This window comes from Pseudomonas sp. P4_B4 (genome assembly GCF_056402255.1).
The window spans coordinates 1-112,473 of the sequence record NZ_JBFUHS010000023.1 but is presented as its reverse complement, the minus strand read 5'-3'; the positions used below and the strand labels follow the sequence as shown (position 1 = coordinate 112,473).

106 protein-coding genes, 4 tRNA genes and 2 pseudogenes (1 of these 112 only partly in view) are annotated in these 112,473 nt (G+C 59.1%); 80 read left to right on the top strand and 32 right to left on the bottom strand.

The features are described from left to right. Together AC1DVE_RS22290 and AC1DVE_RS22285 are read left to right on the top strand one after the other, a co-directional pair. Window positions 1-48 carry the 3' end of a response regulator transcription factor gene (locus tag AC1DVE_RS22290; RefSeq protein WP_477784186.1) on the top strand. The gene continues 672 nt to the left of window position 1, outside the view, so 48 of the gene's 720 nt are visible here — the last part of the coding sequence; its start codon lies off the left edge, out of view; its stop codon occupies window positions 46-48. Next, window positions 38-1,384, top strand: a complete 1,347-nt coding sequence (locus tag AC1DVE_RS22285) for a sensor histidine kinase (RefSeq protein WP_223533020.1) — start codon at window positions 38-40, stop codon at window positions 1,382-1,384. The genes AC1DVE_RS22290 and AC1DVE_RS22285 overlap by 11 nt, the downstream gene beginning before the upstream one ends. Before the next feature lie 116 nt (window positions 1,385-1,500). Here the strand turns inward: AC1DVE_RS22285 and AC1DVE_RS22280 are convergent, their stop codons facing one another. The 7 genes and pseudogenes from AC1DVE_RS22280 to AC1DVE_RS22250 form a co-directional block, all read right to left on the bottom strand. Next, the gene (locus AC1DVE_RS22280) at window positions 1,501-2,814 is read right to left on the bottom strand and encodes a TolC family outer membrane protein (RefSeq protein ID WP_223533022.1); all 1,314 of its coding nucleotides are present in this window, start codon (window positions 2,812-2,814) and stop codon (window positions 1,501-1,503) included. Then, entirely contained in the window at window positions 2,814-4,469 is a 1,656-nt protein-coding gene (locus AC1DVE_RS22275; RefSeq protein ID WP_477784192.1) for a peptidase domain-containing ABC transporter, read from the bottom strand. The genes AC1DVE_RS22280 and AC1DVE_RS22275 overlap by 1 nt, the downstream gene beginning before the upstream one ends. A gap of 57 nt (window positions 4,470-4,526) precedes the next feature. Continuing rightward, window positions 4,527-4,868 (bottom strand): annotated as a pseudogene (locus AC1DVE_RS22270) (cysteine peptidase family C39 domain-containing protein); the annotation flags it as partial. Between the two features lie 54 nt (window positions 4,869-4,922). After that, window positions 4,923-6,089, bottom strand: coding sequence for a JmjC domain-containing protein (locus tag AC1DVE_RS22265; protein WP_477784185.1), 1,167 nt, complete (start codon window positions 6,087-6,089; stop codon window positions 4,923-4,925). A 62-nt stretch (window positions 6,090-6,151) separates the two neighbouring features. After that, on the bottom strand, window positions 6,152-6,481 hold the full coding sequence (locus AC1DVE_RS22260; RefSeq protein ID WP_223533026.1) for a hypothetical protein: 330 nt from the start codon (window positions 6,479-6,481) through the stop codon (window positions 6,152-6,154). Between the two features lie 469 nt (window positions 6,482-6,950). Beyond that, a complete protein-coding gene (locus AC1DVE_RS22255) occupies window positions 6,951-7,157 on the bottom strand; it encodes a LuxR C-terminal-related transcriptional regulator (protein ID WP_223456113.1) in 207 nt (68 codons plus the stop codon). Window positions 7,158-7,195: 38 nt separating this feature from the next. Beyond that, window positions 7,196-8,476, bottom strand: a complete 1,281-nt coding sequence (locus tag AC1DVE_RS22250) for an HlyD family secretion protein (RefSeq protein WP_223456114.1) — start codon at window positions 8,474-8,476, stop codon at window positions 7,196-7,198. Between the two features lie 342 nt (window positions 8,477-8,818). Here AC1DVE_RS22250 and cysM point away from each other — a divergent pair, with 342 nt between their 5' ends. The 5 genes from cysM (at window position 8,819) to AC1DVE_RS22225 (ending at window position 14,969) form a co-directional block, all read left to right on the top strand. Continuing rightward, window positions 8,819-9,721: a cysteine synthase CysM gene (cysM, locus tag AC1DVE_RS22245; RefSeq protein ID WP_046043004.1), complete on the top strand. Its 903-nt coding sequence runs from the start codon at window positions 8,819-8,821 to the stop codon at window positions 9,719-9,721. Further along, the gene (gene rlmD / locus AC1DVE_RS22240) at window positions 9,721-11,073 is read left to right on the top strand and encodes a 23S rRNA (uracil(1939)-C(5))-methyltransferase RlmD (protein ID WP_223456115.1); all 1,353 of its coding nucleotides are present in this window, start codon (window positions 9,721-9,723) and stop codon (window positions 11,071-11,073) included. The genes cysM and rlmD overlap by 1 nt, the downstream gene beginning before the upstream one ends. A gap of 122 nt (window positions 11,074-11,195) precedes the next feature. Next, entirely contained in the window at window positions 11,196-13,439 is a 2,244-nt protein-coding gene (gene relA, locus AC1DVE_RS22235; protein ID WP_223456116.1) for a GTP diphosphokinase, read from the top strand. A 122-nt stretch (window positions 13,440-13,561) separates the two neighbouring features. Next, entirely contained in the window at window positions 13,562-14,398 is an 837-nt protein-coding gene (gene mazG, locus AC1DVE_RS22230) for a nucleoside triphosphate pyrophosphohydrolase (RefSeq protein WP_223456117.1), read from the top strand. Window positions 14,399-14,426: 28 nt separating this feature from the next. Beyond that, window positions 14,427-14,969 carry a DUF2058 domain-containing protein gene (locus AC1DVE_RS22225; RefSeq protein ID WP_007988773.1) on the top strand — a complete coding sequence of 181 codons (543 nt, stop codon included), beginning with the start codon at window positions 14,427-14,429 and terminating at the stop codon, window positions 14,967-14,969. A gap of 69 nt (window positions 14,970-15,038) precedes the next feature. On the opposite strand, the gene AC1DVE_RS22220 is transcribed toward AC1DVE_RS22225, so the two are convergent. From AC1DVE_RS22220 to AC1DVE_RS22195, 6 genes are all read right to left on the bottom strand, one after another. Next, a complete protein-coding gene (locus AC1DVE_RS22220) occupies window positions 15,039-15,227 on the bottom strand; it encodes a hypothetical protein (RefSeq protein ID WP_223456119.1) in 189 nt (62 codons plus the stop codon). Window positions 15,228-15,619: 392 nt separating this feature from the next. Further along, the gene (gene fabB, locus AC1DVE_RS22215) at window positions 15,620-16,840 is read right to left on the bottom strand and encodes a beta-ketoacyl-ACP synthase I (RefSeq protein ID WP_223456120.1); all 1,221 of its coding nucleotides are present in this window, start codon (window positions 16,838-16,840) and stop codon (window positions 15,620-15,622) included. 11 nt (window positions 16,841-16,851) lie between these two features. Next, complete coding sequence (fabA, locus tag AC1DVE_RS22210; RefSeq protein WP_223456121.1) at window positions 16,852-17,367, bottom strand: 3-hydroxyacyl-[acyl-carrier-protein] dehydratase FabA; 516 nt, start codon at window positions 17,365-17,367, stop codon at window positions 16,852-16,854. A 247-nt stretch (window positions 17,368-17,614) separates the two neighbouring features. Continuing rightward, on the bottom strand, window positions 17,615-19,516 hold the full coding sequence (locus tag AC1DVE_RS22205; protein WP_223456122.1) for an ATP-binding protein: 1,902 nt from the start codon (window positions 19,514-19,516) through the stop codon (window positions 17,615-17,617). Continuing rightward, the gene (locus AC1DVE_RS22200) at window positions 19,513-20,445 is read right to left on the bottom strand and encodes an ABC transporter substrate-binding protein (protein WP_223456123.1); all 933 of its coding nucleotides are present in this window, start codon (window positions 20,443-20,445) and stop codon (window positions 19,513-19,515) included. Before AC1DVE_RS22200 ends, AC1DVE_RS22205 begins: the two co-directional genes overlap by 4 nt. A gap of 1 nt (window position 20,446) precedes the next feature. Beyond that, window positions 20,447-22,570, bottom strand: coding sequence for a TonB-dependent receptor plug domain-containing protein (locus AC1DVE_RS22195; RefSeq protein WP_223543582.1), 2,124 nt, complete (start codon window positions 22,568-22,570; stop codon window positions 20,447-20,449). Window positions 22,571-22,765: 195 nt separating this feature from the next. Between AC1DVE_RS22195 and AC1DVE_RS22190 the strand changes: the two genes are divergently transcribed. The 5 genes from AC1DVE_RS22190 to AC1DVE_RS22170 all read left to right on the top strand — a co-directional run bounded on the left by AC1DVE_RS22190 (window position 22,766) and on the right by AC1DVE_RS22170 (window position 26,965). Further along, window positions 22,766-23,791 carry an NAD(P)H-dependent glycerol-3-phosphate dehydrogenase gene (locus AC1DVE_RS22190; RefSeq protein WP_033063470.1) on the top strand — a complete coding sequence of 342 codons (1,026 nt, stop codon included), beginning with the start codon at window positions 22,766-22,768 and terminating at the stop codon, window positions 23,789-23,791. A 31-nt stretch (window positions 23,792-23,822) separates the two neighbouring features. Next, window positions 23,823-24,170: a DUF4389 domain-containing protein gene (locus AC1DVE_RS22185; protein ID WP_007974561.1), complete on the top strand. Its 348-nt coding sequence runs from the start codon at window positions 23,823-23,825 to the stop codon at window positions 24,168-24,170. Beyond that, window positions 24,167-24,619: a phosphohistidine phosphatase SixA gene (sixA, locus tag AC1DVE_RS22180; RefSeq protein ID WP_223456125.1), complete on the top strand. Its 453-nt coding sequence runs from the start codon at window positions 24,167-24,169 to the stop codon at window positions 24,617-24,619. The genes AC1DVE_RS22185 and sixA overlap by 4 nt, the downstream gene beginning before the upstream one ends. Window positions 24,620-24,818: 199 nt before the next feature. Further along, window positions 24,819-26,486: an AMP-binding protein gene (locus tag AC1DVE_RS22175; protein ID WP_223456126.1), complete on the top strand. Its 1,668-nt coding sequence runs from the start codon at window positions 24,819-24,821 to the stop codon at window positions 26,484-26,486. 32 nt (window positions 26,487-26,518) lie between these two features. Next, entirely contained in the window at window positions 26,519-26,965 is a 447-nt protein-coding gene (locus tag AC1DVE_RS22170; RefSeq protein WP_223456127.1) for a hotdog fold thioesterase, read from the top strand. Window positions 26,966-28,302: 1,337 nt separating this feature from the next. Here AC1DVE_RS22170 and AC1DVE_RS22165 read toward each other — a convergent pair. The 4 genes from AC1DVE_RS22165 to AC1DVE_RS22150 all read right to left on the bottom strand — a co-directional run bounded on the left by AC1DVE_RS22165 (window position 28,303) and on the right by AC1DVE_RS22150 (window position 33,032). After that, a complete protein-coding gene (locus AC1DVE_RS22165; protein WP_223456128.1) occupies window positions 28,303-29,412 on the bottom strand; it encodes a TadG family pilus assembly protein in 1,110 nt (369 codons plus the stop codon). A 21-nt stretch (window positions 29,413-29,433) separates the two neighbouring features. Continuing rightward, window positions 29,434-29,844 (bottom strand): TadE/TadG family type IV pilus assembly protein, encoded by a 411-nt coding sequence (locus AC1DVE_RS22160; protein ID WP_223456129.1) that lies wholly within the window; start codon window positions 29,842-29,844, stop codon window positions 29,434-29,436. Between the two features lie 595 nt (window positions 29,845-30,439). After that, window positions 30,440-31,612: an RHS repeat-associated core domain-containing protein gene (locus AC1DVE_RS22155; protein ID WP_223456130.1), complete on the bottom strand. Its 1,173-nt coding sequence runs from the start codon at window positions 31,610-31,612 to the stop codon at window positions 30,440-30,442. A 151-nt stretch (window positions 31,613-31,763) separates the two neighbouring features. Beyond that, window positions 31,764-33,032: a hypothetical protein gene (locus AC1DVE_RS22150; RefSeq protein ID WP_223456131.1), complete on the bottom strand. Its 1,269-nt coding sequence runs from the start codon at window positions 33,030-33,032 to the stop codon at window positions 31,764-31,766. Window positions 33,033-33,220: 188 nt separating this feature from the next. Here AC1DVE_RS22150 and AC1DVE_RS22145 point away from each other — a divergent pair, with 188 nt between their 5' ends. From AC1DVE_RS22145 to AC1DVE_RS22125, 5 genes are all read left to right on the top strand, one after another. Beyond that, a complete protein-coding gene (locus AC1DVE_RS22145) occupies window positions 33,221-34,027 on the top strand; it encodes an alpha/beta fold hydrolase (RefSeq protein WP_223456132.1) in 807 nt (268 codons plus the stop codon). Beyond that, a complete protein-coding gene (locus AC1DVE_RS22140; RefSeq protein ID WP_150726143.1) occupies window positions 34,024-34,878 on the top strand; it encodes an alpha/beta hydrolase in 855 nt (284 codons plus the stop codon). The genes AC1DVE_RS22145 and AC1DVE_RS22140 overlap by 4 nt, the downstream gene beginning before the upstream one ends. Before the next feature lie 50 nt (window positions 34,879-34,928). Further along, on the top strand, window positions 34,929-35,588 hold the full coding sequence (locus tag AC1DVE_RS22135; RefSeq protein WP_223456133.1) for a glutathione S-transferase family protein: 660 nt from the start codon (window positions 34,929-34,931) through the stop codon (window positions 35,586-35,588). Between the two features lie 8 nt (window positions 35,589-35,596). After that, on the top strand, window positions 35,597-36,403 hold the full coding sequence (locus tag AC1DVE_RS22130; RefSeq protein ID WP_223456134.1) for a DUF4892 domain-containing protein: 807 nt from the start codon (window positions 35,597-35,599) through the stop codon (window positions 36,401-36,403). A 69-nt stretch (window positions 36,404-36,472) separates the two neighbouring features. After that, window positions 36,473-37,528, top strand: coding sequence for an AI-2E family transporter (locus tag AC1DVE_RS22125; protein WP_223456135.1), 1,056 nt, complete (start codon window positions 36,473-36,475; stop codon window positions 37,526-37,528). A 94-nt stretch (window positions 37,529-37,622) separates the two neighbouring features. Here the strand turns inward: AC1DVE_RS22125 and AC1DVE_RS22120 are convergent, their stop codons facing one another. Then, window positions 37,623-38,672, bottom strand: coding sequence for a sensor histidine kinase (locus AC1DVE_RS22120; RefSeq protein ID WP_223456136.1), 1,050 nt, complete (start codon window positions 38,670-38,672; stop codon window positions 37,623-37,625). Then, window positions 38,672-39,430 (bottom strand): response regulator, encoded by a 759-nt coding sequence (locus tag AC1DVE_RS22115; RefSeq protein WP_046037528.1) that lies wholly within the window; start codon window positions 39,428-39,430, stop codon window positions 38,672-38,674. The genes AC1DVE_RS22120 and AC1DVE_RS22115 overlap by 1 nt, the downstream gene beginning before the upstream one ends. A gap of 296 nt (window positions 39,431-39,726) precedes the next feature. Between AC1DVE_RS22115 and pyrF the strand changes: the two genes are divergently transcribed. Beyond that, a complete protein-coding gene (gene pyrF / locus AC1DVE_RS22110; protein WP_223456137.1) occupies window positions 39,727-40,425 on the top strand; it encodes an orotidine-5'-phosphate decarboxylase in 699 nt (232 codons plus the stop codon). A 154-nt stretch (window positions 40,426-40,579) separates the two neighbouring features. On the opposite strand, the gene AC1DVE_RS22105 is transcribed toward pyrF, so the two are convergent. Further along, entirely contained in the window at window positions 40,580-41,584 is a 1,005-nt protein-coding gene (locus AC1DVE_RS22105) for an NADP-dependent oxidoreductase (RefSeq protein ID WP_223456138.1), read from the bottom strand. 236 nt (window positions 41,585-41,820) lie between these two features. Here AC1DVE_RS22105 and AC1DVE_RS22100 point away from each other — a divergent pair, with 236 nt between their 5' ends. From AC1DVE_RS22100 to AC1DVE_RS22085, 4 genes and pseudogenes are all read left to right on the top strand, one after another. Beyond that, the gene (locus tag AC1DVE_RS22100) at window positions 41,821-42,582 is read left to right on the top strand and encodes an SDR family oxidoreductase (RefSeq protein WP_223456139.1); all 762 of its coding nucleotides are present in this window, start codon (window positions 41,821-41,823) and stop codon (window positions 42,580-42,582) included. A 163-nt stretch (window positions 42,583-42,745) separates the two neighbouring features. Next, on the top strand, window positions 42,746-44,131 hold the full coding sequence (locus AC1DVE_RS22095; protein WP_223456140.1) for an aminotransferase-like domain-containing protein: 1,386 nt from the start codon (window positions 42,746-42,748) through the stop codon (window positions 44,129-44,131). A gap of 108 nt (window positions 44,132-44,239) precedes the next feature. Next, window positions 44,240-45,343: pseudogene (locus AC1DVE_RS22090) on the top strand (HAMP domain-containing protein); the annotation flags it as partial. Then, a complete protein-coding gene (locus AC1DVE_RS22085; RefSeq protein WP_477784191.1) occupies window positions 45,323-46,204 on the top strand; it encodes a methyl-accepting chemotaxis protein in 882 nt (293 codons plus the stop codon). The pseudogene AC1DVE_RS22090 and the gene AC1DVE_RS22085, both read left to right, overlap by 21 nt. Window positions 46,205-46,263: 59 nt before the next feature. Here AC1DVE_RS22085 and AC1DVE_RS22080 read toward each other — a convergent pair whose 3' ends face one another. Further along, window positions 46,264-47,022, bottom strand: coding sequence for a hypothetical protein (locus tag AC1DVE_RS22080; RefSeq protein ID WP_223456142.1), 759 nt, complete (start codon window positions 47,020-47,022; stop codon window positions 46,264-46,266). 384 nt (window positions 47,023-47,406) lie between these two features. Here AC1DVE_RS22080 and AC1DVE_RS22075 point away from each other — a divergent pair. The 4 genes from AC1DVE_RS22075 to AC1DVE_RS22060 all read left to right on the top strand — a co-directional run bounded on the left by AC1DVE_RS22075 (window position 47,407) and on the right by AC1DVE_RS22060 (window position 47,819). Then, window positions 47,407-47,482: transfer RNA gene (locus tag AC1DVE_RS22075), tRNA-Glu, on the top strand. A 2-nt stretch (window positions 47,483-47,484) separates the two neighbouring features. Then, window positions 47,485-47,560, top strand: a tRNA-Gly gene (locus AC1DVE_RS22070). A 104-nt stretch (window positions 47,561-47,664) separates the two neighbouring features. Next, window positions 47,665-47,740, top strand: a tRNA-Glu gene (locus AC1DVE_RS22065). 3 nt (window positions 47,741-47,743) lie between these two features. Then, window positions 47,744-47,819 (top strand) — tRNA-Gly (locus AC1DVE_RS22060). Between the two features lie 58 nt (window positions 47,820-47,877). On the opposite strand, the gene AC1DVE_RS22055 is transcribed toward AC1DVE_RS22060, so the two are convergent. Then, window positions 47,878-48,747 (bottom strand): AraC family transcriptional regulator, encoded by an 870-nt coding sequence (locus AC1DVE_RS22055; protein ID WP_223456143.1) that lies wholly within the window; start codon window positions 48,745-48,747, stop codon window positions 47,878-47,880. 410 nt (window positions 48,748-49,157) lie between these two features. On the opposite strand from AC1DVE_RS22055, the gene AC1DVE_RS22050 reads away from it, so the two are divergent. The 9 genes from AC1DVE_RS22050 to AC1DVE_RS22010 all read left to right on the top strand — a co-directional run bounded on the left by AC1DVE_RS22050 (window position 49,158) and on the right by AC1DVE_RS22010 (window position 57,393). Further along, window positions 49,158-49,361 carry a Flp family type IVb pilin gene (locus AC1DVE_RS22050; protein ID WP_223456144.1) on the top strand — a complete coding sequence of 68 codons (204 nt, stop codon included), beginning with the start codon at window positions 49,158-49,160 and terminating at the stop codon, window positions 49,359-49,361. A gap of 26 nt (window positions 49,362-49,387) precedes the next feature. Next, on the top strand, window positions 49,388-49,918 hold the full coding sequence (locus tag AC1DVE_RS22045) for an A24 family peptidase (RefSeq protein ID WP_223456145.1): 531 nt from the start codon (window positions 49,388-49,390) through the stop codon (window positions 49,916-49,918). Between the two features lie 2 nt (window positions 49,919-49,920). Then, complete coding sequence (locus AC1DVE_RS22040; RefSeq protein WP_223456146.1) at window positions 49,921-51,249, top strand: AAA family ATPase; 1,329 nt, start codon at window positions 49,921-49,923, stop codon at window positions 51,247-51,249. A 15-nt stretch (window positions 51,250-51,264) separates the two neighbouring features. Beyond that, a complete protein-coding gene (cpaB, locus tag AC1DVE_RS22035) occupies window positions 51,265-52,074 on the top strand; it encodes a Flp pilus assembly protein CpaB (RefSeq protein WP_223456147.1) in 810 nt (269 codons plus the stop codon). A gap of 228 nt (window positions 52,075-52,302) precedes the next feature. Further along, window positions 52,303-52,755 (top strand): TadE family protein, encoded by a 453-nt coding sequence (locus AC1DVE_RS22030; RefSeq protein ID WP_223456300.1) that lies wholly within the window; start codon window positions 52,303-52,305, stop codon window positions 52,753-52,755. Next, window positions 52,749-53,969, top strand: a complete 1,221-nt coding sequence (locus AC1DVE_RS22025) for an AAA family ATPase (protein WP_223456148.1) — start codon at window positions 52,749-52,751, stop codon at window positions 53,967-53,969. Before AC1DVE_RS22030 ends, AC1DVE_RS22025 begins: the two co-directional genes overlap by 7 nt. Window positions 53,970-53,972: 3 nt before the next feature. Then, entirely contained in the window at window positions 53,973-55,415 is a 1,443-nt protein-coding gene (locus AC1DVE_RS22020; protein WP_223456149.1) for a TadA family conjugal transfer-associated ATPase, read from the top strand. Further along, entirely contained in the window at window positions 55,412-56,398 is a 987-nt protein-coding gene (locus tag AC1DVE_RS22015; RefSeq protein WP_477784184.1) for a type II secretion system F family protein, read from the top strand. Before AC1DVE_RS22020 ends, AC1DVE_RS22015 begins: the two co-directional genes overlap by 4 nt. Before the next feature lie 29 nt (window positions 56,399-56,427). Continuing rightward, entirely contained in the window at window positions 56,428-57,393 is a 966-nt protein-coding gene (locus tag AC1DVE_RS22010; protein WP_223456151.1) for a type II secretion system F family protein, read from the top strand. 200 nt (window positions 57,394-57,593) lie between these two features. Here AC1DVE_RS22010 and AC1DVE_RS22005 read toward each other — a convergent pair whose 3' ends face one another. The 5 genes from AC1DVE_RS22005 to AC1DVE_RS21985 form a co-directional block, all read right to left on the bottom strand. Continuing rightward, on the bottom strand, window positions 57,594-57,863 hold the full coding sequence (locus AC1DVE_RS22005; protein WP_223456152.1) for a DUF3613 domain-containing protein: 270 nt from the start codon (window positions 57,861-57,863) through the stop codon (window positions 57,594-57,596). Between the two features lie 18 nt (window positions 57,864-57,881). Next, window positions 57,882-58,595, bottom strand: coding sequence for a tetratricopeptide repeat protein (locus tag AC1DVE_RS22000; protein WP_223456153.1), 714 nt, complete (start codon window positions 58,593-58,595; stop codon window positions 57,882-57,884). 119 nt (window positions 58,596-58,714) lie between these two features. Continuing rightward, on the bottom strand, window positions 58,715-59,938 hold the full coding sequence (locus AC1DVE_RS21995; protein ID WP_223456154.1) for a type II and III secretion system protein family protein: 1,224 nt from the start codon (window positions 59,936-59,938) through the stop codon (window positions 58,715-58,717). A 592-nt stretch (window positions 59,939-60,530) separates the two neighbouring features. Beyond that, entirely contained in the window at window positions 60,531-60,938 is a 408-nt protein-coding gene (locus AC1DVE_RS21990; RefSeq protein WP_150754013.1) for a PA2817 family protein, read from the bottom strand. Window positions 60,939-61,012: 74 nt separating this feature from the next. Next, window positions 61,013-63,460: an acyl-CoA dehydrogenase gene (locus AC1DVE_RS21985; RefSeq protein ID WP_223456155.1), complete on the bottom strand. Its 2,448-nt coding sequence runs from the start codon at window positions 63,458-63,460 to the stop codon at window positions 61,013-61,015. Between the two features lie 204 nt (window positions 63,461-63,664). On the opposite strand from AC1DVE_RS21985, the gene AC1DVE_RS21980 reads away from it, so the two are divergent. The 4 genes from AC1DVE_RS21980 to AC1DVE_RS21965 all read left to right on the top strand — a co-directional run bounded on the left by AC1DVE_RS21980 (window position 63,665) and on the right by AC1DVE_RS21965 (window position 66,832). After that, the gene (locus AC1DVE_RS21980; protein WP_223456156.1) at window positions 63,665-64,324 is read left to right on the top strand and encodes a transglutaminase-like domain-containing protein; all 660 of its coding nucleotides are present in this window, start codon (window positions 63,665-63,667) and stop codon (window positions 64,322-64,324) included. Window positions 64,325-64,367: 43 nt separating this feature from the next. Next, window positions 64,368-64,991: a glutathione S-transferase family protein gene (locus tag AC1DVE_RS21975; RefSeq protein ID WP_223456157.1), complete on the top strand. Its 624-nt coding sequence runs from the start codon at window positions 64,368-64,370 to the stop codon at window positions 64,989-64,991. A 132-nt stretch (window positions 64,992-65,123) separates the two neighbouring features. Further along, window positions 65,124-66,056: an ABC transporter ATP-binding protein gene (locus tag AC1DVE_RS21970; RefSeq protein ID WP_477784183.1), complete on the top strand. Its 933-nt coding sequence runs from the start codon at window positions 65,124-65,126 to the stop codon at window positions 66,054-66,056. Next, the gene (locus tag AC1DVE_RS21965; RefSeq protein ID WP_046037490.1) at window positions 66,053-66,832 is read left to right on the top strand and encodes an ABC transporter permease; all 780 of its coding nucleotides are present in this window, start codon (window positions 66,053-66,055) and stop codon (window positions 66,830-66,832) included. Before AC1DVE_RS21970 ends, AC1DVE_RS21965 begins: the two co-directional genes overlap by 4 nt. 98 nt (window positions 66,833-66,930) lie before the next feature. On the opposite strand, the gene AC1DVE_RS21960 is transcribed toward AC1DVE_RS21965, so the two are convergent. Then, on the bottom strand, window positions 66,931-67,446 hold the full coding sequence (locus tag AC1DVE_RS21960) for a DUF2062 domain-containing protein (protein ID WP_223456159.1): 516 nt from the start codon (window positions 67,444-67,446) through the stop codon (window positions 66,931-66,933). A 134-nt stretch (window positions 67,447-67,580) separates the two neighbouring features. On the opposite strand from AC1DVE_RS21960, the gene AC1DVE_RS21955 reads away from it, so the two are divergent. The 12 genes from AC1DVE_RS21955 to AC1DVE_RS21900 all read left to right on the top strand — a co-directional run bounded on the left by AC1DVE_RS21955 (window position 67,581) and on the right by AC1DVE_RS21900 (window position 79,120). After that, a complete protein-coding gene (locus AC1DVE_RS21955; protein ID WP_477784182.1) occupies window positions 67,581-69,815 on the top strand; it encodes a DNA internalization-related competence protein ComEC/Rec2 in 2,235 nt (744 codons plus the stop codon). Window positions 69,816-69,913: 98 nt separating this feature from the next. Beyond that, window positions 69,914-70,549, top strand: a complete 636-nt coding sequence (locus AC1DVE_RS21950) for a MotA/TolQ/ExbB proton channel family protein (RefSeq protein WP_150754005.1) — start codon at window positions 69,914-69,916, stop codon at window positions 70,547-70,549. Next, window positions 70,546-70,974, top strand: a complete 429-nt coding sequence (locus AC1DVE_RS21945; protein WP_046037486.1) for an ExbD/TolR family protein — start codon at window positions 70,546-70,548, stop codon at window positions 70,972-70,974. Before AC1DVE_RS21950 ends, AC1DVE_RS21945 begins: the two co-directional genes overlap by 4 nt. Beyond that, the gene (gene lpxK / locus AC1DVE_RS21940) at window positions 70,974-71,984 is read left to right on the top strand and encodes a tetraacyldisaccharide 4'-kinase (RefSeq protein WP_477784181.1); all 1,011 of its coding nucleotides are present in this window, start codon (window positions 70,974-70,976) and stop codon (window positions 71,982-71,984) included. The genes AC1DVE_RS21945 and lpxK overlap by 1 nt, the downstream gene beginning before the upstream one ends. A 24-nt stretch (window positions 71,985-72,008) precedes the next feature. Next, window positions 72,009-72,194 carry a Trm112 family protein gene (locus AC1DVE_RS21935; RefSeq protein WP_003179363.1) on the top strand — a complete coding sequence of 62 codons (186 nt, stop codon included), beginning with the start codon at window positions 72,009-72,011 and terminating at the stop codon, window positions 72,192-72,194. Next, a complete protein-coding gene (kdsB, locus tag AC1DVE_RS21930; RefSeq protein WP_223456163.1) occupies window positions 72,191-72,955 on the top strand; it encodes a 3-deoxy-manno-octulosonate cytidylyltransferase in 765 nt (254 codons plus the stop codon). The genes AC1DVE_RS21935 and kdsB overlap by 4 nt, the downstream gene beginning before the upstream one ends. Beyond that, window positions 72,955-73,419, top strand: a complete 465-nt coding sequence (locus tag AC1DVE_RS21925) for a low molecular weight protein-tyrosine-phosphatase (RefSeq protein ID WP_223533617.1) — start codon at window positions 72,955-72,957, stop codon at window positions 73,417-73,419. The genes kdsB and AC1DVE_RS21925 overlap by 1 nt, the downstream gene beginning before the upstream one ends. After that, window positions 73,416-74,435, top strand: a complete 1,020-nt coding sequence (murB, locus tag AC1DVE_RS21920; protein WP_223533618.1) for a UDP-N-acetylmuramate dehydrogenase — start codon at window positions 73,416-73,418, stop codon at window positions 74,433-74,435. The genes AC1DVE_RS21925 and murB overlap by 4 nt, the downstream gene beginning before the upstream one ends. A gap of 317 nt (window positions 74,436-74,752) precedes the next feature. Further along, window positions 74,753-75,223, top strand: a complete 471-nt coding sequence (locus tag AC1DVE_RS21915; protein ID WP_008046998.1) for a (2Fe-2S)-binding protein — start codon at window positions 74,753-74,755, stop codon at window positions 75,221-75,223. Then, window positions 75,220-77,550, top strand: coding sequence for a xanthine dehydrogenase family protein molybdopterin-binding subunit (locus tag AC1DVE_RS21910; RefSeq protein ID WP_477784180.1), 2,331 nt, complete (start codon window positions 75,220-75,222; stop codon window positions 77,548-77,550). The genes AC1DVE_RS21915 and AC1DVE_RS21910 overlap by 4 nt, the downstream gene beginning before the upstream one ends. Beyond that, window positions 77,550-78,533 carry an XdhC family protein gene (locus AC1DVE_RS21905; protein ID WP_477784179.1) on the top strand — a complete coding sequence of 328 codons (984 nt, stop codon included), beginning with the start codon at window positions 77,550-77,552 and terminating at the stop codon, window positions 78,531-78,533. Before AC1DVE_RS21910 ends, AC1DVE_RS21905 begins: the two co-directional genes overlap by 1 nt. Next, on the top strand, window positions 78,530-79,120 hold the full coding sequence (locus tag AC1DVE_RS21900) for a nucleotidyltransferase family protein (RefSeq protein WP_223456169.1): 591 nt from the start codon (window positions 78,530-78,532) through the stop codon (window positions 79,118-79,120). The genes AC1DVE_RS21905 and AC1DVE_RS21900 overlap by 4 nt, the downstream gene beginning before the upstream one ends. A 136-nt stretch (window positions 79,121-79,256) precedes the next feature. Here AC1DVE_RS21900 and rne read toward each other — a convergent pair whose 3' ends face one another. Next, complete coding sequence (gene rne, locus AC1DVE_RS21895; RefSeq protein WP_477784178.1) at window positions 79,257-82,496, bottom strand: ribonuclease E; 3,240 nt, start codon at window positions 82,494-82,496, stop codon at window positions 79,257-79,259. A 702-nt stretch (window positions 82,497-83,198) separates the two neighbouring features. On the opposite strand from rne, the gene rluC reads away from it, so the two are divergent. From rluC to AC1DVE_RS21880, 3 genes are read left to right on the top strand one after another with little or no spacing between them, the layout of a single operon-like run. Then, complete coding sequence (rluC, locus tag AC1DVE_RS21890; protein WP_046037476.1) at window positions 83,199-84,161, top strand: 23S rRNA pseudouridine(955/2504/2580) synthase RluC; 963 nt, start codon at window positions 83,199-83,201, stop codon at window positions 84,159-84,161. After that, complete coding sequence (locus tag AC1DVE_RS21885) at window positions 84,148-84,810, top strand: HAD-IA family hydrolase (protein ID WP_223456171.1); 663 nt, start codon at window positions 84,148-84,150, stop codon at window positions 84,808-84,810. Before rluC ends, AC1DVE_RS21885 begins: the two co-directional genes overlap by 14 nt. A 24-nt stretch (window positions 84,811-84,834) precedes the next feature. Continuing rightward, complete coding sequence (locus AC1DVE_RS21880; protein WP_223456172.1) at window positions 84,835-85,824, top strand: S49 family peptidase; 990 nt, start codon at window positions 84,835-84,837, stop codon at window positions 85,822-85,824. Window positions 85,825-85,878: 54 nt separating this feature from the next. Here AC1DVE_RS21880 and AC1DVE_RS21875 read toward each other — a convergent pair whose 3' ends face one another. Continuing rightward, a complete protein-coding gene (locus AC1DVE_RS21875) occupies window positions 85,879-86,457 on the bottom strand; it encodes a Maf family protein (RefSeq protein WP_477784177.1) in 579 nt (192 codons plus the stop codon). Between the two features lie 105 nt (window positions 86,458-86,562). On the opposite strand from AC1DVE_RS21875, the gene AC1DVE_RS21870 reads away from it, so the two are divergent. The 22 genes from AC1DVE_RS21870 (at window position 86,563) to araH (ending at window position 106,550) form a co-directional block, all read left to right on the top strand. Next, window positions 86,563-87,090 (top strand): YceD family protein, encoded by a 528-nt coding sequence (locus AC1DVE_RS21870; protein WP_008050439.1) that lies wholly within the window; start codon window positions 86,563-86,565, stop codon window positions 87,088-87,090. Window positions 87,091-87,103: 13 nt separating this feature from the next. Then, window positions 87,104-87,286 carry a 50S ribosomal protein L32 gene (gene rpmF / locus AC1DVE_RS21865; protein ID WP_003179396.1) on the top strand — a complete coding sequence of 61 codons (183 nt, stop codon included), beginning with the start codon at window positions 87,104-87,106 and terminating at the stop codon, window positions 87,284-87,286. A 4-nt stretch (window positions 87,287-87,290) separates the two neighbouring features. Next, window positions 87,291-88,301, top strand: a complete 1,011-nt coding sequence (gene plsX / locus AC1DVE_RS21860; protein WP_263287219.1) for a phosphate acyltransferase PlsX — start codon at window positions 87,291-87,293, stop codon at window positions 88,299-88,301. A 125-nt stretch (window positions 88,302-88,426) separates the two neighbouring features. Then, entirely contained in the window at window positions 88,427-89,365 is a 939-nt protein-coding gene (gene fabD, locus AC1DVE_RS21855; RefSeq protein ID WP_223456174.1) for an ACP S-malonyltransferase, read from the top strand. 16 nt (window positions 89,366-89,381) lie between these two features. Continuing rightward, window positions 89,382-90,122: a 3-oxoacyl-ACP reductase FabG gene (gene fabG, locus AC1DVE_RS21850; protein ID WP_007987168.1), complete on the top strand. Its 741-nt coding sequence runs from the start codon at window positions 89,382-89,384 to the stop codon at window positions 90,120-90,122. A gap of 196 nt (window positions 90,123-90,318) precedes the next feature. Continuing rightward, complete coding sequence (gene acpP / locus AC1DVE_RS21845) at window positions 90,319-90,555, top strand: acyl carrier protein (RefSeq protein ID WP_003175607.1); 237 nt, start codon at window positions 90,319-90,321, stop codon at window positions 90,553-90,555. A gap of 108 nt (window positions 90,556-90,663) precedes the next feature. Beyond that, window positions 90,664-91,908, top strand: a complete 1,245-nt coding sequence (fabF, locus tag AC1DVE_RS21840; RefSeq protein ID WP_223456175.1) for a beta-ketoacyl-ACP synthase II — start codon at window positions 90,664-90,666, stop codon at window positions 91,906-91,908. Continuing rightward, complete coding sequence (pabC, locus tag AC1DVE_RS21835) at window positions 91,908-92,723, top strand: aminodeoxychorismate lyase (protein ID WP_223533848.1); 816 nt, start codon at window positions 91,908-91,910, stop codon at window positions 92,721-92,723. The genes fabF and pabC overlap by 1 nt, the downstream gene beginning before the upstream one ends. Before the next feature lie 3 nt (window positions 92,724-92,726). Beyond that, a complete protein-coding gene (gene mltG / locus AC1DVE_RS21830; RefSeq protein ID WP_223534368.1) occupies window positions 92,727-93,959 on the top strand; it encodes an endolytic transglycosylase MltG in 1,233 nt (410 codons plus the stop codon). 19 nt (window positions 93,960-93,978) lie between these two features. Then, a complete protein-coding gene (gene tmk / locus AC1DVE_RS21825; protein WP_223456178.1) occupies window positions 93,979-94,611 on the top strand; it encodes a dTMP kinase in 633 nt (210 codons plus the stop codon). Continuing rightward, window positions 94,604-95,590 carry a DNA polymerase III subunit delta' gene (locus AC1DVE_RS21820; RefSeq protein WP_223533851.1) on the top strand — a complete coding sequence of 329 codons (987 nt, stop codon included), beginning with the start codon at window positions 94,604-94,606 and terminating at the stop codon, window positions 95,588-95,590. The genes tmk and AC1DVE_RS21820 overlap by 8 nt, the downstream gene beginning before the upstream one ends. Window positions 95,591-95,662: 72 nt before the next feature. Beyond that, window positions 95,663-96,448, top strand: coding sequence for a TatD family hydrolase (locus tag AC1DVE_RS21815; RefSeq protein ID WP_223456179.1), 786 nt, complete (start codon window positions 95,663-95,665; stop codon window positions 96,446-96,448). 342 nt (window positions 96,449-96,790) lie between these two features. Beyond that, window positions 96,791-97,429 (top strand): TetR/AcrR family transcriptional regulator, encoded by a 639-nt coding sequence (locus tag AC1DVE_RS21810; protein ID WP_034149949.1) that lies wholly within the window; start codon window positions 96,791-96,793, stop codon window positions 97,427-97,429. A 138-nt stretch (window positions 97,430-97,567) separates the two neighbouring features. Then, on the top strand, window positions 97,568-98,536 hold the full coding sequence (locus AC1DVE_RS21805) for a GTP 3',8-cyclase MoaA (RefSeq protein WP_223456180.1): 969 nt from the start codon (window positions 97,568-97,570) through the stop codon (window positions 98,534-98,536). A 171-nt stretch (window positions 98,537-98,707) separates the two neighbouring features. Further along, a complete protein-coding gene (locus tag AC1DVE_RS21800; RefSeq protein ID WP_223533889.1) occupies window positions 98,708-99,316 on the top strand; it encodes a DUF4823 domain-containing protein in 609 nt (202 codons plus the stop codon). A gap of 16 nt (window positions 99,317-99,332) precedes the next feature. After that, on the top strand, window positions 99,333-99,893 hold the full coding sequence (locus AC1DVE_RS21795) for a DUF1285 domain-containing protein (protein ID WP_223456182.1): 561 nt from the start codon (window positions 99,333-99,335) through the stop codon (window positions 99,891-99,893). Window positions 99,894-100,083: 190 nt separating this feature from the next. Then, entirely contained in the window at window positions 100,084-100,800 is a 717-nt protein-coding gene (locus AC1DVE_RS21790) for a FadR/GntR family transcriptional regulator (RefSeq protein WP_477784176.1), read from the top strand. A 45-nt stretch (window positions 100,801-100,845) separates the two neighbouring features. Continuing rightward, the gene (locus AC1DVE_RS21785; protein ID WP_223456183.1) at window positions 100,846-101,721 is read left to right on the top strand and encodes an SMP-30/gluconolactonase/LRE family protein; all 876 of its coding nucleotides are present in this window, start codon (window positions 100,846-100,848) and stop codon (window positions 101,719-101,721) included. Between the two features lie 273 nt (window positions 101,722-101,994). Continuing rightward, complete coding sequence (locus AC1DVE_RS21780) at window positions 101,995-102,813, top strand: SDR family oxidoreductase (RefSeq protein WP_223456184.1); 819 nt, start codon at window positions 101,995-101,997, stop codon at window positions 102,811-102,813. A 142-nt stretch (window positions 102,814-102,955) separates the two neighbouring features. After that, window positions 102,956-103,960 (top strand): substrate-binding domain-containing protein, encoded by a 1,005-nt coding sequence (locus tag AC1DVE_RS21775; RefSeq protein ID WP_223533890.1) that lies wholly within the window; start codon window positions 102,956-102,958, stop codon window positions 103,958-103,960. 64 nt (window positions 103,961-104,024) lie between these two features. Then, complete coding sequence (gene araG, locus AC1DVE_RS21770; protein WP_477784175.1) at window positions 104,025-105,569, top strand: L-arabinose ABC transporter ATP-binding protein AraG; 1,545 nt, start codon at window positions 104,025-104,027, stop codon at window positions 105,567-105,569. A 12-nt stretch (window positions 105,570-105,581) separates the two neighbouring features. Then, a complete protein-coding gene (gene araH / locus AC1DVE_RS21765) occupies window positions 105,582-106,550 on the top strand; it encodes an L-arabinose ABC transporter permease AraH (RefSeq protein WP_056727447.1) in 969 nt (322 codons plus the stop codon). 313 nt (window positions 106,551-106,863) lie between these two features. Here the strand turns inward: araH and AC1DVE_RS21760 are convergent, their stop codons facing one another. Continuing rightward, the gene (locus AC1DVE_RS21760; RefSeq protein ID WP_223533891.1) at window positions 106,864-107,193 is read right to left on the bottom strand and encodes a hypothetical protein; all 330 of its coding nucleotides are present in this window, start codon (window positions 107,191-107,193) and stop codon (window positions 106,864-106,866) included. A gap of 81 nt (window positions 107,194-107,274) precedes the next feature. After that, window positions 107,275-108,480 carry an MFS transporter gene (locus AC1DVE_RS21755; protein WP_477784174.1) on the bottom strand — a complete coding sequence of 402 codons (1,206 nt, stop codon included), beginning with the start codon at window positions 108,478-108,480 and terminating at the stop codon, window positions 107,275-107,277. Window positions 108,481-108,679: 199 nt separating this feature from the next. Between AC1DVE_RS21755 and AC1DVE_RS21750 the strand changes: the two genes are divergently transcribed. The 4 genes from AC1DVE_RS21750 (at window position 108,680) to dgoD (ending at window position 112,136) form a co-directional block, all read left to right on the top strand. Further along, window positions 108,680-109,162, top strand: coding sequence for a GNAT family N-acetyltransferase (locus AC1DVE_RS21750; protein ID WP_095943999.1), 483 nt, complete (start codon window positions 108,680-108,682; stop codon window positions 109,160-109,162). Between the two features lie 144 nt (window positions 109,163-109,306). Further along, the gene (locus AC1DVE_RS21745) at window positions 109,307-110,299 is read left to right on the top strand and encodes a 2-dehydro-3-deoxygalactonokinase (RefSeq protein WP_223456190.1); all 993 of its coding nucleotides are present in this window, start codon (window positions 109,307-109,309) and stop codon (window positions 110,297-110,299) included. 19 nt (window positions 110,300-110,318) lie between these two features. After that, the gene (locus AC1DVE_RS21740; RefSeq protein WP_223456191.1) at window positions 110,319-110,939 is read left to right on the top strand and encodes a 2-dehydro-3-deoxy-6-phosphogalactonate aldolase; all 621 of its coding nucleotides are present in this window, start codon (window positions 110,319-110,321) and stop codon (window positions 110,937-110,939) included. A 48-nt stretch (window positions 110,940-110,987) separates the two neighbouring features. Beyond that, window positions 110,988-112,136, top strand: a complete 1,149-nt coding sequence (gene dgoD, locus AC1DVE_RS21735) for a galactonate dehydratase (protein WP_223456192.1) — start codon at window positions 110,988-110,990, stop codon at window positions 112,134-112,136. Window positions 112,137-112,473 lie beyond the last annotated feature (337 nt).

Sequence of the window (112,473 nt, the reverse complement as noted above, 5' to 3'; positions counted from 1 at the left end):
ACGGTATGGGGCAAGGGTTACATCCTGAGCGCCGCCGATGAAATGTAACTTGCCGGGCAGGCATTCGCTGTTCTGGAAACTGGCTTGTCTATTGGTCGCATTCTGCCTGCTGATGATCTGGTTGAGTTGGTCCTGGGGGCGTTACATGGAGCAGCGCAACCAGTTCCTCTCCGATGAGGCCCGCGGCACCCTGACGCGCTACGCCGCCGAGGCCGAAAAGGCCTGGCAGCAGCGCCAGAGCGCCGGTGTCGATGACTGGCTGCAAGGCATGCATCAGCGGGAAAAAGGCTGGGTCGGTGTCATCGGCGGTGATTTGCAGTCTTTGAGCAACCAGTCGCTGACGGACAAGGAAGTCGAACGCCTGACTTTTTTGCGCGGCCTCGATTGGCCGATCCACAAGAAAGGCCGGCCGTGGATACGCATACCGTTTCCCGGCGACCCGTCCGCCGGCAGCCTGGTGATCGAACTGCCCGAACGCTTTCTGCCTGGGCAATACCAGGTGTTCTGGCGGGTGATCACCAACGGCGTGATTCCGGGGCTGTTCACTTTGCTGCTGTGCGTCGGGCTCTACCGTTTGCTGGTGGTGCCGCTCAATCACTTGCGTGAGCAGGCCAACGCCTGGCGTGCCGACCAACTGAATGTGCGCCTATCGAGCCGCACCACCAATCGTTCCGATGAATTGGGTGAGCTGGGGCGGGCGTTCGATCACATGTCCGAGCGCCTGCAAGGCACCGTGGCCTTGCAGCAGCAACTGCTGCGCGACTTGTCCCATGAATTGCGTACACCATTGAGCCGCCTGCGGGTGGCCAGTGAAAGCGAGCAGGGGCTGGAGCCATTGCGCGAACGCATCGGCCGTGAGGTCGATGGCATGCAGCGCCTGGTGGAAGACACGCTGCAACTGGCGTGGCTCGATACCGAGCGCACCCGATTGCCCGACGAAGCGATCCAGATCCAGGCCCTGTGGGAAATGCTCACGGAGAACGCCTGCTATGAAAGTGGCTGGCCCGATACGCAGTTGCAATGCACGGTGGATTCTTCCTGCTGGGTTCGCGGTCATCTCAACACCCTGGCCCAGGCGCTGGAGAACATTCTGCGCAATGCCATTCGGCATTCACCGGCTGGAGGCATTGTCCGATTGGGCGGTCGTCGTGATGGCGATTTCTGGCACCTGTGGCTGGAAGATCACGGCGGCGGCGTGGCGGAAGCGGATCTGGAGCGGATCTTCCTGCCGTTCACCCGACTCGACGGTTCGCGGCCGGGGGATGGTGGGTTTGGCCTGGGCCTGAGCATCGCCAGGAATGCGGTGCAGCGTCAGGGCGGGCAGCTTTGGGCGCAGAACACCGGGAGCGGGTTGCGGTTGAATATGCGGTTGGTGATTCATTAGGCTATTAGGTAATGCGTTTGGAGGCGAGTATCCCTTTACAGAAGCACTGGATTAGATAATAGAAGCATTGAGATTGTTATGCCTGACAACAATCGTTTGCTCAATTGCTCAATTGCTCAATTGCTCAATAGCGCGTTGACTTCGGCAATATCTACTTCACTTAATGTCCCTACCGCAGCCTTGAGTCGTAACTGGGCTAATAATGTGTCATAACGGGTGCGGGACAATTGCTGAACTACATCACTGAACTTGCTTTGAGCCTCTAATACATCAATACCAACTCGTATTCCAACCTTATAGCCGATCTGATTGGAGGCCACCGCCGAGCGTGAGGAGGTTTTCGCTGCTTCGAGCGCTTTCACCCGCGCCATTCCATCCATTACACCTGACCAAGCCTCTCGCACTGCTTGCGCCGCAGCACGACGTGCATCCTCCAGTTCAAACTCAGTTTGCTCTTGCAACACCACCGCTTGCCGAGTAGCAGAATCTATTCGACCGCCACTGTACAACGGCATACTCAAACGCAGTCCGATGCTAGAGGAGTCGGTGCGTTCTGTATTGGCATTAGGATATTGCTGCATGTTCTGACTGATAACCAGGTCAATAGTCGGTAGGTGTTCGGCCTTACGAATACGTACTTCGTTGTCCGCAATGAGTAGGAAAAGCTCCTGTGCTTGTACATTAAGATTATATCGCTTGGCCGCCTTAATCCATGCGTCAAGTTCTGCTGGTTGCGGAGAATATAGGGTCACATTTTCTCGCAGTCCCCTCAATTCGCCAGGGTGCTGTCCAGTAATTCGAACTAAGGCATATCGAGCTAGATCAAGCTCGCTTCTGGCTTTGATAAATTGCGCCATGCTTTTATCAAAACTAGCCTGAGCCTCATGCACATCGACAATGCTGACGTTACCCAATTCAAAGTTCTTTTTAGAACTTGCCAATTGTTCTGCGTCGGCAGTTCGGAGATTCCGAAGGGACTCAAGCACGTCAGTTGCACTCAGAACTTCAAAATAGGCTTGAGCAACTCGCAGCAGCAACGCCTGCTCTGCACTTTCAAGATGGATTTTTGCTTGCGTACGTTGAAGTCCTCCCTGCTGGAACTGAACCCAGTTTTGTAAGCGAAAAATAGGCTGTATCAACTGGATACCGTAACTACGATTCTGTCTGTTGTATTGAGCGTTACCCGTTGGGAACTGGTAATCGGTTTCCATCCAATGGGTCTGAGCATCTATTGATACTTGGGGTAAAAGCCCCGCTCTTCCTTGTACCCAGTGCTCTTGCTCCACGCGTTGATGGGCTTTCGCCGCCGCATATTGAGCATCATGAAGCAATGCTAGTTGGTAGATTTGCAGAAGATCAATGCTTTGCGCTTGTGCAGCCGCCCCCTCTAGCAGCATTGTTGCTCCAATAACAATTTTCCTGGCAGCCATCACTCTGTGACCCTCGCCTCATCAAGGCGAACGTCCTCCACCACTACACCTTTATCTAAGCAGACAAGACGTTTAGCGAAAGCAATGGTTTCACGACGGTGAGCAATAATGACTCGAGTCATAGGCATTTCACCCAACGCCTTTATTACATGCTGCTCACTGTGTAGATCCAGATTGCTGGTGGCCTCATCAAGCACAAGAATTTTCGGCTTCCGGTACAAGGCGCGCGCAAGAAAAATGCGCTGCTTTTGCCCGCCGGATAGCCCAGCGCCCATATCTGTGACCCGCGTCTGATAGCCCATGGGCATATTGGTAATTGTCTTGTGGATATCCGCAATTTGAGCTGCTTCCTTCACACGCTCCTGACAGAAGTGAGGATCGAAACAAGCAATATTTTCAGCTAGAGATCCAGCCAGCAACTGATCCTCCTGCATTACAGCGCCTACTAAGCTGCGACATGCTTGAGGCCCAAGCTGACGCATAGATATTCCACCAATCAAAATCTCCCCCTCTGTTGGTGTGAGCAAACCGAGAATTAACTTAAGTAATGTGGTTTTACCACAACCAGAACGACCGACAAGTGCAACTGAATCCCCCGCATGGATCATGAGCGATAGATTGTGAATTACCGAGGGCTCACCTTGCGCGTATCGGTATGAAACGTGCCTGAGTTCAATGTGGGGTTTTATGCATTCAATATCTGTTTCCATCGGCCCATCAGGCTCCGGCGTTTCTAAGGCGATATCAGCCAGGCGCTCGGCATGTAGCGAAAGCATCCGAATTTCGATGCCCAAATCAATCAGCTTGCTTGCTCGTCCAGAAAATTGGGTCTTGTAGGCGATGAATGCCAGTAACATGCCCAATGATAGTGCGCCTTGGAGAACGGAGGAACCACCGACAAAGAGCAGCAGCATCCCTTCTAATCCAAAGATCAGAGTGTTCAAACTGGCAAATACCAACAATATTTTCTGTGTTGTTACGTCTCGATTTTGAACATCCGCTATCAGATTTTGCCAAGTCGCCAATCGCGACGGGGTAGCATTGAAGAGCTTGAGAGGTAAAACAGCCCTTATTGTTTCCAGGAAATAGGAGTTTTCTCGTGCGCCCAGTACGATGCGCTCCTCAGCAGCATTGCGGAGTGGGTGATAAAAGGCCAGTCGTAGGACGCCATACAATACCAGAGCGATCAACACGATAGCTGTTAGTGCGCGGCTGTAAAAAAGCATCATGGTTAGTGTTGCTATTGAAACTAATCCATCAAGTACTCCTGTGATAGCTCCGTTGGTCAATATCTTGCGAATGGCAGCAAGTGACTGAAAGCGGGCTGCAATATCCCCAATTTGGCGCTTTTCGAAAAACGGCCAGGGTAGACGCAGCATATGGCTGAACAAATTACTCGACCACTGTATTGCTAACTGCTGTCCCAGACGTAATGCCATCCAGCCTTGAGCCATCCGTAGAACAAAATCAATCACCATCAATAGACAGCCCCCCAGTACTGCCAGTAACAGCAGATCATGATCAGAGGAAACCAGTGCACCATCAACCACCCACTGAGTAACTTGAGGGGCGAGCAGGGCGACTATTTCCAGCGCCAGTGCAAGTACAAATATGTTGCCTAAAGCGCGCTTTAGTCCGGTGGTTCGGCCAATCAAATCGTGCAGGCGAACTCGGGATTTTTGTGACCCAGGGCGAAAGGTTGCGTTAGGTGTCAATTCCAGTGCTACACCAGTGAAGTGCCTTGAAGCCTCAGATGATTTCATCACCCTGCGACCAAATGCAGGGTCCAGCAGAGTCAGGCTGTTCCCCTTTACTCTCTCCAGCACCACGAAGTGATCCATGTTCCAGTGCAGGATGCACGGTGTACGCAACATGGATAACTCCTCCAACTCTAACCGCACAGGCCTGCAGGAAAAATTTAGTGAATGAGCATGACGCATTAATTGAGATAAGTTTGTTCCCTTTAGAGAGATGGAGAAGTGTCTGCGCATGCTCATAAGGTCCACGTGCAACCCGTGAAATGCGGCGATCATCACTAGGCAGGTGAGGCCGCACTCTTGGCTCTCTGCTTATAGCGTTATTTTCATAAGTCATAACATCCTGATAAATTAACGGTGTGATTGGTGTTGGGAGAGTTCCAGGATGTCTAGATGGCACAGTTGGGTGATCAATCCGAGCAGTTTGTTGGTTGGTATTTCCGGAAGAATTGTGATGAGTGTTGCAATACTAATGCCGGGTGCTTTGGCTATGGATGAAATCAGTTTTTTGCTTTGATTATCAAGATTTAGTCGTGTGCCATTGGCAATGATGTGGCTGGAAGTTTTGTTGTGATGATTGTTTGTGCATAGTTTAACTCCGAAGTGATCGGTTAGTGTGCCAGTGTTCGGATTACCAAAAATCTCCAGAGCCAGTGCGGACTCAACTCGCGTTGCACCAGTGAATTCATCGAGGAAACGATGGTAGTTGTCTGGGTTGATGATCATTTCATTGAGGTGTTTTCCTGTCAGTGAAAGGGAGTCCTTATCTTGCTGCCAATTATAAAGTGACCGTCGTGAGCCAGTGAAAGACTCTAGTCGTTTGAGTGACCATGATAAATAATCAATTGTATACGCTGGGAAAGTACCTACTGCAAGATGGAAGGTGGCCTCTCCCAATGGTAAGGGGTTATGCCACCAGCCTCGGGGGAGATAAAAAACATCACCCGGCTCAAGAATAATGTCCATATAAGGATTGGGTGGGCAAGGATAGTGCTGTTCGTAGTCTTTGCTTTGTTGGGTGTATAAGGGATGCTCCAATGACGGCTCGTAAATTATCCAACGCTTACGCCCGATTAATTGAATCGCAAATACATCCCGTGTATCCCAGTGGCATCTAAAGGAATCTTTGTAACCGAAAGCCAAGTATGCACTGCTTACGACTTGCCTGCCGGTGAATGTTGCAATCTGATTTGAAAGATGGCTGATCTTGGGTGAGTTTTTAATTTTGTTGGCGATTAGTGTGGCCCCATTTTTAAGATTTTCATATACGACGGGTTTTATCAGGCGGTGACGTAAGATCCCGATATCGAGATAGCTCTCCACATACTCAGACTTGGGTCGTATACCGTTTAGCGAGAGTTTGAAGTCATTGGAAGCAGCGTCGCTGTTGCTATAAATGTCGTTTACGTCTTTCCACGAGAATTCAATTTCAGAAACTGCTCCCTTAAGAAGTAATGGTTTCTTCTCTTGGTAATGTTCAAAAAAGTCACCAAAAGGCATGTTGAACGCTATGCTCATAAACGTAGACCTTGGGAGCCTGGCTTTAATAGAGAAGCCAGGCTCAATTATGAGTTAATTGGTTAATTGTAATTTGTGCCGCCGTAGTTCGTTTCGGCTGCATTGACAGCACTTTGAACCTGGCCGCCTAGCATGCCGGAATAAAATCCTACTTCGGCGCCAAGAATGGATGCAGCAGTTGTTTGTGCGACCCCCATGCCAGCGGGGCCCAGTATAAAACCTGCTGCTCCCCCAGCCACTGCGCTTGCACTCAGGCCGGCTATATCACCCTGCCCTGTAGCCATTGCACCTCCAATATAAGTCGCCGCGCCCGTTACGGCACCAACAACGGCTCCGGGTGGGCCAACTGCACCAGAGACTAATTCAAAATCACATATTGTTAATTCGCGCATGGTTACTCCTTGTTTTGTGTGAGGTAAGTTGTGAGAGTGTAATTGTTCACTGCTAGGTAATGAGTTTTATTGTCCATAGCGCAATGATAGGGATGATGTGAAGTAAGATAAAGGTTATGCATAGGCTTTTGTATGGTCCCCATCGTAAGCGCAATAATCTGAATGTGCCATAACAGAAAGAGAAAAATAAAATAATTATAATGGCGGAAGTTGTGGCGGTTGATGCGGTGCCTTCTACAAAATGAATGCCCAATACTTCCATGCTCCATCCTTTACTCGATTCATCAAGGTTTTGGTCAGTCATGGAATTATATTCTCTCTGTGTTTTTATTTGCGGCTTGATTGTGTGGTTGTTATTGTTGCTTTTAAGTTTGATATTTTGAGTTGATTATTTTTATTGGTGAGGGGATGAGAAAAATTGGTTCGGGCGGCTGATGGTTGGGATGGTAATTCTCTTGGTGTTGTTTTTTTATCCTATAGATGTAGGGGGTGCCTTTTTTTTGTTTTCCAGTTCTGCTGCGAATAACTCAGTCCTTGAGCTGACTCCTTTCTTGCGAAGTATTGAAGAAACGTGGTCGCGTACTGTGAAGTCACTTATTCCAAGTGAAATGGCGATTTGTTTGTTGGTGCGTCCTTGAAGAAGTGAATGTAGGACTTCTTGTTCCCGTTTTGTCATTTGTTTATCACTTCCTGCTGTTTTTGTTTGGGTTTTGTTTAGTTGAAGTGTTTGCCTGTGAGAGAGTAAATTGGCTCCAGAGCCCATTCATAAAGACGACGTTTGTCCTGGACAATATCAGCTTCCAATAGCATGCCGGCTTGTAGAGGGTGTGAATTACCGTATACGGCGATCGTCTGTGAGTTGAGTGCAACGGTTGCGCGATAGAAAAGTTCAGGAGATAGGGTCGTGTTTTGAACAGCGTTTGCAATATGGGTCGGCAACTCCTGAACCGCGTAGGGGCTTTTCGCCAAGTCTACGATCTGTCCTCGTGCCATGCCGAATTTTTGATAAGGATAGGCAGAGTAACGCATTAATACGGTCTGCCCTGGCTCTATAAACCCCGCTTGGTGAGAAGCAACATACAGGTGAGCGGTAAGATCTGCTCCTAGAGGGATCAGGCTGGCTAGCAGTGAGCCGACCTGGATTTGTTGACCCGTTTGCACGCTCAAGCCAGTTACTGTACCGGCAAGCGGTGCCACGCTTATTTGTCTTCGGCGAACATCATTTTCCGCCTGCTCCTGTCTGATCAGGGAGATATTGTTATCTATCTCAGCAGTCTCTGTACGATGCCGCAATTCAACCTCTTGCCGTTGCGCAAGCAGTTCCATGCGTTCGCGATTGAGACTCGCACGAGCGCGTTGAATACTTTGCTGTTGACCCAGTAGCGCCAGAAGTTCTCCTTCTCCTTTTTGAAGTTGTGCAACTGAAATGAAGTCCTCCGCCGCCAGTTTGTGCTGTCGCTGGTGTTGAGTTTCAGCCAACACTACACGCCTTTTCAGCAGGCGTACTTCTTCCCGAAATTGACTTAGCTCTTGGGTAATTGCGGTAAGACGGCCATCAAGCATGATTAGCTGTCCTGTCCGACGCTCGTTCGCCAAGTTAAGGTTGCGCTCCAGAATCAGAATGCGTTGAGTAAGCTGCTCCGAAATGAGATTTTGTGTACCGCCCGTTGTACTGAAGCGTTCACCGGAAACAACGAACAGTGCTTGGCCGATCCCTACGTCTTGACCTTCCTTAACAAGAACCTCTGTCAGAAACCCTGTGCCTGGAGATGTTAAGCGCAGCATTCCCTGTTCTGGCATAAGCAATCCATTGACAGTTGCTTTGCGGGTGTAGGTACCGAAATAAGCATAGGCCATCAACAGCAGTATCAACGTGCTAGCCAGAATGGCGGCTACACAATATCCCCATGGTTGATGGATCAGCACGCTACCGAAGCGCTGTTCGTTCTTCGCGGTAACAACTTCAGTGCGAAATAAAGTCAAGTTTTCGGACATTGATTTAGAGTCTTCTGGAGGATAGGAGTGCCTCATCCCGATAGGGAGCGTGGAGTGCAATCAAAAGACTATCGATGAAGCCCCTCGCCCAACAGTTCATGCAAACCGCCAAAACCTGCGGGAAATATCCTAGGAAGTCGTCCTGAAAAGTCATCGTGTATTACAGCATCTTCGCGAACAAGCCTTCTTCCTACAGGTCTATTACCCATCCATGTAGGATTCCACTCGGCACAAAGCTCACCCTTATTCCCATAAACCATAAGCACCACACTTTGCGTGATATGGCCTGGCAACGTTTGCCGGTATGATAGGCACCCCCGCAGTCTGGATTGCGAATACGCCATGACCTTGCAGTACCCAACCATCGCCGATTGCGTCGGCAACACTCCGCTGGTCCGTTTGCAGCGCCTGCCCGGCGCCACCAGCAATACCCTTTTGCTCAAGCTCGAAGGGAACAACCCGGCGGGTTCAGTCAAGGACCGTCCGGCGCTGTCGATGATCACCCGCGCCGAACTGCGCGGGCAGATCCACGCTGGCGATACGTTGATCGAGGCGACCTCGGGCAACACCGGGATCGCCTTGGCCATGGCCGCTGCGATCAAGGGTTACAGGATGATCCTGATCATGCCGGACAACTCCAGCGCTGAGCGTAAGGCAGCCATGACGGCCTATGGCGCCGAACTGATTCTGGTCAGCCAGGAGCAGGGCATGGAAGGCGCCCGTGACCTGGCGCAGAAAATGGAAGCCGAAGGTCGCGGCAAGGTGCTGGATCAGTTCGCCAACGGTGATAACCCCGAGGCGCACTACACCACCACCGGTCCGGAAATCTGGCGCCAGACCCAGGGCACGATCACCCATTTCGTCAGCTCCATGGGCACCACCGGCACCATCATGGGCGTGTCGCGCTACTTGAAAGAGCAGAACGACAACGTGCAGATCATCGGCCTGCAACCGATGGAAGGCTCGGCGATCCCGGGTATCCGCCGCTGGCCTCAGGAATATCTGCCGAAGATCTACCAGGCCGACCGTGTGGACCGTATCGTCGACATGGCCCAAAGCGAAGCCGAAGACGTGACCCGTCGACTGGCCCGCGAAGAAGGCATTTTCTGTGGCGTGTCCTCGGGCGGTGCCGTGGCGGCGATGTTGCGCCTGTCCAAAGAAGTTGAAAACGCGGTGATCGTCGCGATCATCTGCGACCGCGGCGACCGTTACCTGTCGACCGGCATTTTCGACGCGCCCAACTGATGGCCAAACATGAAAGAGGCCTGCGCTTCCAGCCCACCGGCGGCAGCAAGGCCCCGCAAGTCCCGACCGGCAAAAAGCAGCGCCTGACCATCGAGCGCCTGGCCAATGACGGTCGCGGTATCGCGTTTTTCGAAGGTCGCACCTGGTTCGTCATCGGCGCATTGGCCGGTGAAGAGATCGAGGCGCGGGTGCTCGGTGCCCACGGCAAAGTGGTCGAGGCACGCACTGAACGGGTGTTCAAGGCCAGCGAATTACGCCGCCCGGCACCGTGTGCCCATGCCGGCCGCTGCGGCGGTTGCAGCGTGCAGCATCTGCCCCACAACGAACAGCTTGCCCTGAAACAGCGCATGCTCGCCGAGCAGCTGTCGAGGGTCGCGGGCGTCGAACCCGAAGAGTGGGCGGTGCCATTGAGCGGTGCGGAATTCGCGTACCGGCGTCGCGCCCGCGTGGCGGTGCGCTGGGACATGAAGGCGAAAAAACTCGAAGTCGGTTTCCGTGCCGCCGGCAGCCAGGACATCGTTGGTATCGATGACTGCCCGGTGCTGGTACAGCCCTTGCAACCGATCATGAGCCGTTTGCCGGAGATGCTGCGGCGCTTGAGCAAACCCCAGGCACTCGGGCATGTGGAGTTGTTCAGCGGCTCGACGCTGGCCGTGTTGCTGCGGCACATGGCACCGCTGTCCGACGCCGACCTGACGATCCTCAAGGATTTCTGCGCGTTCCACGAAGCCCAATTGTGGCTGCATGGCGACGGCGAACCGCAACCGGTCGAGGCCGGTCAGTCGTTGGGTTATCGCCTGGAACAGTGGGATCTGGAACTGGCTTACCGGCCAGGGGATTTCATCCAGGTCAACGCCGCAGTCAACGAAGCGATGGTCGCCCAGGCGCTGGACTGGTTGAAGCCGACAGCGGATGAACGTGTACTCGATCTGTTCTGCGGCCTGGGCAACTTTGCCTTGCCGCTGGCCAAGGCCGCTCGTGAAGTGGTGGCGGTCGAAGGCGTGCAGGTGATGGTCGATCGGGCAGCGGCAAATGCGGCTAGCAACAATTTGCATAACGCGAAGTTTTTTCAGGCCGATTTATCCCAGCCTTTGACGGACGCTGAATGGGCCGCTGAAGGCTTTTGTGCGGTACTCTTGGACCCACCGCGTGACGGTGCTTTCGAGGTCGTGCGCAAGCTCAAGACCCTGGGCGCCGAACGATTGGTGTATGTGTCGTGCAACCCGGCAACTTTGGCGCGCGACACGGCCGAATTGATCAAGCAGGGCTACCGGTTAAAACGTGCCGGGATTCTCGATATGTTTCCTCAAACGGCACATGTCGAGGCCATGGCGTTATTTGAAGCGAGCTAGGATGCTCGTCTGGTCCGACTGGCCCGCCCGTGCAGCCGCGCACCCAGCCCGACGTGGGCGCACGGGCAACGAAGGTCAGCGATTTGACGCATTGAATCTGCGTCGTAGGGAAGGTAAGCAAGATGGTACAGGTGAGAGCACACCAGCCGATCAACACCGACGGCAGTATCAATCTCGAGGCTTGGCTCGATCACGCGGTCAGTGTCGATCTGGCACTGGATCGCGAAGCCTTGAAAGAGGCCTGCGAGTACGCTCGCGAGGCCGAACAACAAGCCAATGCGGCACAGAATCTGTGGTCGGAAGGTAACTCGACTTTCCGTACCGGGCTTGAGATCGCCGAGATTCTCGCCGACCTCAAACTCGACCAGGACTCTTTGGTCGCCGCGATCCTGTATCGAGGCGTGCGCGAAAATCAGATCAAGTTGCCGGCGGTCAGCCAGCGCTTCGGTCCGCTGGTGGCCAAGCTCATCGACGGCGTGCAGCGCATGGCCGCGATCAGCGATAGCCTGAGCCCGCGTAAATCCTTGGTGCTGGGCACCCAGGGCCAGGTGGAAAACCTGCGCAAGATGCTGGTGGCCATGGTCGACGACGTTCGCGTCGCCCTGATCAAGCTGGCCGAACGCACTTGCGCAATACGTGCGGTGAAGACCGCCGACGACGAAAAGCGCAACCGCGTGGCCCGTGAAGTCTTCGACATCTACGCGCCACTGGCCCATCGCCTGGGCATCGGTCACATCAAGTGGGAGCTGGAGGACTTGTCCTTCCGTTACCTGGAGCCGGACCAGTATAAGCAGATCGCCAAGTTACTCCATGAGCGGCGACTGGATCGCGAGCGCTTCATCAGCGACGTGATGAACCAGCTGAAAAACGAATTGCAGGCCACCGGCGTCGATGCCGACATCAGCGGCCGGGCCAAACACATCTATTCGATCTGGCGCAAAATGCAGCGCAAGGGTCTGGAGTTCAGCCAGATCTACGACGTGCGTGCCGTTCGCGTGCTGGTGCCGGAAATGCGCGATTGCTACACCGCGCTCGGCATCGTCCACACCCTGTGGCGGCACATCCCGAAAGAGTTTGACGACTACATCGCCAACCCCAAGGAAAACGGCTATCGCTCGCTGCACACGGCGGTGATCGGGCCCGAGGGCAAGGTGCTGGAAGTGCAGATCCGTACCCACGCGATGCACGAAGAAGCCGAACTCGGCGTGTGCGCGCACTGGCGCTACAAGGGCACCGACGTCAAGTCCGGTTCCAATCACTACGAAGAGAAAATCTCCTGGCTGCGTCAGGTGCTCGAATGGCACGAAGAGCTGGGCGACATCGGTGGCCTGGCGGAACAATTGCGGGTCGATATCGAGCCGGACCGGGTGTACATCTTCACCCCGGACGGTCACGCCATTGACTTGCCAAAGGGCGCGACACCGCTGGACTTCGCCTACCGCGTACACACCGAAATCGGTCACAACTGCCGTGGCGCCAAGATCAACGGGCGTATCGTACCGCTCAACTACAGCCTGCAAACCGGTGAACAGGTCGAGATCATCACCAGCAAGCATGGCACCCCGAGCCGCGACTGGCTGAACCCGAACCTGGGCTACGTCACCACGTCGCGGGCACGGGCAAAGATCGTTCACTGGTTCAAGCTGCAGGCTCGCGACCAGAACGTCGCGGCCGGTAAAACCCTGCTTGAGCGCGAGCTCAATCGCCTCGGTCTGCCGGCGGTGGATTTCGACAAGCTGGCCGACAAGGCCAACATGAAAACCGCCGAAGACCTGTTCGCCGCCCTCGGCGCCGGGGATCTGCGCCTGGCGCAACTGGTCAACCTGGCGCAGCAACTGGTCGAGCCGGAGCGTGGCAACGAACAGCTTGAACTCATACCGCGCAAGGCCACCGGCTACAAACCGGGCAAGCGCGGCGATATCCAGATCCAGGGCGTCGGCAACCTGATGACCCAAATGGCCGGCTGCTGCCAGCCGCTGCCGGGGGATGCCATCGTCGGTTACATCACCGTGGGTCGCGGCGTGAGCATTCACCGCCAGGACTGCGCCTCGGTGCTGCAACTGAGCGGGCGGGAGCCAGAGCGGATCATCCAGGTCAGCTGGGGCCCGGTGCCGGTGCTCACCTATCCGGTGGACATCGTCATCCGCGCCTACGACCGTTCCGGGTTGCTGCGTGACGTCTCGCAGGTGCTGCTCAACGAGCGGATCAACGTGCTGGCGGTCAACACCCGCTCGAACAAGGAGGACAACACTGCGTTGATGTCCCTGACCATCGAGATTCCGGGGCTGGATGCATTGGGGCGGTTGCTGGGGCGGATTTCCCAGTTGCCGAACATCATCGAAACCCGGCGTAACCGTACGCCTTGATGGTGATTAATGTGGGAGCGAGCCTGCTCGCGAAGAGGTTGTATCAGTCGATATTTTCATTGGCTGACACACCGCTTTCGCGAGCTGGCTCGCTCCCACAGGTTTTTCTGATGGGGGCATGAATGACGTACAGCCTTGAAGATTTATTACACCTGATGAACCGCCTGCGTGACCCGCAGTACGGTTGCCCGTGGGACATCAAGCAAACCTGGGCCACCATCGTCCCGCATACCCTTGAGGAAGCCTACGAAGTCGCCGACGCCATCGAACGCGGTGACTTCGATCACGTGCAGGGTGAGCTGGGCGATCTGCTGTTCCAGGTGGTGTATTACAGCCAGTTGGCCCGGGAAGAAGGGCGCTTCGAATTCGCCGGCGTGGTCGACAGCATCACCCGCAAGCTGATTCGGCGTCATCCCCATGTGTTCCCCACCGCTGATCTGTATGCGCCAGTGGATGTCCCGCGCCTGAGCGAAGCGCAGGTCAAGCAGCGTTGGGAAGAGATCAAGGCCGAGGAGCGCGCGGAGAAATCTTCAGCCCCCGAACAGCTGTCGTTGCTTGATGACGTACCCGCGGCATTGCCGGCGTTGTCACGCTCGGCCAAGTTGCAGAAGCGCGCAGGGCAGGTCGGCTTCGACTGGCCGGACGCCTTGCCGGTGCTCGATAAAGTGCGTGAAGAGCTTGATGAAGTCCTCGAAGCCATGTCGCAAAACGATCCCGAGGCCGTGGCCGACGAGATCGGTGACCTGCTGTTTTCCGTGGTCAATCTGGCGCGGCATCTCAAGGTTGATCCGGAAACCGCACTGCGTGGCGCCAACGGCAAGTTTGAAAGACGCTTTCGTTTTATCGAACAGGCATTGCGCGACACCCGCCGTCCCATGGAAGATTGCACCCTCGAAGAGTTGGACGCCTTGTGGGGCGAAGCCAAACGTCAGGAAAAGAATTTGCCCAGCTGCGGTTGAGCAGTGGCCTAAGTGAGTAATAAGCACCATGAGCATTTCCCTTCGCGACCAGTTGCTCAAAGCAGGGCTGGTCAACCAGAAGCAGGCCAAGCAGGTCAGCAAAGACAAGCAGAAACAGCAACGCCTGGCCCACAAAGGCCAGATCGAGCTGGATGATTCCCAGCAGCGTGCGGCGCAGGAAGCCATGGCCGAGAAGGTCAAGCGCGATCAGGAACTCAACCGCCAGCAACAGGAAAAGGCTGAGGCCAAGGCCCGTGCCGCGCAGGTCAAGCAATTGATCGAAGTCTCGCGCCTGCCGAAACTGACGACCGAGGATTACTACAATTTCGTCGACGACAAAAAGGTCAAGCGCATCTCCGTCAACACCCTGATGCGCAACAAGCTCAGCAGCGGTTCGCTGGCCATCGTGCATCACGCTGGCGGCTACGAAGTGATTCCGCGCGAGGCGGCATTGAAGATTCAGGAGCGCGACCCACAACGCATCGTGCAGCTGAATGTGCAGACCGAAGAAGTGAGTGTCGAGGACGATCCGTACGCGGCCTACAAGATTCCTGATGATCTGATGTGGTAACACGCTGAAGGCTGCAATACGACAAACCCCGCTCATGGCGGGGTTTGTCGCTTTCAATGCTGTGTTTGCCTATGCGGAACGCAATTCGCGTTGCTGCTCCAGGGTTTCCAGTTCGGCCTTGTAGTTTTGCGCGTCGGTCTCGGAATGGAACATCCCGACCAGCAGGTCTTGTTGATGCACGTCCCAGATGCGGATACCGGCGGCTACACCCTCGTGGGATTTATGTGAATCGTCGCGTTCAGTTACTTTTACAGTCATCTGCTAGCTCCAATCTCTGTTATCTGCAGCAAGGCGTGTGCAGGCCTTTGTTATATGTTTTGTTAGTTTGCTAAGTAAATGACTGAGTTTGGTAACGGTTTTTTGCAAAAACGGAAACAGTCCTGCAGCCCGCGGAATCCGCGACATTCAGTCGCAGGGCTTTTGGTTTCATGACAAAAGCTTCATCTTCAGAACGCACCGCAGACCCTTGTAGGAGTGAGCCTGCTCGCGATAGCGGTGGGTCAGTTACCAGTGATGTCGACTGGAATACCTCTATCGCGAGCAGGCTCACTCCTACAGAGGATTTGTGTGTGTCTTGAGGTTTTTCTCAAGGCAAAAAAAACGCCCCGAACCAGTCGGGGCGTTTTCTTGTGCGGCGTTATGGCGGGGTATTACTTACCCTGCCAGCGCTTCAGTACCAGGGTGGCGTTGGTGCCACCGAAACCGAAGCTGTTGCTCATCACGGTGTTGATGGTGGCGTTTTCGCGGGTCTTGGTCAGCACCGGCAGGTCGGCCACTTCAGGGTCGAGCTCGTCGATGTTGGCGGAGCCGGCAATGAAGTTGCCTTCCATCATCAGCATGCAGTAGATCGCTTCGTGAACGCCGGCGGCGCCCAGGGAGTGACCCGACAGGCTCTTGGTGGAGCTGATGGCCGGAGCCTTGTCGCCGAACACTTCACGCACACCTTTCATTTCCGCGACGTCGCCGACCGGGGTCGAAGTGCCGTGGGTGTTCAGGTAGTCGATCGGGGTATCGACGGTGGACAGCGCCTGCTGCATGCAGCGGATCGCGCCTTCGCCGCTCGGGGCGACCATGTCGTAGCCGTCGGAGGTCGCGCCGTAGCCGACGATTTCCGCGTAGATCTTCGCGCCGCGGGCCAGAGCGTGTTCCAGCTCTTCAACCACGACCATGCCGCCACCGCCGGCGATGACGAAACCGTCACGGTCAGCGTCGTAGGCACGGGAGGCTTTTTCCGGGGTGTCGTTGCGCTTGCTGGACAGGGCGCCCATGGCGTCGAACAGGAACGACTGGCTCCAGTGCTCTTCTTCACCGCCGCCGGCGAAGACGATGTCCTGCTTGCCCATCTGGATCTGTTCCATGGCGGAACCGATGCAGTGAGCACTGGTGGCGCAGGCAGAGGCGATGGAGTAGTTCAGACCCTTGATCTTGAACGGAGTGGCCAGGCAAGCGGAAACGGTGCTGCTCATGGTCCGCGTTACGCGGTATGGGCCGACGCGCTTGACGCCTTTCTCGCGCAGGATGTCCAGCGCTTCCATCTGGTTCAGGGTCGATGCTCCACCGGAACCGGCGATCAGGCCGGTACGCGGGTTGGAAACCTGTTCTTCGGTCAGACCCGAGTCGGTGATGGCGTCTTTCATGGCCAGGTAGGCATAAGCTGCCGCGTGGCCGACGAAGCGATAGATCTTGCGATCGATCAGTTCTTCAAGGTTGAGGTCAATGGAGCCGGAAACCTGGCTACGCAGACCCATTTCGGCATATTCCGGGTTGAACCGGATGCCAGGGCGGCTTGCACGCAGGTTAGCGGAGACGGTCTCTTTGTCATTGCCCAGGCAAGAAACGATGCCCAGACCAGTGATAACGACGCGGCGCATGCGGATAACCCTTAGAAGTTGTCAGTGGAGGTGAATACGCCGACCCGGAGGCCTTCGGCGGTGTAGATTTCGCGACCGTCGACAGTCACCGAACCGTCGGCAATGGCCAGGTTCAGCTTGCCCTTGAGGACGCGCTTGATATGAATGTTATAGGTGACTTTCTTGGCCGTCGGCAGGACCTGGCCGAAGAATTTCACTTCGCCCGAACCCAGCGCACGGCCACGGCCCGGCAGGCCTTGCCAGCCCAGGAAGAAACCGACCAGTTGCCACATGGCGTCGAGGCCCAGGCAGCCCGGCATCACCGGATCGCCTTCGAAATGGCAGGCGAAGAACCACAGGTCCGGATTGATATCCAGCTCGGCGACCAATTCACCTTTGCCGTACTTGCCACCTTCTTCGCTGATCAGGGTGATGCGGTCAACCATCAGCATGTTCGGGGCGGGCAATTGCGCGTTACCAGAGCCGAACAGCTCACCGCGACTGCAGCGCAGCAGGTCTTCCCGGGTAAAGGCGTTTTGTTTGGTCATGCGAGCTCCTCAATAGTCCCATGCGGCAGGTGGGGCAAATCTTCCCGGCCGATCGAAGCGTTCATGCCTCGAACCGGCAGCCTACTCATAGACTATTGCGTTGTGGTGAAAGTCACAGCACCAAGGACATGAATGTACACTTGTGCACTGAAATTATTATTCAAGCCCCTTTTCGGGCTTGTTCGGGTGCCTAAGACTGCCGCACTTTCGCCTTTCACGCCAGTCGCAGATGCTCGAAAGGCCTGTACTACTGCACCCATCGCTGCAGAATTTGCTGCAGATCAGTCCGTTTGAACGGCTTGGCCAGGTAATCGTTCATCCCCGCCGACAGACAGGCTTCGCGATCACCCTGCAAAGCGTTGGCGGTCAGGGCGATGATCGGCAGGTCGGTACACCCGGGTAGCTTGCGGATTTGTCGGGTGGCTGCATAGCCATCGATGATCGGCAAGCGGCAATCCATCAGGATCGCTTCGAAAATCAGGCTCTCGGCACTGCGTACCGCCTGCGCGCCGTCGGCGGCGACACTGACCTTGAAACCCAGGCTGCGCAACATGGCTTCGATGACTGTCTGGTTGACCGGGTTGTCTTCGACCAGCAGCACATTGCGCCCTTCGCCGCTGCTGTTGCCGGTTTGCGTGCGCGGGGGCAACAGTGGCTGCGTCTGCTGGTGCAGCGCCAGGGGAATTTCCAGAGTGAATACCGAACCGCGGCCTTCCTCACTCTGCGCGCGCAAGGTGCCACCCATGCGTTCGGCGAGGGTACGGGCAATCGGCAGGCCCAGCCCCGTGCCGCCGTAGCGCCTTGAAATGGAGCTGTCGGCCTGCTGGAAAGCGTTGAACATCAATTCCAGGCTTTGCGCCGGGATACCGATGCCACTGTCGCGCACGGTGCAGGTGAACCACAGCAACTCGTGGTCCAGCGACTGCCACTGCGCCTCGATGGTGACGCGGCCATGTTCGGTGAACTTCAGCGCATTGCCGATCAGGTTGACCAGTATCTGCCGGATACGCGTCGGGTCGCCCTTGACCTGCAGTCCGCGCATGTCATCGGGGATCATCAGTTGCAGGTCGAGATTGCGTTGCGCGGCGCTGTGCTGGAACGACTGGGCGCAACTGCCGATCAGTTCGACGAGGTTGAACGCAATGTGCTCCAGTTCCAGCTCCGAACGTTCGATCCGCGAGAAATCCAGGATGTCGTTGATGACCTTGAGCAAGTGCTCGGTGGATTCCGAGGCCAGCGCTGCGTACTCCACCTGTTCCTCGGTCATGTCGGTGGTTTCCAGCAACTGCAGCATGCCCAGTACGCCATTCATTGGCGTGCGCAGTTCATGGCTCATCATGGCGAGGAAGTCGGATTTGGCGTTGTTGGCCTTTTCCGCTTCTTCGCGGGTCTGGATCAACTGCGCCATGGCCTGATGCTGTTCGCGACTGGCCTGCTCGAGACCGCTGGCGAGGTTGTTGATGTGTTGCGACAGCGCCCCCAGCTCGGTGTCGTCAACAATCGGCAGCGGTGTTTTGTAGTCGCCGTTCTGGATCGCCTTGACCGCATTGCCGATATCACGGATCGGTCGCGACAGGCTGCCCGCCAGACGCCGGGCCACGAAGAAGGTAAACAGCAGGGCAAACAGTGCCAGAATGGCGGCTTTGAGCACGATTTCCTGCTGGCGCCGGCTGAAGGCATCGTTGGACAGCCCGACGATCACCCGGCCGAGATAGTCTTCGGTGGGGGCCGCGCTGGCGGTTTTGCTGCTCTGGAAAAAATCGTTGTGCAACGCGATGCGCTGGAGCCGTATCGGTGCCTGGAACACTTCGAGCTGTTGCGCGCGATTGTGGTGTTCGCTCGGTTGTTCGACGTACACCAGAACCCGGCTGGCACTGTCCTGGATTTCCAGAAAGCTCACGTTGGGCGTGGCCAGCGTGGCCTTGAGCAAAGTTTCGAGCACTTCGATGTTGCCCGAAATCACTCCGTACTCGGTGGCCGGAGCCAGTTGATTGGCGATCAATTGGCCGGTGTGGGTGATTTCCTGGCGCAGATCCTGGATGCGCACGAACGTGAAGAAGCTGATCAGCAACAAGGTCAGCAGCAGAGCAGGGCCGAGGCTGATGAGTTGGGTGCGAGTGTTGATGTCCCAGCGACGGCGCAGGTTCATGGGCGGCGTTCTCCTTCTGCCAGCAGTGTGGCGACTGACGCGTCGTTTATCTCTTCGATACCCAATGAACGCGCCACCTGCGGATTGCTCGCGACTTTGAATCGATGGGGATAGTGCGTGCGCGGCCAGGTGGCCGGTGGCCGGTCGAGCAATTCGTCGAGGATCGCCAGCCAGTCGCTCTGATCGCTGTAGGTGCTAGCCAGGCTTCCGGCCTTGACGAAACCTGCGTTGGGTCCGATCAGCGCCATTTGCCGTGAGTAGCTGCTCAGCAGCAGGTTCTTTGCGGTTTGCGGGTTGTACAGGTCGGCATCGTCCAGGCCCAGCAACACGTCGCTGTTATTCAGCAGGGCCTGTAATGGACGACTGTCATGAATGTTGTCCCAGCGCTGGGTGACCACTTCCAGACCCAAGGGGAGGGCGGCCTGACGCAGCTCATTCAAGAGGAATTCACTGTGGGTGTCGTAGAGCACGCCGATGCGTTTTGCTTGGGGCAACAGGGTGCGGGTCAAGCGCAATTGGCGGTCCAGTGGTGGATCGCTCCATAGCAGGGAAAGGCGCGCAGGCAGGGTGTTGTTCAAGCGATGCCGGGCTTGCAGGCGGCTGATGCGCAACACCAGTGTCGCCGGGCCCTGGGCGTTTTGCAGGCGCCAGTCGAGGCTGGGCAGGTCGAGGAGTATCAAGCGGATGTTTTCTGGCAGTTTGTCCGGTATCGGCAAACTGGCCAGTGTCTGGAATCGTACGGTATCGCGCGGGCGCAACTCGCTCAGGGCCTGGGTAAACGCCCGCACACCGGGGCTGTCTTCGGCCCCCGTGAGCAAAATGTCGGCCGCGTTACTCGCCAGGCTGCCCAGCAGGCCGCTTAGCAACAGGCAAAGTCCTGCCAGCAGCCGGCCCAGGGTCGGCATTCTGCAGGCTGGACGATACGGCATCTTAAAGCTCCAGCTCTGTGCTGAAATACATCACGCGGCGCTGGTCATAATTATTGTCGATGAAGGTGGTTGGCTGATTGTCCAGCCGTTGCTGGAGCACTCCGGCCAGTTCCAGGCTGGCCTTGCCCAAGGCGATACGTTTGGCGAGGCGCGCATCGACCCGTTCGAAGCGGTAGCCGTTGAGTGTGTCATCGCCATAATAGAAAAGCGCACTGTTCCAGCCTTGGCCCCAATCCCGCAGCCATCCGGCCGAACCACTGTTGCTTGCAGTCTGTCTGGCATCCAGCGGGTTGCTGGCGTCGGCATCGACGTAGGCATAGATCAATCGCAGGCGATCGAGGCTGCCGACACGCCAGTCGAGTTGGGTTTCGGCTCCCGTAAAACGCGCTTTGTTGGCGTTGCTGGCGATGTACTGATTGTTGCGCAGGGGTTCACTGATCATGCCGGTGATTTCGTCGTCGAACAGCTTCACGTCGAGCGCCAGCCCAGGTTCGGGAAAATAACCGTTGTAGCCCAGCTCCCGGGAGCGCATGCGCTCTTGATCGAGGTCGCCGGGGCCACGGGTCTTGACGAAATAGCGGGCGCTGGACTGGCCAAAGGCACCGGGTCTGAGGTTGGTGACCTGATAACTCCAGTTGACGTTGTTCTCGAACATGTCCGGCGAACGGATGGCCTCGGAGTAAACCGCACGCAGGCCGTGGCGCGGATTGATCAGGTAGTTGACCGCCATGCGGGGTGTCAGCGAGCTGCCGGTCAACCGGCTGTCCTCGAACATGGCACCGCCTTGCAGCAGCCAGTGTTCGGTGGCACGCCACTCGAACTGGCCGAACGCCCGCCAGATCGTGTCATCGAGAGTGCCATTGAAGTAGGTCTCGGAATCCGCCCGGTCGTAACGATAGTTCATCCCGCTGACCAGCCGCAGGTTATCGGCAAGGCTCAGGGTGTCCTGCAGTTCGAGGTCGTAGCGCGATTCCCGGGTGCTCTGGTCGATGTCGCCGCAAACGGTCTGGCTCGCGCCGTTGCGCCATTGATCGAGCACCTGGTTGGCCAGCGTCTGCTCGGCGGGTGTGCCGGCCGGCGCACCAGGACCGATGAAACGCGTGATGTTGCGGGCCAGGCGCTCGGTGTAGTTCGGGTTCAATTGCCAGAGTTCGGTCAGTTGCGGGCTGAACGAAATTTCTGCGTCGCAGGCGCGCCAGGTTTGCTGGCGATCCCAGTGTTGCGCCGAACCCTGGATATAAAGGCTGTGGTCGGGATTGACGTCCAGATTCCAGCGCAATGACCCGGCGTAGTCCTTGGCGGTGACGTCAGAATTGTCACCCGCACGGGTAATCCCCGAGAACACCGGGCGGTAGGTATAGGGTCGCTGGTTGGTGCCGTCCTTGGCATTCAATTGCCAATCGAGGCTTTGCCGTTCGTCAAGGCTCTGGCTGACGGCGAGGTTAAAGCGATCGAGGCGACGACTGTCATGGTAGTCCGCGCCGGTTCGGTCGGTGTCGAAGCCATCGTCTTGCTGGCCAGACAGGGACAGGCGCAAGTCACCATCCTCCCAGCCCGTGCCCTGGCTGGCGTAAAAGTCGTTGATGCCGCGCTGGCCCTGGGTGACCTTCACGCGCGTACCGTGACTGTCGGCCGGCCGCAGGGTAATGATGTTGACCACCGCCATCAGGGCATTGGCGCCGTAGCTGACAGTATTCGGCCCGCGAAAGACTTCGATGCGCTCGATGTCTTCCATGGCCACCGGAATGTCGCTCCAGTCGACGGTGGCCAGGCCGGCGCGATACACCGAGCGCCCGTCGATCAGCACTTGCATGCGCCGCGCTTGCGTCGCGTTGGTGCCGTGGTAGTTCACCGCCGCCTGGTTGCCACTGATGTTGCCAACCATCATCCCCGGCACCAGGCGCAGCAGTTCGCTGATGTCGCGGGCACCGCTGGCATGGATCAGGGCGCTGTCGATCACCGTCATGCTTCCCGGCACGGCCGCCGGCGACTGCTTCAGGCGCGTGGCGGTGAGCACTTGCGGCAGCGGTTCGCTGTCCAGGAACAAGTCGTCGGCCAGCACTGGCGAGCTGAAAATCAGCGCCAGTACCAGAGGCGAATGCGGTGAAGGGGAGCCCGGAGACACAACACATCCCTGTCAGTGATTGATGGCGCGCATGTTAACCGAGCTGAGTGACTTTTCCATTCACGATGTCTGCATTTTCCTCGGTTTTATTGGTCTTCTTCCTACGGGTGCAGGTATTTGATGCCGGGGCTGGCCGCCGATGGGCTGCCCCGTATAATGCTGACATCGCCACTGGTATGGATTAACGGATTGCATATGACTGAACAGCGCCCGATTGCGGTCCTGGGAGGCGGAAGTTTTGGAACCGCCGTGGCTAATCTGCTGGCCGAGAACGGGCATCAGGTTCTTCAGTGGATGCGTGACCCCGAACAGGCCGAGGCCATTCGGGTCAATCGCGAGAACCCGCGTTACCTCAAAGGCATCAAGATTCTGCCCGGCGTCACGCCGGTCACCGACCTGCAAGCCACCCTGGACGCCTGCGACCTGTGTTTCGTCGCATTGCCCTCCAGCGCGCTGCGCTCGGTGCTGGTGCCGCACGCAGAACGCTTGACCGGCAAATTGCTGGTCAGCCTGACCAAAGGCATCGAAGCCCACACGTTCAAGTTGATGAGCGAGATCCTCGAAGAGATCGCCCCGCAGGCGCGCATCGGCGTCCTGTCCGGGCCTAACCTTGCCCGTGAAATCGCCGAACATGCACTGACTGCCACGGTGGTTGCCAGTGAAGACGAAGAGCTCTGCCAGCAGGTTCAGGCCGCACTGCACGGCCGTACCTTTCGTGTGTACGCCAGCGCCGACCGTTTCGGCGTGGAGTTGGGCGGGGCGTTGAAAAACGTCTACGCGATCATCGCCGGCATGGCGGTGGCGCTGGGCATGGGCGAAAATACCAAGAGCATGCTGATCACCCGGGCATTGGCGGAAATGACCCGCTTTGCGGTGAATCAGGGCGCCAACCCGATGACCTTCCTGGGGCTGGCGGGCGTGGGCGATCTGATCGTGACCTGTTCGTCACCCAAGAGCCGCAACTATCAGGTCGGCTTCGCCCTCGGCCAGGGCCTGAGCCTGGACGAGGCCGTCACACGCCTGGGCGAAGTCGCCGAAGGGGTCAACACCCTTAAGGTGCTCAAGGCCAAGGCTCAGGAGGTTGGCGTGTACATGCCGCTGGTCGCCGGGCTGCACGCGATCCTGTTCGAAGGCCGCACGCTGGAGCAGGTCATCGCTCTGTTAATGCGTGGCGAGCCGAAAACCGACGTCGACTTTATTTCCACCAGTGGTTTCAACTAATCACGCTTACCAGAAAAGCAGGGAGTTGCGCATGAACGATCCAAAAGTAGAAGCCAAGTACGAGTCCATCCTGCTGCGGGTGCTGTGGATGATCGTCTTCGTGCTGGTGTGGCAAGTGGCGCAGTTCATCCTCGGCGCTGTCGTGCTGGTGCAGTTGATCTATCGTTTGTTCTATGGCGCCCCAAGCGCCAGCTTGATGAATTTCGGCGACAGCCTGAGCCAGTTTCTGGCGCAGATCGGTCGTTTCGGCAGCTTTCACAGCGACCAGAAGCCCTGGCCGTTCGCCGACTGGCCGACGCCGCGTACACCGGAAGGTGAGGCGCCGCATGTCGTGGCACCGGCACCGCATCCGGCCCGAGATGAGGAACCCAAGCTATGAAACTCTGGGTATTGCGTCATGGTGAAGCCGAGCCTTACGGCACGCGACCCGATTCCGAACGGGCACTGACCGACCACGGCCGCAAGGAGGTGTTGAGCAGCGCGGCGCGGTTGATGGGCCAGCCGCTGACGGCGATCTATGCCAGCCCCTACCTGCGTGCACAGCAGACGGCGCAACTGGTCCGCGAGGCGTTGGGCTTCGAGCCCGAGATCCGCACCGTAGATTGGCTGACCCCGGAAACCGACCCGGACAAAGTGGCCGAGCAACTGGTATCGGTGAGCAACGTCCTTTTGGTCAGCCACAACCCGCTGGTAGGGCATTTGTTGAGTTACCTGCAACATGGTGCCGGGCATCCGCCGGAAAAAGTCAGCACCGCCGGGTTGGCCGAACTCAAGGGCGATGAGTTGCTGATCGGGTCGATGAAGCTCGACAGCATCAAGCACCCTTAACACCGCTTTTCTGTGGGCGCGTGGCTTGCCCGCGAAGGCGTCGACTCGGTTTACCTGATAAACCGCGGCGCCTGCATCGCGGGCAAGCCACGCTCCCACAGGTACGTCATAAACCGAAAAGTTTTGTATGAAATAGTCAACCAAGCACTTGCTTGGTTGGCTACGCTTGCTCCAGACCAAAATCACAGGAGCGAGTCGCATGTCTGCTGCTTTTCGTTTGCCACTGGACGTTTTCTACGAGCGTGAGGCCCGTCATCCCCGTCAGCGCTTTCTGGTCCAGCCTGTCGGAGGCGGCCAGGTCGAGACCTTGACCTGGGCGGACGTCGGCCACCAGGCCCGTTGCGCGGCCCATTGGTTGCGAGCGCGGGAACTGCCGCAGGGCAGCCATATCGCCCTGATCTCGAAGAACTGTGCGCACTGGATCATTGCCGACCTGGCGATCTGGATGGCCGGGCATGTGTCGGTGCCGTTATACCCCAACCTCACCGCCGAGACCGTTGCCCAGGTACTCGAACATTCGGAAGCGGCGCTGGCATTCATCGGCAAGCTCGACGACTGGCCGGGCATGTCCCGTGGCATCAGCCCTGACCTGCCGACCATCAGCCTGCCGCTGCATCCGTCGGGTACGTTCGATTTCAGCTGGGCCGACTTGCAACTCAGCTCGCCGATCCAGGACGATCCGAAACCTGCCGCCGATCAACTGGCGACCATCATTTACACGTCCGGCACCACGGGCATGCCAAAGGGCGTAATGCACAGCTTCGGCAATCTGGGGTTCGCCACCACACGCGGCACTGCGTTGTTCGGCCTCAACGAGTCGGACCGGTTGTTGTCCTACCTGCCTCTGTGCCACGTTGCCGAGCGGATGTTCGTCGAACTGGCGTCGATCTATACCGGCCAAACGGTGTTTTTCGCCGAGAGCCTGGATACCTTCCTCACCGATCTGCAGCGTGCGCGCCCGACCGCACTGTTTGGTGTGCCGCGTATCTGGACCAAATTCCAGATGGGTGTGTACAGCAAGATCCCGGCAAAACGTCTCGACTTTCTGCTCGGCCTGCCGATCATCGGCAAACGGGTCGGGCATAAAGTCCTCGCCGGGTTGGGGCTGGATGCGTTGCGCATCGCGTTGTCCGGCGCAGCTCCGGTGCCGCAGACCTTGTTGCAGTGGTACCGCAAACTGGGACTGGATGTGCTGGAGGTCTATGGCATGACCGAGAGTTGCGGTTACTCCCACATTTGCACACCGGGCCAGAACAAACCGGGCTGGATTGGCAAACCGTGCCCGGAAGTCGAAGTGCGGATCGCCGAGACGGGGGAGGTCATGGTGCGCAGTGGTGCGACCATGCTCGGGTATTACAAGGAACCGCAAAAAACCGCCGACACCATTACCGAGGACGGCTTCCTGCGCACCGGCGACAAGGGCGAGGAGGACGCCGAAGGCAATCTGCGCCTGACCGGGCGCCTGAAGGAAATCTTCAAGACCAGCAAAGGCAAATACGTGGCTCCGGCACCGATTGAAAATCGCCTGGCCGTGCATTCGCGCATCGAACAGGTCTGCGTGGTGGGCGATGGCTTGAGTGCGCCGCTGGGTTTGTGCGTGTTGTCGGCGGTCGGCCAGCAGGATGCCGGCGGGGCCGCGCGCGCCGGCCTGCATTCGAGCCTGGAAAAACTGCTGGAAGAGGTCAATGCTGCCCTCGACAAACATGAACAACTGCGGCGCCTGGTGGTGGTCAAGGACAGTTGGGCCGTGGAAAACGGCTTTCTCACCCCGACCCTGAAGATCAAGCGCAACGTGATCGAAGCGGCCTACGGTGAGCGCTTTGAGGAATGGAGCGAGCGCAGCGAAGCGGTGCTGTGGCAGGATTGATTCACCAACAAAACCAACAAGGAAACCCTGCGATGAGCCTGTGGCGCACCACTCCCAACATCGAGCAGTTGAACGCAATCCAGAAAAACACCATTGGCGAAGTGCTGGACATCCGTTTCGAAGCCTTCGACGACGAGTCCCTGACCGCCAGCATGGTCGTCGATCACCGCACCCATCAGCCCTACGGCTTGCTGCATGGCGGTGCCTCGGTGGTGCTGGCCGAATCGGTCGGCTCAATGGCCAGCTACCTGTGCATCGATGCCAGCAAGTTCTATTGCGTGGGCCTGGAAATCAACGCCAACCATTTGCGCGGCCTGCGCAGCGGGCGGGTGACGGCGGTGGCCAAGCCGATCCACATCGGCCGCACGACCCATGTCTGGGACATTCGGCTGACCAGCGATGAAGGCAAGGCCAGTTGCGTGTCGCGGCTGACCATGGCGGTGGTGCCGTTGGGGGAAACACCGCCGAGCAGTTCATAACGTGACGACTCTCTCTGCTGGCAGATTCAAATGTCGTGGACGCTGTGACGCCGGGTGATAGTTCTGTCGGGAAATATGGCTTCTGTCGTCTGAACGTCCGCACTCATGCTGTTCGCAACTTGTGGGTTAAGTTGACGATACCCATCCTGAGCGGCCTGCATGATCGCGCCTCGATATTCGGTAGCCGCAGAGAGAATGCCGCTTGCACCACCGCTCAGGATGGTTGCCAGCGCCCCTCGCTCGGAGTTGGGTAGTGCGGTTGCCAGTTGGGTGATGGCTTCAACGGCCCTCGCCGCACCGTAGCTGTACACAGACCCGGTCACCCTGCCGGCCGACCAATATAGGGTATCGAGCGGCGGCGGTGTCTGTAGCGAGAGGGAGCCTGCATTGTGCCTGGTTCCCGGATGAAGGCCTCGCAGCCATGTGCCGATGAATCCATCTATCCCCTCCACCATGGGAGATAGATAAGAACGACAAAGCCGAGTTGGAGGATCTCGCAATAAAACTAGGTGTGGCTGTAGAGGACCTAACCTATGAAAAGCTCACTTCCCGGGTAATAGAGTTCTCATCCGAGCGCTTTAGTAACGATCGCTTGAGCAATCGGCTGTCTGACCTCTGTGGGTTGGTAAGGACTGCTTGGGACTGGCTTGGATCATTGCTTCAAATGGAAACATTCCTTGGGGTAGTCTGGTTCACGATTACTGAGTCACTGACGAATGCCATCTTTGCCTGGTGGATTGTCGGTATCGGGTTGTTCTTTTGGATTGTTGAAGTGCCTTTTGCTTTGGCCTGCCGACTTTTGACGGACCGCTACCCAGGTCAAGCCAAAAAAGCCAGAAAGGCTACGGCCGAATTCCTTAGCATACGGTGGAAGCAGAGTTCTTCGTCGGAGGATGAAGTGTGAACTCAAGCTGGGCCCCAGCAAGCCTAACGATTGCCAATATGAAGCTTCTCGATAGACCGTTTTCGACCCAGAGTGTGTAAAACGGGCTCGTGGTTTCGAAGTCTACGTTCCTACGTGGAATCAGGCGAAGCCCCGCAACTCAGCAAACCTGAATTTTACCCAGGAGTGCGATTTTTCGCGTGATCTCGGGCAAAGCGTCAATCCAAATCGTTTTTACACAGCCTCGACCAAAAGCGGCCGCTCAAAGTCTACTGCAGAAATGTGGGCGATTCAGTCGATTTTCAGACGCGTCACGGTACTCATGAGAGTTCCTTTTTCAGTAAAGATAGAAGCTCGGTAAGTCTAGCCATTCAGATGTTCGAAAAATAGAAAGCTTGAACAGCAGTACGACGATACCGCATAGGCGGTACCAATGATGGCTATCGTTTTTGCATTACTGAACAAGTCGTGGTGGTGTAATGGCGCCATACGCCGGGCCAATGCCACTTGAGTTGAGAGGAGTGCACTTTGTACTCATTTCACCTTGAATGTATTTTGCCGATCCTCCAACCGCTAAGTCGATGTGGAGGCAAGCAAAAGCCACAATGGGAACAGACGAATGAGTGGATACATCTACAACGATCGGAATCGTAACATACTCGCAACTTTTGTTCCCTGCCGCACTGCAGTCATTTACCGAGCTGAAAACTGTATTTTGAGTGCCCGGCTGAATCCAGGTATTAGTCCCGATACTGAGTGGTGTTGGGTTTCCTTGAGTAATAAGATCTCTTATTGTTGGAACGTTATTGGTGTCTTGAGTAAATGATGTCCACTGCCCAGATTCGCATGGTCCGTAATGATAGGCTGATCCAATTTTAAATACATAGGGCTTTCCCGTGGCAGGGTCATTTATCGGTTGATTTGAGCTTGAATTCCAAAAATTATCGTACATACATTGAGTCATTGCGATGGGGAGAAGCCCCTGCGCAACGGTTCCGGGGCTTGATATTATCGCAGTAGCAGTGGAAGTAATAGGTACGGTGTCAATACCAAAAATGCGGGCAAAAAAAGTATTTACAGGTCCGCCGTTTAGGCCTGTATCTTTTTTGATAGTCACTTGCACAGCTGGAAAATGTGATGCACCCGGAAAGGCTTGCATGCCACTTGAAGGGTTTGTAACATTCCAGTAACCGGTTACGATACTACCGTTGGTTATCGTGGCGTTTTCGGTTTTATTTAGTGCAAGCGCCGTATTTGCGCGACTAGATGCTGTGGTGAAATCTGGTGCGCTGCTAGTTGAGTTTCCACATTCAATGCGTGGGTATAGACACCCCGTACCTGCAAGAGCCGTGGCGTCAGCGGCGTTTTGAAGTTCGTTACGCACAACGTAAGCATAAGCATAATCTATAGCCAATGCTGAAAAACCCAATAGTATGGGCAGTGCAAGGACAAACAAAATCAACACTGCGCCTTGCTGGTTTCTCTTAATCTCAATATGGCCTGCTATTTTTCTTTGGCTATATTGGCGTGTGGTAATGCTTTTAGTTTCAATCGCTGTGCACATGGTGAGCATCCTAAATTGAAGTCACTCATTTAGCATCACTGTTGTCGCCGACAAGTTCATGGGGTTATCGACTACATGGAGGATGCCGCCAAGAATCATAGTGGAGTATTGGTATGAAACCTGGACAGTGAGTGGCGTTCCAAAAAGTCCTCCAGCCCCTTGCGGAACACTTACCACCGGGGTGACGGAAGAACCAAATGTTATCAAGTGAGAACCTAGATAATTATTGGCAACACTCTGAATTTGAGCGGTGGTGAGTTTCGGCGATTTTAATACTATGCCGGCTCTTGCTGCTTCTCGGCTGGCATTTGTTATTATGGATTTGTTATAAAGGGCAATGCTAAATTCTATAATTACAAATATGATTAGAAAAAGAACTGGCAGCACGAGCGAGAGTTCGATAGCGGCAAGTCCTTGTTGTTTTTTTCTCATGCTACCCACCTTTGCTACCTGAACCTTTTTGTACGACAATGCATGCTCTAGACTTGCATGCGCCACTTAACTGGTGACTTCGTTGCTTCGTAAACGATCAGCCGTTTACGTATTTACCATAGATTCATTTGGCCAAAAGTAAAGCCTGTCTAACGTTAATTTGTGGGGTTTTTGGTTGTGTAGTTGGCTGCTGAAGAAACTGCCGCAGAAGCCAGCTCTCACTCGATCTGACGCATTATCGATAGAAATCAACAATATAAGTAAGTGCGCGATACTCACCCATCAATCGAGGGTTTATTTCAAATCGCTCCATGGGACTGTAGCTATCCAAGTTTTTGCAATATTAATCGCGAGTTGAAGTGGTTTGCGTGCTTCGATATAGCCGTACTCTATAAGGCTGAGGGTTATCAGTCGGATTGCGTCAAATGATCGAATCATAGTTGTCGCTTGTGTGTAGTGGTTGTCGCTAATGGCCGTTATCTGCCTGATGTAGATTCAGTTAGCCATAACGAAAAGGTGGATTGAGAGAGCTTGGTGGTACAGAACTGGTACGAACGGAATAGAGGGCTGCTGGAACCCTTTGTCTTAAAGGGCTTTATGGAAAGTTATTCCAATCCATCGGACTGATCCAGCTACGCATGGTTTTCGGCACGAATTGATTGAACGCACCGTTGAGTCCGGTCAGTGCGGAATAGGCAAGCGCTGTCCTACCGATGGTCGGTAACCGTTGCCGTGCATTGACGCTGCCCCAGGGGAAGTTTGATCCATGCCCTCTGAGTATTTGTTGCAAGAGTTCCCGGGCAACTGACCCAGCCGCCACACCGATTCGATTGATAGCGACTTGGTTGAGCTCGATCTCTTCAGTATCGGCTACTTCGTCGTTGGCACTCCAGATCGCCAGCTGAATTCCAACAAGGAGCCCTAGAGCCGCGCCGAGCTCCACCGCGCCAGGATGAATTCTGGCAGCCAGCCCACCGCCGACAAGCGCGACAGCGAAGCCTTCTATCGCACCCGCTGTTATTTCCAGGCCATTGTTGGTTGCACGCGTGGGAGGCAAGGTGTTAAGTGCGGCAACGGTCGACATTTGCACCAGTCCTCCTATCCCTCTGGAAATGAAATCGCGGGCAAAGGCTGAGGTTGATGCATTGCGCAGTTGCGGTTGTGGAGGCGATGTTCGTGAAGGGTGATCATCAACCAGCCCCTCGATATCGACATGGCCAACCGGATTGCCATGTACCATGGCATATAGATTCAGCCCGTCCAACGTGCCACTCGAATCGGCACTTAACCACCGTTGGCACCACGGCAGGTAATAACGAAATCCGTAGTAATACAACCCGTTCGCATCCAGTTCCTGTCCCGAGTAACGAAGCGTTTTGAAGTTCGCTTCAACCTTGTTCCTCCCGGCCCACCAACAGGTTCCGCCGTAGGGGTAGTAGCTTTCCCGCGAGATGATTAAGGTTGCTTCATCAAGTTCGAGGGTGCTGGAACCCAAATGATCGATGAAGCTGTAGCGCTGTTGGTCCTGAGGGATTCCAGTCGGTTGTCCCTTTTCCCAGTGCAATACCTGCACCGTGCCTCGCCCGGCCTTGACCGTGATGACATGGAGGATTTCGTTGACGGATGTACGGATTTCCACTCCCGGCAGGTAGCGATTTTCGTGACTCCGGATCAATTTGCCGGTGTAGGCCTGCCGGATCTTTCGCTGACGCTGGCCACTGCCGTCGTACACATAAAACTCGCAATCGTTCAGTTCGTCCTCGCGCACGATCTGATCGACCTGGTGCAGCTGATTGCGCCGATCCCACAGTAGGTCTTGCCCCGCTTGAAGTTGCAGTCGGTTGCCGTTCAGGTCATAGCTCGCGGCAATTTCCTGTTCTTCAGGTAACTCGCCATTGGCGTTTTCTGGCAGGCTGCGATTACTGAAACGGGCGATGGCTGTACGTTCGGTTCGGTTCGGTTCGGCTTGCGCTGTTAGCGTGATGTTGCGTGACTACCAGGTTGCCGGCTTGATCGTAGCGGTAGATCCGTGAGTAGTTTTCAACTTGTGCCAGATCGGCATCGGACTGGAAAGGAGGCAACTGAGGACCGCCCGGGGCGTTGCGAACCTGGCGACCGCTGGGTTCTATCAGCCGATAGAGACTGTCGTAGCGGTAACAATTGTTCGGTTCGATACGCTGATTGCGGTGAAAGTGTTTGGCTTCGACTGCGTCGGTGATGCACGTGATATTGCCCACCGTGTCGTAGTTGTAAGTCAGGTGCTGCAACGCTGGTTGTCCCGGCACAAAAGCCTTCAAGCGCTCCAGTCGGCCATCTTCAGGTCGATAAGTCGCACACGAAACAACACCGTTTCCTGCACGTTGTCGTTCGATTTGGCCAAAGACGTTGTAGTGAATTTCACTGACCAGCGTCTTTTCGTCTGCCGATCCGGCCAGTTTCAGACGGACTTCACGCAATTGGGCGGCACAGGTCTGAATGTACGTTTGCCGGTTGCCCAGTGCATCGGTCTGACTAATGGGCTCGCCTGCGGCGTTGCAGTGGAGGCGGGTGACGGCAGGCTCTTTTCCCAACAGTGCATCGCGCTCGGCCTCAGTTTCAGGACAGTCCACCGTCCACTGCGGATCTGCAATGAACGTCCTGCTGTGTTGAAACGCAGTGCCATTGAGACTGAATTCCGTGAGATGCACAGTGTCCGCGGTATCGTCATGGCATATCAACTGGCCGCGCCGATTGTGGACCGCATCGGCACTGGTATCAGCGTAGGAAAGGCGTGCGGTGCAGTGTTCCGGTCCGCCGAGAGCGAGCTCGAACGTGGCAGTCGGGCGGCGTCGAATGTCATAGTCCACGCGGCTGTGGCTGAGCTTCTGATCCCCGCCTTCCACGCCTTGGCCGTCCACGCCGAGCAAGCCCAGCCGCCATCCTGCGTCACTGTTTTCCGACAGCAATACCGAACATGACAAGCTGAGCACGTTCAGTTGATTGGCTGCTGGCGGGTTCATCAGGAACAGGCGTGGATCCCTGCTCAGTACGGCACGCCCGGCCATGTCGTACACCTGCTGGGAGATGTAAGGTTCCGGCGATGATGCACTGTCGCGACGGTGATAGGCGATATCACGCACACCCAACCCGCGAGGATCGAACGCTTTGATAGCGGGGGTGTTGGCGTGGGTCATTACGATCGTGCCCATGACTTGGCGTGACAGACTCTTATCCGCGTCGGGAGGATTGACTGTCAACTGTCAGAAATAACAGGTATTGCCACGCACGGCGTTTTAACCACGGCAGGTCTGTCATCATTCCTGGCAGTTACGGTCATTGCTGCAGGACGCGGTCTTGCGGACAATCAACGCCTGTTCACGCTCATGGAATTGCAGGTATGTCGCAACAGATCTTTTTCGCCCACGCCAATGGTTTTCCTTCGGGAACCTACGGCAAGTTGTTTGCGGCGCTGGCACCCGAGTTTCAGGTGACACATCTGGAGCAGCACGCCCACGATCCGCGTTTCCCGGCGGACGACAACTGGTACAACCTGGTGGATGAGCTGATCCATCACCTGCAACAACAGGCTGAGCCTGTGTGGGGCGTCGGTCATTCCTTCGGTGGCGTGTTGCACCTGCATGCGGCCCTGCGCTGCCCCGAGTTGTATCGCGGGGTGGTGATGCTCGACTCGCCTGTACTGACTCGAACCGACCAATGGGTCATACGGGCGGCCAAACGCTTCGGTTTCATCGACCGCTTGACGCCGGCCGGGCGTACTTTGGGCCGCCGTGAAGAGTTCGCCGACCAGGAAAGCGCCCGGAAGTATTTCGCCGGCAAAACCCTGTTTCGCGGCTTCGACCCGGAATGCTTCGATGCCTACCTGCAACATGGCTTGCATCAGGTCGGCGACAAGCTGCGCCTGCGGTTCGACCCGGCCACGGAAATCAGCATCTATCGCGGCGTGCCGCACACCAGCCCGGGCAGCACCCGGCAGTTGCAAGTACCGCTGGCGGTGGTTCGCGGTCACAACAGCCGCGTTGTGATGCGCCATCACGCCAGTTCGGTCGACCGCCTGCCGCTGGGCGAGTCGTTGACCATGCCCGGCGGCCACATGTTTCCGCTCGAACGCCCCCTTGATACCGCTGACATGCTCAAAGGCCTGTTCTACCGCTGGGACGGCCGTCGTCAACAGGATTGCGCATGAACCACGTCGTCGAAGAGGTCCGCCTGAGCCTGCCGCACATCGAACTGGCGGCGCACCTGTTCGGTCCCGAAGACGGTTTGCCGGTGATTGCCCTGCATGGCTGGCTGGACAACGCCAACAGCTTTGCCCGTCTGGCACCCAAACTCAAAGGCCTGCGCATCATCGCACTGGACATGGCCGGTCACGGTCATTCCGGGCATCGCCCGCCGGGCGCCGGTTACGCCATGTGGGACTATGCCCACGATGTGCTGCAAGTCGCCGAACAGCTTGGACTGCGCAAATTTGCGTTGATGGGGCATTCGATGGGCGCCATTGCTTCGCTGATCATCGCCGGGTCGATGCCCGAACGGGTCACCCACCTGGCGTTGATCGACGGCATCATTCCTCCTACAGACAAAGGTGAAAACGCTGCCGAGCGCATGGGCATGGCCCTGCAAGCGCAACTGGATCTGCGGGAAAAGCGCAAACCGGTCTACGACACCCTCGACCGTGCCATCGAAGCGCGAATGAAGGGCCTGGTGGCGGTCAGCCGCGAGGCCGCTGAACTGCTGGCACAGCGTGGTCTGATGCCGGTGCCGGGCGGTTACACCTGGCGCACCGACAATCGACTCACACTGCCATCGCCGCTACGTCTTACAACTGAACAGGCCATGGCCTTCGTCCAGCGGATCAAGTGTCCTGCAACACTGGTGGTTGCCGCCGACGGCATGCTCGCCAAACACCCGGAATTGCTGGAGCGTCTACCCTTTAGCCGGGAACAGCTGCCAGGCGGCCACCATTTGCACCTGAATGACGAGTCCGGTGCCGATCTTGTCGCAGACTGTTTCAATCGGTTTTTCGCCATTCCTTGACTTGCGCCGGGCAACTGTCGAGGCTTGGTGGGTTGAAAAGGGAGACAACCATGATAGATCTCTACACCGCTGCGACCCCGAATGGCCACAAGGTCTCTATCGTGCTCGAGGAACTCGGCCTGCCTTACACGGTGCATGCCTTGAGTTTCGACAAAAAGGAGCAGAAGTCCGCGGACTTCCTCAAGATCAACCCCAATGGCCGGATTCCGGCGATTGTCGATCGTGCCAACGGCGATTTCGCCGTGTTCGAATCAGGCGCCATCCTGATTTACCTCGCTGAAAAGACTGGCAAACTGATGCCATCGGACCCGAAGGGACGTTCGCTGGTATTGCAGTGGCTGATGTTCCAGATGGGGGGCATCGGCCCGATGCAGGGTCAGGCCAACGTGTTCTTCCGCTACTTTCCGGAAAAACTCCAGGGCGCCATCGACCGCTACCAGCATGAAACCCGCCGCCTCTACGAAGTGCTCGACACTCGGTTGCAAAGCGTGGAGTTCCTCGCCGATCAGTACAGCATTGCCGACATCGCCACCTTTCCCTGGGTGCGCGGTTATGAGTGGTCGGGCGTCTCGGTGGAGGGCTTGACGGCGCTGCAACGCTGGATGGCAACCCTGGAGGCCCGGCCGGCGGTGCAGCGTGGTCTGCAGGTACCGATACGCGCCGATGAAGCCAGTATTATCAAGGGCGCCCAGGCCATGCTGATCCGATGAGTCTATTCATGCGTTCATTCAGTTTGCTGGTGCTGTGCAGTTTCAGTCCCTTGTTATTCGCCGCTGATATTCCGGGCAGTCAGGACCTGCCGATAGTGCCGCGCATGACCGACGCCCAGATTGTCGACTATCGCCCCGCCGTCGAGCTGGAGCGGATCTACCCGTTGGGCTCGATCCGTAAAATCAGTGGCCAGTTACGTTTCGACGGCCAGGTCAGTGCGCGCGGCAACGTCACTTCGGTGACCTACGAGTTGCCACCGGAGCATTCATCCATCGAGGCGTTCACCGCTGCCCGCGAGGCCTTGCAGCAGCAGGACGCCGGGTTGCTCTTTTGGTGCCAGGCGCGCGATTGCGGCGAAAGCAGCCTCTGGGCCAATGAAGTCTTCGGTAACGCCAAGCTGTACGGCGCCGACGATCAACAAGCCTATTTGCTGCTGCGACTTGCCGCTCCACGGGACAACACGCTGGTAGCGCTGTACAGCATCACCCGGGGTAATCGCAAAGCCTACTTGCATGTCGAGCAGTTCGACGCTTCGGCACCGCTGGGCGAGTTGTTGCCGACCTCCGCGACCTTGCTGCGTGAACTCAAGAGCACCGGCGAGCTCGATTTTCCCACGTTGAACAGCGCACCTGACGAGACCTGGCTACGCCTGATTTCTCGCGGACTGAATCTGGACACCACCTTGAGGGTCAGCATTTCCGGAGCTAACGCCGAAGCCTGGCGTCAGGCACTGATTAGCCAGGGCGTGCGTGCCGCGCGGATGGAAACCGGCAGTGCCGAGGGCTCTGGCCTGCACATCGAGCTATTGCGCTAGGCTGTACCGGGCGAACGTGCATGCTGCGTTCGCCTACTCTTTTGCTGACTGACTTTTTCGAGACTTTTGATGATCAATAACGATCGCCTGTTGGTGCAGATCCTGCTCGTGGTGTTGTTCGGCGCGAGCTTCTGGGTGATGGCGCCGTTCTGGTCGGCGATGTTCTGGGGCGCGGTCCTGGCATTTGCCAGTTGGCCGCTGATGCGCTTGTTGACCCGTTGGCTCAATGGTCGTGAGTCGCTGGCGGCGGCATTGCTGACGCTGGGCTGGATGGTGCTGGTAGCGGCACCGCTGGTGTGGCTGGGTTTCAACCTCGCCGATCATGTGCGCGATGCCACTGCATTCATCAAGGATGCGCAGGTCGAGGGGCTGCCCGAAGCACCGGTGTGGCTGGGTTCGATTCCTTTTGTGGGCGAGCGGCTGGTAGGCATCTGGAACAGCATCGATGAGCAGGGCGCGGCGATGATGGTGTCGCTCAAGCCTTATCTGGGGCAGGTGGGTAACTGGTTGCTGGCGCGCAGCGCGCAGATCGGCGGCGGTATTCTCGAGCTGACCCTGAGCATCGTCTTCGTGTTCTTTTTCTATCGTGACGGGCCGCGTCTGGCGGCGTTTGTACACACGTTGCTGGAGCGGCTGATCGGTCAGCGGGCCGGCTACTACATTGAACTGGTGGCGGGCACGGTACAGCGGGTGGTGAACGGTGTGATCGGCACGGCGGCGGCCCAGGCGATCCTGGCGCTGATCGGGTTCCTGATTGCCGGCGTACCGGGTGCGCTGGTGCTTGGCATCGTGACGTTCATGCTCAGCCTGATCCCGATGGGCCCGCCGCTGGTGTGGATTCCGGCGACCGCGTGGCTGGCCTGGAAAGGCGAGTACGGGATGGCCATATTCCTCGGCATCTGGGGCACATTCGTCATCAGCGGTGTCGACAACGTGCTCAAGCCGTACCTGATCAGCCGTGGCGGTAACCTGCCGCTGGTCATTGTGCTGCTTGGGGTGTTTGGCGGGTTGATTGCCTTTGGCTTTATCGGCCTGTTCATTGGCCCGACATTGCTGGCGGTGGCCTACAGCCTGTTGATCGACTGGAGCAAGACTCAGGCACGGGTTGAAGATCGCCGGCCCTGAGATTTGTATTCTGCTTAGGGCCTCTTCGTCGGAACGCCGCCGGGAGCAAGTCGGATCGCCGCACCGCCGCTCCCACAATGGATCGGATGGGGGTTCAGATACGAGGCAGGCGAATCACTGCCGTCAGGCCGCCACCCGGGGTTTCTTCCAGTGTCAGTTGCCCGCCCATTCGTTGCGCGGCCTCGCGGGCAATGGTCATGCCCAGGCCAACGCCGCCGGAATTGCGATTGCGCGAGCCTTCAAGGCGAAAGAAGGGTTCGAACACCGCTTCGCGTTGTTCAGCGGCGATGCCCGGGCCATGATCGATGACCCGAATCACCAGTTGTTCACGATGGTCTTGCAGGGTAATCAGCGCCTGTCCGGCGTAGCGCAGGGCATTGTCCATCAGGTTGTTGATGCAAGAGCGCAAGGCCATCGGCTGCACCTGCAAGGGAGCGCAGTGACCGCTGGCCTGGACGTTCGCACCCTGGTCCTGGGCATTTTCACTCAGGGACTCCACCAACGCCTGCACGTCCATCCACTGCGGGGCTTCGCTGGTGCGCTGTTCATGCAGGTAGGTGAGGGTGGCGTCGAGCATGCTGATCATGTCGTCGAGATCCTGGCGCATCTGGCCTTGCAGCTTGTCGTCGTCGATTTTCTCCAGCCGCAGCTTGAGCCGCGACAGCGGCGTGCGCAGGTCGTGGGACACGGCACCGAGCATGCGCGAGCGCTGCTTGACCTGTTCCAGGATGCGGCGCTGCATTTTGTTGAACGTGTGCGCCGCTTGCCGCGCTTCCCGTGGTCCCGACTCATCCAGTGGCGGGCTGTCGAGGTCTTCGCTCAAGCGCTCGGCCGCGTCGCTCAGGCGCTGGATCGGCCGGCTCAGCAGCTTGGCGCCGTACCAGGCGGCAATGATCAGCGAGACCAATTGAAACGTCAGGGGCACCAACGGACCGCCAAACCACGGTCGAGGCGGCCGTTTCTCGAAACGTGGGTCCAGTGGCGGGCGTGGCCCGTCCAGACCTTCGGAAAACTCCGGTGGAGGTGGCGGAGGCGGCGGGCCGTAATGGTGGAACCAGGCAAAGGCCAGCAGGTGCGCGAGGATAATCGCCAGCAACAGCACGCCAAACAGGCGGCCGAACAGCGTATCGAAGCGCCCGCGCATCAGCCTATGTCTCGGGCATCGAACAGGTAACCCTCACCGCGAACGGTCTTTATCAACTGCGGAGCCTTGGGGTCGTCGCCGAGCTTCTGGCGCAGGCGCGACACCAGCAGGTCGATGCTGCGGTCAAAGGCTTCGATCGAGCGACCGCGAGCGGCGTCCAGCAGTTGTTCCCGGCTGAGCACGCGGCGCGGACGTTCGATAAACACCCAGAGCAGGCGGAATTCGGCGTTGGACAGCGGCACCACCAGGCCATTGTCGGCAATCAGTTGCCGCAGCACGCTGTTCAGGCGCCAATTGTCGAAACGAATGTTCGCCCGCTGTTCGCTGCGGTCATCGCGCACCCGGCGCAGGATGGTCTGGATCCGCGCCACCAGCTCGCGGGGCTCGAACGGCTTGGCCATGTAGTCGTCGGCGCCGAGTTCGAGGCCGATGATCCGGTCGGTGGGTTCGCAACGGGCGGTGAGCATCAGGATCGGGATGTCCGACTCGGCGCGCAGCCAGCGGCACAGCGACAGACCGTCTTCACCGGGCAGCATCAGGTCGAGCACCACCACGTCGAAATGCTCCGCCTGCATCGCCAGGCGCATCGCGGCGCCATCGGTGACGCCGCTGGCGTGGATGTTGAACCGGGCCAGGTAGTCGATCATCAATTCGCGGATCGGGACGTCATCGTCGACGATCAGGGCGCGAATGCTCCAGCGTTTGTCGTCACCAGGCGTTTTTTGGTCATCGTTCACGGGTGCTTGGGTGTTGTGCATGCGTGCGTTCATCTGCCAGGTAGGCTGCCAACCACAAAGATAGGCTGCGAGGTTGTGGTTCCAGCATAGGCGTCCGGCCCGGAGGCGGGAAGTGCTGTTGTAGGGACCTGTTGCGGTTGCCGAGGGTAGCGGGCCAGGGTGTTGCGGGCGTGTCGTGTGTGTATCGAACTCGACACAATGGCCTCAAGGGCTAGTCTTGCCTGAGCCGTCGCGACGATTTACCGATCATCGGGTCCCGCAGCGGCGCTGGTTCCGCTACAATGCGCGCCGATTTCGACTTGCCTGAGAGCCCACTCATGTCCGCCTGCCAGACTCCTATCATCGTCGCCCTGGATTTCCCTACCCGTGACGCCGCACTGAAGCTGGCCGATCAGTTGGACCCGAAGCTGTGCCGGGTCAAAGTCGGCAAGGAACTGTTCACCAGCTGCGCCTCGGAAATCGTCGGCACTCTGCGCGATAAGGGTTTCGAAGTGTTCCTGGACCTCAAGTTCCACGATATCCCGAACACCACCGCGATGGCCGTCAAGGCGGCTGCGGAAATGGGCGTGTGGATGGTCAACGTGCATTGCTCCGGCGGCCTGCGCATGATGGCTGCGTGCCGTGAAGTGCTGGATCAGCGCACTGGTCCTAAACCACTGCTGATCGGCGTGACCGTGCTTACCAGCATGGAGCGTGAAGATCTGGCAGGCATCGGTCTGGACATCGAGCCCCAGGAGCAGGTGCTGCGCCTGGCCGCCCTGGCGGAAAAAGCCGGGATGGATGGCCTGGTGTGCTCGGCCCTGGAAGCCCAGGCGCTGAAAGCGGCGCACCCGTCGCTGCAACTGGTGACCCCGGGGATTCGTCCGGCGGGCAGCGCCCAGGACGATCAGCGCCGCATTCTGACGCCGCGTCAGGCGCTGGATGCCGGTTCCGACTATCTGGTGATCGGCCGTCCGATCAGCCAGGCGGCAGATCCGGCGAAAGCGCTGGCCGACGTCGTGGCCGAACTCGCCTGATCAAACACCACACAACCCAATGTGGGAGCGGGCTTGCTCGCGAAGAGGGCGTGTCAGTCGACGAAGATGTTGTCTGGCACACCGCATTCGCGAGCAAGTCGGATCGCCGCACCGCCGCTCCCACAGTTGTTTTGGGGTGGTTTCAAATAACGGGTCAGACCTTCAACACCAACTTCCCGAAATTCTCGCCGCTGAACAATTTCATCAGCGTCTCCGGGAAGGTCTCCAGTCCTTCGACGATGTCTTCCTTGCTCTTGAGCTGCCCCTTGGCCATCCAGCCGGCCATTTCCTGGGCGGCGCTGGCATACTGGGCGGCGTAGTCCATCACCACAAATCCTTCCATGCGCGCACGGTTGACCAGCAGTGACAGGTAGTTGGCCGGCCCCTTGACCGCTTCCTTGTTGTTGTACTGGCTGATGGCACCGCAAATCACCACCCGTGCCTTCATGTTCAGGCGGCTCAACACCGCGTCAAGAATGTCGCCACCCACGTTATCGAAATACACGTCGACGCCTTTCGGGCACTCGCGCTTGAGACCAGCGAGGACGTCTTCGCTCTTGTAGTCGATAGCGCCATCGAAACCCAGTTCATCGATCAGGAACTTGCACTTGTCGGCGCCGCCGGCAATGCCAACCACCCGGCAGCCTTTGATCTTGGCGATCTGCCCGGCAATGCTGCCCACGGCGCCGGCTGCGCCCGACAGCACCACGGTGTCACCGGCCTTCGGAGCGCCGACGTCGAGCAGGGCGAAGTACGCGGTCATCCCGGTCATGCCCAACGCGGACAAGTAACGTGGCAGCGGTGCCAGTTTCGGATCGACCTTGTAGAAGCCTCGCGGCTCACCGAGGAAGTAATCCTGCACGCCCAGGGCTCCATTGACGTAATCCCCGACCGCAAACCCCGGGTTGTTCGACGCAATGACTTTGCCCACACCCAAGGCGCGCATGACTTCGCCGAGCCCGACCGGCGGGATGTAGGACTTGCCCTCGTTCATCCAGCCACGCATGGCCGGGTCCAGGGACAGGTATTCGTTTTGAACCAGGATCTGACCCGCCGCCGGTTCGCCGACCGGTATTTCCTGGTAGGTGAATGTCTCACGGGTCGCCGCGCCAACCGGACGTTTGGCGAGCAGGAATTGGCGATTGGTCTGGGAGGTCATGGCAGGCACTCAAGATGAATGAAGCTTTGTTGATAGCCGGTCAGCGACGATGCCGCAAGTTCGGCTGATGCGGCGAATGCAGGTTGATCCAGTGCAGTGATAGTTGGTACGAGAGTTCCATCACTGCAACTCATGGGCGCCCAACCGGAGCCTTGATAGTGCTGCCGTGTTCAAAACCTCCATGGCTAGACTGGCCCTACGCGATTCCCCGCTTTCTTCTTTTCGAGGACATAACAATGAGCATGACGTTTTCCGGCCAGGTAGTTGTGGTGACGGGCGGGGCGGCCGGTATTGGCCGCGCGACCGCCCAGGCATTTGCCGCCGAGGGCCTGAAGGTAGTGGTGGCCGATATGGACGTGGCGGGCAGCGAGGGCACGGTGGCGCTGATTCGTACCGCCGGTGGCGAAGCGACCTTCGTGCGCTGCAACGTTACCTTGGAAAGCGAGGTAAAAAATCTGATGGAGGAGGTGATCAATACTTACGGTCGCCTCGACTATGCCTTCAACAATGCCGGTATCGAAATCGAGAAAGGCAAGCTGGTCGAAGGTACGCTCGACGAGTTCGACGCGATCATGGGCGTCAACGTCAAAGGTGTCTGGCTGTGCATGAAATACCAGTTGCCGCTGCTGCTGGCGCAAGGAGGCGGCGCGATCGTCAATACGGCATCGGTGGCCGGCCTCGGGGCCGCGCCGAAAATGAGCATCTACGCAGCCTCTAAACATGCGGTGATCGGCCTGACCAAGTCGGCGGCCATTGAATACGCCAAGAAGAAGATCCGGGTCAATGCCGTGTGCCCGGCGGTGATCGACACGGATATGTTCCGTCGCGCTTATGAGGCCGACCCGAAAAAAGGCGAGTTCGCCAACGCCATGCATCCGGTCGGTCGCATCGGCAAGGTTGAAGAGATCGCCAGCGCGGTGCTGTACCTGTGCAGCGATGGCGCGGCGTTCACTACGGGGCACTCATTGGCCGTGGACGGTGGCGTCACCGCGTTTTAAAACGACGCACCGCCGCTCCCACAGGTTTTTTGTTTCCACAAAGGGACCGGGCAATGTGTTTCAAATGATTAGAACAAAGGGTTTTAGCGGCGTTGTCGCACATGTCTTCGAACACTCCTGTGATTAACTGCTTCTCGCAAAATCAACAGGAGTTTGCTTGCTCATGGAATTGAGAATCGACCGACAGGCGCTGGTGCCCGTCGTACAGCAAATTGTTGACGCGCTGACCTGCTGGCTTCATTCCAGCGGGGTATCGCCCGGCACGCGCCTGCCTTCGGTGCGACAGATCGCGCGGATCAATTTGCTCAGTCAGTTAAGCGTCGCCCAGGCCTGTGAACGCCTGGTGACGCAGGGGATGCTGGTGTCAGGTCAGGGGGCCGGCTATACGGTTGCCGACCCCACATTGGCCGCGGGCGCAAAGCACGAGCCGGCGTGGTTTGAGGGGGCTGAGCCCGAGTACGGGCCTTATTCGAGTGAGTTGAGGCTGGGCTGTGGCGGGCTGCCTGAAAGCTGGCGCGAGACCGACGATCTGATTTACGCGATTCGGCAAGTCAGTCGTACCGATACGGCCAGCCTGTTCAACTATGGCTCGCCGCTTGGATTGCCAGCCTTGCGACAACAGATACTCAAGCGCCTCAGGCAACTGGATATCCCGGTGCAGGACAACCGGATCATGACCACGGCGGGTGCCAGTCAGGGGCTCGACCTGATTGTGCGGACACTGTTCAAGGCCGGTGACTGTGTGGTCGTGGAGAGTCCCGGTTATCCGGTGCTGTTCGATCTGCTCAGGCTGCACGGCATCCACATGGTCGAGGTGCCGCGAACACCGCGCGGGCCGGACGTTGAAGTACTCGAATCGGTGCTGGTCAAACACCGGCCTCAAGGGCTGCTCGTCAATAGCTTCTATCACAACCCGACCGGCAGCAGCCTTGCACCGGTGGTGGCGCGCCGCGTGCTGCAGCTGGCCAGGACTTTTGGCGTGCAGGTGATCGAAGACGACGTTTATGCGGATTTGCACAGCGGTTCCGGTATGCGACTGGCTGCGCTGGACGACAACGTGATCTACGTGGGCAGCTACTCCAAGACCCTCAGCAGTTCCTTGCGGGTCGGTTTCGTAGTGGCCGGTTCCGAAGTCATTACGCGTCTGGCCGAGGTCAAAATGATCAGTGGCATAGGCGCCTCACGATTTTGCGAGTCGGTGCTGGCCTGCCTGTTGGCTAACGGTGCCTACGGCAAACTGGTGCAGCGTCAGCGCCAACGCTTGAACAGCGGCCGGCTGGCGGTGTTGCAATGGCTCGAAGATGCCGAATGGGAGGTTTTCGGCAAGCCGACGGGAGGCCTGTTCATCTGGGCGCGATCACCAATGTCCGACTTCGATCAGGTGCGGACCCAGGCACAGCGTCTGGGTGTACTGCTGTCATCGAAGACCGCCTTCAACCCCTCGGGTGAGGCCAGTGACTGGCAGCGTATCAATGTGGCTTATGCCTGCGACCCGCGGGCCCGTGCGCTCTTTCAGGCCACTGCCCGGGATCGACCTCAAGCGTTCTGAAAACGACGTTGGTGTAGCTTTTTGCCATTATTCAGGCGCCAGAGCCTTGTGTTGCTACTGGCCCGTTGCGAGTCTTCGTCTACAGACTTTGGCAGGGGACTAAGTGCAATGAATTCGGCCGTGCAAGGACGTTTTGCCAACCTCGGTATGGCGAAAAAACTGGGTATCGGGTTTGTCCTGGTGTTGTTGTTGACGGCGCTGGTGGCGGGGATTGGCGTTTGGTCCCTGCAAACCATCAGCCAGCGCTTCGACGGGCTCAAGCAAATGTCATCGCTCAACAGCGGTTTGCTCAAGGTGCGGCTACTGGAGCAGGAATACGCCTTGCACGGCAATCCGAAAACCGTCGATGCCCTGCACGAGGGCGTCGATGGCCTGATCGCTCTGGCCGGCCAGCTCAAGGCCGCGTCTGCGGCCAACGTGCCGGTGATGAACGATGTCGAACAGTCCCTGGGGGCCTATCGCAAGGCCTTCGACGAGTTTGTCTCGCTCACCCAGGCCAAGGACCTGGCGCTGGAAATGGCCAGTTGGTCGGTGTCCAGCGTGGCCAATAATCTTGATGTATTGCAATCCGGGCTCGCCGATGACGGCGCCTATACCCTGAAAGATTCCGAAGGCAAGGACGGTGCGCAATTCATCGAGCAGGCCAGTCAGGTCAGTCAGGTTTCACGCTTGATGCTGCAAGCCATGAATGAAGCACGCGTGCGTCTGGATCAAAGCCGCAAAGGCGACGACAGCGCGGGGCAGGGCAAGATCGAACAGGCCAGCCAGGCACTGGCCCAGGCCGAGCAGCTCAAGACCACGGTCAAGGATGAGGGTTACCAGACCGTCCTCAATGAGGTGATGGGCCATATCGCCAGTTTCAGTGACAAGCTCACCGAGTACACCGGCCTGCTGGAGCAGGAAAAAACCGTCTATCAACAATTGCATCAACGTGCTGCCCAAGTGGTCGAGCGGGTGGATCAGGCTTATGGCGCTGAAGACCAGGCGATGCAGGCTGAACTGAAAAAGAACTCGCTGTTGATCATTGGCTCCTCGGCCCTGGCCTTGCTGGTTGGGCTGGTTGCCGCGTGGTTCATCACCCGGTTGATCGTGGCACCGCTGCGTAGCGTGATTCAGGTAGCGCAGCAGATTGCCTCGGGGGATTTGAGTGCGACCATTGACGTGACCCGCCGTGACGAAATCGGCCAGTTGATGCAGGCAATGCAGCAAATGGGCGCGGGACTCAGCCATATCGTCAGCGGCTTGCAGTCGGGTATCGAGCAGTTGGCGACTTCCGCCCAATCGCTGTCGGCGGTGACTGAACAGACCAACCTCGAAGTCAGCACGCAGAAAGAGGAAACCGAACAGGTCGCCACCGCAATGAATCAGATGACGGCCACGGTGCATGATGTCGCGCGCAATGCGGAAGAAGCGGCCCTGGCCGCGCAAACGGCTGACGGCAAGGTTGAAAGCGGTCAGCAGGTGGTGCGCCAGAGCATGGCGCGGATCGAGCAGTTGGCGGACTCGGCCGCCTCGGCCAGTTCGAGCATCGAAAGCCTGAGCGCGGAAATCCAGAACATCGGCACGGTGTTGAGTGTGATCAAAAGCGTGGCGGAGCAAACCAACCTGCTGGCATTGAACGCGGCGATCGAGGCGGCCCGGGCCGGTGAGCAGGGCAGGGGCTTTGCCGTGGTGGCCGATGAAGTGCGTGCGTTGGCCAAGCGAACCCAGCAATCGACCGAGGAAATCGAACGCCTGGTCAGCGCCTTGCGCTTGGCGGCGCAGTCGTCGGTGCAGCAGATCCAGAGCAGTGGCGAGTTGGTGAAGCTGGCGGTTAGCGATGCCTTGCAGACCGAGAGTGCGCTGGGGAGCATTGCCGCGGCGGTATCCTTGATCCAGCAGATGAACCAGCAGATAGCCGCGGCAGCCGAGGAACAGAGCTCGGTGGCCGAGGAGATCAACCGCAGTGTCACCAGTATTCGCGCCAGTGCCGATCAGTCATCGCTGGCGATGCAGGGCAATGCAGCGTCCAGTGTCCAGTTGGCGCAACTGGGGGTTGAACTGAAGGGGATGGTGGGGCATTTCAGGCTTTGAAATGATCATCGGGCAGACCAAAAAAAGCCACCTCTCGGTGGCTTTTCTGTTTTCGCTGATCAGTCGTAGATCACTTTTTTCTTCCAGTCCGCATCGGCCTCGACGTCCTTGAGGCCTTCGGTCAACTGGTTGACCTCGCCTTCGACCGGCGCGATGCGATCCATGACCTGGTCGTTGGCGCGGGCCAGGAGTTTTTCCAGGTATTCCAGTTGCTCGGCGTAGACCTGTGGTTCCTGTTGTTTGCGCAGGTATTGCACGCCGCGCTCGAATGCCAGGCGAGCCTGCCCGGGCTGGTTCTGTTGCAGGGAGTGCTGGCCGAGGTTGTTGAAGAACTCGATATGCAGCAGCACGAGGATGTGGCGCACTTCACGAATCCAGCGCTTGGCTTCGTTGGGTGGCAAGAAGCCGTCCTGTGCCGCGCGGGTAATCTGGCCGTGCAGGGCTTCGAGCAGGAAGCGTACATCCTTGGCCTTGGCTTCGGTCTGGATCGGTGCTGGCGGATTGTTGGCCGGGATGGATTCACCCTGGCCGACAAGGGCCTCCAGTTCGGCGATCCGAGCCTTGAGGTCGGCGCTGGATTTTTCCAGGTTAAGCAGGCGCTGGCAGACGTTCAGTTCCAGGCGGGCCAACAGCAGCTTGATTGCCGGGGTCATCAGCTGGCCGGGGAACGTCTCGGTGATTTCGCCGCAGCGTCGCAGGCGATCGTTGAGCTCAATCTTGGTACGGGCCTTTTCCAGCTTGTTGTTTTCCACCACATGGTTCATGTAGCCAATGGCGATCAACAGGGCGATCCCGGCTACGACTAGCAGGGTGATCATGAGTGGCGTCACCGGTAAGACCTCTTTATAGGTTACGCATGGGAGTCTGGTGGCTTGGCATTTGAGCGCCCAGGCCCGCACGACGGGTTGGTTCGGACATGCTTGTGCTTATATCGGCCGGAGCCCCGTTTCTATGAATGATGGCACTCGATACGCAGAGTGCCATCATTGGATGGACTATAACGTCTTGGCGGGTGCCAGAATATAAGCGTCAAACGCCGGGCAGCGGAAAACCGCAACGGCTCCCAAAAGCAGGGTGAAGTCATTGATTTAAATAAATTTATATCAGGGGGTTGACGACCTCTCAATCCATCCATAGAATGCGCGCCACTTGCAGCGTAAAGCACACAGCGAAACGAAGCAGGGAGTGAATGTAGTATGTGTGTCCCCTTCGTCTAGTGGCCTAGGACACCGCCCTTTCACGGCGGTAACAGGGGTTCGAGTCCCCTAGGGGACGCCAATGCGGGAATAGCTCAGTTGGTAGAGCACGACCTTGCCAAGGTCGGGGTCGCGAGTTCGAGTCTCGTTTCCCGCTCCAATTTTAAACAGCGTTGCTTTCGGGCAGGGCTGAGTGAAACCAGAACCAAGTCTTCGGATGCGGCTCTGGACACCGAAACACACACCATGTGTTCCGGGTAGCGTGTCCCCTTCGTCTAGTGGCCTAGGACACCGCCCTTTCACGGCGGTAACAGGGGTTCGAGTCCCCTAGGGGACGCCATTTGCGGGAATAGCTCAGTTGGTAGAGCACGACCTTGCCAAGGTCGGGGTCGCGAGTTCGAGTCTCGTTTCCCGCTCCATATTTAACGAAAACGCCGCTCATTGAGCGGCGTTTTTGTGTGCGCGTAAAAAACCGGATCAACTGCTGAGGCTTTGGACCAGGCTTTCGAGCGCTTCAATGGTTTTTTCATCCTGCACCGGTTGTGTAGCGGCAGCCGCTTTGAGCTGGCGTGCCAGGCGGTATTCGCTGGGCGTGCAGTTGGCGAACTGCTTGAAGGCACGAGCGAAGTAGGAAGGATCCTTGAAGCCGGCCTCATAGCCGATGCTGGTAATCGGCATCTGGCTGTTGTCGAGCAGTTCTTTGGCGAAGTTCATGCGCTTGTCCAGGATGTAATCCGTGAAGCCAAGCCCATTGGCTTCCTTGAACAGGCGGCTGAAGCGAAATGTCGTCATGCCGCAGCGCTGCGCCAGATCCCTCTGATCGATGTTGTCTCGAAAATGCTGTTCGATGTACAGCATGACATTGCTCAGCGCCTGGTGTTTTTGGTGTCCTGAGGTTCGACGGATGCTGTCCGGCAGGGTCGGGGAGTGGTCGATCTGCGATGACTTGCCCCGGCCGTTGGCATTTCGGCGCAGCTCGCAGAGCTGCACCACCGCCGTCAGGTAGCGATTCTTCTCGGTGGTCGATAGCGGGAGCACCATGTATTCCCAGACGCTGGAGCGCATGGCCCATACAGCCAGTTCCTCCGAGTGCTGCACGGTGAACATGGTGATCGGGATGCTGGGGGTGGTGCGTTTGATCTCCAGCAATAGCCGCAAGCCTGGAGTGTCGGGGCGATCAAAATGAATGCAGATCATGTCTGCCGGTTCCCCGATGGGCAACACGGAGTTTTTCGCCAGTCTGCAGTCGCAGGTACCCTCGAACTGCGCGACGAGTTCTTTCGTGGACCGATCATGAGTCAGATCGAACCACAGGAGCGATGGCCTTTTGGTCAAGTTGGACGTCATGTCTCTACTCTGGGGTTCTTGGTGACTCTCTTCGCTAAGGAGTATTGCCAAGGTGCCATCACTTTGCAGATTTAATCCTGATAGAAAAGGCGGTTTTTAGTTCTGTTCGCTCTATGGGTTGCCTGGAAGGCAGCCCCGGGCGAGTGTTTGTTGGTGTGTTTTCGACGAGCCCGGGTTGAACCGCTTGTCGCTTGTGAATCAATGACAATCGCCTTGGCCTTGCCTCGCCTTGTTTACCCTTCCCGTTACTTCTGCAAAGGCCAATTACCCATATTTGGCCGCCCCGCAAAAAAGTCCTAGCGATGTGCAAAATCTTCCTAACGCCTATGCCTGCACCCTGACTAGGGTTGCATCAGGCAGCACAGAAAGTACTGCCTCAGAAAAAACAACATTCGAGTGAGGTGGGCAAAATGATCATGCAAACAATCAAGGCTTCGGTAGTGAAGTTCGTCAAAGACGAAGATGGCCTGACCATTGTGGAATACGCGGTGGCGGGTGGGTTGATTACGTTAGCTGTTGTCGCGGCGTTCACGTCTCTTGGTGGGGCAGTGGGAACCGCCATCCAAGCTCTTTGTCAGGCCGTTAGTTCTACCGCCACTTGCGTTGCCGCATAACGACAACTCTGGCAGGAGGATGGGACATGTCCATGGAGCAGCTGGTTGCTACCGTTGTGCTGATCGGGCTGCTGGGCGTGGCGGTGGTGAGCGACTTGCGTCGCCACCGTATTCCCAATTTGCTCATCCTGGTAGGTCTGGTCTTGGGGTTGGCTGGCCAGACTTACTCAGGTGGGATCAGTGGCATGGGGGACGGCCTGTTGGGCCTCCTGATCGGTTTTGCGTTGTTCCTGCCCATGTATGCCCTGGGCGGCATGGCTGCCGGTGACGTCAAGCTGATGGCCATGGTTGGCAGTTTTCTACCCCCTCATTACGCCTTGTGGGCTGTGTTCTTCAGTCTGATATGGGGAGGGTTGTGCGGTTTCCTGATCGTGCTGGTGCGCGGTCAATTGTTGCAGACCCTGGGGCGCTATCGGTTGATGTTTCGGGCGCGGGCCTATTTAGCGCCGAGCTCGGGCGAGGTAGCCGGCAAGCCCTTTCCTTATTCGGTAGCGATCCTGCTGGGGACGTTGAACAGCATCTACTGGCAACTCACTGCCGGTGGATTCGGAGGTTAGACATGCACGTCATCGTCGATAGTGATGCCTACCCCAGCGATCGGAGCGCGGTGCAACGCCTGGCTCCTCAACCCTGCACAATCCGCGAAACCGGTCTGACCGACAGTTTTCTCGGCGAGTTGGTGTGCAAGCATTTGTTTGATGCCGGTGTGCTGGACATGTCGCGACTGGTGGACCGCCTGGCGCTGACCGGCGCGGTACTTGAAGAGGTCCTGGCGTTTCTGCGCAAGGATGGCCGTGTCGAAGTGCTGGGCCAGGCGAGTCAAACGGGCGGACAGATGTTGCGTTATGGCCTGACCGAACGCGGTCGCAGTGTCGCCCGCGATGCCCTGTCGCGCAGTGGCTATATCGGTGCGGCACCCTTCCCGGTGAGTACCTACCGTTCCCTGATCAAACTGCAGACCATTCACCATGGTCGCATCAATGCCAACGATATGCGCAATGCCCTGGCTGGCGTAGTGCTCACGGAGGAGATGCTCGATCAGTTGGGTGTGGCGATGAACTCCGGGCGCGCGATCATGATTTATGGCCCTGCGGGTACCGGCAAGACTTATGTTAGCAGTCGGCTGATCCGTCTGTTCGCCGAGGCCATCTGGGTCCCATATGCCATCGTCATCAACGAGTCGGTGATCGAGATCTATGACCCCCAGGTGCATCAGCGCCTAGATGAAAATGCTCAACAGAACAATCTTATGCTCAACGAAGGGATCGATCGTCGACTGCTGCGCTGCAAACGCCCGATCGTCATCACGGGCGGTGAGTTGAGCATGGAGCAGCTGGACCTTCGCTATGACCCCTTCACCCGTCAATACCAGGCCGCCTTGCAGCTCAAGGCCAGCAATGGCCTGTTCATCATCGACGACATGGGGCGCCAGCGCATGGCACCCGCCGAGCTGTTCAATCGCTGGATCGTCCCGATGGAAGAGAAACGCGATTTCCTCAACCTGGGCGGCGGTCGGCATTGCGAGCTGCCGTTCGATCTGATTCTGGTGTTTTCCACCAACCTCAATCCCCTGGAACTGGCCGATGAGGCCTTCCTGCGCCGGATTGGCTACAAGCTGCAGTTTGGTTACCTGAAGCCCGAGCAGTACGAAAAGATCTGGCGTATGGAAAGCGAGCGTCTGGGCATTTCCTATGACCCGCTGCTGGTGCGTTACGCGTTGCAAAGGCTTTATGCAAGTGAAGGCATGCCCCTGGTGCCCTGCCATCCCCGCGATCTCCTGAACATGGCACTCGATCGCCAGCGTTATATAGGCGGTTCCGGACCACTGTCACCGAAAGAGTTGGAATGGGCCTGGCGCAACTACTTCGTCCAGCTCGACTTTCTTTGATACGGAGATACTGACATGAGCTCTCGTACGCTTACCCTGATAGGTGTTTCTCTGGCCATGGGCCTTGGGGCTGCATGGATGGCCGACTCCTGGCTGAGCGCGCGGCTCAATGCCAGCCCGGATGACCACCTTCGAAGCGTGGTGGTCGCCACGGTAGAGATTCCATTCGGGCAGATGGTCGAGGCCCAGCAGGTCACGACCGTACGCATGCCCATGGATACGATCCCGGATGATGCCTTCGATTCCAGCGAAAAAGCCGTGGGCAAGATCGCAACGTTCGACATTCTGCGGGGCGACATCGTGCGCGGTGCGCGTCTGAGCGAGCACCTTGGCGGCAGCACCCTGGCCTCTTTGATTGCCCCGGACAAACGCGCCATATCGGTACGGGTGGACGATGTGGTCGGCGTCGGCGGATTCCTGTTGCCGGGTAACCGGGTCGATGTACTGGCGACCAAAACCACCAATGCCGGCACTAACAGCGCCTCCTCCAGGACCATCCTCGAGAACTTGCGGGTGTTGGCGGTGGATCAGACTGCAGGTACCGACAAAACCCAACCGGTGGTGGTGCGCGCAGTGACGCTGGAAATGACGACCGCCGAGGCTGAAACCCTGGTCACGGCGCAATCGGAAGGGAAATTGCAATTGACCTTGCGCAACCCGCTGAACGCCGAGAAAAAAATCGCGACCGTTACGTCTGCCGCACCGGTCATGGCGGTGGCTACCGCCACAGAGCCAAAACGCGTGGTGCAGCGTGGTCATGGAGAGGGTGGCAGAACCGTCACCATTATCCGTGGAGTCCAGGCCAGTGTAGTGAACATGCGTTGACAGGGCGGTAGGGGTGCCTGGGCACCCAGGTATTGGCGGAGCCGATCCGGATCAGTATCGGCAATCGAGGGCTTGATGATGAATCTTCGTATTCAGCGGCCGTTCACTTCGACGCCAAGGCGCCAGGAAGGATCGGTGAGTGTATTGATGGTGATCGCGTTGGCGGCGATGGCCATGATGGCTGCGTTGGCTTTGGACGGCGCTGTGGTGTCAGGGTTGACGCCCGACATGGTGGAGTTCGCCATCGTTGGTCTGCTGGTGTTCACACTATTGTTCGGCGTAGTGGAAATGGGCCGTCCGTACTTCACGGTCAATGCGCTGAATGAAGTCGTGCGCCGTGGTGCGCGCTTGGCGGCGGTGTGCAATATCAACGATCCGGTGGTGTTGCGGCGGGCGATCTTCAACGCGGCGGGCGATGCAGGTAATAGCCAACTGATCGGCGATCTGGCCACCACCAAGCTGACGTTGACCTACCTGGACGTAAACGGTGATCTGGTGGCCGACCCCGCTACCAATGGCTTTCGTGCCATCCGCTATGTCCGGTTGAGTCTGCAAAACTTCTTTTTCAACCTGTTTATTCCCGGGTTCGGCGTGCGTATTACCCTGCCTCCATTCAGGGCAACGTTGTCGCGTGAAAGCCTCGGGCGTCATTCCGATTCCGGGGAGATCACGCCATGCTGAGTACCAAGGACACTCCACTCTCCAGTTCGACCGGCAAAGCCGGGCTCAGGTTGCTGATCAGCAGCCGTGATGCCACGTCGTTGCGCGACCTGCAGAGCGTCTGCCAACGCATGCCCAGCCTGGAGGTGAGTACTCGGCTGGTGAGCAATGGGCATGTCGACCCGTTGTACGGCCTGGACCGGATGCCCGATCTGTTGCTGTTGCGCGTCAGCCACCTGTGGCGTGAAGAGCTGGCGGCACTGTTGCAACGCCCGGCCCATGAACGTCCGCCGATGTTGGTGTGCGGACTACTGAGCGAACAAGAAGGCATGCGCCTGGCGATGCAGGCCGGCGCCCGTGATGTGCTGCCGGAGCCCGTCGCCGAGACCGAACTGGTCGCCGCCTTGAATCGGCTGATCATGGAGGTTCGGACCGGCAGTGGGACAGAAGGGAAATTGATCGCCGTGATGAACGCCAAGGGCGGTTCCGGTGGAACCTTGCTGGCCTGCAACCTGGCTCAGCAGCTCAGCATGAAGGGTGGCAGTACCCTGTTGCTGGACATGGACCTGCAATTTGGCAGCGTGACGCATTACCTGGATGTGGCGCTGGCGCACAGCCATCTGGAGGTGTTGCATCAGATCGACGGCATGGACAGCGTCGCGTTACGCGGTTTTTGCAGCCACTACAGTCCGACCTTGCATGTGCTGGGTGGCCGGGCCGGTGAGCTGTGTCTGCCGCAGGATGCCCAACCCGAGCAACTTGACACCCTGTTGCAGTTGGCCCGCGCCAGCTATGACTGGGTAGTGATCGATCTGCCGCGACAAATCGACCACCTCACCGGCTCCGTGCTGGAGCAGGTGGATCGGGTGTACGTGGTGGTGCAGCAGAGCGTCAGCCATCTGCGCGATGCCAGCTCCCTGGTGCGGATGCTTCGCGAAGACCTGGGTGTGCGTGGGGATCAACTGCAGATAGTGGTCAACCGCTATGACAAGTCGGCGGCGGTCAGCCTCAAAGATATCGGCGAAGCGCTGCGCTGCACGAACCTGTCGAAATTACCCAACGACTTCAACGTGGTCAGCCAGAGTCAGAACACTGGCGTGCCGTTGGGTCTGCATGCGCCGAAGGCGGCGATCACCGCTGCCCTGCGCAACGTTGCCGATGACCTGGTCGGCAACCAGGTGGCTGGAAAAAAAGGCGTGCTCAAACGCGCCTTCAACCGTTTTTTCGGGGGGTGACCCATGATCAGCGACTTTCGTAACCGCTTGCGCAAACAGTCCGCTAAACCCGCCTCATCGCCGGCTGGCCAGCCGGGTGACGACCTGCTGGATCCGGCAGAGGAAGTAATGGCGTGGGAACGTGCAACGCCGGACGTTCTTTACGAAACCAAAAGTCAGGTCACCCCGGTGGAGGCCGAATGGCGAGAAAAGATCTACCAGCAGTTGCTCAAGGTCATGGACCTGTCCTTGCTGGACTCCCTTGAACAGGCTGAGGCCACACGGCAGATTCGCGATATTTGCCAGCGCCTGCTCGATGAGCATTCGGCACCGGTGAGTACTTCCAGCCGCCAGTTGATCATCAAGCAGATTACCGACGAGGTGCTCGGTCTGGGGCCTCTGGAACCGTTGCTGGCTGATCACAGCGTGTCCGACATTCTGGTCAACGGCCATGCCTCGGTCTATGTCGAGCGCTTTGGCAAACTGCAACGCACCGATGTGCGCTTTCGCGATGATCAGCATTTGCTGAACATCATCGACCGCATCGTTTCCAGCCTGGGTCGGCGTATTGACGAGTCCTCGCCCTTGGTGGATGCCCGGCTCAAGGACGGCTCGCGGGTCAACGCGATTATCCCGCCGCTGGCCATCGATGGCCCGAGCATTTCGATCCGGCGCTTTGCGGTGGACCTGCTCAATACCGACAGCCTGATCCAGGTGGGGACGTTGACCCCGGCCATTGCCCTGCTGCTCAAGGCGATTGTCCGTGGGCGCTTGAACGTGCTGATTTCCGGCGGTACCGGCAGCGGCAAGACCACCATGCTCAATGTGCTGTCCAGTTTCATCCCGCACAACGAGCGGATCGTCACCATCGAAGACTCGGCCGAACTGCAACTGCAGCAACCCCATGTGGTGCGTCTGGAAACCCGTCCTTCGAATATCGAGGGGCGCGGCGAAGTGAGCCAGCGGGAGTTGGTGCGCAACAGCCTGCGGATGCGTCCGGACCGCATCGTGATCGGCGAAGTGCGCGGCGTCGAGGCGCTGGACATGCTGACAGCGATGAACACCGGCCACGACGGCTCGCTGACCACGATCCACGCCAACACCGCGCGCGATGCGTTGGGGCGGGTCGAGAACATGGTGTCGATGACCGGGGCGACCTTCCCGATCAAGGCCATGCGTCAGCAGATCGCTTCGGCCATCGATGTGGTGATCCAGCTGGAACGCCAGGAGGACGGCAAGCGCCGACTGGTCAGCGTGCAGGAGATCAACGGCATGGAAGGCGAGATCATCACCATGACCGAAATCTTCTCCTTCGCGCGCCATGGCATGGGCGAAAACGGCGAAGTGCTGGGTGATTATCGGCCCAGCGGCATGATCCCCGCCTTCCGCGATGTGCTGGCCAAGCGCGGCATCGAGTTGCCGCTGACGATGTTCAGGCCTGAGTGGATGGAGGCACGGCAATCATGAACCAGGTTCCCGGTGAATTCATTCTGATGTTCCTCGGCATGGTGTTTATCGCCGTCTTCCTTCTGTCCCAGGGCGTGGCGGTGCCGGTATTCGGCGAGGCCGGCAAGATGCGCAAGCGCATCCGCGGCCGCCTGCACGTAATGGAGAAGGCCAATAATTTGCCCAACATGCAAACGGTATTGAGGCAAAAGTACCTGACGCGCTTGTCGCCCCTGGAGGCCAGGCTTGAGCAGCTGCCCTTTATGGAATCACTGACGCAAATGATCGAGCAGTCCGGGCACGAATACCGGGCCTATCGGGTATTGCTGCTCGGGCTGGTGCTGGGTGTCTGGGCGGGTATATTGATCTGGATGGTTTGGTCAGTCTGGTGGATGGCGCTGCTGGCGGGTTTCGCGCTCTTCTGGTTACCCATACTGAAAATCTCTCGCGACCGTGGCAAGCGTTTCGCTGCGTTCGAGGAAGGCCTGCCGGATGCGCTGGATGCCATGTGCCGCGCTCTGCGCGCCGGGCACCCATTCAACGAAACCCTGCGCCTGGTGGCCGAGGAGCACAAGGGGCCGGTGGCTCATGAGTTTGGCCTGACCTTCGCCGATATCAACTATGGCAACGATGTACGCCGGGCCATGCTCGGCCTGCTGGAGAGGATGCCGAGCATGACGGTGATGATGCTGGTGACCTCGATCCTCATCCATCGCGAGACCGGCGGCAATTTGACCGAAGTGCTGGAGCGCCTGAGTCGCTTGATCCGCGGGCGCTTTCGCTTCCAGCGCAAGGTCAAGACCCTGTCGGCCGAAGGGCGGATGTCGGCCTGGATACTGGTGGCCATTCCCTTCGTGCTGGCGGCGGCGATCGTGATCACTACCCCTAAATACATGCCGTTGCTGCTCAATGATCCGGTGGGCCATAAGCTGATAATCGGGGCTTTTGGCTCCATGTTGGTCGGGATTTTCTGGATTCGCAAAATCATCCGGATTCAGATTTAAGCGGTATTCGCTACCGGGAGGTACAGGTCATGGATTTTTTGCTCGGGTTGTTCGGTCGGGTCACAGGGAACGAGGAGATGGCGCGCCTGTTGTTCCTTGGCGCGATCGGTTTGAGTACGGTGCTTGCGGTCGGCGCCGTGATCTTGCTGATGCAGGGTCTTCAGGATCCGGTGCAGCGTCGTCTGACGTTGATCAAGCGTGGTCATTTAGGCAACGCGGCCGGGCAGGAAGCTCCAGGTAACCTGCAACTGTTGCTGGAACGGGTCGGCCAGCGCTTTGCCTCGGCCGGATCGGCTCAGACTTCCGTCACCCAGACCCTGTTGATGCATGCGGGGTACCGTTCCTCGTCGGTGGTGCAGATGTACTGGGCGGTACGCTTGATGTTGCCGCTGTTATTGATCGGTATTGCGTTGCTGCTGTTGCCGATGATTCCCAAGGTTTCCCTGATCATGGGGCTGCTGTTGGTGTTCATGATGGCCGGTATCGGATGGTTGCTGCCAGCGATGTATGTCACCAAGCGCAAGCAGTTGCGACAAGGCCGGCTGCGTGCTGCGTTTCCGGATGCACTTGATCTGATGGTGGTGTGCGTGGAATCGGGCCTGGCCTTGCCCACGACCATCGAACGGGTGGCTGAGGAGATGTCGGTCAGCCAGGTCGAACTGGCTGAAGAACTGGCCATGGTCAATGCACAAATCCGCGCGGGCATTTCCAGTACCGAGGCACTCAAACACCTGGCTGTGCGCACTGGCCTGGATGACGTACAAGGGCTGGTCAACCTGTTGGCGCAGAGTATCCGCTTTGGTACCAGCGTGGCCGACACCTTGCGCATCTATGCCGATGAGTTTCGTGACCGGCGTACACAGGCCGCTGAAGAGATTGGGGCGAAAATTGGCACCAAGATGATATTCCCGCTGATTTTATGTCTGTGGCCGAGCTTCTTCCTGATAGCCATTGGTCCCGCCATGATCGGGGTATTCAAGGCATTCGGTAAGTGAGCAGGAGTGGTTTGCTGTCGAACAGGATGGCTGTACTGCATAAGAACGGGGTGGAGCAGGCGAACAGAGTGCATTCACTCCAATTGCCTGCTCCACCTTTTAATACCTGGACTGTATTTTACTGCACATGTGATTGAGCCTGGCGTTTTAGCCAGGCCACTCTGGATTACCCCCAGAGGCTGATCGGCCATCGACATGCCTCAGTCGCCGATGGTCATTTCTCCCGCTGTATCCTGGTCAAAATATTGCGGAATCGGGTAGTTGAAGCTATTCAGCCAGCGCTGCATGGCCAGGTCACGTTCGGTGGCCGAAGCGGTTTGCAGTTTAGTGGAGGCAACCACACCGCGAATCTGCAGCTGCAACCACTGTTCGGTGCCTTGTTGATACGGCGAAGAGGGGCCCGGCTCAATGGCCCAGGCAGTGGTGGACAGGCAAGTCATACACACGATCAACAGCCTTTTGGTATTCATCTCGACTCCTCGTACGTTCTACTTGTTCGCACTGGTAGAGGCATCGGCTACCTCAGTCTTGCGATTGCCATCGGTTGCCACCACTTTCTTGGCGGAGGCCTTGAGTTTTTCCGCGCGGCTTTGAGCCTCTACGACTTGCTTGGGGCTCAAGTCGGCGCGGGTCACGAGGTCGGCAGCCGCCTTCCAGTTATCCTGGTAGATCAGCAGCGTCACCATATTGAGTGCCGCCAGTGTGTTTGCCTGCTTGAGTTCCATGGAGGTCATGAATTCAAAGCGTGCTTCAGGGATCCGTCGCTGATTGAGGTAGACGACCCCCAGGTCATTGCGCATCCTGTCGTCGGTGGGGGCCATCTGCACCGCACGCTCAAGGTGAGTGGCAGCGTTGGCGTTATCATTTTTGGCGGCGGCCAACTGGCCCAGGCCATGTTCCCCTTCAGCCGCCAGACAGGTGCCGAGCAAGCTTTCGTACAACGGCTGCGCGTCGCCGCTACGCCCCATCAAGCGCAGCACCCGAGCCTTGCGCAGGCGAACCTGGACCAGGTTATCGGGCAATCCTTCCAGATTCGCCAGGCTGGCATACAAACGGCCTTCTTCGGCCATGTTGTCGGCCAGGTTCAGGGCCAGTTCTTGCTCCGAACCGGGCTTGGCACAGCTGGCCGGCCGCGAAGACATGCCATTGCTGGCACAACCTGCGAGCATTAATGTCGCCGCTATTGCAATGACTGCTTTCATCGAATGTCCCCTGGCGACAACACGTTGAACGCCTGGCCAATGGCAATACAGCTGGCCCGGCAAGCGTGCAAAGTCACCGTTACGCGTGAGGGCGAGGTAGGTCTGGTTCAGGCTCCGGTTCATTGCGAGAGCCCGCTGAGACTGTCGAAGTCGCCATTTTCCAGGAAAAACATGCGGTAGAAGTTCGGGTCGTAATTGCGCAGCTGCTCGCCAGGCAATGACGGTAGTTGTGCATTGGCCGCCAGTGGCTGGACCAGATGCGGGGTGACGATCATCAGCAGCTCGCGCTCTTCACGGTTGATGGTGTTGTCGCGGAAAAACGCGCCCAGAACCGGGATATCGCCCAGCCCCGGAAACTTGTTCACCTGGGAATCGTTGTGGGAGCTGATCAGGCCGCTGATGACGAAGCTTTCGCCGTCGGCCAGGGAGATGCTGGTATCGGTACGGCGCACGGTCAGGGCCGGGACGACCGTGCCGGCGATGCTCACGGCGTTGGTGAAGTCCAGTTCACTGACTTCCGGTGCCACTTTCAGCGCGATACGGTTTTTCCCGACGATGGTCGGCGTCAGGGTCAGGCGGATACCGAATTCCTTGTACTCGATGGACACGTTATCGCTGCCTGAACTGGGTACCGGAATCGGTATTTCACCGCCCGCCAGGAAGCTCGCACTCTGCCCGCTGAGCGCTACCAGGCTTGGCCGCGCCAGGGTGTAGGCGAAACCACTGCCTTCCAGTGCGTTGAGCGCCACCAGGGTATTGCCGGTAGCAAAAGTGAGGTTGAAGTTGTTGTTGTTCACCGGCACCACCGGCGTGACAATGCCGCCGATGGTGGGCAAGGTTCTCGGCGAGCCGAACAGGAAGTTGCCGCGGATGCCGAAAATCGAGGCGGAGGCTTCCTTGAGCTTGGTCCGGCTGACTTCAACGAAGCGGATATCGGTCTGCACCTGGCTCGGCAGCAGCGGGTCGTCGGAAGGCACCGACGGCACGCTGGTCAGCGCCGACGTGGCTTTACCCTTGACGAACACCATGCTCTGGCGCGGGGTTTTCGAACAGGCGGTCCAGACCATCAGGCTGGTGGTCCCTGGTGCAAGGCCCGTGAGTATGAACGCGTTGCTGCCGCTGGGTTGCACGTCGGCAATTTTCGGGTCACCCACCGCCAGTTGCGTTACCGGAACGGGGCTGCGTAGTTCACTCTGCAGCCCCTGACCGACCTCGTATGTTGTCGGCCAATTGTCCAGTTGCGGGCAATTGGCCGGCGCGGCCTGAGCCGCATCCACGCTGAGGCCCATCCAGAACAGGCCATGGATAATTCGCTTGAAAGCGGGCTCGGTACGAAGGCTCATTAAGTACATCCTCACTGGATAGACCGTCTTTAGGCGGACTGAGTTGTCTCGGATCACTTCACGGGGATCGGGCTATCCCCCCCAATGCGCCAGACCACTCATCCATGGCCCTGACGTTATTCCTTGCGTGCTACACACGAGCGGGCGCACTTCGCTGATCTGGCGGGACCGCGAGCGACCTTTGCTGAAACGGTTTTTAGTGATCCGGTTACCTGGACTGCCCGACTGAGCGATACTCGTACCTATGGGCCGACCTGGTCCCCCCGGAAAGTCATCGGCAATGAAGGTACAGAGCCGAAAAGCGCCTGCCAGGATCATGGTGAGGTAACTCCTTTTGCCAATCCGCTATCTGATCACTGAAGCTGACGTGGAAAATCGAGCCGTCATGACTTCTTATTGTTTGAAGGTAGTTCAATCAAACCAAAGTGCCATGAATTTAAACAAAACCATTGGTGCAAAGGCTGGAGATAGGCGGGTGGGCAGGGTCGCAGCACAGTGCGGTTGCCTGAAATTGACGGGTTGCGTTGAACGCAATAAATAAAAAAGGCCCGCATGCTCAAGCATGCGGGCCTTTGGCATCACTGATTGCTGGTCAGTGCTTGCTGTCCTGGTTCGACAGCGCCAGCAGCTGCTTTTCCTGGTTCCAGTCGAAAGGTTCGTCGTTCTGTTCGGCTTCGAAGCGGCGCTCTTCCAGTGCCTGATACAGGTCGATTTCATCATCGGGCATGTAATGCAGGCAGTCACCGGCGAAATACCACAGCAGGTCGCGCGGGACCAGGTGAGCGATTTGCGGATAGCGCGTGATGACCTGGCACAGGATGTCCTGGCCCAGGTACTGGCTTTCGATCGGGTCGATCGGCAGCGATGCAAGCAGTTCGTCGAAGCGCTCAAGGAACAAGGCATGACTTTCGTCGGGAACCTGCTCGGCCTCACCTACGGCGACCAGGATGCTGCGCAGGTGGTCGAGTAAAACGAGATGATCGGCAACGATGTTGGACACGAGATAAGTCCTCAAGAGCAAAACGGGCGCGGGAGTATAAAGCGCCAGCGCCCGTTTTTACATGCTTGAAGGGATCAGCGGACTTTTCCCTTGGCCAGTGCCAAAGCCTTTTGGTCAAAGTCATCGACATCGATCACCTTGCGCCGGGCCGCTTCGGCTTCACGCAGGGTTTGGGCTTCCACCGGTTGCAACACACCAGCCTCGAGGGCGGCATCGATCACCGACTCGCCGGCCAGCTGTTTGACCTGGCCACTCTTGAGTGCCACGTTCAGCTTTTTGTGCAACGGCTGTGCGGCGCTCAATAGATTGCAGGCGTGTTGCAATGCCCCGACCGGATCGTCGCTCGCTTGTGGGCGATAGCAACCCAGGAGCAATTCCTCCAGGGCTGGGTCGCCCTTGGCGCGGCCAATCAACCCAGCGACTTCGGCTCCGAGTTTGTCAGATGGCCCTTTGTGCCGGCGACCGAACGGGAACACGATCACCCGCAACAGGCAGCCGACGACTTTGTTCGGGAAGTTGTTCAACAGCTCATCCATGGCCCGTTCCGCCTGGCCCAGGCTTTCCTCCATGGCCCAGGCCAGCAGCGGTGTCATGTACTGCGGTGAGTCGAGATCGTTGTAGCGTTTGAGCGCGGCGGAGGCCAGGTAGAGGTTGCTCAGCACGTCGCCTAGCCGTGCGGACAGACGTTCGCGGCGTTTCAGTGCGCCGCCCAGCAACATCATGCTGAGGTCGGCGAGCATGGCGAAAGCAGCGGCCTGACGGTTGAGGGCGCGGAAATAACCCTGGCTGAGTTTGTCGCCCGGGGTGTGTTCGAGGTGCCCGAAACCGAGATTGAGCACCAGTGTGCTGGCTGCATTGCTCACGGCAAAGCCGATGTGCTTGAGCAGCAGGCCATCGAACTCTGTGAGCGCCTGATCCTTGTCTTCACGGCCGGCGAGGTCCATTTCCTTGAGCACGAAGGGATGGCAGCGAATCGCGCCCTGGCCGAAGATCATCAAGTTGCGCGAGAGAATGTTTGCGCCTTCGACGGTGATGAAAATCGGCGCGCAGTTCCATTTGCGGCCGAGGTAATTGTTCGGTCCCATGATGATTGCCTTGCCGCCGTGCACATCCATCGCATCGTTGATGCAGTCGCGGCCGCGCTCGGTCAGGTGGTACTTGAGAATCGCCGACAGCACCGACGGTTTCTCGCCCAGGTCGACCGCATTGGCGGTCAGCATGCGGGCGGCGTCCATCATCCAGGTGTTGCCGCCAATGCGCGCCATGGCCTCCTGAATGCCTTCGAAAGCGGCAATCGGCACATTGAACTGCTCGCGAACCTGAGCGTATTGGCCCGTCACCAGGCTGGTGAACTTGGCCATGCCGGTGCCCACCGCAGGCAGGGAAATAGAACGCCCGACCGACAGGCAATTCATCAGCATCATCCAGCCTTTGCCGAGCATCTCCTGGCCGCCGATAAGGAACTCCAGGGGGACGAACACGTCCTTGCCTGAGTTCGGGCCATTCATGAAGGCGGCGCCCAATGGCAGGTGCCGGCGGCCGATCTCGACGCCGGCGATGTCGGTCGGAATCAGCGCCAGGCTGATACCCAGGTCTTCCTTGTCGCCCAAAAGGTGATCCGGGTCGTAGGCCTTGAAGGCCAGGCCGAGGAGGGTGGCCACCGGGCCGAGGGTGATGTAGCGCTTTTCCCAGTTCAGGCGCAGGCCGAGGACTTCCTGACCCTGCCATTCACCTTTGCAGATCACTCCGGAGTCCGGCATGCCGCCGGCGTCGGAGCCGGCCAGCGGACCGGTCAGGGCAAAACACGGGATGTCGTCGCCGCGTGCCAGGCGTGGCAGGTAATGATTGCGTTGTTCGTCGGTGCCGTAATGCAGCAACAGTTCGGCCGGGCCGAGGGAGTTGGGGACCATCACGGTGGTTGCGAGGTCGCCACTGTGGCTCGCCAGTTTCATCGCCACTTGCGAGTGGGCATAGGCGGAGAAGCCCTTGCCGCCAAACTCCTTGGGGATGATCAGGGCGAAAAAGCCGTTGTCCTTGATGAACGTCCAGACTTCGGGTGGCAGGTCCATGGTTTGACTGAGCTGCCATTCATTGACCATGCTGCAGAGTGCATCGGTTGGCCCGTCGATGAACGCCTGTTCCTCTTCATTCAACTGCGCTTTGGGATAGGACAGCAGCTTGTTCCAGTCTGGACGGCCGCTGAACAGTTCGCCGTCCCACCAGACCGTGCCGGCGTCAATGGCATCGCGCTCGGTTTGCGACATCGGCGGCAGGGTTTTCTGGAACCAGTTGAACATCGGCGCGCTGAACAATTTGCGGCGCAGGTCGGGCAGCAGCAAGGGTGCGGCGACGGCGGCGATCAATACCCAGTAAACCAGCAACAGCCAACCCGGCGCGCGGCTGAAAGCGCCCATTGCCACGACATAGACGGCCACGATGCTCAGGGCGGGCAGTGGGGCGATGCGGCGGTGGGCCAAATAAGCAATCCCGACCAGCAGAACCAGTATCCACAACAGCAGCATATTCATTCCTCCGTGAAACCAGGGCGAACCAGCCCACAGAGCTTAGACGGCATCCGCGAAACAGGCTGGTTGGAGCGATGTGTTTGGAATAGTGGGAAAAGCGTTCATTGAACGAGCGGCAAAGCGCCCATGTTTGGCCGAAACGTCGTTATCTCTGTGCTGAAGCTCTCGCTAGACTCGGGGCTTCCCCAGGAGATTATTCTCATGCACGAGTATCTGAGTCCCGGCCGCTTCATCGATAGTGACCATCCGTCCGTCGTGGAGTTCGCCGAACAACACCGTGGCGTCAGTCGCGATCCGCTAGAGCAGGCGATCAGCCTCTATTACGCCGTGCGCGAAGCGGTGCGCTACAACCCGTACACATTCAGTCGCGATCCGCAGACCCTGCGCGGCAGTTATGCGCTGGCGGCCGGGGAGAGTTACTGCGTGCCCAAGGCCACGCTGCTGGCAGGTGCAGCGCGGCATTGCGGGATTCCCGCGCGGATCGGCCTGGCGGATGTGCGCAATCATTTGTCGACGCCGCGGCTGCTTGAGTTGCTCAAGAGCGACATGTTCGCCATGCACGGCTACACCGAGTTCTATTTGCAGGATCGCTGGGTCAAGGCGACACCCGCGTTCAACCGCAAACTCTGCGACCTGTTCAATGTGGCGCCGCTGGAATTCGACGGGATCAACGACAGCGTTTTTCATCCCTTCAACCGCGATGGCGCGAAGCTGATGGAGTACCTCGTCGATCACGGCCAGTTCGCCGACGTACCTGAAACGTTCTTTTTCGAACACCTGGAAAAATGCTATCCGCACCTGTTCGGCGAGCAACAGCAAGCGCTGTTGGGTGACATGCAGAGCGATTTGAGTCGCGCCTGATCCGGCGTATGCTGCCTGCCCACTTACCGAAAAAGAGGCGGTCATGCTGAAGATCTGGGGTCGGAAAAACTCGTCGAATGTCAGAAAACCATTGTGGGCCGCCGAAGAACTGGGGCTGGCCTACGAGGCTATCGATGCCGGTGGCGCCTTTGGTGTCGTCGATACACCCGAATACCGCGCGATGAATCCCAATGGTCGCGTGCCTGTCATTGAAGACGACGGTTTTGTGTTGTGGGAATCCAACGCCATCGTGCGTTACCTGATGGCCTTGCATGCCGACGGCACGGCCTGGTACCCGAACAATCTTAAGGCCCGTGCCACTGCCGACAAGTGGATGGACTGGACCACCTCAAGCTTTGCCGGCCCGTTCCGCACCGTGTTCTGGGGCGTGCTGCGTACCCCGGCAGACCAGCAGGACTGGCCCGCCATCAAGGCGGCGATCAAGGAATGCGACACGCTGCTGGCGATGGCCGATCAGGCGTTGGCGAACAAGCCCTACCTGTCCGGAGACGAGATCGGCATGGGCGATATTCCCCTGGGCAGTTTCATTTATGCCTGGTTCGAGATGCCGATCGAACGTGCGCCGCAACCCCATCTGGAGGCCTGGTATGTCCGGTTGAAGCAGCGTCCGGCGTATCAAAAGGCGGTCATGACCGCGTTGACTTAATACTCACTATCGACACGCTTGACTGTACTTGTGTGGCGGCGACAAGCACCATTGTGCCAGGTCGCTGCGGTTGTATCGTTCGCCGCCGCCCCTACTTGGCCCTTTCTTCCCTTCTTGGTGCGTAAATCAGATATGAGTTCCGCTCTGTCCATCCGGCAGCTAACCAAAACCTACGGCAACGGTTTCCAGGCCCTGAGTGGTATCGATCTGGATGTCGCCGAAGGTGACTTCTTCGCCTTGCTCGGCCCTAACGGCGCCGGCAAATCCACGACCATCGGCATTCTCTCGACCCTGGTGAACAAGACCAGCGGCACGGTGAATATCTTCGGTCACGACCTGGACAGCAATCCTGCGCAGCTCAAGCGCTCCATCGGCGTGGTGCCTCAGGAATTCAACTTCAACCAGTTCGAAAAGACCTTCGACATCGTCGTGACCCAGGCCGGCTACTACGGCATCCCGGCGAAAATCGCCAAGGAGCGCGCCGAACAGTACCTGACCCAGCTGGGCCTGTGGGACAAGAAGGACGTGCCGTCGCGCTCGCTGTCCGGCGGCATGAAGCGTCGCCTGATGATCGCCCGCGCGCTGGTTCATGAACCGCGCCTGCTGATCCTCGACGAACCGACTGCCGGGGTGGACATCGAACTGCGTCGCTCGATGTGGAGCTTCCTCACCGAGCTGAACCAGAAAGGCATCACCATCATCCTCACCACCCACTACCTGGAAGAGGCTGAGCAGTTGTGCCGCAACATCGGCATCATCGACCACGGCACCATCGTCGAGAACACCAGCATGAAGCAGTTGCTCAGCCAATTGCATGTGGAAACGTTCCTGCTGGATATGAAGAACACGTTGCAAGTGGCGCCTCAGTTGATCGGCTACCCGGCCAGACTGGTCGATAGTCACACCCTGGAAGTCCAGGTGGAGAAGTCCATGGGCATCACCGCGCTGTTCACCCAGTTGGCGCAGCAGAACATCGAAGTGCTGAGCCTGCGCAACAAAACCAATCGCCTTGAGGAGTTGTTCGTGTCCCTGGTGGAGAAAAATCTGTCGAAGGTGGCGGTATGAGTTCCGAGCTGCGCCCCAACCTCGTAGCACTCAACACCATCGTTTACCGTGAAGTCCGGCGTTTCACCCGGATCTGGCCGCAGACCTTGCTGCCGCCGGCCATCACCATGGTCCTGTACTTCGTGATCTTCGGTAATCTGATCGGCCGGCAAATCGGCGACATGGGTGGCTTCACTTACATGGAGTACATCGTGCCGGGGCTGATCATGATGTCGGTGATCACCAACTCCTACGGCAACGTGGTGTCGAGTTTCTTCGGCAGCAAGTTCCAGCGTTCCATTGAAGAACTGATGGTCTCGCCGCTGTCGCCGCACACCATTCTGATTGGCTACACCCTGGGCGGTGTACTGCGTGGCTTGATGGTGGGGATCATCGTGACCCTGCTGTCGCTGTTCTTCACCCATTTGCAGGTGCATCACTTGGGCGTGACCATTCTTGTGGTGGTGTTGACCGCGACGATCTTCTCGCTGCTGGGCTTCATCAACGCCGTGTTTGCGCGCAACTTCGATGACATTTCGATCATCCCGACTTTCGTGCTGACGCCACTGACCTACCTGGGCGGGGTCTTCTACTCGATCACCTTGCTGCCGCCGTTCTGGCAGACCGTATCCCTGGCCAACCCGGTGCTGCACATGGTCAACGCATTCCGTTACGGCATCCTCGGTGTATCGGATATCCGCATCAGCGTGGCCATCGCCTTTATGCTGGTCGCGACCGCGGTGCTGTATCTCGGTAGTGCGCGGTTGCTGGTCAGCGGGCGCGGGATGCGTACCTGAGGGATACCGCGTCGCTTTCAATCGCGAGCCTGCTCGCGATAGCTTTAGTTCAGACACTGCAAAAAAACGGCCTCCCAAGTGGAGGCCGTTTTGCATTCTCACATCCGGCTCTTCTTGCGCCGCTTCCATTGCCGCGCCACCCACCAGCGCCAATACATCATCACCAGGAAGTAAGCCAGCGCCCCGAGCACCAGCCCGGTCACCACCGAACCCAGCAGAAACGGTTGCCACAAGGTCGAGATTTCGCCCCTGATCCATTCCCAGGTCAGTGAGTCCGGCAACTGCCGGGCGGGAACGTCCATCAGCCAGGCGCCGGCCTGGTAGGTGCAGAAGAACACCGCGGGCATGGTGATCGGGTTGGTCAGCCAGACCAGGCTCACGGCAATCGGCATGTTGCCGCGCACGATGATGGCGAGGATGGCCGCCAGCAGCATCTGCAGCGGGATCGGCAGGAACGCGGCGAACAGCCCCACCGCCATGGCGCGGGCAACGGAGTGGCGGTTGAGGTGCCACAGGTTCGGGTCATGCAACAGCGTGCCGAGAAAGCGTAAGGACTTGTGTTCCCTGATGCTCATCGGGTCTGGCATATAACGTTTGAATAAGCGCCGGGGCATAAGGCTTCTCGGTCGGTCAGGGCGGCAAGTATGTCTGGATTCTATGAGCTGCCCATTCAGACTTTGTGACAATTATTGACGACGCCCATGCGACGGGCGGGCTAAGCCTTGAGGGTACTCTCAAGGACGGGCTTATGCGCACAGGGATGATGGCGCTGGCGTTGGGTCTGTTGACCTTGCGCTTTTTACCGGCATTGCCGCCGGTCTGGTTGTGGCTGGCGATGCCGGTGGCGGGTTTGATGTTGCTGCCGTTCAGGACCTATCCGGTGGCGTTTTACCTGTTCGGTTTGAGTTGGGCCTGTGCGAATGCGCAGTCGGCGCTGGATGACCGGTTGCCGCCGACGCTGGACGGAGAAACCCGCTGGGTCGAAGGGCGGGTCACAGGCTTGCCCCGGCATGACGACGGTGTCGTGCGTTTCGAATTGACCGACATCCAGTCCCGACGTACCCGGCTGCCGCGGCAAATGCGTCTGGCCTGGTATGGCGGGCCGCCGGTGAACAGTGGCGAACGCTGGCGTCTGGCCGTCAAATTGAAGCGCCCGGTCGGGCTCCTCAATCCGCAGGCCTTCGATTACCAGGCCTGGTTGCTGGCACAACGCATCGGCGCGACCGGGACGGTCAAGGAGGGCGAGCGCCTTGCGCCAGCCCAATGGGCCTGGCGTGATGCAATCCGTCAGCGTTTGCTGGCGGTGGATGCCCAGGGGCGAAGCGGCGCGTTGACGGCGTTGGTGCTCGGGGACGGTGCCGGGCTGAGTCGCGAAGACTGGCAGGTATTGCAGGACACCGGCACGGTGCATCTGTTGGTGATATCCGGGCAGCACATCGGATTGCTGGCGGGAGTCGTGTATCTGCTGATCGCCGGCCTGGCCCGCTTTGGGCTATGGCCGAACCGTCTGCCATGGTTGCCCTGGGCGTGTGGCCTGGTATTCGCCGCTGCGCTCGGTTACGGGATGCTGGCCGGCTTCGAGGTGCCGGTGCGGCGGGCCTGCCTGATGATTGCAATGGTGTTGTTGTGGCGTCTACGGTTCCGTCATCTCGGTGCATGGTGGCCACTGTTGTTGGCACTCAGCGGCATTTTGCTGCTGGAGCCGCTGGCGAGTCTTCAGCCTGGTTTCTGGTTGTCTTTCGCGGCCGTGGCAGTCTTGATATTGACCTTCGGCGGACGTTTGGGACCGTGGCATTGGTGGCAGACCTGGACCCGTGCCCAGTGGCTGATTGCAATCGGGCTGTTCCCGTTGTTACTGGTTTTGGGGTTGCCAATCAGTCTCAGTGGGCCGCTGGCCAATTTGTTCGCGGTGCCCTGGATCAGTCTGGTGGTACTGCCACCAGCGTTGCTCGGGACGCTGTTGCTGCCGGTGCCTTACGTGGGTGAGAAATTGCTGTGGCTGGCGGGCGGCCTGATCGACGGGTGGTTCAGGGGATTGGGGCTCGTCTCCGGCCAGGTTCCCGCGTGGGTGCCTGCGGCAGTCCCGCTATGGGCCTGGGTAATTGGTGCCATTGGCGTCTTCTTGCTATTGCTGCCGCGAGGAGTACCGATGCGCCCGTTAGGGTGGCCCATGCTGTTGATGCTGGTTTTTTCGCCCAGGCCGATGTTGCAGGAAGGCATGGCCGAAGTCTGGCAACTGGATGTCGGTCAGGGTCTGGCAATCCTGGTGCGCACTCGGCATCACACGTTGCTGTATGACGCCGGACCGCGTTTCGGTGAACTCGACCAGGGGGAACGGGTGGTGCTGCCGGCCTTGCGCAATCTGGGGGTGAAGGGGCTCGATCTGATGCTGATCAGCCACGCCCATGCCGATCATGCCGGCGGTGCCCCGGCGATTGCCAAGGGCTTGCCGGTGAAACAGGTGGTCAGTGGTGAACCGTCAGACTTGCCTGTGGAGTTGCAGGCCGAGAGGTGTGAGAGCGGCCGGCAATGGACCTGGGATGAAGTTGATTTCCAACTTTGGCACTGGCCATTGGCCGGCGACAGCAACCAGAACTCCTGTGTCTTGCTGATCGAGGCCAATGGCGAACGGTTGCTGTTGAGTGGCGACATCGATGCCGCCGCCGAGAGAGCCCTGCTGGACAGTCCGTTGGCCCTGCCCACCGATTGGCTGCAGGCGCCACACCACGGCAGTCGCAGTTCGTCATCCAATGCCCTATTGGATGTCCTGCAACCTAAAGGTGCGCTGATCTCCCGCGGGCAGGGCAATTCGTTTGGCCATCCGCATGCGACGGTCATCGCGCGGTATCAAAAACGTGGAATGGCGATCTACGACAGCGCCGAACACGGTGCCATTCGTCTGCAACTGGGACGCTTCGAGCCGCCGTGGTCAATGCGTCAGGAACGGCGTTTCTGGCGCGATCCGCCGCCCTTGAACCCATAACCGAGCGTTATCAAAGCCCGACCGGATGCGACATCACGGTCTTCGGTGCTTGCACCCCCTATGTTAGAGTGGCGCACTTTTTCGAGGGGGCTGTCACTGTGTGGGAATTGGTCAAATCCGGCGGCTGGATGATGTTGCCGATCATTCTGAGTTCCATCGCGGCCATGGCGATCGTCGCCGAACGCCTCTGGACCCTGCGAGCCAGCCGCGTGACCCCGGAGCACTTGCTCGGGCAGGTCTGGGTCTGGATCAAGGACAAACAGCTCAATAAGGAAAAACTCAAGGAACTGCGCGCCAACTCCCCGTTGGGCGAGATCCTGGCGGCCGGCCTGGCCAACTCCAGGCATGGTCGCGAGATCATGAAGGAGTGCATCGAAGAGGCCGCACAACGGGTCATCCATGAGCTCGAACGCTACGTCGCCGCCCTCGGCACTATCGCTGCCATGGCGCCGTTGCTGGGCCTGCTGGGTACGGTGCTGGGCATGATCGATATTTTCAGTGCGTTCACAGGCAATGGCATGACCACCAACGCCTCGGTACTGGCCGGTGGTATTTCCAAGGCCCTGATCACCACGGCTGCGGGCCTGATGGTGGGTATCCCCGCGGTGTTCTTCCACCGTTTCCTGCAACGCCGGATCGATGAGCTGGTGGTGGGCATGGAGCAGGAAGCGATCAAGCTGGTCGAAGTGGTGCAGGGCGATCGCGATGTGGACCTGACCGGGAGCAAAGCGTGAAATTCCGCCGCAAACCACGGGAAACGGTGGACATCAACCTCGCGTCGCTGATCGACGTGGTGTTCATCCTGCTGCTGTTTTTTGTCGTGACCACCACCTTCACCCGTGAAACCCAGTTGCGCGTCGATCTGCCGGAAGCGGTCAGTGGCACGCCGGCCGACGATCAGAGCAAGCCTTTGGACATCGCCATCAGCGCCGACGGCGTGTTTTCGGTGAACAATCAGATTTTGCCGAAAAGCGACCTGGCTTCGCTGATGGACGCGCTGCAAAAAGAAGCCAATGGCGACACCAACCGGCCGCTGTCCATCAGCGCTGACGGCAAGACTCAGCATCAGTCCGTGGTGACTGCCATGGATGCGGCCGGCAAACTCGGCTTCAGTCATTTGCGCATGACCACCATCGAGGCAGCGCCCCCGGCGCCCTGATGGCCATGTCCGATCGATTGCTCGCCGCGTGGTACGCAGGTCATCCGGCCCTGAAGCTGTTGCAGCCATTGGAATGGCTGTACCGGCGCGTGGTCATGAACAAGCGCAAACGCTTTCTGGCGGGTGAGGGCGAGATCTATCAGCCGCCGGTGCCGCTGATCGTGGTCGGCAACATCACCGTGGGTGGCACCGGCAAGACCCCGCTGATTCTGTGGATGATCGAGCACTGCCAGCGCAGCGGCCTGCGGGTTGGCGTGGTCAGCCGTGGCTACGGCGCCAAACCGCCGCAGTTGCCATGGCGGGTCGAGGCCGAGCAGAGCGCCGACGTCGCCGGTGACGAGCCGTTGCTGATCGTCCAGCGCACGGGCGTGCCGCTGATGATCGACCCCAATCGCAGCAACGCCGTCAAAGCCTTGCTGGCCAGTGAGCCGCTGGATCTGATCCTGTCCGACGACGGCATGCAGCACTACCGCCTGGCCCGTGACCTGGAACTGGTGCTGATCGACGCCGCCCGCGGCCTGGGTAACCGTCGATGCCTGCCTGCCGGGCCTTTGCGTGAGCCGGTCGAGCGCCTGCAAAGCGTCGACGCGGTGCTCTACAACGGTGCCACGGCCGACCGCGAGGACGGTTTTGCCTTCCAGTTGCAACCCACCACGCTGGTCAACCTGCGCAGCGGCGAACGACGTCCCCTCGACCACTTCGGCGCAGGCCAGTTTGTGCACGCGGTGGCCGGCATCGGCAATCCGCAACGTTTCTTCAAGACCCTCGAAACGCTACACTGGCAGCCGGTTCCACATGCGTTTGCCGACCACGCCGAATACAGCGTGGAGACGTTGAATTTCACGCCGTCATTGCCGTTGGTGATGACGGAAAAGGACGCGGTGAAATGCCGTGCCTTTGCCACCGCCGATTGGTGGTACCTGGCGGTCGATGCCGTGCCGTCGCCGGCCTTCGTGGCCTGGTTCGACACACAGCTGATGCGCCTGCTGCCGGCTCGTTTGTTGCCTTAACTCCGTTTTTTCCAGGGAATGCTCATGGACACCAAATTGCTCGATATCCTCGCTTGCCCAGTCTGCAAAGGCCCGCTCAAGCTCAGCGCCGACAAGACCGAGCTGATCAGCAAGGGTGCAGGCCTGGCCTACCCGATTCGCGACGGCATCCCGGTGATGCTCGAATCCGAAGCACGCACCCTGACCACCGACGAGCGCCTGGATAAATGACCACAGCCTTTACCGTCGTCATTCCATCGCGTTACGCCTCCACCCGCCTGCCGGGCAAGCCGCTGCTGCTGATCGCCGGCAAGCCGATGATCCAGCACGTCTGGGAACAGGCGAGCAAAAGCAGCGCCGAGCGGGTGGTGGTGGCCACCGACGACGTGCGCATCGTCGAGGCCTGCAAAGGCTTTGGTGCCGAAGTGGTGCTGACCCGTGAAGATCACAACTCCGGCACCGATCGCCTGGCCGAAGTCGCGCTGAAGCTGGGCCTGGCGCCCGACGCCATCGTGGTCAACGTCCAGGGCGACGAACCGCTGATCCCGCCGAGCGTGATCGATCAGGTGGCCGCCAACCTGGCAGCCCACGCCGAAGCGCGCATGGCCACCCTGGCCGAGCCGATCGAAGACGTGGACACCCTGTTCAATCCCAACGTGGTCAAGGTCGTCAGCGACCTCAATGGCCTGGCGCTGACGTTCAGCCGTTCCACCTTGCCCTGGGCGCGGGATGCATTCGCCGTGAACCCTGAGCAGTTGCCGGAAGGTGTGCCGTACCGCCGCCATATCGGCATCTATGCCTACCGCGCCGGTTTCCTGCAGGATTTCGTCAGCTGGGGTCCATGCTGGCTGGAAAACACCGAGTGCCTGGAACAGCTGCGTGCCCTGTGGCATGGCGTGCGGATCCACGTGGCCGACGCGCTGATCGCGCCGCCAGCCGGTGTCGATACCGTTGAAGACCTAGAGCGCGTTCGTCGCCTGCTGGAGAAGTGATGCGGGTTCTGTTTGTCTGCCTGGGCAACATCTGCCGCTCTCCCACGGCAGAAGGCGTGCTGCGGCATAAGTTGCGCGAGGCCGGCTTGGCCGATCAGGTTGAAGTGGCCTCCGCAGGCACCGGTGACTGGCATGTCGGCAAGCCGCCGGACAAACGCAGTCAGGCCGCGGCGAAGCTGCGCGGTTATGACTTGTCCGCCCAGCGCGCCCGGCAAGTCTCCCGCGCCGATTTCGCCACCTACGACCTGATCCTGGCGATGGACAACAGCAACCTGCGCAACCTCAAGGCCTTGCAACCGGCCAAGGGCAAGGCCGAGTTGGATCTGTTCCTGCGTCGCTATCAGTCGGACGTCGATGAGGTCCCGGACCCGTATTACGACGGCGAGCAAGGCTTCGAGCAGGTGCTGGACCTGATCGAACATGCCAGTGATTTGCTGGTGATTGAATTGAAGGGACGGTTATGAGTTTGCAGGTTCAATCGCAGGTTTCGCTCAAGCCGTTCAACAGCTTTGGCGTGGATGTCCAGGCCCGGTTGTTTGCCGAGGCCCATAGCGACGCCGATGTGCGCGAAGCCCTGGCCTATGGGCTGGAACACGAGGTGCCGGTGCTGGTGATCGGCGGCGGCAGCAATCTGCTGCTGACGGCGGATATCGATTCGCTGGTGCTGCGCATGGCCACCCGCGGGACTCGCGTGTTGAGCGATGACGGCAGCAAAGTGGTGATCGAGGCCGAGGCCGGTGAGCCCTGGCATCCCTTTGTGCAACACACACTGTCCCTGGGGCTGTCCGGCCTGGAAAACCTCAGCCTGATTCCCGGCACTGTCGGTGCGGCACCGATGCAGAACATCGGCGCTTATGGCGTCGAGATCAAGGACGTGTTCGCCGGCCTGACCGCCCTCGATCGCCAGACCGGTGAACTGCGCGACTTCACATTGCAAGAGTGCAACTTCGCTTACCGCGACAGCCTGTTCAAGCAGGAGCCGGGGCGTTGGTTGATCCTGCGTGTGCGCTTCGCCCTCGACCGCGCCGCGCATCTGCACCTGGAATACGGCCCGGTGCGTCAGCGCCTGACCGAACAGGGCATCGAGCATCCGACCGCCAGCGATGTCAGCCAGGCCATTTGCAGCATCCGCAACGAAAAACTCCCGGACCCGGCCGTACTCGGCAATGCCGGCAGCTTCTTCAAGAACCCTTTGGTGTCGGCGGCGCTGGCTGCACGGCTCAAGGGCGAATACCCGGACCTGGTGGCCTATGCGCAACCCGACGGGCAGATGAAGCTGGCCGCCGGTTGGTTGATCGAGCGGGCAGGGTGGAAGGGTTTTCGTGAGGCTGACGCTGGCGTGCATAAATTGCAGGCGCTGGTGCTGGTCAACTATGGCGGCGCGACGGGCCTGCAATTGCTGAACCTGGCGCAGCGCATCCAGAAAGACATTTTCGAGCGTTTCCATGTCGATCTGGAAATGGAGCCGAACCGGTATTGATGAAGCAGCCGCCAGCTACAAGCTTCAAGCGGCAAGCTACAATTCTCAAATCCAGGCCTTTGCTGTTTTGCTTCTACTTGAAGCTTGCAGCTTAAAGCTCGCAGCTAAAAAACCCTGTCTCAGCAGGGTTTTTTTTTGTTAATGCTCGGTTAACTTAGTCAGCTAACGATGCACACTCTTGCTCCACCAAAGGCCCGGTGCAGACGTCTGCGTCCGCATAAGAGAGCCCATTAGCCTGAGTCGATCTGCGTGCGACCCACCGAGATCCAGCGGCAGATTGCTCGACCCCATAACTCAAGATCTATGCGGGCGTGCCCATGATTACCCTGAAACTCAATGGTCAAGACCATCAACTCGACGTCACCGAGGACATGCCGCTGCTCTGGGCGATCCGCGACGTGGCCGGTTACAACGGCACCAAGTTCGGCTGCGGCATGGGCCTGTGCGGGGCCTGCACCATTCATATCGAAGGGGCTCCGGCACGCAGTTGCATCACGCCGATCGGTTCAGTGGTCGGACAGAATGTCAGCACCATCGACAACCTGCACGCCGATCCGATCGGCAAAGTCGTGCAGCAAGCCTGGCTCGACACGGCGGTCGCCCAATGCGGTTTCTGCCAGGGCGGGCAGATCATGTCGGCAACGGCGCTGCTCAAGACCAATCCGAACCCGAGCGACGAGCAGATTGAAGAGGCGATGGTCGGCAACATCTGCCGCTGCGGCACCTACAACCGCATCAAGACCGCGATCCGCCAGGCCTCCACCCACCTGAAGGAGGCCAAGGCATGAGCCGCTTACCGAATGATTTCGCCCTGAGCAATCTGAGCCAGCTCAGTCGCCGTGGCTTTCTGAAAGGGGTGGGTGCCACCAGTGCGCTGGTATTGGCGGCGAGTTGGGGCTGGCAAGACGCTTTTGCTGGAGAAAAAGACAAGAAGTTTGGTGCCGACGGCATGCCCCACGGCTGGGTCGATGATCCGAAAGTCTATGTGAGCATCGCCGCGGATGGCACGGTGACCGTGATCTGCAATCGCTCGGAGATGGGCCAGGGCGTGCGCACCAGCTTGACCATGGTGGTGGCCGATGAACTGGAAGCCGACTGGGCGATGGTCAAGGTGCAGCAGGCCCCTGGCGATGAAGTGCGCTTCGGCAACCAGGACACCGACGGCTCGCGCAGCATGCGTCACTGGTACGAGCCGATGCGCCGCTGCGGTGCTGCCGCGCGGACCATGCTCGAACAGGCCGCTGCCGCACAATGGAAAGTGCCGGTCGGTGAGTGTCACGCGCAACTGCACAAGGTCGTCCATGAGCCTTCTGGCCGCGAAATCGGATATGGCGCCCTGGCCTCCGCCGCAGGCGCGTTGCCGGTTCCGGCCCGCGACAGCCTGAAGCTCAAACAACCCGCTGAGTTCCGTTACATCGGCAAGGAAGGCACCAAGGCCATCGATGGGGAGGACATCGTCAACGGCCGTGCGGTGTACGGCGCCGACGTGCATTTCGACGGCATGCTGTACGCGACCATCGCGCGGCCAACGGTGTATGGCGGCAAAGTCAAAAGCTTTGATGGCAGCGCGGCGATGAAAGTCCCCGGCGTGGTCAAAGTGGTACAGATCGAAAGCCGGCCTTTGCCCTCGGAGTTCCAACCTCTGGGCGGCATCGCCGTGGTGGCGAGCAATACCTGGGCGGCGATCAAGGGCCGTGAGGCACTGAAAATCGAGTGGGACGACGGCCCCAACGCCAGCTACGACTCGATCGCCTATCGCAAGGAACTTGAAGCGGCCTCGCTCAAGCCCGGCAAGGTGGTGCGCAATACCGGCAACCTCGAAAAGGCCATGGCCAGCGCCGATAGCACGCTGGAAGCCTCCTACTACTTGCCGCATTTGTCACAGTCGCCGATGGAACCGATGGTCGCCATTGCGCGGTTCAAGGACGGTGCCTGCGAAGCCTGGGGGCCAAGCCAGGCGCCGCAGGTCACCCGGGAACGGATCGGTGAACGCCTGGGCCTGCCGTTCGACAAGGTCACATTCAACGTGACCCTGCTCGGGGGCGGGTTCGGGCGCAAGTCCAAGCCTGACTTCATCATCGAGGCTGCTATCCTCGCCAAGGAATTCCCCGGCAAAGCGGTGCGGGTGCAATGGACCCGCGAAGACGACATTCACTGTTCCTACTTCCACACCGTGTCGGCCGAATACCTCAAGGCCAGCCTGAACAAGGATGGCCTGCCGTCCGGCTGGTTGCACCGTACGGTGGCGCCGAGCATCACCGCGTTGTTTGCGCCGGGCATGAACCATGAGGCGGCGTTCGAACTGGGCATGGGCCTCACCAACATGGCGTATGCGATCCCCAACATTCGCCTGGAAAACCCCGAGGCAACGGTGCATACCCGGGTGGGGTGGTATCGCTCGGTGTCGAACATTCCCCATGGCTTCGCGATCCAGAGCTTTATCGATGAGCTGGCGCATAAGGCCGGGCAGGACCCACTCAAGTACCAGATCAGATTGCTCGGCCCGGACCGTCAGATCGATCCGCGCACCTTGAGTGAAGAGTGGAACTACGGTGAATCCCCCGAGCGTTATCCGATCGACACCGCGCGCCTGCGCACGGTACTGGAGACCGCCGCCAAAGCCGCCGGTTGGGGGCGTGAGTTGCCCAAGGGTCGCGGCCTGGGCCTGGCGGTGCATTACAGCTTCGTGACGTATGTGGCGGCGGTGATCGAGGTGGAGGTCAAAGACGACGGCACACTGGTGGTGCACAAGGCCAACATCGCCGTCGATTGCGGACCACAGGTCAACCCCGAGCGGATTCGCGCGCAATTCGAAGGTGCCTGTGTCATGGGCCTGGGTAATGCGGTGCTGGGGGAAATCAGCTTCAAGGACGGTAAAGTGCAGCAGGATAACTTCCACATGTACGAGGTGGCGCGCATGTCTCTGGCGCCAAAAGAAGTGGCAGTGCATCTGGTGACGCCGCCGGGCAACGTCCCATTGGGCGGTGTGGGTGAGCCGGGCGTGCCACCGATTGCGCCGGCACTGTGCAATGCGATCTTTGCTGCCACCGGCAAACGCATCCGCAACCTGCCGGTTCGTTATCAGCTGTCGGGCTGGCAGAAGGCGGGCGCCTGATGGACAGCGCCGATCTGAACGTCCTGCGCAGCGTGTTGCAATGGCATCGCGCCGGTCAGCGGGTGGTGTTGTACAGCGTTGTCGAGACCTGGGGCACTGCGCCCCGGGCACCCGGCGCCATGCTCGCCTTGCGCGAGGACGGCATGGTGATTGGTTCGGTCTCCGGCGGGTGTGTCGAAGATGACCTGATCGCCCGGCTGCACGACGGGCGCCTTGCGCTTGATGGGCCATCGGTGCAACTGATCACGTATGGCGTGACCCGCGAGGAAGCCGCACGTTTCGGCTTGCCCTGCGGCGGCACCTTGCGCTTGACCGAGGAGTGTATCGACGATGGGGATTGGGTCGAGCAATTGCTCGCCCGATGCGAGGCCCATGAAATCGTTGCGCGCGAACTGAACCTGGCCACCGGCGAAGTGCTTTTGCAGCCGGCCAATAAAGCTGACGTATTGACGTTCGACGGACAGACCTTGCGGGCGATCTATGGCCCGCGCTGGCGCTTGCTGCTGATCGGCGCTGGGCAGCTGTCGCGCTATGTGGCGGAAATGGCCCGGCTGCTGGATTTCGAGGTGTTGATTTGCGATCCGCGTAGCGAGTTCGTCTATGGCTGGGAGGAGCAGCACGGAAGATTCGTTTCTGGCATGCCGGATGAGGCGGTATTGAATATCCAGACCGATGAACGCACGGCCATCGTGGCCTTGACCCATGATCCGCGTCTGGACGACATGGCACTGCTCACAGCCCTGGATTCCAGGGCTTTTTACGTCGGGGCGCTGGGATCGCGGGTCAACAGCCAGAAGCGCCGGGAAAACCTGGCTCAACTGGGTTTGTCGCAATCGGCGATTGACCGCTTGCATGGTCCGATCGGTTTGCACATTGGCAGTCATAATCCAGCGGAAATTGCCTTGTCGCTCATGGCGGAAATCGTGGCAGTCAAAAATGGCGTCGAACTGAAGCAGAAGAAAGTCTTGCGGGAGAGCGTATGAGCGAGTCCATTGGCGTCGTCGTACTGGCGGCGGGGCAGGGCAGCCGGTTTCGTGAGGTTGCGGGCGCCGAAAAGGATAAATTGGTGGCCGATTGCACTGGGCGTGACGGCGTGGTGCGGTCCGTCATCGAGCACACGTTGGTCAACCTGCCGGCGGCGCTGGACAAACGCGTGCTGGTGACCACTGCTGACCGCCCGCAAGTGATTCGCATGGCTCAGGCCTATGGCTGCGAGATTGAACTGATCGAATCGACGGGAATGGGCGACAGCATTGCTGCGGGAGTCGTTGCCTGCAAGCAACTCGATGGCTGGCTGATGGTGCTGGGGGATATGCCGTTCATCCTGCCATCCAGTATCGAACAAGTGGTGGCGGGTATTGGCGATGACCGTATCAGCGTGCCCGTGCAGGGCGGTGAGTACGGGCATCCGGTCGGGTTCGGACGGGACTTCGCAGCGGGGTTGATGGCGTTATCGGGGGATCGCGGTGCCAAACCGCTGTTTGCCCAAGGGCGAGTGGTTGAAGTGACCGTGGATGATCCCGGTGTGTTGTGGGATGTGGATGTGCCTGAGGCATTGGTCTTCAAGTAGTTCCGGAGGTGATCCCCTGTGGATGATCCACCGCCTTCGCGAGCAAGCCCGCTCCCACAAGGGGTTGCTGTGAATTCCGGATATAAAAAAGCCCCGCCTGGGATCACCAGGCGGGGCTTTTTAGTGGCCGATGGAATCAGACGAGAGGTTTAGGCTCGTGTTCTTTTTCCTGGGCTTGCTCGTGTTGCTCTACCGCTTCCTGAGCGGAGCGCGGCGCTTCGTGGATCACCGACTCAACCGGCTCGGCAGCCACTTCAACGGCCGGGGCAGGAGCTGCCTCAACCACTTCAGCAGCAACCGGTGCAGGCTCGGCAGCGACAACTGCTTCAGCCGGAGCAGCAGCGGCAGCCAGTTCAGCTTCCTTCTGCAGACGCTCGGCTTCACGCTTGCGACGACGCACTTCACGTGGGTCGTTAGGCGCACGGCCACTTGGCGTCAGGGCGCTGGCAGGAGCAGCTTCGACTACCGGAGCAGGTGCTTCGGCAACGACCGGTGCTTCAACGACTGGCGCTTCAACCACCTGTGCTGGAGCCGGTTCTGCAGCGGCAACCACCGGCTCGGAAACCATGGCTTCAGCCACTGGGGTTTCAGCGGCAGGTGCAGCGGCTTCAGCGACGGCTGGCTCGGCAACCCAATTGAATGCGGTTTGCTCTTCGCGAACTTCACGCACGGTTTCAGTCACGGTTTCAACAACCGCTTCTGCAGCCTGGGCAGGTGCTTCTACCGCTGGCGCTGGCTCGGCAGCCGCTTCAACAGTAGGCTGAGCTTCTGGCGCGGGCGCCACTTCGACTTCCGGCGAGGCGGTGACTTCAACCGGGGTGGTCGCTTCAACGACTGGCGCTTCAACCGGAGCTGCTTCCAGGGTCGCGGCAGTGGCGCGTTCGGCTTGCACATTGGCTTCAGCTTCGGCTGGAGCGCTGATCACGCTGCTGGCAACGGCTGCGGTGACAGCCAGGCCGGCGGCCAGATCGGCAACGCTTGGTGCTTCAGCGTTTTCGCCGGACTCGGACTCTTCCGAACCTTCGATCACATTGCCGTTGGCGTCACGCTGACGCTCGCGACGGTTGCTGCGACGACGCTGACCACGGGAGCGGCGGCGTGGACGATCGCCTTCGGCGCCTTCCTGACCTTCTTCCTGCAGTTGCTCTTCGTTGGTGACCAGTTCTTCTTCAGTTGCGGCTGCGGCAGCTTGTTCGGCACGTGGCTGACGTTCTTCACGCGGTGGGCGTGGAGCGCGTTCTTCACGTGGCTGGCGAGCTGGACGCTCTTCAGCGGTAGCAGCGGCGGCTGGAGCAGCCGGAGCAACCGGAGCAACCGGAGCAGCATCCAGAGGCTCGCGCAGTTCACGAACGCGTTCTTCGCGCTCGCCACGTGGCTTGCGATCTTCACGCGGAGCGCGCGGTGCACGTTCTTCACGAGGCGCGCGTGGTGCGCGTTCTTCGCGGGCTACTGCTGGTGTTTCTTCGCGGGTCTCGCGAGGTTCGCGCACTTCCCGTGGCTGACGCTCTTCACGCGGTGCGCGTTCTTCGCGGGGCTTGCGCTCTTCATCGCGGCGAACGTTACGGTTGCGGCTTTGCTGGCGACCGTTGCGACGCTCTTCGTTGCGGGCCGGACGCTCGGCGGCAGGCTTTTCAACCACAACCGGCGCGACAGGCTCTTCCTTGGTGGCGAACAGGCTGACCAGCGATTTCACCAGACCTTTGAACAGGCTTGGCTCCGGTACGGCGACCGGGGCAGGGGCTGGAGCGGCAACTTCGGTCGGCACCGGAGCGTTGGCGCGGGCCGGGGCCGTCTTGACCGCCGCTTCCTGGCGAACCAGGGTGCGGGTTGCAGCGGCTGGCTGGACTTCTTCGACTTCGGCAGCGGCCGCAGCGATTTCGTAGCTGGACTGGTTGGTCGCGGCTTCCGGGCTGTCGTCACGCAAGCGCTGCACTTCGAAGTGTGGCGTTTCGAGGTGATCGTTCGGCAGGATGACGATACGGGCACGGGTGCGCAGTTCGATCTTGGTGATCGAGTTGCGTTTTTCGTTGAGCAGGAACGCAGCCACCGGGATCGGCACTTGTGCACGAACTTCGGCGGTACGGTCTTTCAGGGCTTCTTCTTCGATCAGGCGCAGGATCGCCAGGGACAGCGATTCAACGTCACGGATGATGCCGGTGCCGTTGCAACGCGGGCAGACGATGCCGCTGCTTTCGCCCAGGGATGGACGCAGGCGCTGACGGGACATTTCCAGCAGGCCGAAGCGCGAAATGCGACCGACTTGCACGCGAGCGCGGTCGGCTTCCAGGCATTCGCGGACTTTCTCTTCCACGGCGCGCTGGTTCTTGGCAGGGGTCATGTCGATGAAGTCGATGACGATCAGGCCGCCGATGTCGCGCAGGCGCAACTGACGGGCGATTTCCTCAGCCGCTTCAAGGTTGGTTTGCAGCGCGGTTTCTTCGATGTCGCTGCCTTTGGTGGCGCGCGCCGAGTTGATGTCGATGGACACCAGGGCTTCGGTCGGATCGATAACGATGGAGCCGCCGGAAGGCAGTTCGACAACGCGCTGGAAAGCGGTTTCGATCTGGCTTTCGATCTGGAAACGGTTGAACAGCGGAACGCTGTCTTCGTACAGCTTGATCTTGCTGGCGTACTGCGGCATCACCTGGCGGATGAAGGTCAGGGCTTCGTCCTGGGCTTCAACGCTGTCGATCAGCACTTCGCCGATGTCCTGGCGCAGGTAGTCGCGGATCGCGCGGATGATCACGTTGCTTTCCTGATAGATCAGGAACGGCGCAGAGCGATCCAGCGAGGCTTCCTTGATGGCGGTCCAGAGTTGCAGCAGGTAGTCGAGGTCCCACTGCATTTCTTCGCTGCTGCGGCCCAGGCCGGCAGTGCGCACGATCAGGCCCATGTCGGCCGGGGCAACCAGGCCGTTCAGCGCTTCACGCAGTTCATTGCGCTCTTCGCCTTCGATGCGACGGGAGATACCGCCGGCACGCGGGTTGTTCGGCATCAGCACCAGGTAACGACCGGCCAGGCTGATGAAAGTGGTCAGGGCGGCGCCCTTGTTGCCACGTTCTTCTTTTTCGACCTGAACGATGACTTCCTGGCCTTCGCTCAGGACGTCCTTGATGTTGACGCGACCTTCCGGGGCTTTCTTGAAGTATTCGCGGGAGATTTCTTTGAGGGGCAGGAAGCCGTGGCGCTCAGAGCCGAAATCGACAAAGGCAGCCTCGAGGCTTGGTTCGATGCGAGTAATCCGGCCTTTATAGATGTTGGCCTTCTTCTGCTCGCGTGCACCGGATTCGATGTCCAGGTCGTAGAGGCGCTGGCCATCTACCAGTGCAACACGCAACTCTTCGGGTTGAGTTGCGTTAATCAGCATTCTTTTCATGTAGTACCGTCGGTTTCCGGGCTGCCGGAAACGGCGTTCGGCACACACGACTTCTCACGGTCGGTGTCAGGTGCGTCGGGAGTGGTTGGCCATTTCCCGTGTCCAGCGAAGTCCGGCCAATGTGGGCCTTCATCGCGACGTACGCGTCCTGCTTGCTGTGGCTACTTAAGCACTCAGTCAGGAGGAGGAATCAACCAGCGGCTGTGGACGAGATGAAGCGTCTTGAGAAAGCCTGTTGCTACACAGTCCGGCGGTTGTGCATCTCCACCCTACACGTATCCCTGATAATTCGGGTGCTGCCGCGCGCAGAATCCGCAGCGGGTTGGCATTTACCGTGAGCTCCGATAGGGGAGGTCACGCATCATGGCTAATTTAGGCGTTGTTTCCGATGCCTTCGCTCGGGGTCATTCGCAATTGACTGCACTTTGTGAACTGGCCGTGAATATGGCTCGCAAAACGAGTGAAAAACTCTGTTTTGTGGCGTGATTCAGGCCTCATGTCACCTGCGCTCGTTACACCTGCAAACTCCACCGTTACGTAGCGAAAGCCCCGTAGGACGGCCTCGCGTCCTGGTGAATTGCGTTGGTCAGGGCCGGTTTTTGACCGTTGGTCCGCTGTCCAGGCCGCTTTTGGCGACGTTCGCGACTATAGCAGCAATGATTAAGTGCTTCAATTCCATAAAAAATTGTTATCATCCGCGGCATGACGACGACTACCCCCCCGACTCCAAGCGTACAACTGCTTGAGGTCTCGCCGGAATATGCCGGCCAACGTATTGATAATTTCCTTCTCGCCCGACTCAAAGGCGTGCCCAAGACCTTGATTTACCGCATTTTGCGCAAGGGCGAAGTGCGTGTGAACAAAGGTCGGATCAAGCCCGAGTACAAGCTGCAGGCGGGCGATATCGTGCGCGTGCCGCCGGTTCGTGTGCCTGAGCGCGACGAGCCGGTGCCACTGGCACAAGGCCTGCTACAGCGGCTCGAAGCCTCGATTGTCTTCGAAGACAAGGCGCTGATCGTGATCAACAAGCCTTGCGGCATCGCCGTTCACGGCGGCAGCGGCTTGAATTACGGAGTAATCGAAGCCTTTCGTCAGTTGCGTCCCGATTGCAAGGAGCTCGAACTGGTTCATCGTCTCGACCGTGACACCTCCGGCCTGCTGATGATCGCCAAGAAGCGCAGCATGCTGCGTCACTTGCACACAGCCTTGCGCGGTGATGGCGTTGATAAGCGCTATATGGCGCTGGTTCGCGGCAACTGGGCATCCTCGATCAAGCAAGTTCGAGCGTCGCTCGGTAAGAGCAATCTGCGCTCCGGTGAGCGTATGGTCGAGGTCGACGAGGAGGAGGGCAAGGAGTCTGTGACCGTGTTCAAGGTCCTGCGTCGCTTTGGCGACTTTGCCACCCTGATTGAAGCCAAGCCGATCACCGGCCGCACTCACCAGATCCGTGTCCACACGTTGCACGCCGGGCACTGCATTGCCGGCGACACCAAGTACGGCGATGACGATTTCAGTAAGGAAATCCGCGATCTGGGCGGCAAGCGCCTGTTCCTGCACGCCTACATGTTGACCGTGCCGCTTCCCGATGGTGGTGAACTGAAACTGCAAGCGCCGGTCGACGAGATGTGGGCCAAAACCGTGGAGCGATTGAGTGCGCCCATCTGATTACAAGCTGCTGATCTTTGATTGGGACGGCACCCTGGCCGACTCCATTGGTCGGATTGTCGAGGCGATGCACGTTGCCTCCCAGCGTTCCGGTTTTGAGCTGCGCGATGATCTGGCCGTCAAGGGCATCATCGGCCTGGGCTTGCCGGAAGCGATCCGCACCCTGTACCCCGAAATCGGCGACGCCGAGCTGGTCGCGTTCCGCGAGCACTATGCTGAGCATTACATTGCGTCGGAGGCTGTGCCTTCGCCGCTGTTCGAAGGTGTGGTCGAGTCGCTCGAGGCGTTTCGTGCCGAGGGCTATCATCTGGCTGTGGCGACGGGCAAGGCCCGTCGCGGGCTGGATCGGGTGTTGAAGTCCCATGGCTGGGAGAATTACTTCGATATCACTCGCGCCGCCGACGAGACCGCCAGCAAGCCCCATCCGCTGATGCTCGAGCAGATTCTCGCGCATTGCGAGGTTCGCCCGGAGCAGGCGTTGATGGTCGGTGATTCGTCCTTTGATCTGCAGATGGCACGCAACGCCGGCATGGGCTCGGTGGCCGTCAGTTATGGCGCCCAATCGATCGATGCGTTGAAGTCGTATGAGCCGCGACTGGCCATCGACCGTTTTTCAGAATTGCATGCCTGGCTCAGTCAGCGGGCTTAACCGGTTGTATTTGGGGTGGATGGCATGACCGACGAATGGAAGGCGCCCGCCAAGGCGAGCGCAGAGAGCGGTGACGACAAGAGCTGGAAGCTGCTGGAAAAGACGCTGCTGGCCGGCGTGCAGGAGCAGCGCCGGTCCCGTCGCTGGGGGATATTCTTCAAATCACTGACTTTTGTGTATCTGTTCGGCGCAATTGCCCTGTTTTCGCCGCTGATGGATATGGAGAAGGCAGCTACCCTCAGTGCCAATTACACGGCGTTGATCGATGTGACAGGCATGATTGCCGACAAGGAGCCGGCCAGCGCAGACAATATCGTTGGCAGCCTGCGCGCGGCTTTCGAGGATAAGAAGGTCAAGGGTGTCATCCTGCGCATCAACAGCCCGGGCGGCAGTCCGGTGCAGTCGGGTTATGTCTATGACGAGATCCGTCGTCTGCGTGGCCTGCACCCGGACACCAAGCTGTATGCGGTCATTTCCGATCTGGGGGCTTCCGGTGCTTACTACATCGCCAGCGCGGCGGATCAGATCTACGCCGATAAGGCGAGTCTGGTCGGCTCCATCGGTGTGACGGCAGCCGGTTATGGTTTTGTCGGCACCATGGAGAAGCTGGGCGTCGAGCGTCGCACCTACACCTCTGGCGAGCACAAGTCGTTCCTCGATCCGTTCCAGCCGCAGAAGCCGGAAGAAACCGCCTTCTGGCAGGGTGTGCTCGATACGACCCACAAGCAGTTCATCAGTAGCGTCAAGCAGGGGCGCGGCGATCGCCTGAAGGACAAGGATCATCCGGAGCTGTTCTCCGGTCTGGTCTGGTCCGGCGAGCAGGCGCTGCCGCTTGGGTTGATCGATGGGCTGGGTAATGCCAGTTCGGTTGCGCGGGATGTGATCGGCGAGAAGGAGCTGGTGGACTTTACCGTTCAGGAGTCGCCATTCGATCGCTTCTCGAAAAAGCTCGGTGCCAGCGTGGCTGAGCACTTGGCGATGTGGATGGGTTTTAACGGTCCGTCGCTGCGCTGATTTTGCGGTGACATGAAAAACCGGCCTGCGAGGCCGGTTTTTTAGTATTGAGACTCAGGGTATCTGCACGCCTTCGGCCAGCAACATGTCGATCAGGCGAATCAGCGGCAGGCCGATCAGGCTGGTGGCGTCAGGTCCCTCGGTGCTGCGAAACAGGCTGACCCCCAGACCTTCGGCCTTGAAGCTGCCTGCGCAGTCGTAGGGTTGTTCAGCGTGCAGGTAGCGTTCGATACGGGTCGCGTCGAGTGTGCGCATGTGTACGGTGAAGGGCACACAATCGACCTGGCAGTGCCCGGTCTGGCTGTTGAGCAGGGCCAGGCCGGTCAGGAACGTCACGCTGGCACCGCTGGCGGCCAGCAGTTGCTCGCGGGCTTTTTCGAACGTGTGGGGCTTGCCGATAATCCGGTTTCCCAGCACGGCGACCTGGTCGGAGCCAATTATCAGATGAGCGGTATGGCTGTCGGCCAGGGCGCGCGCTTTCTCTTCGGCGAGGCGCTTGACCAGCTCGATGGCGGATTCGCCCGGACGATGGCTTTCGTCGATATCCGGCGAGCTGCAAGTGAAAGGCAGCTGCAGGCGGGTCAGTAATTCTCGGCGATAGGCCGAGCCAGAAGCGAGTAATAAAGGCAGCATGCGCAACTCCATAAGGCGTGTGCGAATTCTAGCGAGGCTTCCAAGTGACGGACAGGGCTGAATTTCCTTTGACATGGGCGGGTGCATCCCTATAATGCTGCGCCTATGTTGAATGACCCGATTCCACCTCACGTTGACCCGCGCAAATTGGCTGATCGTGGCACCACCCTTCAAGGTGAAATGCTGCTGGCCGATTTGGAGAGACTCTGCGACCCGCTTTCCGACAATGTCGGTACGGTGCAGGCTAAATTCGTTTTTGAACGAGATGAACGTAAATCTGTGGTCATCCACAGCTTTATCGACACTGAAGTCAAAATGGTTTGCCAGCGTTGTCTTGAGCTGGTCACCCTGCCGATCCACAGCGAATGCAGTTACGCTGTGGTGAAGGAGGGTGCGAATACCCAGTCGTTGCCGAAAGGTTATGACGTGCTGGAACTGGGCGAAGATCCTTTGGATCTGCAGTCACTGATCGAGGAGGAGCTTCTGCTTGCCTTGCCCATTGTGCCTGCTCATCATCCGGAAGAATGCCAGCAGCCGGCGGGTCTCGATGAGCCCGAACCGAGCGAGGACGAGGTAACGCGGTCCAACCCGTTCAGTGTATTGGCGCAGTTAAAGCGTGACCCAAACGTTTAGGAGTTAATCAATTATGGCTGTTCAGCAGAACAAAAAATCCCGCTCTGCCCGTGACATGCGCCGTTCGCACGACGCTCTCGAGGCTAGCACCCTGTCTGTAGAAAAAACCACCGGTGAAGTTCACCTGCGTCACCACGTATCGCCAGAAGGCGTATACCGTGGCCGTAAAGTGATCGACAAGGGCGCTGACGAGTAATCACTTGTCCGCTCAAGTCATCGCGATTGACGCAATGGGCGGGGACTTCGGTCCCCGCAGCATTGTTCAGGCCAGCCTTGCTTGCCTGTCTGCTACACCCTCGCTGCACCTGACCCTCGTCGGTCAACCCTCCCTTCTTGAAGAATTGATCGCTGGCCATCCGGCTGTGGATCGCGCGCGCCTGTCGATTACGCCGGCGAGCGAAGTCATCACCATGGACGAAAAACCTGCCCAGGCCTTGCGTGGCAAGCCTGACTCGTCGATGCGTGTGGCGCTTGAGTTGTTGCGTGATGGCAAGGTCCAGGCCTGTGTCAGTGCCGGCAACACCGGGGCGCTGATGGCGTTGTCGCGGTTCGTGCTCAAGACCCTGCCGGGCATTGATCGTCCGGCCATGGTCGCGGCGATTCCGACGCAAAAGGGTTACTGCCAATTGCTCGACCTGGGCGCCAACGTCGATTGCAGTGCCGAGCATCTGTTGCAGTTTGCGGTCATGGGTTCGGTTGCGGCGGAAACCCTGGGCATAGTGCGCCCACGGGTAGCCTTACTGAACATCGGCACCGAAGACATCAAGGGCAATCAGCAGGTCAAGCTGGCAGCGACGTTGTTGCAAGGCGCCCGGGGCATCAATTACATCGGCTTTATCGAGGGCGACGGTTTGTACCGTGGCGAAGCGGATGTGGTGGTATGTGACGGTTTTGTCGGCAACATCCTGCTCAAATCCAGCGAAGGTCTGGCGACCATGATTGCCGGGCGCATCGAGGCGTTGTTCAAAAAGAACATGGCCTCTCGCGTGGTCGGTGCGCTGGCGCTGCCGTTGATGAAGCGTCTGCAGGCTGAACTGGCGCCTGCCCGGCACAACGGCGCGAGCTTTCTCGGCTTGCAGGGCATTGTGGTGAAAAGCCACGGTTCTGCGGGGGTCCAGGGGTTTCAGAGTGCCATTGCGCGCGCCTTGATCGAGATTCAGGAGAATCTTCCCGAGCGCCTGCACGGTCGTCTGGAGGATTTGTTGCTTTAGGCGTTTTCGTCGGACAATGCTTAAATGTGACCGCTTGGTTCGATGGGCCATCCAACTGTCAGTTTCTTGCGTCCCCAATGCGGGGCGCCAACTCTCCGACGACAAGATCATTAGGGGCTTGTTACATGTCTGCTTCCCTCGCATTCGTCTTTCCCGGACAGGGTTCGCAGTCCCTCGGCATGCTCGCCGAGTTGGGCGCACAACATCCGGTTGTCCTTGAAACATTCAAAGAAGCTTCCGATGCACTGGGTTACGACCTGTGGGCACTGACCCAGCAAGGGCCGGAAGAGCAACTCAATCAAACCGATAAAACCCAACCGGCCATTCTGACCGCCTCTATCGCCCTGTGGCGTCTGTGGCTGGCCGAAGGTGGTGCGCGTCCGGCTTACGTTGCCGGGCACAGCCTGGGTGAATACAGCGCGCTGGTCGCGGCAGGCAGCCTGAGCCTGGGCGACGCGGTGAAGCTCGTCGAACGTCGCGGCCAACTGATGCAGGAAGCCGTTCCGGCCGGGCAGGGCGGCATGGCCGCCATCCTGGGTCTGGACGATGCCGACGTACTGGCAGCCTGTGCCGAAGCGGCGCAAGGCGAAGTGGTCAGTGCGGTCAATTTCAACTCGCCGGGCCAGGTGGTCATCGCCGGTGCCAAGGCTGCCGTCGAGCGCGCCATCGAAGGCTGCAAGGCGCGTGGTGCCAAGCGTGCCATGCCGTTGCCGGTCAGCGTGCCGTCGCACTGCGAGCTGATGCGTCCGGCGGCCGAGCGTTTCGCCGAGTCGATCGCCGCGATCGACTGGCAGGTCCCGCAAATTCCTGTGGTGCAGAACGTCAGTGCTGACGTGCCTGCCGATCTGGAAACCCTCAAGCGCGATCTGCTTGAGCAGCTTTACAAGCCAGTGCGCTGGGTTGAATCGGTCCAGGTGCTGGCCGCCAGGGGCGCGACCCAACTGGTCGAATGCGGTCCAGGCAAAGTGCTGGCCGGTCTGAACAAGCGCTGCGCCGAAGGCGTGTCGACATCCAACCTCAATACCCCAGACGCTTTCGCTGCCGCCCGCGCAGCGTTGGCCTGAATCAGGAGAAGCTTGCATGAGTCTGCAAGGTAAAGTTGCACTGGTCACTGGTGCAAGTCGTGGCATCGGCCAGGCTATCGCCCTGGAACTGGGTCGTCAGGGCGCCATCGTTGTTGGTACCGCGACTTCCGCGTCGGGTGCTGAGCGCATCGCCGCGACCCTGAAGGAAAACGGTATCCAGGGCACTGGCCTGGAACTCAATGTCACCAGCGACGAGTCTGTGGCAAGTGTTCTGGCGAGCATTCAGGAGCAGTTCGGTGCGCCGGCGATTCTGGTCAATAATGCCGGTATCACCCGCGATAACCTGATGATGCGCATGAAAGACGACGAGTGGCACGACGTTGTCGATACCAATCTGAACAGTCTGTTCCGCCTGTCCAAGGGCGTTTTGCGCGGCATGACCAAAGCCCGTTGGGGCCGAATTATCAGTATTGGTTCGGTTGTGGGTGCCATGGGCAACGCAGGCCAAGTAAACTACGCTGCCGCCAAGGCCGGCCTGGAAGGTTTCAGCCGTGCACTGGCGCGTGAAGTCGGTTCGCGTTCGATTACGGTAAACTCGGTGGCCCCAGGGTTCATCGATACCGATATGACCCGTGAACTGCCCGAGGCACAGCGTGAAGCCTTGCAGACGCAGATTCCGCTGGGTCGTCTGGGACAAGCTCAAGAGATCGCGTCCGTGGTCGCTTTTCTTGCGTCGGACGGTGCGGCTTACGTTACCGGAGCTACAATCCCGGTGAACGGCGGGATGTACATGTAATTCAAATGTGACGGATTGCTTCAAAAAAATGTCATACGAGCTGTCTAAAATCCGTTATAAAGCTGCAATCTATTTATAGGCAGAGGGTCACCGGGTTCGAGGAGTGAAGCTTTCAGTTGAAAAGCTGAAAAGCCTTTCTATACACTTACCCACTGGCCAGCTGCCTGAATTTGTCCATTAGGAGTGAAAACAAGGTATGAGCACCATCGAAGAGCGCGTCAAGAAAATCGTTGCTGAGCAACTGGGCGTTAAAGAAGAAGAAGTGGTCAACACTGCTTCCTTCGTTGAAGACCTGGGTGCCGACTCCCTTGACACCGTTGAGCTGGTGATGGCTCTGGAAGAGGAATTCGAGACCGAAATCCCTGACGAAGAAGCCGAGAAGATCACTACTGTACAAGCTGCAATCGACTACGTTACTAGCCACCAGGCGTAATAGTTTGTAATCGTTGCTCGCTGTCATGGAAAAACCGCACTGCCATCACGGCGTGCGGTTTTTTCTTTAGGCCTGATGCAAAGTCGTCATTTGAAAAAGGAGAGTGCTGTGTCGCGTAGACGCGTCGTAGTCACCGGTATGGGTATGTTGTCGCCACTGGGCACGGATGTGCCGAGCAGCTGGCAGGGCATTCTGGCTGGCCGCAGTGGCATTGGTCTGATCGAACACGCCGACCTTTCTGCCTATTCCACCCGTTTTGGCGGCTCGGTAAAGGACTTCAATGTCGAGGAATACCTGTCGGTCAAGGAAGCCCGCAAGCTCGACCTGTTCATTCAATACGGTCTGGCCGCAGGTTTTCAGGCGGTACGTAATTCCGGTCTGGAAGTCACTGACGCCAACCGTGAGCGTATCGGCGTGGCCATGGGCTCGGGTATTGGCGGTCTGACCAATATCGAAGAAACCGCCCGCACCCTGCACGAGACCGGCCCACGACGGATCTCTCCGTTCTTCGTGCCAGGCTCGATCATCAATATGATTTCCGGTTTCCTGTCGATCCATCTGGGGGCACAGGGACCTAACTACGCCATCGCCACGGCCTGTACCACCGGTACCCACTGCATTGGCATGGCGGCCCGCAACATCATGTACGACGAAGCCGACGTGATGATTGCCGGCGGCGCCGAGATGGCGGCCTGCGGTCTGGGCATGGGCGGCTTTGGTGCTTCCCGCGCGCTGTCGACCCGCAACGACGAGCCGACCCGCGCCAGCCGTCCATGGGACAAGGGCCGCGATGGCTTTGTATTGTCCAATGGTGCCGGTGCGCTGGTGCTGGAAGAACTCGAGCACGCCAAGGCGCGTGGCGCGACCATCTACGCCGAGCTGATCGGCTTTGGCACCAGTGGCGATGCCTACCACATGACCTCGCCGCCAGCCGATGGCGCGGGTGCTGCGCGCTGCGTCACCAATGCGCTGCGCGATGCCAAAATCAATGGCGATCAAGTGCAGTACATCAACGCCCACGGCACTTCGACTCCCGCAGGCGACCTGGCCGAAGTCAATGCGATCAAGTCGGTGTTCGGCGATCACGCCTACAAGCTGGCCGTCAGTTCCACCAAGTCCATGACCGGTCACCTGCTGGGTGCGGCGGGCGCGGTCGAGGCGATCTTCAGCGTGCTGGCGATCAACAGCCAGGTAGCGCCGCCGACCATCAACCTCGATGAGCCGGACGAAGGTTGCGACCTCGATTTCGTGCCGCACACTGCGCGCAACATGGATATCGATGTGGTGGTGTCCAACTCCTTCGGTTTTGGCGGCACCAACGGCTCGCTGGTGTTCCGCCGGTTCGCAGGCTGATGGACAGCTGGGTCGATGGTCAGCCGGCTGACGCTTTGTCGCTGAAGGATCGCGGCCTGGCTTATGGCGATGGTCTGTTCGAGACCATCGCCGTGCGCAAAGGGCAGCCCGTGTTGCTGGACCGGCATCTGTCGCGTCTGGCTGACGGCTGTTCGCGTTTGGCAATTACTGCCGATCATGAGTTGGTCCGCAGCGAGTTGCTGGCCTACGCCGCGGCACTGGGTGACGGGGTGCTCAAGCTCATTCTCACCCGCGGCGACGGTCTGCGCGGTTACGCCCCCGATCCTTCGGCTCAGGCCCGACGCATTCTGCAAGGCAATCCACCGGCGGCTTACCCAGCCGCGCATGGCGAGCAGGGTGTACGTCTGTTTCCTTGCGCCACGCGATTGTCCAGGCAGCCATTACTCGCCGGCCTCAAGCACCTGAATCGTCTTGAACAAGTCCTCGCCCGTGCCGAATGGCAGGACACCGAGCATGCCGAAGGCTTGATGCTCGATCAGGCCGGGCGCGTGATTGAAGGCGTGTTCAGCAACTTGTTCCTGGTGCGTGATGGCGTGCTCATCACCGCTGACCTCAAGCGCTGCGGCGTGGCAGGCGTCATGCGCGAAGAAATATTGTTTCAGGCCAGGTCGCTGGGAATCCCCACGCAAATCACCGATATCCCCCTCGAACAGCTGCAATGGGCTGACGAAGTCTTTGTCTGCAACAGCGTGTATGGTATCTGGCCGGTGCGCGCCTATGCTGCTCTTCACTGGCCGGTTGGGCCGCTCACCCGTAAACTCCAAACCATTGCCCGTGTGCTACTGGATGCTTGATACGTGAGACGTAAACTCTTGCTGCTGCTGGAAACCGGAGTGGTTCTGGCGGGGCTGCTGTTGGGTGCTTCAGCCTGGAAAATTCATTCGGCGCTGGTACAGCCGCTGAACATTGCCCAGGAACAATTGCTGGATGTGCCCAAGGGCACGACGCCGACCCGCACCTTCTACCGACTCGAAGCCAATGGCGTCATCAAGGACGCGTTCTGGCTGCGGGTCTATTGGCGCTTTAATCTCGCCAAACAACCCCTGCACAGCGGCGAATATCGCCTGCAACCGGGCATGACCGTCGAAGGCCTGATCGACCTGTGGAAACGCGGGGAAATGGTTCAGTACAGCCTGACCCTGGTCGAAGGCTGGAATTTCCGTCAGGTCCGCGCAGCGCTGGCCAAGGAAGAAAAGCTCGATCATAGCCTCAATGGTTTGAACGATAGCCAGGTCATGGACAAGCTCGGCCACACTGGGATTTTTCCGGAAGGGCGCTTCTTCCCTGACACCTATCGTTACGTGCGCGGCATGTCCGATATCGAGCTGCTGAAAACCGCTTACGACCGCCTCGACGAAGTGCTCGCCAAGGAGTGGGAACAGCGCTCTTCCGATGTGCCGTACACCGAGCCCTACCAGGCGCTGATCATGGCTTCGCTGGTGGAAAAGGAAACCGGCGTACCGCAGGAGCGCGGGCAGATTGCTGGTGTGTTTGTACGGCGCATGGCGATGGGCATGCTGCTGCAGACCGACCCAACGGTGATCTACGGCCTCGGCGACCGCTATAGCGGCAAGCTGACCCGGGCTCATCTCAAGGAAGCGACGCCCTATAACACCTACATGAATGCGGGCCTGCCACCGACGCCGATTTCGATGGTCGGTCGCGAAGCCATCCATGCGGCACTCAATCCGGTGGAGGGCAACAGTCTTTACTTCGTGGCGCGCGGTGATGGCACTCACGTGTTCTCCGACGACCTGGATGCACACAACAATGCTGTGAAGGAGTTCCAGCTCAAGCGTCGCGCCGATTATCGCTCCAGTCCGGCGCCCGCTACTGCGCCCGAGATGCCGCCAACCCAGGCTGAGCAAAACGGTACGCAGGAGGCCAAGGCTTCGCAGGAGCTGGCGCCGATCCCGGCCGCTTCACCGAACACGGCTCCCGAGGCGCTGCCGCAGGTGCCGCCGCAAGGTCCTGCGCCGGCCCCTGAAACGTCGGCCTCTGATGCCAACGCACCGAAAAGCCCGCAATGACTCTGACTAAGGACTGCCTGTGACTGGCTTGTTTATTACTCTGGAAGGCCCGGAAGGCGCCGGCAAGAGCACCAACCGCGAATACCTGGCCGAGCGCTTGCGCGCCGCCGGCATCGAGGTGGTGCTGACCCGCGAGCCGGGTGGCACGCCGTTGGCCGAGCGCATCCGTGAAGTGTTGTTGGCCCCGGTCGAAGAAGTCATGAACCCGGATGCCGAGTTGCTGCTGGTGTTCGCGGCGCGTGCCCAGCACCTGGCCGAAGTGATTCGTCCGGCGCTGGCCCGCGGTGCCGTGGTCTTGTGTGATCGTTTTACCGATTCGACGTACGCCTATCAGGGCGGCGGTCGCGGCTTGTCGCTGGAGCGCATCGCGACCCTGGAAACCTTCGTCCAGGGCGATCTGCGTCCAGACCTGACGCTGATTTTCGATCTGCCTGTCGAGGTCGGCCTGGCCCGCGCCAGCGCTCGTGGTCGTCTGGATCGCTTCGAGCTCGAAGGCCGGACCTTTTTCGATGCCGTGCGCAGTGCCTTCCTCAAGCGGGCCGAGGCGGATCCGGCGCGTTATGTGCTGGTCGATGCTGCCCAACCGTTGGTAAAGGTCCAGCAATCGCTGGATGTCTTGCTGCCGCGCCTGCTGGAGTTGAGCCGTGGCTGAGGCCTACCCGTGGCAGGCAAGCCTCTGGCAGCAACTGGCCGGTCGCGCCCAACATGCGCACGCCTACCTGCTGCATGGCCCGGCCGGAATCGGCAAGCGGGCACTGGCCGAGCGCTTGATGGCCAGCTTGCTGTGCCAGCGCCCGAACGCGCTGGAGGCCTGCGGAGAATGCAAATCCTGCCTGCTGCTCAAGGCTGGCAGCCATCCGGATAACTACATCTTGGAGCCGGAGGAAGCCGACAAGGCGATCAAGGTCGATCAGGTTCGCGACCTGGTCGGTTTCGTGGTGCAGACCGCGCAGTTGGGCGGGCGCAAAGTGGTGCTGATCGAGCCGGCCGAGTCGATGAACATCAACGCCGCCAACGCCTTGCTCAAAAGCCTTGAAGAACCGTCCGGCGATACCGTTTTGTTGCTGGTCAGCCATCAGCCGAGCCGATTGTTGCCAACCATCAAGAGTCGCTGCGTGCAGCAGGCCTGTCCGCTGCCGGGTGAGGCCATGAGCTTGAAGTGGCTCGCCCAAGCATTGCCGGAGTGCTCCGAAGACGAGCGCGTCGAACTGCTGACGCTGGCTGCCGGTTCGCCGCTGGCGGCGGTCAATCTCCAGGCCCAGGGCGTGCGTGAACAGCGCGCGCAAGTGGTGGAGGGGGTGAAGAAACTCCTCAAGCAACAGCAGTCGCCGACGCAACTGGCCGAAGAATGGAAAAACATTCCGATGTTGCGCCTGTTCGATTGGTTCTGCGATTGGTCGAGCCTGATCCTGCGTTATCAGTTGACCCAGGATGAAGCCGGCCTCGGCCTGACCGACATGCGCAAGGTCGTGCAATACCTGGCGCAGAAAAGCGCCCAGGGCAAGGTCCTCGATATTCAGGACTGGATCCTCGCCCAGCGACAGAAAGTCTTGAGCAAGGCCAACCTCAATCCGGCCTTGCTGCTGGAGGCATTGCTGGTGCAATGGGTGTCGTTGCCTGCCCAACGATGACTGTCCGCGCCTAGACTCTGAGTATCAGAACATCCGACCGTCCCACTCATTTGATGCAAGTTGCGGCCCTTTATGCTCGTAGATTCCCATTGTCACCTTGATCGCCTCGACCTGACCGCCCACGACGGCTCCCTGGATGCTGCCCTTGATGCGGCCCGGCAGCGTGGGGTAGGGCACTTTCTGTGTATCGGAGTCAGCGCGGACAATGCGGCCGACGTCAAAGCCCTGGCCGAACGTTATGACGACGTCGACTGCTCGGTGGGTGTGCACCCTCTGGATGTGCAGCCGGGTGCCGCGCCGGCGCTGGACTGGCTGTTGCAGGAGCTCAATCATCCGCGGGTGGTGGCGATTGGCGAAACAGGCCTCGACTACCACTACGAACCGGAAGCGGCAGAGTTGCAGCAGGAGTCGTTCCGCCTGCACCTGCAAGCGGCGCAACAGACTGGCAAACCGGTGATCATCCACACCCGTGGTGCCCGCACCGATACTCTGGATTTGCTGCGTGAAGCGGCGCTGCCCCAGGCGGGCGTATTGCATTGCTTTACCGAAGACTGGGAGATGGCGAGGGCCGCGCTGGACATGGGCTATTACATTTCACTGTCCGGGATTGTCACTTTTCGCAATGCCGACGCGTTGCGCGATGTGGCCAGCAAGGTGCCGGCTGACCGATTGCTGGTGGAAACCGACTCGCCGTACCTGGCGCCGATTCCCTATCGAGGCAAGCCAAACCTGCCGCAGTACGTGCGCGAAGTTGCGGAATTTCTGGCAATGTTGCGTGGTGAGCCCTACGAGCGGTTTGCCGAGCAAACCACGGCGAATTTCAAGCGGCTGTTCCCGCTGGCACACGTAAAAGGTTAAATCGCAGGCAAAAAAAACCCGGGTTCTGGGGGGTGAATCCGGGTTAAGACCATTAGGAGTAAAACAATGGCACGCGGTCCGTTGGTACCAATATCGGCGTGACACTTGGGGGAGATGCCCCGCCGACAGTTCAAGTATTGATCAGGATTGCGCCTCGTCCAGTTTGGCGGCCCGGGTTTTTAAACAAATTTGGAATACGTGCGCTTCGGAAGAGTTCTCATCACCCTGTAAACGTGCGCGGAATGACCAGAAAGCGCAGATATGGTCGGATGATCCGTGCATTTTTGCGTAAGTTAGGCATAATACGCGGCTTCGAATTTTGACCCCGACAGACCTTTTCTTATGCATAAAGAACCTCGTAAGGTCCGTGAATTCCGTCGCCGCGAGCAGGAAATTCTCGATACCGCGCTCAAGCTGTTCCTCGAACAAGGTGAAGACAGTGTCACCGTCGAGATGATTGCTGATGCCGTCGGTATCGGCAAAGGCACGATCTACAAGCACTTCAAATCCAAGGCGGAAATCTATCTGCGCCTGATGCTCGACTACGAGCGCGATTTGAACGAGCTGTTGCACTCCGCCGACGTCGACAAGGACAAGGAAGCCCTGTCCCGCGCCTATTTCGAATTCCGCATGCGCGATCCTCAACGCTATCGCCTGTTCGACCGCCTTGAAGAGAAAGTGGTCAAGGGCAACCAGGTGCCGGAGATGATCGAGGAGCTGCACAAGATCCGTGCCTCGAACTTCGAACGCCTGACCCTGCTGATCAAGGGCCGGATCAGCGAAGGCAAGCTGGAGGACGTGCCACCTTACTTCCATTACTGCGCATCCTGGGCGCTGGTGCACGGTGCCGTCGCGCTGTATCACTCGCCGTTCTGGAGCAATGTGCTGGAAGATCAGGAGGGTTTCTTCCAGTTCCTCATGGACATCGGCGTGCGCATGGGCAACAAGCGCAAGCGCGACACCGACACTCCCAGCAGCTGAGCCATTCAGTTGCCTTATTGCGCCATGATTTCGCTACTTGGCGCAGTACCGCAGGAATATACTCAGGTAGAGGACTTGCTAAAACTTGATTTCTGAGTCAAGTTTTAGCGGCCCGAATATTCTTCCGCCGGAGTGACCATGATCGTTGACCGTCAAGGCAGGCGTTTTCGCAACTTGCGAATCAGTCTGACCTCAGCCTGCAATTACGCCTGTACCTACTGCGTGCCCAATGGCAAGCGGCTGGTGGCTGCGCAGGATGAGTTGTCGGCCGAAGCCATGGCGCGCGGCGTGGCTTATCTGATTGAAGCGGCGGGCATCGAGCGTCTGCGCATTACCGGCGGCGAGCCGCTGGTCAGCCCGAAACTCGAGGCGTTCATGACGGCGGTCGGGCAGATGGGCCTGGAAGACATCAGCCTGACCACCAATGGCCAGTTGCTGGCGAAGAAACTGCCGCTGCTGGTGAACGCCGGCATTCGGCGCCTCAACGTTTCCCTCGATACCCTCGACGCCAGTGCGTTCCGCGGCATTGCCCGGGGCGGCGACCTGGCCACCGTGCTCAACGGCATGAGCGAGGCCAGTGCGGCCGGCATGAAGATCAAGGTCAACATGGTGCCGCTGCGCGGGCAGAACCTTGATCAAGTGATGCCGCTGCTCGATTACTGCCTGGAACGCGGTTATGAACTGCGCTTCATCGAGCTGATGCGCATGGGCCACTTGGCCAACGATTCCAATGCCTTTCTGCAACAGTTCGTCAGCCTCCAGCAATTGCTGAGCCTGATCGGCGAGCGCTACGAATATCTGCAAGCCGACGCGCCCGTCGATGCGACAGCGGTGCGCTATGAAATTCCGGGGCATGGCCATTTCGGCGTGATCGCCAACGAGAGCGTGCCTTTCTGCCGTACCTGCTCGCGACTTCGTTTGTCTTCCACTGGCTGGCTGCATGGCTGCCTGTCGTCGAGCAATCGCCATTACATCGGCGACCTGCTGGACAAGCCGCGCCACCAGGCGCTGCCGGCCTTGCAGCGGCTGCTGGTGAAAGCCTTGGGGGACAAGCAGGAAGTGGCGTTCTCCGGTGGCGCGACCGTGATGAAAATCATCGGCGGCTGAACCGGCCTCATCGCGGGCAAGCCACGCTCCCACAGGGTTTTGCGTAAACCCTGTGGGAGCGTGGCTTGCCCGCGATTGCGTTTGATCAGGCAACGATCAACTTGAGCTGGCGCGGAAGCTGCATCCTACGGCCATTCGCCGGTTTTCCGACACCGGCCTCTGGAGGATAGGATGCGTAGCCTGGTTTTGCTGCTGGCCGTTTTGGCACTTGGTGGCTGCATGAACGTCAGCGATATGGCCGAAGGGACTCGTTACCATATGAGCGATGCGGGGTTGCTCGACCACAGTGACAACCGTCGCGTAAACAATCTGCGCATTCAACCGGACTCGTTCGTCTACATCGCCCAGGGCGCTTTCATGCCGCCAGGCAGCGACGTCTACCCGCGGCCCAACGTGATCGCCGAAGTCGCGTTCGATGGTTTCGTCGAATACTTCCCGATGGTCCGTCGTGCCCGCACGCCCGAAGGCCTCGACCAGGCCATGGGCGAAGCCCGTGCCGCCGGTGCGCACTATCTGCTCTACACCCGCTTCGCCAAGTCTGACGATCGTATCGGCAACTCGGACGAGTGGCTGGATCAGGAGGCTCTGGATCGTCTCGGCATCGACAGCGGTATGATTCAGATCATGTTGATCGAGACCAGCACCCAGTATTTGATTGATACTGCAACCATCAAGAGTCGTGGCGGTTTACTGACGTTCCACGATAAAAAACCCGAAGACCTGATGGGCCCGCCGCTGGAGCAATATGCGCGCAGCCTGTTAGGGCTCAGCGACCAGTAATCCCGAGGAGAACGCCATGAGTGGCCCGCAAAAAGCCAACGACCTGCTGGGGCAAATCCCCAAGACCAAAGGCTTGCCGCCGGTGCACCTGTGGAATCCCGATTTCTGCGGCGACATCGACATGCGCATCGCCCGGGACGGCACTTGGTATTACCTGGGCACGCCGATCGGGCGCAAGCCGATGGTCAAGCTGTTCTCCACCATCATCCGCCGTGATGGCGATGATTATTTCCTGATCACTCCGGTCGAAAAGGTTGGCATCAAGGTCGACGATGCGCCGTTCGTGGCGATTGCCGTCGATGTGGAAGGCGAGGGCGAGGCGCAGGTGTTGCGCTTTACCACCAACGTTGATGAATTCACCGAGGCCGGTGTCGGGCATCCGATGCGCGTGGTCATCGACCCGGTAACGCAAGAGCCAGCCCCTTACGTGCATGTGCGCAGCAATCTTGAAGCGTTGATCCATCGCAACGTGTTCTATCAATTGGTAGAGCTGGCAGTGAGCCGCGAGATCGACGGCCAGCGCTGGCTGGGTGTCTGGAGCGGCGGTGAGTTCTTCCCCATCGGTCTCGAACCCTGACGCATAACAACACTGTGTGCGAGCCTGCTCGCGAAAGCGCTGGGTCAGTCGACATCTGCATCGGACATGACCCCGTCTTCGCGAGCAGGCTCGCTCCCACAGTGCTTTCCGAACGTTTAAAAAATCAAATTGACATCCAATCATATGATGATTAGCGTGGGCCTCCATTGCGAACGGCTTTGAGGTGTCCATGTCCAGCAGCTTTCATGCTTCGACGGTTGACTGGCTGGGTTGCTGGCTCGCCACGGGGCAGGTCAAGCCGGGTGAGTCACTCAAGGTCGAAGCCGACCTCGGCGAACAGCTCGGCGTGAGCCGCACGGTCATCCGTGAAGCCATCAAGACCCTGGTTGCCAAAGGCATGCTCGAGGTCGGGCCGAAAGTCGGCACGCGGGTCTTGCCGGTGCGGCGCTGGAACCTCTTCGATCCACAAGTCGTCGGCTGGTTGTCGCGCAGCGGCTTGCCGGAAAACTTCGTCGACGATCTGCTCGACCTGCGCCGTACCATCGAACCGATGGCCGTGCGCTGGGCTTGCGAGCGCGCAACCGGCGAACAGGTGAACGCGATCCTGTTGGCCTGCAACGCGCTGGAACGGGCGGTGGACAGCGGCATCGATTACAACCGCGCCGACCAGATCTTCCACGAATGCATCCTCGCCGCCAGCCACAATCAATTCATCGAACAAATGGTTCCCGCCCTCGGCGCGTTGCTGGCGGTGGCTTTTGAAGTGTCCGCCGCCGACCCGGATGAACTGCGTCGCACCCTGCCGATTCACCGGGACCTGGCTGAGGCTATCGCGGCCCGTGATACCGCCCGGGGTGTCTGGGCCTGCATGACCCTGATCGATAACGCGGACCTGGCGATCAAGCGCTACTACCCGCAAGTCATGGCCGATAAAAAGGCCAGCTGACAACGAAAATCCCCACATAAAAACAAGAACAATGCAGGAGGTTTCATGGCGTGGACTGCGGTGACCGGACATCGGGCACAACTGGGCGAAGGCCCGTTCTGGGATGCGCCCACCCAAGCCCTGTACTGGGTGGATATCGCCGGTAAACAGGCGCTGCGATTGATCGGCGCCAACGTGCAGATCTGGCAGATGCCGGAGCATGTGTCAGCCTTCATCCCCTGTGAAAGCGGCGACGCGCTGGTGGCATTGAGTAGCGGTGTGTATCGCCTCGATCTCGACTCACCCGGCCTGGAACCGCGCCTGACGCTGCTCTGCGTGGCCGATCCGCAACCGGGCAATCGCCCCAACGAAGCCCGTTGCGACGCTCAAGGCCGACTCTGGCTCGGCACCATGCAAAACAATATCGGAGAACACGGCGAAGACCTGCCCATCGTCCGTCGTTCCGGTGGACTGTTCCGCATCGATCGCGCCGGGCGGGTTGCGCCTTTGCTGCGCAATCTGGGCATTCCCAACACGCTGCTGTGGAGCGATGACGCCACCACCGTGTATTTCGGCGACAGCCTCGACGGCACCTTGTATCGACATTTCATCCGTACCGACGGAGCCCTCGATACGCCGCAGGTCTGGTTTGGTCCGCACGGGCGTGGCGGCCCGGACGGTTCGGCGATGGATGCCGAAGGTTTTATCTGGAATGCCCGTTGGGACGGCAGCTGCCTGCTCAGGTTGAGCCCGGACGGCAACGTCGATCGGATCATCGAGCTACCGGTCAGTCGTCCCACCAGTTGCGTGTTCGGCGGTACAGACCTGAAAACCCTGTACATCACCAGCGCGGCAAGTCCGCTGGGCCATCCGTTGGATGGGGCTGTATTGTCGATTGCAGTGGATGTGCCTGGAAAACGTTGCACGCGTTTCGTTGGATAAATCCCAAAATATGGGATGCAAATATATATATTGAGATTTGCCGCGGGCCGGGTTTATAGTCGGCCTCACCAGTTACATGCACTCACACTCAAAAAAACAAAACAGGTGAAGTGATGCAGCGAAGTTCCCCCGTGCTCCCTTGCGGAGCCTGTGCCTCAGAACGTTTCCGAGCTGAAACGTTTTCGCATTCACCTGTTTCCTACCCAGCGCCTTTTAACCGGACATCGACAGATGCCCGGTTTTCATCGTGTCTTCGAACAGGAGTCTTGATCCATGGCTGAACCACTGTCATTGCCACCGGTGCCCGAACCGCCGAAGGGCGAACGCCTGAAAAACAAGGTCGTATTGCTGACCGGTGCCGCTCAGGGTATTGGCGAAGCGATTGTGGCGACCTTCGCGTCCCAGCAGGCCAGGCTGATCATCAGCGACATTCAGGCCGAGAAAGTCGAGAAGGTCGCGGCGCACTGGCGGGACCAGGGCGCCGATGTGGTGGCAATCAAGGCCGACGTGTCGCGTCAGCAGGATCTGCACGCCATGGCCCGGCTGGCGATCGACCTGCACGGTCGGATCGATGTGCTGGTCAACTGCGCTGGGGTCAACGTGTTCCGTGATCCGCTGGAAATGACCGAGGAAGACTGGCGTCGCTGCTTTGCCATCGACCTCGACGGCGCCTGGTACGGTTGCAAGGCGGTGCTGCCGCAGATGATCGAGCAGGGCATCGGCAGCATCATCAATATCGCGTCCACCCATTCCACCCACATCATTCCTGGCTGCTTCCCGTACCCGGTGGCCAAGCATGGCTTGCTCGGCCTGACCCGTGCGCTGGGCATCGAATATGCGCCCAAGGGTGTGCGCGTCAACGCGATTGCGCCGGGCTACATCGAAACCCAGTTGAACGTCGATTACTGGAACGGATTTGCCGACCCCCACGCCGAACGCCAGCGTGCGTTTGACCTGCACCCGCCGCGCCGTATCGGACAGCCGATCGAAGTGGCAATGACCGCCGTGTTCCTGGCCAGCGATGAGGCACCGTTCATCAATGCCTCGTGCATCACCATCGATGGTGGTCGCTCGGTGATGTACCACGACTGAGTGATCGGGCTTTCAGGCGCGTTGCTACGCCTGAAATCCAATCATCATACGATATGACTATTGGCAGTATGTTTTTACCGCCCGCTGGTTAACAAAGAACGCTTTCAAAGAACGCTCAAGAAAAATAACAAGGAGTCAGCTTATGAATCGTCGTCATGCTATCCGTTCCCTGTGCTGTGCCGCGTTGGCGGTCTCGGCGTTCAGCCTGAGTAACACGCTGCTGGCAGCCGAGGAAGTGAAGATCGGTTTTCTGGTCAAGCAGGCGGAAGAACCCTGGTTCCAGACCGAGTGGGCCTTTGCCGAAAAGGCCGGGAAAGAGAAGGGCTTCACCCTGATCAAGATTGCCGTGCCGGACGGCGAGAAAACCCTTTCGGCTATCGATAGCCTCGCCGCCAACGGCGCCAAGGGGTTCGTGATCTGCCCGCCGGACGTGTCCCTCGGCCCGGCGATCATGGCCAAGGCCAGGCTCAACGGCTTGAAAGTGATTGCCGTCGATGACCGTTTCGTCGATGCCGGCGGCAAGTTCATGGAAGACGTGCCGTACCTTGGCATGGCTGCTTTCGAAGTCGGCCAGAAACAAGGTAATGCCATGGCGACCGAAGCGAAGAAGCGCGGCTGGGACTGGAAAGACACCTATGCGGTGATCAACACCTACAACGAACTCGACACCGGCAAGAAGCGCACCGACGGTTCGGTGAAAGCGCTGGAAGATGCCGGCATGCCGAAAGACCACATCCTGTTCGCGGCCCTCAAGACCCTCGACGTGCCGGGCAGCATGGACGCCACCAACTCGGCCCTGGTGAAACTGCCGGGGGCGGCGAAGAACCTGATCATCGGCGGCATGAACGACAACACCGTCCTGGGCGGTGTGCGCGCCACCGAGAGCGCCGGTTTCGCGGCGGCCAACGTGATCGGCATCGGCATCAACGGTACCGACGCCATCGGCGAGCTGAAAAAACCCGACAGCGGCTTCTACGGCTCGATGCTGCCGAGCCCGCACATCGAGGGCTACAACACCGCGAGCATGATGTACGACTGGGTCACCACCGGCAAAGAACCTGCGAAATTCACCGCCATGGACGACGTGACGCTGATCACCCGCGACAACTTCAAGCAGGAACTGGAAAAGATCGGCCTGTGGAACTGACAGCCGTTTGATTTCAGCGGCGGCCTCGGCGGCGGGGCTGCCTGATCGGTGTGAAGAGGTGGTTATGCACGCGCAAACAAACCAACACGAACACAGCCTTACCGGCAGCTTGCGCTTCAAAGGGATCGGCAAGACCTTTCCCGGGGTGAAGGCGCTGGACAACATCAGCTTCGTCGCCCATCCGGGGCAGGTTCATGCCTTGATGGGCGAGAACGGCGCCGGCAAGTCGACGCTGCTGAAAATCCTCGGCGGGGCCTACACGCCTTGCAGCGGTGCCTTGCAGATCGGCGAGCGGACGATGGACTTCAAGTCCACCGCCGACAGCATCGGCAGTGGCGTCGCGGTGATCCACCAGGAGCTGCATCTGGTGCCGGAAATGACCGTGGCCGAAAACCTGTTTCTCGGGCATCTGCCAGCCCGTTTCGGCCTGATCAATCGCAGTACCCTGCGCCAGCAGGCACTGGCCTGTCTCAAAGGCCTGGCCGATGAAATCGACCCGCAAGAGAAAGTCGGGCGCCTGTCCCTCGGCCAGCGGCAACTGGTGGAAATCGCCAAGGCGTTGTCCCGTGGCGCCCATGTGATTGCCTTCGACGAACCCACCAGCAGCCTTTCGGCACGGGAAATCGACCGCTTGATGGCGATCATCGGCCGGCTGCGGGACGAGGGCAAAGTGGTGCTCTATGTCTCCCACCGCATGGAAGAAGTGTTCCGCATCTGCAACGCGGTGACGGTGTTCAAGGACGGGCGTTACGTGCGCACCTTCGACGACATGAGCCAGCTGACCCACGATCAACTGGTCACCTGCATGGTCGGGCGCGACATCCAGGATATCTACGATTACCGCCCGCGCCAGCGCGGCGCGGTGGCACTCAAGGTCGACGGTCTGCTCGGGCTGGGGTTGCGCGAGCCGGTGAGTTTCGAGGTGCACAAAGGCGAAATCCTCGGGCTGTTCGGGCTGGTTGGTGCCGGTCGCACCGAACTGTTGCGCCTGCTCAGCGGTCTGGCGCGCCACAGTGCCGGACAGCTGAAGCTTCGAGGCCATGAACTGAAGCTGCGTTCACCCCGGGACGCGATTGCCGCCGGAATCCTGTTGTGTCCCGAGGACCGCAAGAAGGAAGGCATCCTGCCGCTGGCCAGCGTCGCTGAGAACATCAACATCAGTGCGCGCGGCGCTCACTCCACCTTCGGTTGCCTGTTGCGCGGTCTGTGGGAGAAGGACAACGCCGAGCAGCAGATCAAGGCGCTGAAAGTGAAGACGCCCAACCCGGCGCAGAAAATCATGTACCTGTCCGGTGGCAATCAGCAGAAGGCCATTCTCGGCCGCTGGCTGTCGATGCCGATGAAGGTGCTGTTGCTCGACGAACCCACCCGCGGCATCGACATCGGTGCCAAGGCCGAAATCTACCAGATCATCCATAACCTGGCCGCCGAGGGGATCGCGGTGATTGTGGTGTCCAGCGACTTGATGGAAGTCATGGGCATTTCCGACCGCATCCTGGTGCTGTGCGAAGGCGCCCTGCGTGGCGAGCTGAGCCGCGAACAGGCCAACGAATCCAACCTGCTGCAACTGGCTTTGCCGCGCCAACGCGCCGACGGCGTGGCGAACTGAGAGGTGACTATGATGACAACCCAAAACAACACCCTGCCGACCACGCGCAAACCGCTGGACCTGCGACGCTTCCTCGATGACTGGGTGATGCTGCTGGCGGCGGTCGGCATCTTTGTCGCCTGCACCTTGCTGATCGACAACTTCCTTTCACCGCTGAACATGCGTGGCCTGGGCCTGGCGATTTCCACCACCGGGATCGCTGCATGCACCATGTTGTATTGCCTGGCGTCCGGGCATTTCGACTTGTCGGTGGGCTCGGTGATTGCCTGCGCCGGGGTAGTCGCGGCGGTGGTGATGCGCGACACCAACAGCGTGTTTCTCGGTGTCTGTGCGGCGCTGGTGATGGGCCTGATCGTCGGGCTGATCAACGGGATAGTGATCGCCAAGCTGCGGGTCAACGCGCTGATCACCACGCTGGCGACCATGCAGATCGTGCGTGGCCTGGCCTACATCTTCGCCAACGGCAAAGCGGTGGGGGTGTCCCAGGAATCGTTCTTTGTGTTCGGTAACGGCCAGATGTTTGGTGTGCCGGTACCGATCCTGATCACCATCGTCTGCTTCCTGTTCTTCGGCTGGCTGCTGAACTACACCACCTACGGGCGCAACACCATGGCCATCGGCGGCAACCAGGAAGCGGCACTGCTGGCCGGCGTGAATGTCGACCGAACCAAGATCATCATCTTCGCCGTGCATGGCGTGATCGGCGCGTTGGCCGGGGTGATCCTGGCTTCGCGCATGACCTCCGGCCAACCGATGATCGGTCAGGGTTTCGAGCTGACGGTGATCTCGGCCTGCGTGCTGGGCGGGGTGTCGTTGAGTGGCGGGATCGGCATGATCCGGCATGTGATCGCCGGGGTGTTGATTCTGGCGATCATCGAGAATGCGATGAACCTGAAGAACATCGATACGTTTTATCAGTATGTGATCCGGGGTTCGATTTTGTTGTTGGCGGTGGTCATAGACCGACTGAAACAACGCTGACCACCGAAGTCTGACGGTGCAGGTGATCTCCTGTGGGAGCGGGCTTGCTCGCGAATGCGATCTGTCGGTCACATCGATGTTGGATGTGCTGATGTCTTCGCGAGCAAGTCCGCTCCCACAGGGTTCTGCATTCACACATCGAATTGTGGTCTGGCACCGATCCTGTGGGAGCGGGCTTGCCCGCGAAGAGGCCCTTAAACTCAACACATGATCCGGCACTCACTTGCCTTGCGCAGCGCCTCAATCAATTCCTGCCTGCACATTCCTGATAGCGCAAAATTCTTCGTTCCAGCTTCTGTCCTCAAATTGGCAACTATTGACTGTCATCGTCGTCATCACCCGAGCTGCCGCTAGTGGTCGAGCCGAGTCCGCCGCTGCTGGGTGTTTTGCTGCCTGGCAAATTTATACCGCCCTGACGTCCCGCGTCATTGCCTTGAACCCGCGGGTCGGTGCTGGTGGAGGGCGGCAGGTTGTGGTCGATCGTGGTGCCATCGGTATTCATGCCGGGGGCACTCTTGATGGCGGGGGCCCTGGGTTTTTCCACCGGATTGGTCGGGCCGGTGCTCGAGCCGATGGTCCCGGCGAAGGCGGCACAGGACAAAAGGGCAGTGAGAACAAGGGCGGTCAACCTGGACAGGATCATGGTGTTGTCTCCAACGAGTAGAGTCCTTACCTGATTAGTACGCCCTCGATCCGGATGGGTGCATTGTTAGCGACGAACGGCTCAGGCCTGCTCCAATGCGCTAACCGCTGTGGCGCTACGCCAGATCAATCGGCCTACGGTGATCAACCAGTTGAGCGCAGCCACCGCCAACACCGTGAGTAACAGCGTGGCCATGCCTTGCTCGACGATGATTTTCCCGGCCAGCATTGGAAAGCCAAACACGCCAATGAAATACGAGAGGCTGAACAGCAGCAAGGATTGTGCGGTGGTGCCGTTCGGCGCTTCATTGGCGGCCAGGCCGTTGATCACCGAGTAGGTCAGGCCGTAGCCGATCCCGAGCATCACCGCCGCGAGCACGTAGCTGAAGCTGCTGTCGACGACAAAACCGAACATCACGATCGATGCCAGCATCAACCCCGAAAGCACGCACGATGCACGGAATGGATCGCGCTTGACCACGAAACCGGCAACCAGCATGCGGCCGCTGATCGCCGCGCTCATGAAGCCGAGGAAGAACAGCGAATAGTCGAGTGAGTGCGCCGCCGCGTAACTGGTTTGAAAGCTCGACAGACCACCGAACACACAACCGCCGAGGCCAACCATGATGATCGGGAACACAGCCCTGGACGACAGCACCTGACCCGCTGCGCGCCAGGAAATCCGCGACACGCTGCCAGATTGCGCGGGCGCCTGTTTCAATTGTCGATCCAGGCGCCAGAACAGCAATACGCCGATCAGGCTGGCCAGCGCCGCCAGATAAAACGCCGCGGTCACCGGGTAGTCGAGCGCACTCGCCGCGCGGCCGAGCAACGGGCCGCTACCGATCCCGGTCATCATGCTGCCCGACAGCAGGGCGAAGTATTTGGCGCGCTGCGCGGGTGTCACCAGACTCGCCACGATGATCGGCCCGAGGGTGTAGAACACACCCCAGCCCAGGCCCAGCAGCAGCCCGAAGAACAACAGCAGATGACCGAAGCCAGGGGTCAGGGCGAAGCCCAGGCTGGCCGCTACCAGCAATACTCCGAACAGCGCCACCGAACGGGCGGCGCCAAGCAAGTCGGACAAATGACCGGAAACAATCACCGCCGCAAAGGTGCTGAGCATCGCCGCCGAAATCACGCTCCCTGCATCGTGTTCGTTACCGCCGCGAGAACCAATCAGCAACGACAGCAAAAACGTCGAGCCGTAGGACAGCGACAACAGGTAACTGGCGAGGCAAAACAGGCCGAACAGCTTGCTTGAAACTGGGGGTGTTGCGGTAGACATGACGCGGTTCCTTGACCGGCTAAATGAGCAGCGCAGCTATCTAACCACGCAGTGCCCAAATGTTAGGTCCGAGGTTATCGATTCCAGGGTTAGTGTTGGCCGGAGTAATGAGCGCATTTGTGGCCAGTGAGCAAGCTCTCTCGCCACACGTCACGCGCCGACTTAGTATGGCGTTTTCCACTTTTGACAAGGCACGTCCATGACGATCGAAATCCGCCCGGCGACCCCCAGTGACGCACCGCAAATCCTCGCGTTCATCACTGAACTGGCCGACTACGAACGTGCCCGCCATGAAGTCATCGCCAGCGTTGCCGATATCGAGCGCAGCCTGTTCAGCGAAGGCGCCACCGCCCATGGCCTGATCTGCCTGCGCGACGGTGCACCCATCGGTTTCGCGGTGTTCTTCTTCAGCTATTCCACCTGGCTTGGCAGCAATTGCCTGTACCTCGAAGACCTCTACATCACCCCGCAACAGCGCGGCGGTGGTGCGGGCAAGACCCTGCTGCGGCATCTGGCAAAAATCGCCTGCGCCAACGACTGCGGCCGTTTCGAGTGGAGCGTGCTGGAGTGGAATACGCCGGCCATCGATTTCTACAAATCCCTGGGGGCGCAGCCGCAGGAGGAGTGGGTGCGCTATCGGATGGATGGGGCGGTGTTGCGGGATTTCGCAGCGGGTAACTGATCGCTTCTAAAAGATCGCAGCCTTCGGGCTGCGATTTTTTGTCTTGTCTCATAATATGGGATTGATATTTATATATTGAGATTTGTCTCGTCTCAGGTTTATAGTCCCGCTCACTCACTGCCAATAACCAAAACAGGTGAAGCGATGCAGGCGCAATTGATCGCGCTCGACTGGGGGACAACCTCATTACGTGCTTACAAACTGGCTGAAGGCGGCCAAGTGCTCGAACAGCGTTCGCTGTCGTCGGGGATCATGCAGCTGCCGAAAGCGCCGCGAATCATTGGCGGCCGGGAATGCGCCGATGGTTTCGAACTGGCCTTCGATGAGGCTTGCGGCGACTGGCTCGACGCCCAGCCGGATTTGCCGGTGATTGCCTGCGGCATGGTCGGCAGCGCTCAGGGCTGGAGCGAAGCGGCCTACCGCGACACGCCGGCGAACGTCGCCACGCTCGGTACTTCCTTGCAAACCGTGCGCAGTCTGCGCGGCGTTGATGTACACATCGTGCCCGGCGTTATCGAGCGTTCGCGTCTGCCGAACGTGATGCGCGGCGAAGAAACCCAGGTGCTCGGCGTGCTGCAAAGCCTGGCGAGTGAGGCGGGCGCTGATCTGCTGATCGGCCTGCCGGGCAGCCATTCGAAATGGGTGGAAGTGGCTGACGGCTGCATCATGCATTTCGACACTTTCATGACCGGCGAAGTCTTCGCTGTGCTCAGTCAACACAGCATTCTCGGACGCACCCAGCAATGTGGCGGGTCTTTCGATGGCGATGCGTTTGATCGCGGCGTGCGGGTCGCCTTGTCGGCGGACGGTGAAATCGGTCCGCTGTCGACGATGTTCAGCGCCCGCAGTCTCGGGCTGACTGGCGAGTTGAGCTCCACCGCCCAGGCGGACTATCTGTCCGGCCTGCTGATCGGCCATGAACTGTCGGCCCTGGCCAGCGTTCAGCGGCGCCGACGCAACAGCGTGCACCTGCCGTCGATCATTCTCATCGGCAACACCCAACTCTGTGCCCGCTACAGCCGCGCGCTCGACGCCTGCGGTTTTGCCCGGGTGACCCTGGCCGAACAGGCCACCGAACGCGGATTGTGGCAACTGGCACTGGCTGCCGGCCTGGTCACGTGCACCGTATCCCGTTAAACCTGACTGGAGTCCTGACATGCTCAAACAAGCCTTGGCGCAAAACGGCCTGATCGCGATCCTGCGTGGCCTGCGCCCGCAGGAAGCGGCCGCCATCGGCGAAGTCCTGTACGCCGCCGGATTTCGCGTCATCGAAGTGCCGCTCAATTCCCCTGAACCGTACGAAAGTATCCGCATCCTGCGCAGTACCTTGCCCGCCGATTGCCTGATCGGTGCCGGCACGGTGTTGACGCCGGAGCAGGTCGAGCAAGTGAAAGCCGCGGGCGGCCAGGTGATCGTCATGCCCCATAGCGATCCGAAGGTCTTGCGCGCCGCGAAAGCGGCGGGGCTGTACCTGTCGCCGGGTGTCGCCACGCCGACCGAAGCCTTCGCGGCACTGGCTGAAGGCGCGGATGTGCTGAAGCTGTTCCCGGCCGAGCAGATGGGCCCGGCAGTCGTCAAAGCCTGGCTCGCCGTATTGCCTGCCGGAACCGTTCTGGCGCCGGTCGGCGGGATCACGCCGGACAACATGCAGTCGTTCATCGACGCCGGCGTCAAAGGTTTCGGCCTCGGCTCCGGTCTGTTCAAACCGGGCATGACGCCTGCGCAAGTGGCGGCCAATGCCAAGGCCTACGTCGCTGCCTGGAAAGCCCTTCGCTAAGACTTCTTTGAGCGCCGAGCGCGCTGCATCTAATAAGAGAGCCAAAAGATGAAAATCACCAAACTGACCACCTTCATCGTTCCGCCGCGCTGGTGCTTCCTCAAGGTCGAAACCGACGAGGGCGTCACCGGTTGGGGCGAGCCCGTGGTCGAAGGCCGCGCCCACACCGTTGCCGCTGCCGTTGAAGAATTGTCCGACTACCTGATCGGCAAAGACCCGCGCAACATCGAAGACATCTGGACCGTGCTCTATCGCGGCGGCTTCTACCGTGGCGGCGCGATCCACATGAGCGCCCTGGCCGGTATCGACCAGGCCTTGTGGGACATCAAGGGCAAGGCACTGGGCGTGTCGGTCAGCGATCTGCTGGGTGGTCAGGTGCGGGACAAGATTCGTGTGTATTCGTGGATTGGCGGCGACCGTCCGGCGGACACGGCGCGGGCGGCGAAAGAAGCGGTCAGCCGGGGTTTCACTGCGGTGAAAATGAACGGCACCGAAGAGCTGCAGTTCCTCGACACCTTTGAAAAAGTCGACCTGGCCCTGGCCAACGTCGCCGCCGTGCGGGACGCTGTCGGCCCGAACGTCGGTATCGGCGTGGACTTCCATGGCCGCGTGCACAAGCCCATGGCCAAGGTGCTGATGAAGGAACTCGACCCGTACAAACTGATGTTCATCGAAGAACCGGTGCTCAGCGAAAACTACGAAGCGCTGAAAGAACTGGCACCGCTGACCAGCACGCCGATTGCCCTGGGCGAACGGTTGTTCTCGCGCTGGGATTTCAAGCGCGTGCTCAGCGAAGGCTACGTCGACATCATCCAGCCGGATGCCTCCCACGCCGGCGGTATCACCGAAACCCGCAAGATCGCCAACATGGCCGAAGCCTACGACGTCGCGCTGGCGCTGCATTGCCCGCTGGGCCCGATTGCCCTGGCGGCGTGCCTGCAACTGGACGCGGCTTGCTACAACGCGTTCATCCAGGAACAGAGCCTGGGCATCCATTACAACGAGAGCAACGACCTGCTCGACTATGTGAAAGACCCACGGGTGTTCGACTACGACAAAGGCTTCGTGAAGATCCCGAACGGCCCGGGCCTGGGTATCGAGATCAACGAGGAATACGTGATCGAACGCGCCGCCATCGGCCACCGCTGGCGCAACCCGATCTGGCGCCATGCCGATGGCAGTTTTGCCGAGTGGTGAGTGCCTGACACACCACTGAGCCCCTGTGTGCGAGCCTGCTCGCGATAGCGATCAATCAACCAGCATCGAGGTCGACTGAAACACCGCCATCGCGAGCAGGCTCGCTTGTATGCTAGGACTTGAAGGGAGGAGGAGGGACAAGGCTCGATTCTGACTGTTAGCGCAGTACAGATCCGTGGGAGATTTCGCCCCTCCTCCTTTCACCCAAGCGCCGATAAAGAATGCATCTGGCTAGACCGACGATAGGAACAAGCCTGCGCCTCTGGGTGAGCCCTTCAAGTGCTCAAAACCATATCTCGGGGGATGTTCAATGGCAATGCCGGTTTCTGCTATCAAG

Excerpts from the sequence above, each read along its gene's own strand:
- AC1DVE_RS22140 (WP_150726143.1), top strand. The coding sequence starts at position 34,024 with ATGAACCACGTCGTCGAAGAGGTCCGCCTGAGCCTGCCGCACATCGAA.
- rlmD (WP_223456115.1), top strand. The coding sequence starts at position 9,721 with ATGGCCAAACATGAAAGAGGCCTGCGCTTCCAGCCCACCGGCGGCAGC.
- AC1DVE_RS22175 (WP_223456126.1), top strand. The coding sequence starts at position 24,819 with ATGTCTGCTGCTTTTCGTTTGCCACTGGACGTTTTCTACGAGCGTGAG.
- AC1DVE_RS21995 (WP_223456154.1), bottom strand. The coding sequence starts at position 59,938 with ATGAGCCTTCGTACCGAGCCCGCTTTCAAGCGAATTATCCATGGCCTG.
- pabC (WP_223533848.1), top strand. The coding sequence starts at position 91,908 with ATGGACAGCTGGGTCGATGGTCAGCCGGCTGACGCTTTGTCGCTGAAG.
- AC1DVE_RS21970 (WP_477784183.1), top strand. The coding sequence starts at position 65,124 with ATGAGTTCCGCTCTGTCCATCCGGCAGCTAACCAAAACCTACGGCAAC.
- AC1DVE_RS21910 (WP_477784180.1), top strand. The coding sequence starts at position 75,220 with ATGAGCCGCTTACCGAATGATTTCGCCCTGAGCAATCTGAGCCAGCTC.
- AC1DVE_RS21980 (WP_223456156.1), top strand. The coding sequence starts at position 63,665 with ATGCACGAGTATCTGAGTCCCGGCCGCTTCATCGATAGTGACCATCCG.
- AC1DVE_RS22165 (WP_223456128.1), bottom strand. The coding sequence starts at position 29,412 with ATGTGCACAGCGATTGAAACTAAAAGCATTACCACACGCCAATATAGC.
- mazG (WP_223456117.1), top strand. The coding sequence starts at position 13,562 with ATGACGTACAGCCTTGAAGATTTATTACACCTGATGAACCGCCTGCGT.
- AC1DVE_RS21880 (WP_223456172.1), top strand. The coding sequence starts at position 84,835 with ATGACCGACGAATGGAAGGCGCCCGCCAAGGCGAGCGCAGAGAGCGGT.
- AC1DVE_RS21740 (WP_223456191.1), top strand. The coding sequence starts at position 110,319 with ATGCTCAAACAAGCCTTGGCGCAAAACGGCCTGATCGCGATCCTGCGT.
- AC1DVE_RS22285 (WP_223533020.1), top strand. The coding sequence starts at position 38 with ATGAAATGTAACTTGCCGGGCAGGCATTCGCTGTTCTGGAAACTGGCT.
- AC1DVE_RS22080 (WP_223456142.1), bottom strand. The coding sequence starts at position 47,022 with ATGATCACCCTGCTAGTCGTAGCCGGGATCGCCCTGTTGATCGCCATT.
- AC1DVE_RS21760 (WP_223533891.1), bottom strand. The coding sequence starts at position 107,193 with ATGATCCTGTCCAGGTTGACCGCCCTTGTTCTCACTGCCCTTTTGTCC.
- AC1DVE_RS22095 (WP_223456140.1), top strand. The coding sequence starts at position 42,746 with ATGGAATTGAGAATCGACCGACAGGCGCTGGTGCCCGTCGTACAGCAA.
- AC1DVE_RS21915 (WP_008046998.1), top strand. The coding sequence starts at position 74,753 with ATGATTACCCTGAAACTCAATGGTCAAGACCATCAACTCGACGTCACC.
- murB (WP_223533618.1), top strand. The coding sequence starts at position 73,416 with ATGAGTTTGCAGGTTCAATCGCAGGTTTCGCTCAAGCCGTTCAACAGC.
- AC1DVE_RS22145 (WP_223456132.1), top strand. The coding sequence starts at position 33,221 with ATGTCGCAACAGATCTTTTTCGCCCACGCCAATGGTTTTCCTTCGGGA.
- araH (WP_056727447.1), top strand. The coding sequence starts at position 105,582 with ATGACAACCCAAAACAACACCCTGCCGACCACGCGCAAACCGCTGGAC.
- relA (WP_223456116.1), top strand. The coding sequence starts at position 11,196 with ATGGTACAGGTGAGAGCACACCAGCCGATCAACACCGACGGCAGTATC.
- pyrF (WP_223456137.1), top strand. The coding sequence starts at position 39,727 with ATGTCCGCCTGCCAGACTCCTATCATCGTCGCCCTGGATTTCCCTACC.
- AC1DVE_RS21935 (WP_003179363.1), top strand. The coding sequence starts at position 72,009 with ATGGACACCAAATTGCTCGATATCCTCGCTTGCCCAGTCTGCAAAGGC.
- AC1DVE_RS21925 (WP_223533617.1), top strand. The coding sequence starts at position 72,955 with ATGCGGGTTCTGTTTGTCTGCCTGGGCAACATCTGCCGCTCTCCCACG.
- AC1DVE_RS21815 (WP_223456179.1), top strand. The coding sequence starts at position 95,663 with ATGCTCGTAGATTCCCATTGTCACCTTGATCGCCTCGACCTGACCGCC.
- fabB (WP_223456120.1), bottom strand. The coding sequence starts at position 16,840 with ATGCGCCGCGTCGTTATCACTGGTCTGGGCATCGTTTCTTGCCTGGGC.
- AC1DVE_RS22255 (WP_223456113.1), bottom strand. The coding sequence starts at position 7,157 with ATGACAAAACGGGAACAAGAAGTCCTACATTCACTTCTTCAAGGACGC.
- AC1DVE_RS22200 (WP_223456123.1), bottom strand. The coding sequence starts at position 20,445 with ATGCCGTATCGTCCAGCCTGCAGAATGCCGACCCTGGGCCGGCTGCTG.
- AC1DVE_RS22190 (WP_033063470.1), top strand. The coding sequence starts at position 22,766 with ATGACTGAACAGCGCCCGATTGCGGTCCTGGGAGGCGGAAGTTTTGGA.
- AC1DVE_RS21985 (WP_223456155.1), bottom strand. The coding sequence starts at position 63,460 with ATGCTGCTGTTGTGGATACTGGTTCTGCTGGTCGGGATTGCTTATTTG.
- AC1DVE_RS21805 (WP_223456180.1), top strand. The coding sequence starts at position 97,568 with ATGATCGTTGACCGTCAAGGCAGGCGTTTTCGCAACTTGCGAATCAGT.
- AC1DVE_RS21965 (WP_046037490.1), top strand. The coding sequence starts at position 66,053 with ATGAGTTCCGAGCTGCGCCCCAACCTCGTAGCACTCAACACCATCGTT.
- AC1DVE_RS22160 (WP_223456129.1), bottom strand. The coding sequence starts at position 29,844 with ATGAGAAAAAAACAACAAGGACTTGCCGCTATCGAACTCTCGCTCGTG.
- AC1DVE_RS21775 (WP_223533890.1), top strand. The coding sequence starts at position 102,956 with ATGAATCGTCGTCATGCTATCCGTTCCCTGTGCTGTGCCGCGTTGGCG.
- rne (WP_477784178.1), bottom strand. The coding sequence starts at position 82,496 with ATGAAAAGAATGCTGATTAACGCAACTCAACCCGAAGAGTTGCGTGTT.
- AC1DVE_RS21780 (WP_223456184.1), top strand. The coding sequence starts at position 101,995 with ATGGCTGAACCACTGTCATTGCCACCGGTGCCCGAACCGCCGAAGGGC.
- AC1DVE_RS22280 (WP_223533022.1), bottom strand. The coding sequence starts at position 2,814 with ATGGCTGCCAGGAAAATTGTTATTGGAGCAACAATGCTGCTAGAGGGG.
- AC1DVE_RS22130 (WP_223456134.1), top strand. The coding sequence starts at position 35,597 with ATGCGTTCATTCAGTTTGCTGGTGCTGTGCAGTTTCAGTCCCTTGTTA.
- AC1DVE_RS21870 (WP_008050439.1), top strand. The coding sequence starts at position 86,563 with ATGTTGAATGACCCGATTCCACCTCACGTTGACCCGCGCAAATTGGCT.
- AC1DVE_RS21745 (WP_223456190.1), top strand. The coding sequence starts at position 109,307 with ATGCAGGCGCAATTGATCGCGCTCGACTGGGGGACAACCTCATTACGT.
- AC1DVE_RS22045 (WP_223456145.1), top strand. The coding sequence starts at position 49,388 with ATGTCCATGGAGCAGCTGGTTGCTACCGTTGTGCTGATCGGGCTGCTG.
- dgoD (WP_223456192.1), top strand. The coding sequence starts at position 110,988 with ATGAAAATCACCAAACTGACCACCTTCATCGTTCCGCCGCGCTGGTGC.
- rluC (WP_046037476.1), top strand. The coding sequence starts at position 83,199 with ATGACGACGACTACCCCCCCGACTCCAAGCGTACAACTGCTTGAGGTC.
- AC1DVE_RS22015 (WP_477784184.1), top strand. The coding sequence starts at position 55,412 with ATGAACCAGGTTCCCGGTGAATTCATTCTGATGTTCCTCGGCATGGTG.
- AC1DVE_RS21875 (WP_477784177.1), bottom strand. The coding sequence starts at position 86,457 with ATGCTGCCTTTATTACTCGCTTCTGGCTCGGCCTATCGCCGAGAATTA.
- AC1DVE_RS22050 (WP_223456144.1), top strand. The coding sequence starts at position 49,158 with ATGATCATGCAAACAATCAAGGCTTCGGTAGTGAAGTTCGTCAAAGAC.
- AC1DVE_RS22105 (WP_223456138.1), bottom strand. The coding sequence starts at position 41,584 with ATGACCTCCCAGACCAATCGCCAATTCCTGCTCGCCAAACGTCCGGTT.
- AC1DVE_RS22010 (WP_223456151.1), top strand. The coding sequence starts at position 56,428 with ATGGATTTTTTGCTCGGGTTGTTCGGTCGGGTCACAGGGAACGAGGAG.
- AC1DVE_RS22150 (WP_223456131.1), bottom strand. The coding sequence starts at position 33,032 with ATGGGCACGATCGTAATGACCCACGCCAACACCCCCGCTATCAAAGCG.
- AC1DVE_RS22085 (WP_477784191.1), top strand. The coding sequence starts at position 45,323 with ATGCAGGCAATGCAGCAAATGGGCGCGGGACTCAGCCATATCGTCAGC.
- AC1DVE_RS21800 (WP_223533889.1), top strand. The coding sequence starts at position 98,708 with ATGCGTAGCCTGGTTTTGCTGCTGGCCGTTTTGGCACTTGGTGGCTGC.
- AC1DVE_RS22120 (WP_223456136.1), bottom strand. The coding sequence starts at position 38,672 with ATGCGCGGGCGCTTCGATACGCTGTTCGGCCGCCTGTTTGGCGTGCTG.
- AC1DVE_RS22020 (WP_223456149.1), top strand. The coding sequence starts at position 53,973 with ATGATCAGCGACTTTCGTAACCGCTTGCGCAAACAGTCCGCTAAACCC.
- sixA (WP_223456125.1), top strand. The coding sequence starts at position 24,167 with ATGAAACTCTGGGTATTGCGTCATGGTGAAGCCGAGCCTTACGGCACG.
- AC1DVE_RS21960 (WP_223456159.1), bottom strand. The coding sequence starts at position 67,446 with ATGCCCCGGCGCTTATTCAAACGTTATATGCCAGACCCGATGAGCATC.
- AC1DVE_RS22185 (WP_007974561.1), top strand. The coding sequence starts at position 23,823 with ATGAACGATCCAAAAGTAGAAGCCAAGTACGAGTCCATCCTGCTGCGG.
- AC1DVE_RS22040 (WP_223456146.1), top strand. The coding sequence starts at position 49,921 with ATGCACGTCATCGTCGATAGTGATGCCTACCCCAGCGATCGGAGCGCG.
- AC1DVE_RS22030 (WP_223456300.1), top strand. The coding sequence starts at position 52,303 with ATGGTGGAGTTCGCCATCGTTGGTCTGCTGGTGTTCACACTATTGTTC.
- AC1DVE_RS22000 (WP_223456153.1), bottom strand. The coding sequence starts at position 58,595 with ATGAAAGCAGTCATTGCAATAGCGGCGACATTAATGCTCGCAGGTTGT.
- AC1DVE_RS21955 (WP_477784182.1), top strand. The coding sequence starts at position 67,581 with ATGCGCACAGGGATGATGGCGCTGGCGTTGGGTCTGTTGACCTTGCGC.
- AC1DVE_RS21755 (WP_477784174.1), bottom strand. The coding sequence starts at position 108,480 with ATGTCTACCGCAACACCCCCAGTTTCAAGCAAGCTGTTCGGCCTGTTT.
- cysM (WP_046043004.1), top strand. The coding sequence starts at position 8,819 with ATGACCTTGCAGTACCCAACCATCGCCGATTGCGTCGGCAACACTCCG.
- AC1DVE_RS21905 (WP_477784179.1), top strand. The coding sequence starts at position 77,550 with ATGGACAGCGCCGATCTGAACGTCCTGCGCAGCGTGTTGCAATGGCAT.
- AC1DVE_RS22135 (WP_223456133.1), top strand. The coding sequence starts at position 34,929 with ATGATAGATCTCTACACCGCTGCGACCCCGAATGGCCACAAGGTCTCT.
- AC1DVE_RS22125 (WP_223456135.1), top strand. The coding sequence starts at position 36,473 with ATGATCAATAACGATCGCCTGTTGGTGCAGATCCTGCTCGTGGTGTTG.
- fabG (WP_007987168.1), top strand. The coding sequence starts at position 89,382 with ATGAGTCTGCAAGGTAAAGTTGCACTGGTCACTGGTGCAAGTCGTGGC.
- AC1DVE_RS22205 (WP_223456122.1), bottom strand. The coding sequence starts at position 19,516 with ATGAACCTGCGCCGTCGCTGGGACATCAACACTCGCACCCAACTCATC.
- acpP (WP_003175607.1), top strand. The coding sequence starts at position 90,319 with ATGAGCACCATCGAAGAGCGCGTCAAGAAAATCGTTGCTGAGCAACTG.
- AC1DVE_RS22170 (WP_223456127.1), top strand. The coding sequence starts at position 26,519 with ATGAGCCTGTGGCGCACCACTCCCAACATCGAGCAGTTGAACGCAATC.
- AC1DVE_RS21750 (WP_095943999.1), top strand. The coding sequence starts at position 108,680 with ATGACGATCGAAATCCGCCCGGCGACCCCCAGTGACGCACCGCAAATC.
- AC1DVE_RS22055 (WP_223456143.1), bottom strand. The coding sequence starts at position 48,747 with ATGACGTCCAACTTGACCAAAAGGCCATCGCTCCTGTGGTTCGATCTG.
- kdsB (WP_223456163.1), top strand. The coding sequence starts at position 72,191 with ATGACCACAGCCTTTACCGTCGTCATTCCATCGCGTTACGCCTCCACC.
- AC1DVE_RS21790 (WP_477784176.1), top strand. The coding sequence starts at position 100,084 with ATGTCCAGCAGCTTTCATGCTTCGACGGTTGACTGGCTGGGTTGCTGG.
- AC1DVE_RS21795 (WP_223456182.1), top strand. The coding sequence starts at position 99,333 with ATGAGTGGCCCGCAAAAAGCCAACGACCTGCTGGGGCAAATCCCCAAG.
- AC1DVE_RS22250 (WP_223456114.1), bottom strand. The coding sequence starts at position 8,476 with ATGTCCGAAAACTTGACTTTATTTCGCACTGAAGTTGTTACCGCGAAG.
- AC1DVE_RS22260 (WP_223533026.1), bottom strand. The coding sequence starts at position 6,481 with ATGCGCGAATTAACAATATGTGATTTTGAATTAGTCTCTGGTGCAGTT.
- araG (WP_477784175.1), top strand. The coding sequence starts at position 104,025 with ATGCACGCGCAAACAAACCAACACGAACACAGCCTTACCGGCAGCTTG.
- fabD (WP_223456174.1), top strand. The coding sequence starts at position 88,427 with ATGTCTGCTTCCCTCGCATTCGTCTTTCCCGGACAGGGTTCGCAGTCC.
- AC1DVE_RS21810 (WP_034149949.1), top strand. The coding sequence starts at position 96,791 with ATGCATAAAGAACCTCGTAAGGTCCGTGAATTCCGTCGCCGCGAGCAG.
- AC1DVE_RS22265 (WP_477784185.1), bottom strand. The coding sequence starts at position 6,089 with ATGAGCATAGCGTTCAACATGCCTTTTGGTGACTTTTTTGAACATTAC.
- AC1DVE_RS22100 (WP_223456139.1), top strand. The coding sequence starts at position 41,821 with ATGAGCATGACGTTTTCCGGCCAGGTAGTTGTGGTGACGGGCGGGGCG.
- lpxK (WP_477784181.1), top strand. The coding sequence starts at position 70,974 with ATGGCCATGTCCGATCGATTGCTCGCCGCGTGGTACGCAGGTCATCCG.
- AC1DVE_RS22025 (WP_223456148.1), top strand. The coding sequence starts at position 52,749 with ATGCTGAGTACCAAGGACACTCCACTCTCCAGTTCGACCGGCAAAGCC.
- cpaB (WP_223456147.1), top strand. The coding sequence starts at position 51,265 with ATGAGCTCTCGTACGCTTACCCTGATAGGTGTTTCTCTGGCCATGGGC.
- AC1DVE_RS21900 (WP_223456169.1), top strand. The coding sequence starts at position 78,530 with ATGAGCGAGTCCATTGGCGTCGTCGTACTGGCGGCGGGGCAGGGCAGC.
- fabA (WP_223456121.1), bottom strand. The coding sequence starts at position 17,367 with ATGACCAAACAAAACGCCTTTACCCGGGAAGACCTGCTGCGCTGCAGT.
- AC1DVE_RS21785 (WP_223456183.1), top strand. The coding sequence starts at position 100,846 with ATGGCGTGGACTGCGGTGACCGGACATCGGGCACAACTGGGCGAAGGC.
- AC1DVE_RS22220 (WP_223456119.1), bottom strand. The coding sequence starts at position 15,227 with ATGACTGTAAAAGTAACTGAACGCGACGATTCACATAAATCCCACGAG.
- AC1DVE_RS22115 (WP_046037528.1), bottom strand. The coding sequence starts at position 39,430 with ATGCACAACACCCAAGCACCCGTGAACGATGACCAAAAAACGCCTGGT.
- AC1DVE_RS22005 (WP_223456152.1), bottom strand. The coding sequence starts at position 57,863 with ATGAATACCAAAAGGCTGTTGATCGTGTGTATGACTTGCCTGTCCACC.
- AC1DVE_RS21975 (WP_223456157.1), top strand. The coding sequence starts at position 64,368 with ATGCTGAAGATCTGGGGTCGGAAAAACTCGTCGAATGTCAGAAAACCA.
- AC1DVE_RS22225 (WP_007988773.1), top strand. The coding sequence starts at position 14,427 with ATGAGCATTTCCCTTCGCGACCAGTTGCTCAAAGCAGGGCTGGTCAAC.
- rpmF (WP_003179396.1), top strand. The coding sequence starts at position 87,104 with ATGGCTGTTCAGCAGAACAAAAAATCCCGCTCTGCCCGTGACATGCGC.